The sequence below is a fragment of the Klebsiella sp. CN_Kp113 genome, assembly GCF_040064585.1.
Taxonomy (GTDB): Bacteria; Pseudomonadota; Gammaproteobacteria; order Enterobacterales; family Enterobacteriaceae; genus Klebsiella; species Klebsiella michiganensis.
On record NZ_JBEAID010000022.1, the window covers coordinates 115344 to 230686 of the forward strand.

106 protein-coding genes, 3 tRNA genes, 1 pseudogene and 1 other annotated feature (2 of these 111 cut by a window edge) are annotated in these 115343 nt (G+C 56.8%); of the genes and pseudogenes, 53 read left to right on the forward strand and 57 right to left on the reverse strand.

Features of this window, described 5'->3' with window-relative positions; all coding sequences use genetic code 11:
• The 5 genes from ABLV30_RS14300 to ABLV30_RS14320 all read left to right on the forward strand — a co-directional run.
• On the forward strand, nt 1-506 hold the 3' portion of the coding sequence (locus tag ABLV30_RS14300; RefSeq protein WP_064357901.1) for a DUF4422 domain-containing protein. It extends 1387 nt beyond the left edge of the window; 506 of the gene's 1893 nt are visible here — the last part of the coding sequence; the start codon falls outside the window, past its left edge; it ends in the stop codon at nt 504-506.
• An 18-nt stretch (nt 507-524) separates the two neighbouring features.
• Entirely contained in the window at nt 525-1679 is a 1155-nt protein-coding gene (gene glf, locus ABLV30_RS14305; RefSeq protein WP_004852435.1) for a UDP-galactopyranose mutase, read from the forward strand.
• Entirely contained in the window at nt 1676-2569 is an 894-nt protein-coding gene (locus tag ABLV30_RS14310) for a glycosyltransferase (RefSeq protein ID WP_046877516.1), read from the forward strand. The genes glf and ABLV30_RS14310 overlap by 4 nt, the downstream gene beginning before the upstream one ends.
• Nucleotides 2570-3715 (forward strand): glycosyltransferase family 4 protein, encoded by a 1146-nt coding sequence (locus tag ABLV30_RS14315; protein WP_025107744.1) that lies wholly within the window; start codon nt 2570-2572, stop codon nt 3713-3715. It begins immediately after the preceding gene.
• A 131-nt stretch (nt 3716-3846) separates the two neighbouring features.
• A complete protein-coding gene (locus ABLV30_RS14320; protein WP_187227909.1) occupies nt 3847-5166 on the forward strand; it encodes a glycosyltransferase family 2 protein in 1320 nt (439 codons plus the stop codon).
• Nucleotides 5167-5248: 82 nt separating this feature from the next.
• Here the strand turns inward: ABLV30_RS14320 and hisIE are convergent, their stop codons facing one another.
• The 9 genes from hisIE to hisL form a co-directional block, all read right to left on the reverse strand.
• Nucleotides 5249-5848: a bifunctional phosphoribosyl-AMP cyclohydrolase/phosphoribosyl-ATP diphosphatase HisIE gene (gene hisIE / locus ABLV30_RS14325; protein ID WP_004122447.1), complete on the reverse strand. Its 600-nt coding sequence runs from the start codon at nt 5846-5848 to the stop codon at nt 5249-5251.
• Nucleotides 5842-6618 (reverse strand): imidazole glycerol phosphate synthase subunit HisF, encoded by a 777-nt coding sequence (hisF, locus tag ABLV30_RS14330; protein WP_014230048.1) that lies wholly within the window; start codon nt 6616-6618, stop codon nt 5842-5844. The genes hisIE and hisF overlap by 7 nt, the downstream gene beginning before the upstream one ends.
• The gene (gene hisA, locus ABLV30_RS14335) at nt 6600-7337 is read right to left on the reverse strand and encodes a 1-(5-phosphoribosyl)-5-[(5-phosphoribosylamino)methylideneamino]imidazole-4-carboxamide isomerase (RefSeq protein WP_025107742.1); all 738 of its coding nucleotides are present in this window, start codon (nt 7335-7337) and stop codon (nt 6600-6602) included. The genes hisF and hisA overlap by 19 nt, the downstream gene beginning before the upstream one ends.
• Nucleotides 7337-7927, reverse strand: coding sequence for an imidazole glycerol phosphate synthase subunit HisH (gene hisH / locus ABLV30_RS14340; protein ID WP_046877512.1), 591 nt, complete (start codon nt 7925-7927; stop codon nt 7337-7339). Before hisH ends, hisA begins: the two co-directional genes overlap by 1 nt.
• A complete protein-coding gene (gene hisB / locus ABLV30_RS14345) occupies nt 7927-8994 on the reverse strand; it encodes a bifunctional histidinol-phosphatase/imidazoleglycerol-phosphate dehydratase HisB (protein ID WP_048260845.1) in 1068 nt (355 codons plus the stop codon). Before hisB ends, hisH begins: the two co-directional genes overlap by 1 nt.
• On the reverse strand, nt 8991-10052 hold the full coding sequence (gene hisC / locus ABLV30_RS14350) for a histidinol-phosphate transaminase (RefSeq protein WP_014230044.1): 1062 nt from the start codon (nt 10050-10052) through the stop codon (nt 8991-8993). The genes hisB and hisC overlap by 4 nt, the downstream gene beginning before the upstream one ends.
• On the reverse strand, nt 10049-11353 hold the full coding sequence (hisD, locus tag ABLV30_RS14355; RefSeq protein WP_032719822.1) for a histidinol dehydrogenase: 1305 nt from the start codon (nt 11351-11353) through the stop codon (nt 10049-10051). The genes hisC and hisD overlap by 4 nt, the downstream gene beginning before the upstream one ends.
• A gap of 39 nt (nt 11354-11392) precedes the next feature.
• Nucleotides 11393-12292, reverse strand: a complete 900-nt coding sequence (gene hisG, locus ABLV30_RS14360) for an ATP phosphoribosyltransferase (protein WP_014230042.1) — start codon at nt 12290-12292, stop codon at nt 11393-11395.
• A 48-nt stretch (nt 12293-12340) separates the two neighbouring features.
• Nucleotides 12341-12463, reverse strand: a sequence feature (His leader region).
• Nucleotides 12439-12489, reverse strand: coding sequence for a his operon leader peptide (hisL, locus tag ABLV30_RS14365; RefSeq protein ID WP_009654477.1), 51 nt, complete (start codon nt 12487-12489; stop codon nt 12439-12441). Its footprint overlaps the feature before it by 25 nt.
• Before the next feature lie 175 nt (nt 12490-12664).
• Between hisL and ABLV30_RS14370 the strand changes: the two genes are divergently transcribed.
• The 3 genes from ABLV30_RS14370 to ABLV30_RS14380 all read left to right on the forward strand — a co-directional run bounded on the left by ABLV30_RS14370 (nt 12665) and on the right by ABLV30_RS14380 (nt 16064).
• Nucleotides 12665-13489 carry an SDR family oxidoreductase gene (locus tag ABLV30_RS14370; protein WP_004852412.1) on the forward strand — a complete coding sequence of 275 codons (825 nt, stop codon included), beginning with the start codon at nt 12665-12667 and terminating at the stop codon, nt 13487-13489.
• Between the two features lie 38 nt (nt 13490-13527).
• A complete protein-coding gene (locus ABLV30_RS14375; RefSeq protein WP_116280330.1) occupies nt 13528-14418 on the forward strand; it encodes a LysR substrate-binding domain-containing protein in 891 nt (296 codons plus the stop codon).
• 287 nt (nt 14419-14705) lie between these two features.
• Nucleotides 14706-16064, forward strand: a complete 1359-nt coding sequence (locus ABLV30_RS14380) for an APC family permease (RefSeq protein ID WP_004103635.1) — start codon at nt 14706-14708, stop codon at nt 16062-16064.
• A gap of 89 nt (nt 16065-16153) precedes the next feature.
• Here the strand turns inward: ABLV30_RS14380 and ABLV30_RS14385 are convergent, their stop codons facing one another.
• The 4 genes from ABLV30_RS14385 to nifL all read right to left on the reverse strand — a co-directional run bounded on the left by ABLV30_RS14385 (nt 16154) and on the right by nifL (nt 21286).
• A complete protein-coding gene (locus tag ABLV30_RS14385; protein WP_047723346.1) occupies nt 16154-16657 on the reverse strand; it encodes a nitrogen fixation protein NifQ in 504 nt (167 codons plus the stop codon).
• Nucleotides 16657-18063 carry a nitrogenase cofactor biosynthesis protein NifB gene (nifB, locus tag ABLV30_RS14390; RefSeq protein WP_154950799.1) on the reverse strand — a complete coding sequence of 469 codons (1407 nt, stop codon included), beginning with the start codon at nt 18061-18063 and terminating at the stop codon, nt 16657-16659. Before nifB ends, ABLV30_RS14385 begins: the two co-directional genes overlap by 1 nt.
• Before the next feature lie 164 nt (nt 18064-18227).
• Complete coding sequence (gene nifA, locus ABLV30_RS14395) at nt 18228-19802, reverse strand: nif-specific transcriptional activator NifA (protein ID WP_014230037.1); 1575 nt, start codon at nt 19800-19802, stop codon at nt 18228-18230.
• Entirely contained in the window at nt 19799-21286 is a 1488-nt protein-coding gene (gene nifL / locus ABLV30_RS14400) for a nitrogen fixation negative regulator NifL (protein ID WP_014230036.1), read from the reverse strand. The genes nifA and nifL overlap by 4 nt, the downstream gene beginning before the upstream one ends.
• A gap of 320 nt (nt 21287-21606) precedes the next feature.
• Here nifL and ABLV30_RS14405 point away from each other — a divergent pair, with 320 nt between their 5' ends.
• Complete coding sequence (locus ABLV30_RS14405) at nt 21607-22137, forward strand: flavodoxin (protein ID WP_048260848.1); 531 nt, start codon at nt 21607-21609, stop codon at nt 22135-22137.
• A gap of 22 nt (nt 22138-22159) precedes the next feature.
• On the opposite strand, the gene nifM is transcribed toward ABLV30_RS14405, so the two are convergent.
• The 14 genes from nifM to nifH form a co-directional block, all read right to left on the reverse strand.
• Nucleotides 22160-22960 carry a nitrogen fixation protein NifM gene (nifM, locus tag ABLV30_RS14410; protein WP_048260851.1) on the reverse strand — a complete coding sequence of 267 codons (801 nt, stop codon included), beginning with the start codon at nt 22958-22960 and terminating at the stop codon, nt 22160-22162.
• Nucleotides 22957-23403, reverse strand: coding sequence for a nitrogen fixation protein NifZ (locus ABLV30_RS14415; protein ID WP_048260853.1), 447 nt, complete (start codon nt 23401-23403; stop codon nt 22957-22959). The genes nifM and ABLV30_RS14415 overlap by 4 nt, the downstream gene beginning before the upstream one ends.
• The gene (locus ABLV30_RS14420; protein ID WP_014230032.1) at nt 23400-23660 is read right to left on the reverse strand and encodes a nitrogenase-stabilizing/protective protein NifW; all 261 of its coding nucleotides are present in this window, start codon (nt 23658-23660) and stop codon (nt 23400-23402) included. Before ABLV30_RS14420 ends, ABLV30_RS14415 begins: the two co-directional genes overlap by 4 nt.
• Nucleotides 23660-24802, reverse strand: coding sequence for a homocitrate synthase (gene nifV / locus ABLV30_RS14425; protein ID WP_048260856.1), 1143 nt, complete (start codon nt 24800-24802; stop codon nt 23660-23662). The genes ABLV30_RS14420 and nifV overlap by 1 nt, the downstream gene beginning before the upstream one ends.
• A 14-nt stretch (nt 24803-24816) precedes the next feature.
• Nucleotides 24817-26019 carry a cysteine desulfurase NifS gene (gene nifS, locus ABLV30_RS14430; RefSeq protein WP_048260858.1) on the reverse strand — a complete coding sequence of 401 codons (1203 nt, stop codon included), beginning with the start codon at nt 26017-26019 and terminating at the stop codon, nt 24817-24819.
• Nucleotides 26020-26049: 30 nt separating this feature from the next.
• Nucleotides 26050-26874 carry a Fe-S cluster assembly protein NifU gene (gene nifU, locus ABLV30_RS14435; RefSeq protein WP_014230029.1) on the reverse strand — a complete coding sequence of 275 codons (825 nt, stop codon included), beginning with the start codon at nt 26872-26874 and terminating at the stop codon, nt 26050-26052.
• A 194-nt stretch (nt 26875-27068) separates the two neighbouring features.
• Nucleotides 27069-27539 (reverse strand): NifB/NifX family molybdenum-iron cluster-binding protein, encoded by a 471-nt coding sequence (locus ABLV30_RS14440; RefSeq protein WP_049104338.1) that lies wholly within the window; start codon nt 27537-27539, stop codon nt 27069-27071.
• Entirely contained in the window at nt 27526-28911 is a 1386-nt protein-coding gene (gene nifN / locus ABLV30_RS14445; protein ID WP_154950798.1) for a nitrogenase iron-molybdenum cofactor biosynthesis protein NifN, read from the reverse strand. The genes ABLV30_RS14440 and nifN overlap by 14 nt, the downstream gene beginning before the upstream one ends.
• Before the next feature lie 10 nt (nt 28912-28921).
• Nucleotides 28922-30295, reverse strand: a complete 1374-nt coding sequence (nifE, locus tag ABLV30_RS14450; RefSeq protein WP_154950796.1) for a nitrogenase iron-molybdenum cofactor biosynthesis protein NifE — start codon at nt 30293-30295, stop codon at nt 28922-28924.
• 321 nt (nt 30296-30616) lie between these two features.
• Nucleotides 30617-31279: a NifB/NifX family molybdenum-iron cluster-binding protein gene (locus ABLV30_RS14455; RefSeq protein ID WP_154950794.1), complete on the reverse strand. Its 663-nt coding sequence runs from the start codon at nt 31277-31279 to the stop codon at nt 30617-30619.
• Nucleotides 31280-31289: 10 nt separating this feature from the next.
• The gene (gene nifT / locus ABLV30_RS14460) at nt 31290-31508 is read right to left on the reverse strand and encodes a putative nitrogen fixation protein NifT (protein WP_014230024.1); all 219 of its coding nucleotides are present in this window, start codon (nt 31506-31508) and stop codon (nt 31290-31292) included.
• 39 nt (nt 31509-31547) lie between these two features.
• Nucleotides 31548-33110, reverse strand: a complete 1563-nt coding sequence (gene nifK / locus ABLV30_RS14465; protein ID WP_014230023.1) for a nitrogenase molybdenum-iron protein subunit beta — start codon at nt 33108-33110, stop codon at nt 31548-31550.
• Nucleotides 33111-33165: 55 nt separating this feature from the next.
• A complete protein-coding gene (gene nifD, locus ABLV30_RS14470) occupies nt 33166-34614 on the reverse strand; it encodes a nitrogenase molybdenum-iron protein alpha chain (protein WP_154950808.1) in 1449 nt (482 codons plus the stop codon).
• A gap of 16 nt (nt 34615-34630) precedes the next feature.
• Nucleotides 34631-35512 (reverse strand): nitrogenase iron protein, encoded by an 882-nt coding sequence (gene nifH, locus ABLV30_RS14475; protein ID WP_004852391.1) that lies wholly within the window; start codon nt 35510-35512, stop codon nt 34631-34633.
• 404 nt (nt 35513-35916) lie between these two features.
• Here nifH and nifJ point away from each other — a divergent pair, with 404 nt between their 5' ends.
• On the forward strand, nt 35917-39432 hold the full coding sequence (nifJ, locus tag ABLV30_RS14480) for a pyruvate:ferredoxin (flavodoxin) oxidoreductase (protein ID WP_265800225.1): 3516 nt from the start codon (nt 35917-35919) through the stop codon (nt 39430-39432).
• Nucleotides 39433-39450: 18 nt separating this feature from the next.
• On the opposite strand, the gene ABLV30_RS14485 is transcribed toward nifJ, so the two are convergent.
• Entirely contained in the window at nt 39451-39762 is a 312-nt protein-coding gene (locus ABLV30_RS14485; protein ID WP_064374863.1) for a helix-turn-helix domain-containing protein, read from the reverse strand.
• Nucleotides 39763-40000: 238 nt separating this feature from the next.
• Here ABLV30_RS14485 and fusA point away from each other — a divergent pair, with 238 nt between their 5' ends.
• A complete protein-coding gene (fusA, locus tag ABLV30_RS14490; protein ID WP_048260876.1) occupies nt 40001-42103 on the forward strand; it encodes an elongation factor G in 2103 nt (700 codons plus the stop codon).
• Between the two features lie 105 nt (nt 42104-42208).
• Here fusA and sbcB read toward each other — a convergent pair whose 3' ends face one another.
• On the reverse strand, nt 42209-43633 hold the full coding sequence (sbcB, locus tag ABLV30_RS14495) for an exodeoxyribonuclease I (RefSeq protein WP_085520795.1): 1425 nt from the start codon (nt 43631-43633) through the stop codon (nt 42209-42211).
• A 180-nt stretch (nt 43634-43813) separates the two neighbouring features.
• On the opposite strand from sbcB, the gene dacD reads away from it, so the two are divergent.
• From dacD to cobS, 7 genes are all read left to right on the forward strand, one after another.
• Complete coding sequence (dacD, locus tag ABLV30_RS14500) at nt 43814-44980, forward strand: serine-type D-Ala-D-Ala carboxypeptidase DacD (RefSeq protein ID WP_064404619.1); 1167 nt, start codon at nt 43814-43816, stop codon at nt 44978-44980.
• A gap of 153 nt (nt 44981-45133) precedes the next feature.
• Nucleotides 45134-46570, forward strand: coding sequence for a capsule assembly Wzi family protein (locus ABLV30_RS14505; RefSeq protein ID WP_047723374.1), 1437 nt, complete (start codon nt 45134-45136; stop codon nt 46568-46570).
• A 126-nt stretch (nt 46571-46696) separates the two neighbouring features.
• Nucleotides 46697-47170, forward strand: a complete 474-nt coding sequence (gene sbmC, locus ABLV30_RS14510) for a DNA gyrase inhibitor SbmC (protein ID WP_048260881.1) — start codon at nt 46697-46699, stop codon at nt 47168-47170.
• 98 nt (nt 47171-47268) lie between these two features.
• Complete coding sequence (locus tag ABLV30_RS14515) at nt 47269-48327, forward strand: FUSC family protein (protein ID WP_048260883.1); 1059 nt, start codon at nt 47269-47271, stop codon at nt 48325-48327.
• Nucleotides 48328-48495: 168 nt separating this feature from the next.
• Nucleotides 48496-48831 (forward strand): DUF496 family protein, encoded by a 336-nt coding sequence (locus tag ABLV30_RS14520; protein WP_004103624.1) that lies wholly within the window; start codon nt 48496-48498, stop codon nt 48829-48831.
• Between the two features lie 193 nt (nt 48832-49024).
• The gene (locus ABLV30_RS14525; protein ID WP_004852374.1) at nt 49025-49237 is read left to right on the forward strand and encodes a bifunctional adenosylcobinamide kinase/adenosylcobinamide-phosphate guanylyltransferase; all 213 of its coding nucleotides are present in this window, start codon (nt 49025-49027) and stop codon (nt 49235-49237) included.
• Nucleotides 49238-49307: 70 nt separating this feature from the next.
• Entirely contained in the window at nt 49308-50048 is a 741-nt protein-coding gene (cobS, locus tag ABLV30_RS14530; protein WP_014838908.1) for an adenosylcobinamide-GDP ribazoletransferase, read from the forward strand.
• Between the two features lie 369 nt (nt 50049-50417).
• Here the strand turns inward: cobS and ABLV30_RS14535 are convergent, their stop codons facing one another.
• Nucleotides 50418-51527, reverse strand: coding sequence for an adenosylhomocysteinase (locus ABLV30_RS14535; RefSeq protein ID WP_046877346.1), 1110 nt, complete (start codon nt 51525-51527; stop codon nt 50418-50420).
• 185 nt (nt 51528-51712) lie between these two features.
• On the opposite strand from ABLV30_RS14535, the gene ABLV30_RS14540 reads away from it, so the two are divergent.
• From ABLV30_RS14540 to ABLV30_RS14565, 6 genes are all read left to right on the forward strand, one after another.
• Entirely contained in the window at nt 51713-52444 is a 732-nt protein-coding gene (locus ABLV30_RS14540) for an HPP family protein (RefSeq protein ID WP_187227918.1), read from the forward strand.
• Between the two features lie 380 nt (nt 52445-52824).
• A complete protein-coding gene (locus ABLV30_RS14545) occupies nt 52825-54249 on the forward strand; it encodes a sugar porter family MFS transporter (RefSeq protein WP_014230010.1) in 1425 nt (474 codons plus the stop codon).
• 21 nt (nt 54250-54270) lie between these two features.
• The gene (locus tag ABLV30_RS14550; protein WP_014230009.1) at nt 54271-55281 is read left to right on the forward strand and encodes a Gfo/Idh/MocA family oxidoreductase; all 1011 of its coding nucleotides are present in this window, start codon (nt 54271-54273) and stop codon (nt 55279-55281) included.
• 23 nt (nt 55282-55304) lie between these two features.
• A complete protein-coding gene (locus ABLV30_RS14555) occupies nt 55305-55754 on the forward strand; it encodes a PTS sugar transporter subunit IIA (RefSeq protein WP_014230008.1) in 450 nt (149 codons plus the stop codon).
• Nucleotides 55751-56692 (forward strand): sugar phosphate isomerase/epimerase, encoded by a 942-nt coding sequence (locus tag ABLV30_RS14560; protein WP_032693837.1) that lies wholly within the window; start codon nt 55751-55753, stop codon nt 56690-56692. Before ABLV30_RS14555 ends, ABLV30_RS14560 begins: the two co-directional genes overlap by 4 nt.
• 123 nt (nt 56693-56815) lie before the next feature.
• Nucleotides 56816-57820 (forward strand): LacI family DNA-binding transcriptional regulator, encoded by a 1005-nt coding sequence (locus ABLV30_RS14565; RefSeq protein WP_049069621.1) that lies wholly within the window; start codon nt 56816-56818, stop codon nt 57818-57820.
• Here the strand turns inward: ABLV30_RS14565 and ABLV30_RS14570 are convergent.
• Complete coding sequence (locus ABLV30_RS14570) at nt 57817-58206, reverse strand: tautomerase family protein (protein ID WP_116280338.1); 390 nt, start codon at nt 58204-58206, stop codon at nt 57817-57819. The genes ABLV30_RS14565 and ABLV30_RS14570 overlap by 4 nt on opposite strands.
• Nucleotides 58207-58318: 112 nt before the next feature.
• Between ABLV30_RS14570 and ABLV30_RS14575 the strand changes: the two genes are divergently transcribed.
• Nucleotides 58319-59236 (forward strand): LysR family transcriptional regulator, encoded by a 918-nt coding sequence (locus ABLV30_RS14575; protein ID WP_109240847.1) that lies wholly within the window; start codon nt 58319-58321, stop codon nt 59234-59236.
• Here the strand turns inward: ABLV30_RS14575 and ABLV30_RS14580 are convergent.
• Nucleotides 59229-59960 carry a lipoate--protein ligase family protein gene (locus tag ABLV30_RS14580; RefSeq protein ID WP_162557625.1) on the reverse strand — a complete coding sequence of 244 codons (732 nt, stop codon included), beginning with the start codon at nt 59958-59960 and terminating at the stop codon, nt 59229-59231. The two genes, ABLV30_RS14575 and ABLV30_RS14580, sit on opposite strands and share 8 nt — an antisense overlap.
• Nucleotides 59961-59978: 18 nt before the next feature.
• Nucleotides 59979-61304: a shikimate transporter gene (shiA, locus tag ABLV30_RS14585; protein ID WP_348865612.1), complete on the reverse strand. Its 1326-nt coding sequence runs from the start codon at nt 61302-61304 to the stop codon at nt 59979-59981.
• Between the two features lie 303 nt (nt 61305-61607).
• Between shiA and ABLV30_RS14590 the strand changes: the two genes are divergently transcribed.
• The 4 genes from ABLV30_RS14590 (at nt 61608) to ABLV30_RS14605 (ending at nt 64926) form a co-directional block, all read left to right on the forward strand.
• The gene (locus ABLV30_RS14590) at nt 61608-62105 is read left to right on the forward strand and encodes a molybdopterin-dependent oxidoreductase (protein ID WP_032693833.1); all 498 of its coding nucleotides are present in this window, start codon (nt 61608-61610) and stop codon (nt 62103-62105) included.
• Between the two features lie 10 nt (nt 62106-62115).
• The gene (locus ABLV30_RS14595; protein WP_348865613.1) at nt 62116-64041 is read left to right on the forward strand and encodes an EAL domain-containing protein; all 1926 of its coding nucleotides are present in this window, start codon (nt 62116-62118) and stop codon (nt 64039-64041) included.
• 205 nt (nt 64042-64246) lie between these two features.
• On the forward strand, nt 64247-64579 hold the full coding sequence (locus ABLV30_RS14600; protein WP_004852354.1) for a DUF1971 domain-containing protein: 333 nt from the start codon (nt 64247-64249) through the stop codon (nt 64577-64579).
• An 8-nt stretch (nt 64580-64587) separates the two neighbouring features.
• The gene (locus ABLV30_RS14605) at nt 64588-64926 is read left to right on the forward strand and encodes a DUF1869 domain-containing protein (RefSeq protein WP_014229999.1); all 339 of its coding nucleotides are present in this window, start codon (nt 64588-64590) and stop codon (nt 64924-64926) included.
• A gap of 92 nt (nt 64927-65018) precedes the next feature.
• Here ABLV30_RS14605 and ABLV30_RS14610 read toward each other — a convergent pair whose 3' ends face one another.
• Complete coding sequence (locus ABLV30_RS14610; RefSeq protein ID WP_265800212.1) at nt 65019-65717, reverse strand: GntR family transcriptional regulator; 699 nt, start codon at nt 65715-65717, stop codon at nt 65019-65021.
• Nucleotides 65718-65976: 259 nt separating this feature from the next.
• Between ABLV30_RS14610 and ABLV30_RS14615 the strand changes: the two genes are divergently transcribed.
• Both ABLV30_RS14615 and ABLV30_RS14620 read left to right on the forward strand, forming a co-directional pair.
• Nucleotides 65977-67509 carry a PTS transporter subunit EIIC gene (locus tag ABLV30_RS14615; RefSeq protein WP_224237447.1) on the forward strand — a complete coding sequence of 511 codons (1533 nt, stop codon included), beginning with the start codon at nt 65977-65979 and terminating at the stop codon, nt 67507-67509.
• A gap of 11 nt (nt 67510-67520) precedes the next feature.
• Nucleotides 67521-68849 (forward strand): 6-phospho-alpha-glucosidase, encoded by a 1329-nt coding sequence (locus ABLV30_RS14620; RefSeq protein ID WP_014838902.1) that lies wholly within the window; start codon nt 67521-67523, stop codon nt 68847-68849.
• Here the strand turns inward: ABLV30_RS14620 and ABLV30_RS14625 are convergent.
• The 9 genes from ABLV30_RS14625 to ABLV30_RS14665 all read right to left on the reverse strand — a co-directional run bounded on the left by ABLV30_RS14625 (nt 68828) and on the right by ABLV30_RS14665 (nt 77480).
• Nucleotides 68828-70363, reverse strand: coding sequence for an EAL domain-containing protein (locus ABLV30_RS14625; protein ID WP_348865614.1), 1536 nt, complete (start codon nt 70361-70363; stop codon nt 68828-68830). The two genes, ABLV30_RS14620 and ABLV30_RS14625, sit on opposite strands and share 22 nt — an antisense overlap.
• Nucleotides 70350-71255, reverse strand: coding sequence for a fimbrial protein (locus tag ABLV30_RS14630; protein ID WP_014229995.1), 906 nt, complete (start codon nt 71253-71255; stop codon nt 70350-70352). Before ABLV30_RS14630 ends, ABLV30_RS14625 begins: the two co-directional genes overlap by 14 nt.
• Before the next feature lie 17 nt (nt 71256-71272).
• A complete protein-coding gene (locus ABLV30_RS14635; RefSeq protein ID WP_025106063.1) occupies nt 71273-71776 on the reverse strand; it encodes a fimbrial protein in 504 nt (167 codons plus the stop codon).
• A 12-nt stretch (nt 71777-71788) separates the two neighbouring features.
• Nucleotides 71789-72316 (reverse strand): fimbrial protein, encoded by a 528-nt coding sequence (locus ABLV30_RS14640; protein WP_014229993.1) that lies wholly within the window; start codon nt 72314-72316, stop codon nt 71789-71791.
• A 10-nt stretch (nt 72317-72326) separates the two neighbouring features.
• On the reverse strand, nt 72327-74954 hold the full coding sequence (locus tag ABLV30_RS14645; protein WP_348865615.1) for a fimbrial biogenesis usher protein: 2628 nt from the start codon (nt 74952-74954) through the stop codon (nt 72327-72329).
• 74 nt (nt 74955-75028) lie between these two features.
• The gene (locus ABLV30_RS14650) at nt 75029-75709 is read right to left on the reverse strand and encodes a fimbria/pilus periplasmic chaperone (RefSeq protein ID WP_177952343.1); all 681 of its coding nucleotides are present in this window, start codon (nt 75707-75709) and stop codon (nt 75029-75031) included.
• A 76-nt stretch (nt 75710-75785) separates the two neighbouring features.
• Nucleotides 75786-76325, reverse strand: a complete 540-nt coding sequence (locus tag ABLV30_RS14655; protein WP_014838896.1) for a fimbrial protein — start codon at nt 76323-76325, stop codon at nt 75786-75788.
• A gap of 72 nt (nt 76326-76397) precedes the next feature.
• A complete protein-coding gene (gene fimA, locus ABLV30_RS14660; protein ID WP_014229989.1) occupies nt 76398-76940 on the reverse strand; it encodes a type 1 fimbrial major subunit FimA in 543 nt (180 codons plus the stop codon).
• Between the two features lie 39 nt (nt 76941-76979).
• Nucleotides 76980-77480 (reverse strand): LuxR C-terminal-related transcriptional regulator, encoded by a 501-nt coding sequence (locus ABLV30_RS14665; RefSeq protein WP_009653324.1) that lies wholly within the window; start codon nt 77478-77480, stop codon nt 76980-76982.
• A 587-nt stretch (nt 77481-78067) separates the two neighbouring features.
• Between ABLV30_RS14665 and ABLV30_RS14670 the strand changes: the two genes are divergently transcribed.
• A complete protein-coding gene (locus ABLV30_RS14670; protein WP_182157819.1) occupies nt 78068-78409 on the forward strand; it encodes a type II toxin-antitoxin system RelE/ParE family toxin in 342 nt (113 codons plus the stop codon).
• Nucleotides 78410-78413: 4 nt separating this feature from the next.
• A pseudogene (locus ABLV30_RS14675) lies at nt 78414-78606 on the forward strand (transcriptional regulator); the annotation flags it as partial.
• Between the two features lie 79 nt (nt 78607-78685).
• Here the strand turns inward: ABLV30_RS14675 and ABLV30_RS14680 are convergent.
• Both ABLV30_RS14680 and ABLV30_RS14685 read right to left on the reverse strand, forming a co-directional pair.
• Nucleotides 78686-82291, reverse strand: coding sequence for an AAA domain-containing protein (locus ABLV30_RS14680; protein ID WP_227507198.1), 3606 nt, complete (start codon nt 82289-82291; stop codon nt 78686-78688).
• Nucleotides 82292-82578: 287 nt separating this feature from the next.
• Nucleotides 82579-82654, reverse strand: a tRNA-Asn gene (locus tag ABLV30_RS14685).
• Between the two features lie 330 nt (nt 82655-82984).
• On the opposite strand from ABLV30_RS14685, the gene nac reads away from it, so the two are divergent.
• The 3 genes from nac to ldtA all read left to right on the forward strand — a co-directional run bounded on the left by nac (nt 82985) and on the right by ldtA (nt 85979).
• A complete protein-coding gene (gene nac, locus ABLV30_RS14690; RefSeq protein WP_004852321.1) occupies nt 82985-83902 on the forward strand; it encodes a nitrogen assimilation transcriptional regulator NAC in 918 nt (305 codons plus the stop codon).
• 106 nt (nt 83903-84008) lie between these two features.
• Nucleotides 84009-84959 carry an HTH-type transcriptional regulator Cbl gene (cbl, locus tag ABLV30_RS14695; protein WP_014229985.1) on the forward strand — a complete coding sequence of 317 codons (951 nt, stop codon included), beginning with the start codon at nt 84009-84011 and terminating at the stop codon, nt 84957-84959.
• Nucleotides 84960-85037: 78 nt separating this feature from the next.
• Nucleotides 85038-85979 (forward strand): L,D-transpeptidase, encoded by a 942-nt coding sequence (gene ldtA / locus ABLV30_RS14700; protein WP_265800205.1) that lies wholly within the window; start codon nt 85038-85040, stop codon nt 85977-85979.
• 121 nt (nt 85980-86100) lie between these two features.
• On the opposite strand, the gene ABLV30_RS14705 is transcribed toward ldtA, so the two are convergent.
• The gene (locus tag ABLV30_RS14705; protein ID WP_047723405.1) at nt 86101-86706 is read right to left on the reverse strand and encodes a glutathione S-transferase family protein; all 606 of its coding nucleotides are present in this window, start codon (nt 86704-86706) and stop codon (nt 86101-86103) included.
• Nucleotides 86707-86885: 179 nt separating this feature from the next.
• Between ABLV30_RS14705 and ABLV30_RS14710 the strand changes: the two genes are divergently transcribed.
• Complete coding sequence (locus ABLV30_RS14710; RefSeq protein WP_064391803.1) at nt 86886-87812, forward strand: LysR substrate-binding domain-containing protein; 927 nt, start codon at nt 86886-86888, stop codon at nt 87810-87812.
• A gap of 37 nt (nt 87813-87849) precedes the next feature.
• Here ABLV30_RS14710 and ABLV30_RS14715 read toward each other — a convergent pair whose 3' ends face one another.
• A complete protein-coding gene (locus ABLV30_RS14715; RefSeq protein WP_109240842.1) occupies nt 87850-88848 on the reverse strand; it encodes an aldo/keto reductase in 999 nt (332 codons plus the stop codon).
• Between the two features lie 100 nt (nt 88849-88948).
• On the opposite strand from ABLV30_RS14715, the gene ABLV30_RS14720 reads away from it, so the two are divergent.
• Nucleotides 88949-89863, forward strand: a complete 915-nt coding sequence (locus tag ABLV30_RS14720; RefSeq protein WP_032693825.1) for a LysR family transcriptional regulator — start codon at nt 88949-88951, stop codon at nt 89861-89863.
• Between the two features lie 118 nt (nt 89864-89981).
• Here the strand turns inward: ABLV30_RS14720 and ABLV30_RS14725 are convergent, their stop codons facing one another.
• Complete coding sequence (locus tag ABLV30_RS14725) at nt 89982-90143, reverse strand: hypothetical protein (protein ID WP_265800342.1); 162 nt, start codon at nt 90141-90143, stop codon at nt 89982-89984.
• A gap of 236 nt (nt 90144-90379) precedes the next feature.
• Here ABLV30_RS14725 and ABLV30_RS14730 point away from each other — a divergent pair, with 236 nt between their 5' ends.
• The 3 genes from ABLV30_RS14730 (at nt 90380) to ABLV30_RS14740 (ending at nt 91433) form a co-directional block, all read left to right on the forward strand.
• Nucleotides 90380-90646 carry a helix-turn-helix domain-containing protein gene (locus ABLV30_RS14730; protein WP_227507393.1) on the forward strand — a complete coding sequence of 89 codons (267 nt, stop codon included), beginning with the start codon at nt 90380-90382 and terminating at the stop codon, nt 90644-90646.
• Nucleotides 90647-90842: 196 nt separating this feature from the next.
• Nucleotides 90843-91100, forward strand: a complete 258-nt coding sequence (locus ABLV30_RS14735) for an antitoxin (RefSeq protein ID WP_004852307.1) — start codon at nt 90843-90845, stop codon at nt 91098-91100.
• Nucleotides 91101-91433, forward strand: coding sequence for a type II toxin-antitoxin system PemK/MazF family toxin (locus ABLV30_RS14740; RefSeq protein WP_088168729.1), 333 nt, complete (start codon nt 91101-91103; stop codon nt 91431-91433).
• A gap of 52 nt (nt 91434-91485) precedes the next feature.
• On the opposite strand, the gene ABLV30_RS14745 is transcribed toward ABLV30_RS14740, so the two are convergent.
• Nucleotides 91486-91561 (reverse strand) — tRNA-Asn (locus ABLV30_RS14745).
• A 194-nt stretch (nt 91562-91755) separates the two neighbouring features.
• Here ABLV30_RS14745 and ABLV30_RS14750 point away from each other — a divergent pair.
• Both ABLV30_RS14750 and ABLV30_RS14755 read left to right on the forward strand, forming a co-directional pair.
• A complete protein-coding gene (locus tag ABLV30_RS14750) occupies nt 91756-93213 on the forward strand; it encodes an EmmdR/YeeO family multidrug/toxin efflux MATE transporter (protein WP_025106072.1) in 1458 nt (485 codons plus the stop codon).
• A gap of 125 nt (nt 93214-93338) precedes the next feature.
• Nucleotides 93339-93414, forward strand: a tRNA-Asn gene (locus ABLV30_RS14755).
• A gap of 761 nt (nt 93415-94175) precedes the next feature.
• Here ABLV30_RS14755 and ABLV30_RS14760 read toward each other — a convergent pair.
• Both ABLV30_RS14760 and ABLV30_RS14765 read right to left on the reverse strand, forming a co-directional pair.
• Nucleotides 94176-95630: an AMP nucleosidase gene (locus ABLV30_RS14760; protein WP_014229909.1), complete on the reverse strand. Its 1455-nt coding sequence runs from the start codon at nt 95628-95630 to the stop codon at nt 94176-94178.
• A gap of 132 nt (nt 95631-95762) precedes the next feature.
• The gene (locus tag ABLV30_RS14765) at nt 95763-96020 is read right to left on the reverse strand and encodes a histidine kinase (RefSeq protein ID WP_014229908.1); all 258 of its coding nucleotides are present in this window, start codon (nt 96018-96020) and stop codon (nt 95763-95765) included.
• 175 nt (nt 96021-96195) lie between these two features.
• Here ABLV30_RS14765 and ABLV30_RS14770 point away from each other — a divergent pair, with 175 nt between their 5' ends.
• Nucleotides 96196-97731 carry an alpha/beta hydrolase gene (locus ABLV30_RS14770; RefSeq protein ID WP_183129337.1) on the forward strand — a complete coding sequence of 512 codons (1536 nt, stop codon included), beginning with the start codon at nt 96196-96198 and terminating at the stop codon, nt 97729-97731.
• Here the strand turns inward: ABLV30_RS14770 and ABLV30_RS14775 are convergent.
• Nucleotides 97723-98655: a nucleoside recognition domain-containing protein gene (locus ABLV30_RS14775; RefSeq protein ID WP_014229906.1), complete on the reverse strand. Its 933-nt coding sequence runs from the start codon at nt 98653-98655 to the stop codon at nt 97723-97725. The two genes, ABLV30_RS14770 and ABLV30_RS14775, sit on opposite strands and share 9 nt — an antisense overlap.
• 226 nt (nt 98656-98881) lie before the next feature.
• Between ABLV30_RS14775 and pagP the strand changes: the two genes are divergently transcribed.
• Nucleotides 98882-99457 carry a lipid IV(A) palmitoyltransferase PagP gene (pagP, locus tag ABLV30_RS14780; protein ID WP_265800200.1) on the forward strand — a complete coding sequence of 192 codons (576 nt, stop codon included), beginning with the start codon at nt 98882-98884 and terminating at the stop codon, nt 99455-99457.
• 34 nt (nt 99458-99491) lie between these two features.
• Here the strand turns inward: pagP and ABLV30_RS14785 are convergent, their stop codons facing one another.
• The 3 genes from ABLV30_RS14785 to ABLV30_RS14795 are packed head-to-tail and all read right to left on the reverse strand — an operon-like array spanning nt 99492 to nt 104601.
• Nucleotides 99492-100415 carry an acyltransferase family protein gene (locus ABLV30_RS14785; RefSeq protein WP_265800330.1) on the reverse strand — a complete coding sequence of 308 codons (924 nt, stop codon included), beginning with the start codon at nt 100413-100415 and terminating at the stop codon, nt 99492-99494.
• Between the two features lie 38 nt (nt 100416-100453).
• Nucleotides 100454-103516 (reverse strand): efflux RND transporter permease subunit, encoded by a 3063-nt coding sequence (locus ABLV30_RS14790; protein WP_049083413.1) that lies wholly within the window; start codon nt 103514-103516, stop codon nt 100454-100456.
• Complete coding sequence (locus ABLV30_RS14795) at nt 103516-104601, reverse strand: efflux RND transporter periplasmic adaptor subunit (RefSeq protein WP_064375759.1); 1086 nt, start codon at nt 104599-104601, stop codon at nt 103516-103518. Before ABLV30_RS14795 ends, ABLV30_RS14790 begins: the two co-directional genes overlap by 1 nt.
• 533 nt (nt 104602-105134) lie before the next feature.
• Here ABLV30_RS14795 and ABLV30_RS14800 point away from each other — a divergent pair.
• From ABLV30_RS14800 to ABLV30_RS14810, 3 genes are all read left to right on the forward strand, one after another.
• Nucleotides 105135-105566 carry a universal stress protein gene (locus tag ABLV30_RS14800; protein ID WP_047723422.1) on the forward strand — a complete coding sequence of 144 codons (432 nt, stop codon included), beginning with the start codon at nt 105135-105137 and terminating at the stop codon, nt 105564-105566.
• A 50-nt stretch (nt 105567-105616) separates the two neighbouring features.
• Nucleotides 105617-108304 carry a cation-transporting P-type ATPase gene (locus ABLV30_RS14805; protein WP_046878079.1) on the forward strand — a complete coding sequence of 896 codons (2688 nt, stop codon included), beginning with the start codon at nt 105617-105619 and terminating at the stop codon, nt 108302-108304.
• A 188-nt stretch (nt 108305-108492) separates the two neighbouring features.
• Nucleotides 108493-109422 (forward strand): alpha/beta hydrolase-fold protein, encoded by a 930-nt coding sequence (locus tag ABLV30_RS14810; protein ID WP_148849278.1) that lies wholly within the window; start codon nt 108493-108495, stop codon nt 109420-109422.
• Nucleotides 109423-109495: 73 nt separating this feature from the next.
• On the opposite strand, the gene ABLV30_RS14815 is transcribed toward ABLV30_RS14810, so the two are convergent.
• On the reverse strand, nt 109496-109903 hold the full coding sequence (locus ABLV30_RS14815) for a cupin domain-containing protein (RefSeq protein ID WP_025106080.1): 408 nt from the start codon (nt 109901-109903) through the stop codon (nt 109496-109498).
• A gap of 127 nt (nt 109904-110030) precedes the next feature.
• On the opposite strand from ABLV30_RS14815, the gene ABLV30_RS14820 reads away from it, so the two are divergent.
• A complete protein-coding gene (locus ABLV30_RS14820; protein ID WP_029946881.1) occupies nt 110031-110933 on the forward strand; it encodes a LysR family transcriptional regulator in 903 nt (300 codons plus the stop codon).
• Between the two features lie 59 nt (nt 110934-110992).
• On the opposite strand, the gene ABLV30_RS14825 is transcribed toward ABLV30_RS14820, so the two are convergent.
• Nucleotides 110993-111913 (reverse strand): LysR family transcriptional regulator, encoded by a 921-nt coding sequence (locus ABLV30_RS14825; protein ID WP_064405681.1) that lies wholly within the window; start codon nt 111911-111913, stop codon nt 110993-110995.
• Between the two features lie 140 nt (nt 111914-112053).
• Here ABLV30_RS14825 and ABLV30_RS14830 point away from each other — a divergent pair, with 140 nt between their 5' ends.
• The 4 genes from ABLV30_RS14830 to ABLV30_RS14845 form a co-directional block, all read left to right on the forward strand.
• Complete coding sequence (locus ABLV30_RS14830; protein WP_064405678.1) at nt 112054-112449, forward strand: RidA family protein; 396 nt, start codon at nt 112054-112056, stop codon at nt 112447-112449.
• A 42-nt stretch (nt 112450-112491) separates the two neighbouring features.
• Entirely contained in the window at nt 112492-113451 is a 960-nt protein-coding gene (locus tag ABLV30_RS14835) for a zinc-binding alcohol dehydrogenase family protein (protein ID WP_265800194.1), read from the forward strand.
• A gap of 404 nt (nt 113452-113855) precedes the next feature.
• Nucleotides 113856-114752, forward strand: coding sequence for an ABC transporter substrate-binding protein (locus ABLV30_RS14840; protein WP_025106085.1), 897 nt, complete (start codon nt 113856-113858; stop codon nt 114750-114752).
• Nucleotides 114749-115343: the 5' portion of an amino acid ABC transporter permease gene (locus ABLV30_RS14845; RefSeq protein ID WP_064375754.1), read on the forward strand. It continues 344 nt past the right edge of the window; the window shows 595 of its 939 coding nt (coding positions 1-595); the start codon lies at nt 114749-114751; its stop codon lies off the right edge, out of view. The genes ABLV30_RS14840 and ABLV30_RS14845 overlap by 4 nt, the downstream gene beginning before the upstream one ends.

Genomic DNA, 115343 nt, shown 5'->3' on the forward strand with positions numbered 1-115343 from the left:
ATACCTTCTCAGCGCTGATTAAGACGCTCAAAGAGAAGAAGTACTGGTTCCTCGACCAGGACATCATGAACAAAGTCTTCTATGGCCGGGTTGAGTTTTTACCGCTGGAGTGGAATGTCTATCACGGTAATGGCAATACGGATGACTTTTTCCCCAATCTCCAGTTCGCAACATATATGCGCTTTTTAAAAGCCAGAAAGAACCCGAATATGATTCACTATGCCGGGGAGAATAAACCGTGGAATACGGACAAGGTTGACTTTTATGACGATTTCCTGGAAAACGTCATCAATACGCCATGGGAAAAAGAGACCTATTTCCGTCAGTTATCTCCGGTAAATTCATCAAGTCCTGCGCAAACTGCAGGGCAAACGCCAGTTCTGCTTCAGACTAAGATCAAAAAAGCGTTGATGCCTTTCCTTAATAAATATGCTCCTGTCGGTTCACCGAGGCGAAACACGATAACAAAATACTACTATAAAGTTAGACGCTCAATTCTTGGTTAAGGCTGCTGGAGTTATATTATGAACAGTAAAAATATTCTCATCGTCGGAGCGGGTTTTTCCGGTGTGGTTATCGCACGCCAGCTCGCTGAACAAGGTCATCACATCAGAATTATTGACCAGCGTGACCACATAGGCGGTAACTCCTATGATGCGCGCGATCCGCAAACTGACGTTATGGTTCACGTTTATGGCCCGCATATCTTTCACACCGATAATGAAACAGTGTGGAACTATGTGACTCAGCACGCTGAAATGATGCCGTATGTGAACCGTGTCAAAGCAACGGTTAATGGCCAGGTGTTCTCTCTGCCGATCAACCTGCATACCATCAACCAGTTTTTTGCGAAGACCTGTTCGCCAGATGAGGCCCGGGCGCTGATTGCCGAAAAAGGGGACAGTTCGATCCTGGAACCGAAGACCTTTGAAGAACAGGCTCTGCGTTTTATCGGCAAAGAGCTCTATGAGGCGTTCTTCAAGGGCTATACCATCAAGCAGTGGGGGATGGAGCCCTCGCAGCTTCCGGCGTCGATTCTTAAGCGTCTGCCGGTTCGTTTTAACTACGATGATAATTACTTTAACCACAGATTTCAGGGCATGCCGAAACTGGGTTATACGAAAATGATTGAGTCAATCGCCAATCATGAAAATATTACCATCGAACTTCAGCAATCGTTTAACGCTGAAGAGAGAGAACAGTACGATCACGTGTTCTATAGCGGGCCGCTGGATGCTTTTTATTCCTATCAATATGGTCGCCTGGGCTATCGTACTCTGGATTTTGAAAAATTCACCTGGCAGGGCGATTATCAGGGCTGCGCGGTAATGAATTACTGCTCGCTGGATGTTCCTTATACCCGTATCACTGAACATAAGTACTTTTCGCCCTGGGAATCCCATGAGGGATCGGTCTGTTACAAGGAATACAGCCGCGAATGTGGCGAAAAGGATATCCCTTATTATCCGATTCGTCAGATGGGGGAGATGGCTTTACTCGATAAATATTTGTCCCTCGCGGAAAATGAAAAGAATATGACGTTTGTTGGCCGCCTTGGAACCTATCGATATCTGGATATGGATGTCACTATCGCTGAAGCATTAAATACAGCCGATAAGTACTTGTCCTCCCTTAGCAGTAATGAGTCTATGCCAGTATTTACGGTTTCTGTGCGATGAATTGCTCCGCATTAATAGTCACGTATAATCGTTTAGAGAAGTTAAAGCTGACTATTGCCAACACGGTGAAATTAAATTTTACAGCGATCGTTGTTGTCAATAACGGGTCCACGGATGGAACCCAGGCCTGGTTAGCCACCCTTAGCGACCCGCGAGTGATTGTTCTTAATCTGCCATCCAACAGCGGTGGCGCGGGTGGCTTTAAGGCCGGGAGTCAATATTTATGCGACAACGTCGATAGCGACTGGGTTTTCTTTTACGATGATGACGCCTGGCCCGAGAGCGATGCGCTGGAAAAATTTGCCCAGCTAGAAAAGGCTAACTGTCGGGTGTTCACCGCTTTGGTCAAGGATCTTCAGGGGCAACCCTGTCCGATGAACATGCCTTTTGCCAAAGTTCCGTCGTCGTTTATGGACACATTACGCTACATCAGAAATCCTGCGGAGTTTCTTCCGTCGGTTTCCCGGGCGTGTGCGGTACAGACGGTTTCCTTTGTCGGTATGATTATTCAGCGAGATGTGCTACAAAAGCGTCTCCACAGTATTCACGACGAATTATTTTTATATTTTGACGATCTCTATTTTGGCTATCAGCTGACATTAGATGGCGAAGCTATTCGCTATTCTCCCGAGGTCATCTTTACCCACGATGTGAGTATCCAGGGGAAATGTATTGTTCCCGAATGGAAGGTTTATTATCTTTGTCGAAATCTTATTTTGGCGAAGAGAATTTTTCCGCGAGTTGCCATTTTTAGCCGTCTCTCAATCCTTTTACGGTTGATTAAATATGTATCAATATTGCCATGGCAACGCAATAAATTGTTATATTTTAAATACTTGCGTCGTGGAATTATCCATGGTGTAAAAGGAATCAGCGGTAAGAATCATTAAGTGGATATAGCAATGAAAAAACTGTGTTATTTCATAAACTCGGATTGGTATTTTGATTTGCACTGGATTGATCGTGCGATCGCCGCCCGAGATGCTGGTTATGAGATTCACATCATCAGTCATTTTGTCGACGGTAAAGTGCTGAATAAATTTAAAACATTCGGTTTTAAGTGTCATAATGTCCCACTTGATGCTCAATCATTTAATGCATTAACTTTCTTTCGGGCCTTTTTTGCCTCCCGAAAGCTCATTAAAGAAATTAATCCCGACCTTTTACACTGTATCACTATTAAACCCTGTCTGATCGGTGGGCTCCTGTCCAGGACAAACAACCGTCCCGTCATCGTGAGTTTTGTTGGTCTGGGTCGTGTATTTTCAGGTGATACGGGTTTGCTTAAGCTATTGCGCAATATCACCATCATGGCCTACAAATATATTGCCAGTAATAAGCGCAGTATATTTATGTTTGAGCACGATAAAGATCGTAAAAAACTGGCGGGTTTTGTCGGGATTGACTATCAGCAGACTATTGTCATCGATGGCGCGGGTATCAATCCGGAGATCTATAAATATTCTCTGGAGCAGGAGCGTGACGTTCCGGTTGTGCTGTTTGCCAGCAGAATGCTCTGGAGTAAAGGGCTCGGGGATTTAATTGAAGCCAAGAAAATCCTCGAAGCAAGAAATATTCATTTTACGCTAAACGTCGCCGGGATACTCGTTGAAAACGATAAGGATGCTATATCCCTTGCGGTGATCCAGCAATGGCATAAAGAAGGCCTGATTAACTGGTTGGGTCACAGCTCTAACGTCTGCGACTTGATCGAGGAGTCGAACATTGTGGCATTACCTTCGATCTATTCCGAAGGCGTGCCGCGTATTCTGCTTGAGGCTTCCTCGGTTGGCCGGGCCTGCATTGCCTACGATGTTGGCGGCTGCGATAGCCTGATCATTAATAACGATAACGGCATTATCGTGAAAAGTAACTCTCCGCAGGAGCTGGCCGATAAGCTTGAATTCTTGTTAGCCAATCCCAAAGCACGAGTAGAGATGGGTATTAAAGGACGGCAACGCGTTCAGGATAAGTTTTCTAGCGGTATGATCATTAGCAAGACCTTAAAGACTTATCATGATGTGGTTCAGGGATGATGTAACGCAAGAGATTACAGCTTCATGTAAATCAAACACCTCCGAAGCGGTTGCATTTTAAGCTATGTAACTGCTCAGCAAACGCATGATGAGTTTAATGATTGCGTGCCACTTATTTTGAAGGTGATTGAATGTCTGATGAATCAAGTAACGTTATTGTATCCGTTATTATCCCTGTCCATAACGCCGCGGAGTATATTGCTGAGACGCTTACTACGGTGTTAGCCCAGTCTTTAAAAGAGATTGAGATTATCCTTGTTAACGATAGCTCAACGGATAATACTCTGGATATTGTCACTAAAATAGCCAGTGAAGATTCGCGAGTCCGGGTTATCACCAACCCGAGCAACGTTGGTGGCGGCGAATCGCGAAATATCGGCCTACGTGTAGCGACCGGCGAATACATCATTTTCCTCGACGATGACGATTACGCCGATAAAGAGATGTTAAAGAGAATGTCCGACCGGGCTACGGCCCTGCAAACGGATGTTGTTATCTGCCGGTGCCAGTCAGTCGATTTGCAAACCAATACCCGTTCTCCCATGCCTTTGTCGGCGCGGGAGGATTTACTGCCTGAAAAAGAGGTCTTCTCTTCACGGGAAATTGCTGACGATTTTTTCAGAGCCTTTATATGGTGGCCATGGGATAAGCTTTTCAGACGCGAGGCTATCCTGGCTATGGGCCTGGAGTTTCAACCGCTGAGAACCACAAACGACCTGTACTTTGTGAGTTGTTTCATGCTGTTAGCAAATCACATCTCTCTGGTTGATGAGATCTTAATCTCTCATACTATCCACCGCGCTGAGTCGCTTTCCTCCACCAGAGAAGATTCGTGGCACTGCGCGCTGGAGGCATTAACTTCGCTACGTTTGTTTATGCAAGATCGTGATTTACTGGCGTCCAGAAGTCGTGATTTTAATAATTACGCCGTTGTTTTTCTTGAGTGGCATCTCAATACGATTTCTGGCGGTACGTTTAACCCGTTGTTTAACGAAGTAAAGTCGTTCATCTTATCTTTAGAAATCGATCGTGATGACTTTTATGATGACTTTATCAAAGCTGCGTATGGCCGGATCGTTAATCAGACAGCGGAAGAGTATATTTTTTCTCTGAAAGACAGAGCGTTACGCGAGCTTGAACATGCACAAATGATGAACTCAACGCTGCAGGAAGAAATGACTTCTCTTAAACAGTCGACGGTATCTCAGCGAAGTGAAATTGATGTTCTGAAGGCGCAGGTTAACGATAAAACCACCATTATCCACGAGCTTGAACAGCGGAATACGCGTTTAGAAGAAGAATATCAAACTCAGCAACAGAAATTGCTCAGCATTGAAAATGCGTACCATGAGCTGACTCAGCGCTATACAGATTTGGTTTCATCTTTATCATGGAAAATGACGAAACCATTGAGGCTAGTTAAAGAAATAACCGCCCGAAAAAAGTCGTGACGTCGATAAACCGGTGATATCAACAGCGCGCTGGCGATGTTGATATTGCAAGGGAGGCGTCATGCCGCCTCCCTTTGATGACTTACTTATGCCTGCTCCGCAGGTTTTCCACCACATCCGTCAAATTCAGCCCCTGATCCTGCAGCAGCACCAGCAGGTGATACATCAAATCCGACGCTTCATTCTTCAGTTCGAACTGGTCATGCACCGTCGCGGCCAGCGCGGTCTCAACGCCTTCTTCCCCCACCTTCTGCGCAATACGTTTGGTGCCGCTGGCGTACAGCTTCGCGGTATAGGAGCTCTCCGGATCGGCGTGTTTGCGTTCCGCCAGCAGCTGCTCCAGCTGATATAAGAACAGCCACTGATGGCCGGTTTCGCCAAAGCAGCTTGAGGTGCCTTTATGGCAGGTTGGGCCAATCGGATTAACCAGCGCCAGCAGGGTATCGTTATCGCAATCCGGGGTGATGCTCACCACGTTGAGGAAATTGCCCGACGTTTCCCCCTTGGTCCACAGACGCTGTTTGGTCCGCGAATAAAAGGTCACCTTGCCGGTCTCTTCGGTTTTCGCCAGCGCATCCTGATTCATATAGCCCAGCATCAGCACTTCACCAGAAACGGCGTGCTGCACGATGACCGGCATCAGACCGTCGGTTTTTTGCCAATCCAGCTGTTCACTTAACATACCCTAATCTCCACGCCCTGTGCTGCCAGGTACGTTTTCAGTTCACCAATATTAATAATTTGCTTGTGGAACACCGAGGCGGCCAGCGCGCCGTCGACGTTAGCGTCGCGGAAGGCTTCCAGGAAGTGCTCCATGGTGCCCGCGCCGCCGGATGCAATCAGCGGCACGTGGCACACGGCGCGGACCTTGCTTAACTGCGCCAGATCGTAGCCGTTACGCACGCCGTCCTGGTTCATCATATTGAGGACGATTTCGCCGGCCCCGCGCTTTTGCACTTCCTGCACCCAGTCCAGGGTTTCCCACTGCGTCACCCGCGTCCGGCTCTCATCGCCGGTATACTGATTGACGTGATACTTACCGCTCGCGGCGTCAAACCAGGTATCGATGCCCACCACAATACACTGCACGCCGAAACGGTCGGCCAGGCGGGTAATCAGCGTCGGATCCGCCAGGGCAGGGGAGTTGATGGAGATTTTATCCGCGCCGAAGGAGAGGATTTGCGCCGCATCGTCCAGCGACTTAATGCCGCCGGCGACGCAGAACGGAATGTCGATCACTTCCGCGACCCGCGACACCCAGCTTTTGTCCACCACGCGGCCGTCGCTGGAGGCGGTGATATCGTAGAACACCAGCTCATCCGCGCCTTCGTCGGCATAGCGTTTTGCCAGCGGGACGATATCACCGATGATTTCGTGATTACGGAATTGCACGCCTTTCACTACCTGGCCGTCGCGAACGTCGAGACAGGGGATTATCCGTTTTGCCAGCATTGAATGGCCTCCGTTACGTTAAATTTACCTTCCAGCAGCGCTCGGCCGACAATCACTCCGCGCACTCCGGTTCCGCGCAGCGCGGCGATATCATGCAGATCGCCAATGCCGCCGGAAGACTGAAACGCGACCTGTGGATAGCGGGCGCAGACTTCTTCATACAGCGAGACGTTAGACCCGGCCAGCGTCCCGTCGCGGGAAATATCGGTACACAGCACGTGCTGTAGGCCGACGGACTGATAGCTCTCCACCAGCTCCTCCAGGGTTACGCCGGAGTTCTCCTGCCAGCCGCTGACCGCCACCTGCTTGCTGCCTTCCGCGTCAATCCGCACGTCAAGCGCCAGCACCAGATGCTGCGGGCCAAAACGCGTAAACCAGCCTTTCACCACTTCCGGCGACTTCACCGCCGTCGAACCCACCACCACGCGCGCCACGCCTGCATCAAGCAGGGCGGCCACGTCTTCTTCCGTCCGCACGCCGCCGCCAACCTGCACCGGCACGTTCACGCCGGCAACCAGCGTTTTCAGCAGCGGGATCTGGCGCTTTGCCGGATCTTTCGCCCCGGTCAGGTCGACCAGGTGCAGCACTTCGGCCCCCTGGGCGGCATAGGATTGCAGGCGCGGCAGCGGGTCGTTACCGTAGTCGCGCTGCTGAGCGTAATCGCCCTGATGGAGACGGACGACCGTGCCGTCAATTAAATCTAAAGCAGGAATAATCATCACATCTCCAGGAAGTTTTTCAGCAGCTGCGCCCCGGCGCTGCCGGAGCGTTCAGGGTGGAACTGGACGCCAAAGAAGTTATCTTTCTGCACCGCGGCGGTGAAGGCCTCGCCGTAGCTGCACTGGGCGATGGTATTGACGTTGACCGGCATCGCGTAGCTGTGGACGAAGTAAAAATACGCCCCGTCTTCAATGCCGCGAAACAGACGATCGCCCGCTTTGGCGTATACCCGGTTCCAGCCCATATGCGGCAGCGGCAGGCCGTGGTCGGTCATTTTCGGCACCTCCTGGTCGATAATGCCCAACAGGTCAACGCCGTTATTCTCCTCGCTGCGTTTTCCCAGCAGCTGCATGCCGAGGCAAATGCCCAGCACCGGCTGGGTACAGGCTTTAATCAGCTCGATCAAATCGCGCTCGCGCAGCTGGTCCATCGCCGCCTGAGCCGTGCCCACCCCCGGCAGAAACAGTTTATCGGCGCGCAGCACCACATCCGGGTCGCGGCTGACCTGCGGCTCGTAGCCGTGGCGGCTCACCGCGGATTTCACCGAATTGAGGTTGGCGCAGCCGGTATCGAGGATCACCACGTTCATCAGAGTACCCCTTTCGAAGACGGCAGCGTGTCGCCCTGGACGCGAATCGCCTGGCGTAGCGTGCGGCCGAAGGCCTTAAACAGGCTCTCTACGCGGTGGTGGTCGTTTTTGCCCTTGGTTTTCAGGTGCAGAGTGACCGCCATGGTATAGGAGAGCGAGCGGAAGAAGTGTTCCACCATCTCGGTGCTCAGATCGCCAACGCGCTGATAGGTAAAGTCTGCTTTGTATTCGAGGTGCGGACGGCCGGAGATATCCAACGCGCAGCGGGCCAGGCATTCGTCCATCGGCAGCACAAAGCCGAAACGGCCGATACCGCGCTTGTCGCCGAGGGCCAGCTTCAGCGCTTCGCCCAGCGCGAGCCCGGTATCTTCCACGGTGTGGTGATCGTCGATATAAAGATCGCCGCCGACGTTAATCTCCAGGCGGAAGCCGCCGTGGGTGGCGATTTGGTCAAGCATATGATCGAAAAAGCCGACGCCGGTGGAGATTTTGCTGCCGCCTTCGCGGTCCAGCCACACTTTCACATCCACCTGGGTCTCTTTGGTGATGCGCTCAACGTGGGCGTAGCGGTCGTGGCGGGTTAGCTGTTCGCAAATGGTCGGCCAGTCCAGCTTTTCGCGGTCATAGCGCAGGCCGGTAATGCCCATGTTATCCGCCAGCTGGATATCGGTCGCGCGGTCGCCAATCACGTAGCTGTTGGCGGTGTCCATCACCCCTTGCTCCAGCCACGGCAGCACCAGTTTGGTTTTCGGCTTGCGGCAGTCGCAGTTATCCGCCGGGAGATGCGGGCAAATCAGCACCTCGTCAAAGTTGACGCCCTGTGAGGAGAATATCTGCATCATCAGGTTGTGCGGGCCGTCGAACTCGTCCTGCGGCAGGCTGGCGGTTCCCAGCCCGTCCTGATTGGTGATCATCACCAGCCTGTACCCTTCCTGCTGCAGCTTTAGCAGGGCCGGGATCACCTGCGGCTCAAACGCCAGCTTATCGAAGCGGTCTACCTGAAAATCAACCGGTGGCTCGGAAATCAGCGTACCGTCACGGTCAATAAAGAGAAACTTCTGGGTCATACATTCTCCGCAGTCAAAGCGTCAATGACGCGCTGGCTCTCTGCACGGGTACCGATAGTGATACGCAAACAGCCGCTTAATGAAGGTTGTTTATTCTGGTCACGTAAGATAATGCCCTGATCCCACAAAGATTTAAATACCGCGCTGGAGGCGGTGATCCGCGCCAGAACGTAGTTGCTCTCGGAATCGAACACCTCTTCAACGCAGGCAATGCTGCGCAGCTGGCTGACCAGATAATCGCGTTCGCCGAGGATCTGCGCCACGCGCGCCCGCATGGCGGCAATGCCTTCCGCGCTGAGCGCCTGGGCGGCGATGTCGGCGACCGGCGTCGAGAGCGGATAAGGTGCGATAACCTTCATCAGCACGTTAATCACCTCGGCGTTGGCGAGGGTAAAGCCGCAGCGCAGTCCGGCCAGGGCGAAGGCCTTGGAGAGGGTACGCAGAATCACCAGGTGCGGATACTCGTTGAGCCAGGTTGCCAGCGTGGCCTGCGGGCAGAACTCAATATAGGCTTCATCCGCGACCACGATAGCTTTACCGCGCGCCATCTCCAGCAGGGTGCGAAAATCTTTCGGGTTGATAATCTGCCCGGTCGGGTTATTCGGGCTGCAGACGAACACCACTTTCACGCCGTCAAGATTGGCCGCGATGCCCGGCAGATCCAGCTGCCAGTCGGCGAGGGTGGGCACCGTACGGCAGGTCACGCCGATGGTTTCGGCGCTGACGCTGTACATGCCGTAGGTCGGCGGGCAGTAGAGCACCGCATCCTGGCCCGGCTCGCAGAAGGCGCGGATCAGCAGTTCAATGCCTTCATCGGCGCCGCGGCTGACCAACACCTGCTCCGGCTTGACGCCCGCATACTGCGCGTAGCGTTCAATGACCGCTTTCGGCTGCGGTTCCGGATAGCGGTTCATCGTCTGCTCGGTCAGCTGAAACGCGACCGCGGTCGGGAATTCGTTGGCGTTCAGCCAGACGTCGCCTTTACCGCCCAGACGGCGAGCAGATTGATACGGCGTCAGCGCGCGGACGTTGGCGCGGGCTAAATCTTCGATGCTCATGCTTGCTCCTTAAGGGCTGCGACGCGCAGCGTAACGGCGTTTTTGTGGGCGTCCAGACGCTCGGCGGCGGCCAGAATCTCAATCGTTGAGGCGAGGGCGGCAAACCCGTCGCGCGACAGCTCCTGCACGGTCATGCGTTTCTGAAAATCCGCCAGGCCGAGGCTGGAGCAGGTGGCGGTGTAGCCGTAGGTCGGCAGCACGTGGTTGGTGCCGGAGGCGTAATCGCCGGCGGACTCCGGCGACCAGTCGCCGAGAAATACCGAACCGGCGCTGGTAATGCCGTCGACCAGTTCGCGGGCGTTGCGGGTCTGAATAATCAGGTGCTCCGGACCGTACTGGTTGGAAATCTCCACGCACTGGGCGATATCGCGAGCCACGATGATGCGGCTGGCGGAGAGCGCCCCGCGGGCCGTTTCCGCACGGGACAGCGCGGCCAGCTGGCGCTCAACGGCTTGCGCGACGCGGGTGGCCATCTCGCTATCCGGCGTCAGCAGAATCACCTGCGAATCCGGGCCGTGCTCCGCCTGGGAAAGCAGGTCAGAGGCGACGAAATCCGGAGTGGCGCCGCTGTCGGCGATCACCAGCACTTCCGACGGCCCGGCGGGCATATCGATAGCCGCACCGTCAAGACGCTGGCTGACCTGGCGCTTGGCTTCGGTCACGAAGGCGTTGCCCGGGCCAAAGATTTTATCGACCTTCGCCACCGATTCGGTGCCGAACGCCAGGGCGGCAATCGCCTGCGCGCCGCCGACGTTAAAGATATTGCGCACGCCGCACAGCTGGGCGGCATAGAGGATTTCATCGGCAATCGGCGGCGGCGAGCATAGCACCACCTGCTGGCAGCCCGCGATGCGCGCCGGCGTGGCGAGCATCAGCACCGTGGAGAACAGCGGCGCCGAGCCGCCGGGAATATATAAGCCGACGGAGGCGATAGGGCGGGTCACCTGCTGGCAGCGTACGCCCGGCAGGGTTTCCACATCGACGGCCTGCAGCCGCTGCGCGTTGTGGAAGGTTTCGATATTTTTGACCGCCACGGCCATCGCCTGCTTGAGCTCGTCGCTCAGGCGCGCGCCGGCGGCGGCAATCTCTTCGTCGCTGACCTTCAGCGCCTTGACGTCGGTTTTATCGAACTTCGCGCCGTATTCGCGCAGGGCCGCATCGCCGTTGTCTTTAACGTTATTCAGGATCTCCGACACCGTCTTGCTGATGCTCTCGGAGGCGGAAATGGCCGGGCGCGTTAAGAGCTGTTGCTGTTGTTCTGCGCTACAGCCGTTCCAGTCGATAATTGTGTTGAAGCTCATGGTTGTTTCCCCTGTTTATCCCGTGACCGACCCGCCGGTTTACTCCATCATCTTCTCAATCGGCAGGACCAGAATGGAGCTGGCGCCCAGCGCTTTCAGTTTTTCCATGGTTTCCCAGAACAGGGTTTCGCTGCTCACCATGTGCATCGCCACGCGCTGCTTGTCGCCGGCCAGCGGCAGAATGGTCGGGCGCTCGGCGCCGGGCAGCAGGGCGACCACTTCTTCCAGGCGCTCGGTCGGCGCGTGCATCATGATGTATTTTGATTCGCGGGCCTGAATCACCCCCTGAATACGGGTCAGCAGGCGGTCGATCAACTGCTGTTTGCTATCGGCCATCTCGCCGTCGCGCTGGATCAGGCAGGCTTTGGAGCGGAACATCACTTCCACTTCGCGCAGGCCGTTTGCTTCGAGAGTCGCGCCGGTTGATACCAGGTCGCAAATCGCGTCGGCCAGACCGGCGCGCGGGGCCACTTCAACCGAGCCGTTCAGCAGGCAGGATTTGAACGAGATCCCTTTCTGGTCAAGGTAGCGCTTCAGCAGGTGCGGGTAGGAGGTGGCGATGCGTTTGCCGTCCAGCGCTGCCGGGCCGTCCCAGGGTTCATCCGCCGGGGTCGCCAGCGACAGGCGGCAGCCGCCGAAGTCGAGACGGCGCAGGGTGAAGTAGCGCGGGTCTTCGCCCTGAGCGCGGCGGCTCAGCAGCTCTTCCTCCAGCACGTTTTCGCCGATAATCCCCAAATCGACCACGCCGTCCATGATAAGGCCCGGAATATCGTCATCACGCACGCGCAGAATATCGATGGGCATATTTTCCGCCAGCGCGATCAGGCGCTGGGTGTGCAGATTCACTTTGATGCCGCAGCGGCTGAGTAATTCGCGTGAATCTTCGCTTAAACGCCCTGATTTCTGAATAGCTATGCGTAAACGGCTGTTGTCTAACATTCTTATTTTCCTCTGTAACCCTGTCTGAATCTGTCCGAATTCGGTCCAAAAAAAAAGCCCCCGGAAGTGAATCTTCCGGGGGCTCTCTTTGCGTTCATGCACCACTGGAAGATCCAAACGTCTTCCAGCACACATCGCCTGAAAGACTAGTCAGGATGATGGTGATGATGGTGGTTTTTAAATTGAACGCTGTTCATAAAATTCTCTGTGAATGACTATGCATTTGATGCCTTTTAACCTAAACCACTTCACTCGCATAAAGCAAGGGCTTTTTTCTATCATTAATTGATTTCATATTGACCTAAGAAATTGTCAGCTGCCGCCGGCTGGCGTAGCCTTAAGTCAGCACAGCGAAAATTCAGGAGCAAGGGGATGAAAAAGGTCGCAATTGTAGGTTTAGGATGGCTGGGTATGCCGCTTGCGCTGTCGTTGATGTCGCGGGGATGGCAGGTGACCGGCAGTAAGACCACGCAGGATGGCGTCGAGGCGGCGCGGATGTGCGGCATCGACGGCTATCCGCTGCGTCTGGAGCCGCAGCTGGTCTGCGACACCGAAGATCTGGATGCCTTAATGAACGTTGACGCGCTGGTCATTACCTTACCGGCGCGGCGAACCGGACCGGGAGAGGACTTTTATCTTCAGGCGGTACAGGAGATCGTCGATACCGCGCTGGCGCATCACGTGCCGCGCATCATATTCACCAGCTCAACGTCGGTTTACGGCAACGCCAGCGGCACGCTGAAAGAGAACTCGCCCCGCAACCCGCAAACCGCCAGCGGGCGGGTGCTGAAAGAGCTGGAGGACTGGCTGCATAACCTTCCCGGCACCTCGGTGGACATTCTGCGCCTCGCCGGGCTGGTGGGGCCGTCCCGTCACCCGGGACGCTTTTTTGCCGGAAAATCCGCGCCGGACGGCCAGCACGGCGTCAATCTGGTGCATCTTCAGGATGTGATTGCCGCGATCGAACTGTTACTGCAGGCTCCGAAAGGCGGGCGCATCTATAATATATGTGCGCCTAAGCATCCCGCGCGCGGCGTCTTTTATCCGCAGATGGCCCGCGAGCTTGGGCTTCCCGTCCCCGTATTCTCTGATAACCCGGAGAACGGTAGCGGTAAGATCGTAGATGGCAGCCGTATTTGCAACGAACTGGGGTTTGAGTACCAGTACCCCGACCCGCTGGTCATGCCGATGGAGTAATGCGCCAGCGGTGAATCGCGTACCGTAAGGGGGTAGCGATGAAACCACTGCTGGATGTGCTCGTCATTCTTGATGCCCTCGACAAAGAGGGCAGTTTTGCCGCCGCCTCGGCGAAGCTCTATAAAACGCCGTCGGCGCTGAGCTACACCATTCATAAGCTGGAAAGCGATCTCAATATTCAACTGCTTGACCGCAGCGGCCACCGGGCGCGCTTTACCCGTACCGGGCAGATGCTGCTGGAAAAGGGGCGCGACGTGCTGCACACCGCCCGAGAACTGGAAAAGCAGGCCGTCAGGCTGCAGCAGGGCTGGGAAAATGCGCTGATACTCAACGTCGACGCCACCTTTCCGTTCCCGCTGCTGGCTCCCGCGATCGCGGCGTTTTATCACCAGCATCACGCCACCCGCCTTGAATTCCGCCGCGATACCCCGGGCGCAAACTGGCAGATGCTGATGGAAGGGCGGGCGGATCTTCTGCTCGGCGTGCTGGGCGACCCGCCGGCGCTCAGCGGCTGCGGCTCTGTTCTGCTGGGAGAAGTGGCGCAGGCGTTTGTTGTTGCGCCCCGGCATCCGCTTGCGCAGATTGCCGGCCCGCTGGGCTGGCGGACGTTGCGCCGTCATCGGGCGATTGTGGCCGACAGCGCGTGGCCGCAGATTGACGCTCAGGATAGCCTGGCGGTATTCGATCTTTCCGCCCGGCTGACGCTGCTGTGCGCCGGACTGGGATGGGGCTATTTGCCGCTATTTCAGGTACAGCCTTTCATCGCTCGCGGCGAGCTACAAATATTAAAAACGACGGTGCCTGAACCGGTCAATCGCGCGTGGATAGGCTGGAATGAAGATATTTGCGGCCAGGCGGGCGAGTGGTGGCGAAAGGAGATATTAGCAAATAGTGCTATCCATCAGGTCTATAATACTAAAATCGTATGAATATTAATCTGTTAGAGAATCGCCGTAACTATTAAGCCTTGTAACATCTTGTCATCGTGCCAGTAGTTGTTGCAAAATACGCGTCCTGAAAATCAGAAACTGGCCGACGCTTTTTTAAAGTGTCGGTTATTTTTTTGGTTGAAAGACACATCATTCAATACCAAGAGGCCGGGCTTCGTACCGGATAGATATTTACTAAAAACCGACAGTGGTTGTCGCTGAGGAATACAAAGAAATGGGGCAATTTTTTGCTTACGCGCTGGCGTTCACCGTAAAAGGGGATAACTATGTCGCATAACGCTACTCCAAAAACCTCTCGCGTGGAATTACGTAAAACGCTTACGTTGATTCCGGTTGTCATGATGGGCCTGGCCTATATGCAGCCGATGACGCTGTTCGATACGTTTGGTATCGTCTCTGGATTGACTGATGGTCACGTTGCGACGGCTTACGCCTTCGCGCTGATCGCCATTCTTTTCACGGCGCTGAGCTACGGTAAACTGGTTCGCCGTTTCCCGTCGGCGGGTTCCGCTTATACCTACGCGCAGAAATCCATTAGCCCGGCCGTTGGCTTTATGGTTGGCTGGTCATCGCTGCTGGACTACCTGTTCATGCCGATGATCAACATTCTGCTGGCGAAAATTTACTTTGAAGCGCTGGTGCCTTCTATTCCATCGTGGATCTTCGTTGTCGCGCTGGTGGCCTTTATGACCATTTCCAATCTGCGCAGCATCAAGACCGTGGCGAACTTCAACACCCTGATCGTTATCCTGCAGATGGGCATCGTGGCGGTGATTGTTGGCCTGATTATCTACGGCGTTATGCACGGCGAAGGCGCGGGCACGCTGACCAGCACCCGGCCGTTCTGGTCTGAAGGCGCGCACGTGGTGCCGATGATTACCGGCGCGACCATCCTGTGCTTCTCGTTCCTCGGCTTCGACGGTATCTCTTCGCTGTCTGAAGAGACCAAAGACGCAGAGCGCGTGATCCCGAAGGCTATCTTCCTGACCGCGCTGATTGGCGGCCTGATCTTTATCGGTGCTTCCTACTTCCTGCAGCTGTACTTCCCGGATATCTCGCGCTTTAAGGATCCGGACGCATCGCAGCCTGAAATCATGCTGTACGTGGCGGGCAAAACCTTCCAGTGGGGCGTGCTGATTTTCTCCAGCGTCACCGTACTGGCGTCCGGCATGGCCGCGCACGCGGGCGTTTCCCGTCTGATGTACGTGATGGGCCGCGACGGCGTGTTCCCGACGCGCTTCTTCGGCTACGTGCATCCGAAATGGCGGACTCCGGCGTGGAACGTACTGTTGGTTGGCGCGATCGCGCTGCTGGCGATTAAATTCGACCTCGTCACGGCGACGGCGCTGATTAACTTCGGCGCGCTGGTGGCGTTCACCTTCGTTAACCTGTCGGTGATCTCCCAGTTCTGGATCCGTGAAAAGCGCAACAAAACGCTGAAAGACCACTTCAACTATCTGGTTCTGCCGGTGTGCGGCGCGCTGACCGTTGGCGCACTGTGGATCAATCTGGAAGAGAGCTCCATGGTTCTCGGCCTGATCTGGGGCGGTATTGGTCTGGTCTACCTGGCCTGCGTGACCAAAAGCTTCCGCAACCCGGTACCGCAGTACGAAGACGTTGCCTGATCGCGTTTGGTGATGTGAAAAGCCGGAGGGAGACCTCCGGCTTTTTTGTTTCTGGCGTTCCGCAGGCCGGGCAGGAGCTCGGGTAACCGCTACTCAAAGCAGGCGCTGCGCTCCCGGCACTCGTCGCAGCTTGGCGACCGGCAGATAACTTCCCCCTGCTGGAGCAAACAGCGCTGACGGTAAAAGAACTTTTTCCAGCGCATATTGTGTTCGTTCATCGCCACCAGCTGCGGAAAGCAGTCGATCATCAGCAGGCGCAGTTCGGCGCGCGACGCCAGACCAAGATCCTGCCAGAGATGGTTAAACGCCAGCGAAACCTCGGCGATAATCTGCGCCATCGGCCCGGCCTCCTGCTGCATCCAGCCCGCCAGCCACGCGCCCAGCTGCTGGCGCTCCTCCTCGCGGGTAGCGTTGAGTTCGCTCATCAGGCGGCGGCGGGTTAGCGCCTCGCCGTCCAGCGGCGTCTCCGCCTCGCCCAGGCGTCGCCGCAGCGCCTGCCAGTCGCGCGCGCTAAGCCCCATGCGCAGCGGAAAGCTGCCTTTCCCCGCGTGGTACAGCAGCCATAAGCGCCGCAGCCAGTCGAGCGGCGGCATCAGGCGACCCCCTTATGCGGTAGCGCGGCAGGCCAGCTCCCCCGGCGCTGCTGCCACCACGCGGGCAGCACTTCGGAGACCGGCCGCCACGCGCCGTCAACGCACGGTTCAATGCCTTCCTGTTCCAGCATTTGCCACGGCGTATGGCCGATACGCACGCAGAATACGGCTTTAACGTCCGCCAGCAGTTCGAGGATCGCCGCGAACCGGGCTGCGTTATCCTGCGGCTCGCACTCTTCGCGCCCCTGACAATATTTGGGCGTAAACCGTTCGTTGACCAGCACCATGCCGGCGGCCGAGAGGCTGTAGATAGAGAACCGGTCGGTGTGGCCAAAGTGGCAATCAATCACGTCCCCGCGGCTTGACGCCACGGCGACCAGGCAGGCGTCATCGGCTTCAGATTCGCCGCGGGTGGCAATGCTGGCGTGCAGCTGCGCGCGCTGGTGGAGGATTGGCAGCCAGGCCGGGAGGCTCTCCGGGGCCGGAAGCTGGGTAAACTGCTGGCTGCGGTCTTCGCCAAGCATCCCGATGGCGTCGGCGCGGCACTGGTGGCAGTGGGTCATCTGCGGCATCACTTCTCCGCACCGGCTGCGGGTGGCGGCGAGCGTCTCTGCGTCCGGCTCCGGCTGGCCGTTGAGGCCAAACACCGTGCCGTGCTCCGGCCTGGCGATCAGCGGCATAATATTATGGATAAACGCGCCGCTGGCCCGCAGCGCGCGGCTCACGTCGGCCATGCCGCTATCGTTGATCCCGGGGATCAGCACCGAATTTATTTTCACCAGCACGCCCTGGGCGGTCAGCCTGCGCACGCCCTCCAGCTGACGAGCAATCAGAATCTCTCCCGCTTCGCGTCCGCTGTAGCGCTCGCCGTCCAGCCATAGCCAGGCGTAGATTTGCGCGGCAATCTCCGCGTCGAGGGTATTAATGGTGACCGTGACGTGGTCAACCCCGACGTCCAGCAGGCGGTCCACCGCGTCGGGCAACATCAGCCCGTTGGTCGACAGGCATAACTTCAGGTCCGGCAGCTGTTCACGGATCAGCTCCAGGGTACGGAAGGTGCGGGCAATATTGGCGAGCGGATCGCCGGGGCCGGCGATGCCGACCACCGAAAGCTGCGGGATCGCCTGTGCGATCTGACGCACTTTGACGACCGCCTGTTCAGGCGTGAGCAGCGTTGACGATACGCCGGGGCGGGACTCATTGCTGCAATCGAATTTGCGATTACAGTAATTGCACTGCAAATTGCAGGCGGGCGCGACGGGCAGATGCATCCGCGCAAAACGGTGATGCCCATTACGAGAGTAGCAGGGGTGCGCGGCAGCTTTATCGGCCACAAGCGGCGTCAGGGCGCTGTCATCCGCCGGGCGGCAGGCTGGGCCGCCAGAAAAAGAGGAGCAGGAAGTCATGGTCATACCTTCGTGGTTGGGCGATACCTTCCTGCTGCAAATGCTATACCAGAGGGATTTTTTACAACGCTATGAAAAATAAACGCTTTAACTGACGGCCGGCCAGGTAAAATTGTCGTAATTCCGCCGCGCTGGCGACAATGTCCTGAATCTCACATAACGCTTCACAGTCGCGGCATGGTGATATCCATGATCTGAATGCGATACGCCACCTGACGCGGCGTCATCCCGAGCAGCCGCGCCGCTTTGGCCTGCACCCAGCCCGCTTTCTCCAGGGCGGCAATCAGCCGCTGGCGCTCGTCGAGGCTGTTGTCGAGCCAGCCGTCTTCCGTCTGGCCGCCGTTGGGCAGCGCTTTCGGCGGGTTATCGCGATGGTTGAACAGAATCACGTCCCGGTCGATCAGGCCGCTTTCCGACATCACCGCCGAACGTTCGAGACAGTTTTCCAGTTCGCGGACGTTTCCCGGCCAGCTGTACTCCATCAGCAGGCGAATTGCCCCATCGCTGATGCGCAGCGTTCGCCCCTGGCTGTGGGCGATTTTACGTACCAGAAAATGCGCCAGTTCGGCGATATCCTCCTGGCGCTCGCGCAGCGGCGGCAGCGCGATAGGCATTACGTTCAGGCGGTAGTAAAGGTCTTCACGGAAATGCCCCAGCCGCACCTCCTCTTCCAGATGGCGGTTGGTCGCCGCGATGATGCGTACGTTGACGCGCAGAGTTTCATCGCCGCCGACGCGCTCCATCTCTCCTTCTTGCAGAATTCGCAGCAGCTTGGCCTGAAACGAGGCGCTGCTTTCACCGATTTCATCCAGGAATAGGGTGCCGCCGTCCGCCAGCTCAAAGCGGCCTTTCCGCTGGCGCACCGCGCCGGTAAACGCGCCTTTCTCATGGCCGAACAGCTCGCTCTCCAGCAGATTGTCCGGCAGCGCCGCGCAGTTAAATTTGACGAATGCGGCGGCGGCGCGCGGGGAATTATGATGAATGGCGTTGGCGATCAGCTCTTTCCCGGTGCCGCTCTCGCCGCGCACCAGCACCGTGGTATCCCAGCGGGAGACCTGACGGATAATGTCCATAATCTGCCGCATCGCCGGGCTTTTGCCGACCATATTCTCCAGGCCGAAACCGCGCGAAGGGGTACAGGCGCGCGGGCGCTCAACTCGGGGGCTCTGCTGCGGCGGCTGCGGGGCGGAGGTCGGCAGAATCATCAGGCGAATCGTCTGGGCCACCAGATTGGCGACGGTTTCGAGAAAGCGCGTGCAGGCGGGTAGCCGCTCTTCCTGACGAGCCATCGGCTGCGCCGCCAGTACGCCGATGGGCCGGGAATGAGGGCCCATCAGCGGAACGGCGATAAACGGCAGGTCGTAGTCGTACAGGCTCAGACGATCGAGAAAGCGCTGGTCATCGGCGACGCGCGGCAGCACCAGCGACTGGCCCTGCGCCAGCACGGTACCGACCAATCCTTCCCCCGGCCGGTAGCGAATTTGCGTACTGCCGGGCAGCGTCTGGTTTTCCGTTTGCTGCAGCGCCTCGATGCTCAGGATCTCCTGCTGGCTGTCGTACAGGCAAATCATCCCGTGCTGCATAAACGCATCGTTATGTAAAACGCTCAGCACCTCCTGCAGGGTTTTGCTCGCTTCGGTGGCGCGGCTCAGCACCACGCTTATCCGCTGCATGGCGGTAAACTGCTGGGAGAGATCGAAGCGCCTGACGGTGGTGTCCGAATCGGATTTATGGATCATTGCTCACCTCCGGTCAGGGTATCAAAGAGCGGGAATCGCAGAACGAGGCTGGTGCCTCCCTGGGGTCGAGAAGCCAGTTCAATCGCGCCGCGGTGGTAGGCGACCAGCGTTTGGATCAGCCGCAGCTCCATCCCTTTGCCGGGAGAGTTTAAGGCATCGGGTGAGTGGGCGTAGCGCACCTGCAGCAGCGGTACATTGTCGTTGAGATACAGCGAGAGCCAGCCCTCGTCCTCTTCGGCATAAAGCTCGATCTCCAGCGGTACCGAGGGCAGCTCAGCGGCGAGGGCCAGCGTCCGATCGAGCCATAAACTTAAGCAGGCCAGCATCTGGGTACGCTGGCCGAAGCCGACGAGATGCGGCGATGCCATGTCAACCCGCAGCCGCGCGCGGTCGTCAAAGCGGGTGCGGTAGAGGGCGTACAGGTCGTCAAAGAAGGGCTGAAGCGGCCAGACGGCGCTGCTTTCCAGCTCGAGAGAAGGGCGGCAGCGCTGCAGTCGCGCCATGGCCTCTTCGCCTTCACGCCACGCCGCGTCCAGCGCCACGTTGCCGCTGCCTTCGCCGTTCAGCCGACGGGCCGCCGCTAGCATATTGATCGGGCAATTAAGCTGAATCAGCGCCGCGTCCAGCGACTCGCGAATGGCGGCCAGCAGCTTTCCGGCGGTCATCTGCTGCTTCAGACGGTCGAGACGGCCCTGCTCCTGCTGCTGGCGCTGCTGGGTGCAGTCGGCGATCACCACCAGCGTGCGCGCCGGGGCGCTGTCGACAAAATAGCGGCTGGCTTCTTCGCTTACGCCGGGCAGCGCCCAGCAGGTCACCGACAGCCAGCGCACCGCGCCGCGAACCACCACCGGCAGGATTTGCTCCGCGCCGGGCCCCATTTTGCGCGGTGAAATCTGGAGCTCGACCAGCAGCTCTTTTCCGCCGCAGTCCGCGCAGTACGTTTTGTAGGCGAGATTATCCATCACCACCCGATCCTGCTCATCCACCACGACCACGGCGGCGGGGATGTTGTTGAGCACCGCCTCCATCAGCGTCATATGATTGCGCAGCCGCTGTTCCAGGGTATAGCTGACGCTGATATCCCGCTGCATCGCCAGATAATGCTCCAGCTCGCCCTGGGGATTCAGCACCGGCGTGATGTCGATATCCACCAGATACAGGCCGCCGTCGCGGCGCTGATTAATCAGCTGGCCGCGCCACGGCTGGCGCTGAAGCAGGGTTTGCCACATCTGCTGGTAGATTTCTCGCGGCGTCTGGCTGCTGGCCAGCAGGCGCGGGTTTTGATTGAGCAATTGCGCCAGCGAATATCCGCTCTGGCGGCAAAACGCCGGGTTGGCGTAGATAATATTCGCCCGGGCGTCGGTGAGGGAAATGGCTACCGATGCCTGTTCGACCATCGTAAAAAATAGCCCCGGATGTTGTTGAGTCAGCGCACCGGCAATCGCCTCGGGTACGGCGTTATCGAGCATCATATTCAGGGTCATCGCAAACTCCTGTGTCGCAGTTATGACAATTTGTCCGACACCGTGACGAGAACGCCGCGGCGTTTGTCGAATTTCGATAACCATGCAAAGCGTGCGCCCTTATCGGCGTGATAAGCAGAAACATTGATCCGGTAGGGGAAAACCCAGCGCTTTTTTCATTTTAAGCGGCCCGCCGGCCCAGCTGCGGGCGGCGGGAGGGCGCGGAAGCGATCGTTTTGGGGCAGGGGTGAGCCGCGATAGTGCAAAGAAACCTGGCACAGCCTTCGCAATACCTCTGCGAGAACGCGTGTTTTCAACCCCCTTTCCGACAGGAGCGCAATATGGCGAACATTGGTATTTTCTTTGGCACCGATACCGGTAAAACCCGCAAAATCGCGAAAATGATCCACAAACAGCTGGGCGAGCTGGCGGATGCCCCGGTCAACATTAACCGCACGACGCTGGACGACTTTATGGCCTATCCGGTGCTGCTGCTGGGCACGCCGACGCTCGGCGACGGCCAGCTGCCGGGGCTTGAGGCCGGATGCGAAGGCGAATCATGGAGCGAATTCATCAGCGGCCTCGACGACGCCAGCCTGAGCGGGAAAACCGTGGCGCTGTTCGGCCTCGGCGACCAGAAAGGCTACCCGGACAACTTCGTTAGCGGGATGCGTCCGCTGTACGACGCTCTGCGCGCGCGCGGCGCGCAGATAATCGGCAGCTGGCCAAATGAGGGCTATGAATTCAGCGCCTCTGCGGCGCTGGAGGGCGAACGCTTTATTGGGCTGGTGCTGGATCAGGATAACCAGTTCGACCAGACCGAAGCGCGTCTGGCGAGCTGGCTTGAGGAGATTAAACGCGTGGTGCTGTAGGCGTTAACGGGTAGCCGCGAGGCTACCCGCACAGGCCCGGCTGACGGGAAATCGTTTGTTCCAGCCACTGGCGCTGATGGCGCTGCTGGCTCTGCTGCCAAAGATAATCGCGCGCGCTCTCCAGCGCCTGCTGCGGCTCCATGGGCGCGGCGGGACGAATTGCTTCACACCATAAAAGATGCCACCCCAGCTCGCTGGCGACGGGGAGGCTCAGGGCGTTTTCCGCCAGTGAAAACAGCGCCGTCTCAAGCTGGGGATAGAGTAGCCCGCGGCTAATCCAGCCCAGACGGCCCTCTTCCAGGGCGCTTGGGCAGTGGGAATGGCGGCGAGCCAGCGGAGCAAACGCGTCCCGGGAGACGTTGATTTGCCGATACAGGCCGAGGATCCGCTGGTGTACGGCTTCGCGGTCGCCATCGACCGTCAGCAGCAGGTGGCGGGTCAGACGCTGCTCCGGGCGCATAAACTGCGTCTGGTGGCGCAGGTACCACGCCTGCACCGTGGAGAGATCCGGCTGCGGCGCCTGGCGGGCGATATCGGTAAAGCCGACCTCCAGTCGGGCGTGATGCAGCACGATGGCTGCGCGCTCCGGCGGCGTAAATTCCCCCTCGTCGAGCCAGACGGCAAGGGAGGCGGCGATATTCTCCAGCAGCGCCGCCGGAATATCGCTTTCCGGGACCCGCGCGACGATCGCCTGCTCCATATGGCACTGACGTTGCCAGGCCTGTTCAAAAGCCTGCGTATCGGCCGGCTCCAGGGCCGTCGGGTCGCTATTCCAGCGGCTGCGCGCCAGCCGCTGCCGGGCAAAACGTTGCCATGCGTTCATTCTTCTCTCTCCTCTATAAGGGTGATGGCCTGCGCCGGAACCCTGAACCAGCGGCCGCTAAAGTCCACGGTGTAGCTGTCGCCGGTCTCTCCGCGATCGGTCGCCTCGATGCGTCCCCGCTGGCCAACGGCCACGACGACTTCGCCGTTGACCGCGAGCGCCATCCGGCAGGCGACGTTATCACCATATTGCAAGTTTCCGGCCAGCCACGGCTGGGTGATGGGGATCAGCTCCTGTTCGCGGCAGCCGATGATCCGATCGGTTTCCGGAAAGTGGATCTGGTAGATAATCTGATCCTGCAAAAAAACGCCCCAGTCGCGCACAAAGCCGGTGCTGCCGCGCCTGACCAGCAGCGCGCCGGGGGCGAAGCCCGCCACGGTGCCGTCGTTACGAATCGCGCGTACGACGCGGACCTCTTCGCTAAAGGTGAATTTCGGTCTCATGTTCCGCTCTCCTGAAACTGTTGCTGATAGCTCTCCGCAAGCAGTCGTCGCGCCAGCAGCCAGTGAGCGCGGGCGTTTTCCTCCAGCCGGTTTTGCAGCGGCACCTCGGCGCGCAGTTTGCGGTGAAAGGTTGCCAGCACCGGCAGGCAGCAGCGGCCAAGCAGCTCGGGCTGATAGGGGACGGCGAAAAACTGGAAAAAGGATTCGGCGGAGCGAAGTTCGTCCACGCCGGGAATTTGATAAAACCACTCCATCATTACCCCCTCGCCCGCAGGGCGGATTCACCGCACAGCTCGTCGTAGATAGCCACCAGCTCATAATCTTTCGGGCTGCGCTTCCAGTTCTCGGCGAAGCGGCGGATGGCGGGCAGCAGCTGGTTAATTTGCGCGGCGTTAAGGTGATAGCCCATCTGGTCAAATACGCCGTTGACCGCCTGACGCCCGGAGTGTTTACCCAGCACCAGCCGGTAGCTGCGGCCCATCAGGGAAGGGGCGATCGACTGATAGCTCTCGCTGTCGCGCAGCAGCGCCGCCACGTGGACCCCTGATTCATGGGTAAACACCAGCTCGCCGACCAGCGGCTGCTGCGGGTCGATGGCGCGCTGGGCGGCTTCGGCGACCCTCTGACAGAGCGCGGGCAGCGCTGGAAAATGCACGCCGGTCTTAACGCCGAGGCAGCGCTCCAGGCCCAGCGCGACGGTTTCCAGCGCCGCGTTGCCCGCCCGCTCGCCGAGGCCGAGGATCGTCGTATTCACGCTGGTGGCCCCGGCGCTTACCGCCGCCAGCGTATTGGCGGTGGCCATACCCAGGTCGTTGTGGGCGTGCATTTCGATTTCCCCGGCCCAGACTTCGCGCAGGGCCGAGATTTGCGCCGCGGTGGAGAGGGGGTCGAGCAGGCCGACCGTATCGGCATAGCGCAGGCGGGCGGCGCCGCACTGCTGCGCGACCTCGGCGATAGCGCGCAGGGCCTGGCCCCCGGCGCGCGAGGCGTCCTCGCAGCCGATGCATACCTGCAGACCGAGCGTATGCGCAAGGCGGATAAACATCGCCAGCCGCTCCAGCAGCACCGTTAGCGGCTCGCGCAGTTTGTACTGCCGCAGCTTATCTGAAGCCGGAATCGAAATATCCACCCAGTCAACGCCCAGATCGGCGCTCTGGCGGATTTCCAGCGCGTTCATCCGGCACCAGGTCATCAGCGTCGCGTCGGGCAGCTGACGACGCACCAGCTGGATCCGCGCGATCTCCTCGTCCCCCATCGCCGGGGTGCCGACCTCCATCGCCGTAATCCCTGCGGCATAAAGCGCCTCGGCAATGGCGACCTTTTCGCTGGTGCGAAAGGCGACGCCGGGGCTCTGTTCGCCGTCGCGCAGGGTGGTATCGTTAATCAGCACGCGTCCCATCAGCCACCTCCGCCTTAGCCGTAAACCGGCGTGAAGACGGCGTCCGCCGGGCGCGGCTTGCCGTTGTGCCAGTAGGGCGACAGCGCGCGCAGCCGGTCGATAATCGGCGGCAGCGCGGTGACGACGTAATCGATCTCTTTCTCCCGGGTGTAGCGCGAGAGGGAAAAGCGGATGGTGCCGTGGGCGGCGGTATAGGGGATATTCATCGCCCGCATCACGTGGGAGGGTTCCAGCGAGCCTGACGTGCAGGCGCTGCCGCTGGAGGCGGCGATCCCGGCCTGGTTGAGCAGCAGCAGAATGGCCTCACCCTCAATAAACTCAAAGGCCAGATTCGCCGTGCCGGGCACCCGCGGCTGGCTACCGCCCATCACCATGACCGACGGCACGCTGGCCAGCAGGCGATGCTCCAGCCTGTCGCGCAGCTGGCCGATATGCGCCATTCCCGGCAGATGAATATTCGCCAGCTCGCAGGCCGCGCCCATGCCGACGATTCCGCAGATATTTTCCGTCCCGGCGCGCCGACCGTACTCCTGATGACCGCCGCGCAGCAGCGGGCGAAAGCGCGTTCCCCGGCGCAGATAGAGACAGCCTACGCCTTTTGGTCCGTGAAACTTATGCGCCGAGCAGGAGAGCATGTCGATGCGGGTCTCGCCCACGGCAATCGGCATTTTGCCCACCACCTGTACCGCATCGCAGTGAAACAGCGCCCCTTGTTCATGGGCCAGCTCCGCCATTTCGGCGATCGGGAAAAGCACCCCGGTTTCGTTATTCGCCCACATGGCGCTGACCAGCGCGACGCGCGGGCTGAGCGCGGCGCGGAACTGCGCCATGTCCAGCGCTCCCTCGCTATCCACCGCGATGCGATGGATCTGGTAGCCCTGGCGCTCCAGGTGCTCGCAGGCCGCCAGCGTCGCCGGATGTTCGACCGCGCTGGTGATAATTTCGCGCCGCTCCGGCAGCAGGGCGATGGCCGAGGCGATGGCGGTGGCGGTAGCTTCGGTGGCGCAGGAGGTAAAGATGATCTCGCTGGGATACTCCGCGCCCAGCAGCGCCGCAGCCTGTTGATGCGCGCGCTCCAGAGCCGCCTGGGCCGGTATGCCAAAATCGTGTATCGACGAGGGGTTGCCGTAAAAGTCGGTCAAAAAGGGCATCATCGCTTCCAGAACCATTGGGTCCAGACGGGTGGTGGCGTTGTTATCGAGATAAACCTGTTTCATCTTGTCCCCCTAGGGTCAGTTAACCGCGGCTCAGGCCGCCACCACTTCCATATAACAGCCGGTACGTTCCATCAGTTTTTGCTGCAGCCAGGCCAGGGTCATATCGGTCATCATGCAGCCGCTACAGCTGCCGGAGAGGCTGACGGTCACCTGGTGGTTGGCGACGCTGAGCAGCGACATATCGCCGCCGTCGGCCTGAATATGCGGGCGCAGTTCAGCGATGGTCTCGACGACGCTCTGCCAGTGCGGATCTTTGCCGCTGGCCGCGGCGGGCGGCGTCTGCGGCGGCTGCGCGAGGATCTCCGCCAGCGCCAGCTCGATTTTTTCGTGGCAGGCGGTGCAGCCGCCGCCCGCTTTGGTGTAGTTGATCACCTCTTCAAGGGTGGTCAGGCCGTTGTTCTGCACCGCGCGGCGAATGTGTCCTTCATCGACGCCGAAGCATTTGCAGATCAGCTTGCCCTCCTCATGCTCTTCCTCCAGGCTTTCGCCGCGAAAGTTGGCGATGGCCGCGCGCAGGGCCTCCTGGCCCATCACCGAGCAGTGCATTTTCTCCGGCGGTAGCCCGTCGAGATAATCGGCAATCTGCTGATTGGTTATCTGCCCGGCTTCGGCCAGGGTATGGCCGATAATCAGCTCCGTCAGCGCGGAGGAGGAGGCGATGGCGCTGCCGCAGCCGAAGGTCTGGAAGCCCGCTTCCTGGATAATTTCGCTTTGCGGGTCAACGCGCAGCATCAGGCGCAGCGCGTCGCCGCAGCTTAATGACCCCACATCGCCTACCGCGTTGGCGTTGTCCACCACGCGCGCGTTGCGGGGATTAAAAAAATGGTCTTTCACTTTCTCGGAGTAATTCCACATGCTGTCAGCTCCAGGGATGATGACGGAAAACGCCGGGGCGCGGTTCACCGCAGGAGTGCGGTGGCGTTAACGAACTAGCAAATGCGATACCAGAGAATAAAATGCAATATTTTCAATTTGTTATATTTTGCCCTGACAAGATGCGCCCGACAGTGTCGGGGTGTTTTGTGGGCTTTGTCACACAAACGACACGGCTAGCGGCGCGGGTCCGGTTCCTCATGCCACTCCTGTTCCTGCAGCAGACGGGTAAAGCGCTCCGGGTCGCGCTGGCGCGCATTTTTGCGCTGCCCTTTGTCGTACCAGTAAAGCTGGATCTCCTGCAGTAAGCCGACGATGGTAGTGTCGGCGGGAACGCGTTCGGCGCGGACGCCGACCTGCAGCAGCTGACGAAAAACCGCGTCGCCAATCGCCACGCAGAACAGCGTGACGCAATCCTCAAGGGCGTGGACCCGCCTGGCGATCTTCTCCGTCTGGTGGCCGTTCTCAACGGAGAAATCAACCACCCGGATCAGGGTGACCCGATCCGCCTTGACGCCGTATACCACCAGCCGCGGCGTGGCGCCAAAATGCTGATCGACATGACGATAGTCGGAACTGGCGAAGGCGACCTTCATAGACCACTCATCGGAGTGGACCATATCAAACTGACGGTTAATCGGCGGCATAGGCGCCTCCTGTGGAGAGTGAAGATTCGGTGTTCTGGCGAAGCGGCGATCGGTAGCGGGCGAGGTGGTGATGGCGCTCGCGCATCAGGTTTGCCAGCTCGAACAGCGTATCGCGCATTCCGCTGTATCCCTGACGCACCCGGCGGAATTCACCGAGCTTGTCAAAGATCGGAAAACCCGCGCGCACCAGCGGCAGCGCAAACTGCTCCGCCAGGTCGCAGGCGTGGGAGTTGGCCACCAGCAGGTCGGCGGGTTGGGCGCACAGCAGCGTTTGCAGATCCTCCAGATCTCCCGGCACCACGCGTTCCACCGGCAGCTGGCGCAGGCTGGGATGGCCGGTAGGAGCCACCAGCGGGCCGGGCTGCATCCCCTGGCTGTTGGCGAAATCACACCACGCCGCCAGCAGATCGCCTTCCGCCGCTATCGCCATGCGCTGGCCCTGAAGCCACATATGACAGTCGATCATCGCATCCTGCAGCTGACCGCGCTGGCGCTCCAGCCACGCGGGAACGGCGCGTCCGGAAATTTTCGCCAGTTGATGAATAAAGGCGTCGCAGCGATCGAGGGTCATCAGGTGCGGCAGGGCGATAACCTCGCCCCGGCAGCGCGGGGCCAGCAGCGATGACGCGCGGTGGAGGGAGACGCCAATGGCGAAGCTGCACAGGCTTTGTCCCATCTGTTCTATCTGGCGCAGCGGCGTCCCGCCCTGGGTCAGCGGCGAGAAATCGCCTTGCGCCAGGTGCCCATCCATCGATTGCGCAAGGTCCGGCAGGATTATCGGCTGCAGACCAAAGGCTTCGACGCATCGGCGCAGCCACTCGATATCGCCCGGCGAGCAGAGGTGGCTGACCAGCAGGTTGACCCGGCGATTGCGCTGAGCGGGGCGCGGCGTCGGCGCAACCCACTGCTCAATGACGCTCTCGAGCACCGCGCTGAAGCCGTTTTCCATGGAACCATAAAAATCCGGCGTGTTAACGGTTAATATCGCCACGCTCTTGTGCCGGGGATACTCTTCGCGAAACTGGCGAACCACGCGGGAAATGTCGCTGCCCTGAGCCTCAGACAGCCCGGTGCTGAGCAGCACGATAGCCTGCGGCGCGTTGCGCTGGCAGAGGGTATCCAGGGCGGTGAAAATATTGCCGTCCGCGCCCATAATCGTCGAGGTGGGGTCCATCGCCGTCGACTGCAGGGGAACCGGGTCGTGGAAGTGTTGAATAAAAAAGACTTTGGCGAAGGCGCTGCATCCCTGCGCGCCGTGGACCAGAGGGATACTGTGTTCAATCCCGAGGCTGGCGAGGATTGCGCCGAGCGGCTGGCCGGTCTTGATCGGGCTGACCGCCAGCGGTTTATCGGTGCGGAAAATGTCTGCCATGGTGTACTCCTTAGTGCCACGGGGCGCGGGCATGGGTTTGCGGCCAGATGGGACTGTCGATGGTCTGACACAGCTGGCGGGCGAGGGTGACAATCCCCTTGTAGCCGGCGAAGGCGTGTTCGCGCTCCTGATTGATATCGAGAAACGGCAGCCTGGCTTTATAGGCGGTGTACATATTGCGTCCGCCGGCAATCATCAGGTCGGCCTGATAGCGATAGACCACATCCAGCAGCGTGCGGGCGTTGCCTTCTTCCAGCATTACCGCCTCTTCGCCCATCAGCTCGCGGATCCGCTGTTTATCCTCTTCGGTGGATTTACGCGTGCCGGTTGCCACCACGGTCATGCCCAAATCCTGAAGCGCCGAGACCACCGACCAGGATTTCACCCCGCCGGTATAGAGCAGCGCTTTGCGGCCGCGCAGCCGTTCGCGCCACGGTTGTAGCGCCAGTTCCGCCGTCTGTTCCTCCCGCGCAATCAGCGCTTCGGTGCGCTGGCTAAGGTCGTCATCGCCCAGCAGCGCCGCCAGCTGGCGCAGGGCGTCGGAGGTGGCGCGGATCCCGTAGAAGCTGCCTTCGAACCACGGCGTGCCGTAGCGCTGCTCCAGGGCTCTGGCGACGTTAATTAGCGCCCGCGAGCAGACCAGCATATTGGCCTGCGCCCGATGCATGGTCTGGATCTCGGCGAAACGGCCATCGCCGGAGAGGCTGCCGAGCACGCGGATCCCCAGCTCGTCGAGCAGCGGCTGAATATGCCAGAACTCGCCGGCAATATTGAATTCGCCAATCAGGCCAATATCGTGACGCTGCTCCGGGGCAAAGGGCGTGCTCTCCGGCCAGGGCGCGGGCTCGCGCTGACCGATTACCCGTTTCACCATGACTTCGCCGGCCAGCCGGTTACCGAGATTTTTACTGCCGTAAAAACCGGCGGCGTCAATGGCGATAACCGGTACGCCGGTGGCGGTCTGCGCGGCCTGGCATACCGCTTCCAGGTCATCGCCCTCCATGGCCGGTACGCAGGTGTTGTAGATAAAGACCGCCGCCGGGTGATAACGGGTGACGATATGGCGCACGGCGTGAAACAGGCGACGTTCGCCGCGGCCCATAATCACGTCCTGTTCGTTGAGATCGGTGGTGAACCCGAGCCGATTCAGGGTGGGGCCGGAGCTGGCGCTGCCGCGGTTATCCCAGGAGCTTCCGGCGCAGCCGATGGGGCCATGGACCAGATGCGCCACGTCGGCAATGGGCAGCAGGGTTATCTGCGCGCCGTCGAACGCGCAGCCGCCGGCGGTGGCGCCGGGTTTGGGCGCGCTGCAGCCGGATTTTTGTTTATGGTTGTGTTCACAGGCCGGTTCATCCAGCAGCGCCAGAATTTCATTTCCCTTCATAGTGACCTCGTTGACGGTGGGGGATGAGGGGGAAGATGCAATTCGCGCTCCATAAGCGGCGCCTTGATATTTAAAGAAAAAGGGTTGTTGGCTTTGCGACAAAGCCAACAATCGGACAAGGGATGGCGGTAAGTAATGCTTTATGTCCTATCGCACTGGCATGGCTATTTGTTGCTGGAAGGCTGGCAGCGAGGGGGTTAGGCGCATCAAGAAGCCCGGAACAACCGTGAACGGAATATTCCCCTGACCGTAACGTGGGGAACGCGTCCATACGCAAAAAAAAGCCCGCGGGGTCAGCGGGCAACAAGCACAAAACAGGGATTAAAAAACGCGTTCTTCCAGAGGGTTATCCCGGTTAAGCCGCTTCGCCAGCCACGGCGGCAAACGGCCGGCCAGCAGCGTATTGATCGCCTCGCACTGCGCATGAATCGTCGTCCCGGGCTGCGCTTTCATCGGGTGGATCCGGTGGCGGATCAGCCGGGCGGCGGCGGGCCCGCCGATCTCCTGACAAAACAGCAGCTGGCAGTCTTCAATCAGCCGGGCGCGCACTTCGCTGGCTTCCTGCTGGGTGGGCGCGGAGGGATAGCGGCGCAGATCGTGCAGCCAGCCGCCTTGCTCATCGAACGCGTAGATAAAAAACAGCCGCCCCTGACCGAAATGGCCGTTAATCATCAGGCCATCCTGGGAGCAAAACGCCGCCAGCAGCTGCGGCGTTCGCTGGGCAGGGTGAACGATGCGTAAATGGGCGGGCAGCGCGCCCTGCAGGCTCGCCATCACCCGCGACCAGCGAGCGGGGGACATCACCGCCGTCGCGGAGGGAAAGCTGGCGGCCAGCTGCGGCTGGGTCAGGGTCGCCAGCCGCGCCGGGGTCAGCGTCTCGCCGCACTCCTGCGCCAGCCAGTCGACAATTTGCGCCGGCTGCAGGTCCGGCAGGGACTGAAACAGCGCCAGCATGCGCCAGAAAAGGGTATCGTTGTCGGACATCTCCAGCTCCTTATATCAACGCGCCGCGCGTCGCGCGCAGGCTTATCGGAAAGGCGGGGCGCCCCGGCTGCGGATTGACGTAGTAGCGGCGTCCCCCTTCCAGCGAAATCGCGCCGCCCCAGCGTTCAGCGTCGTTATGCTCAATCTGGAGCACTCGCGCCTCCAGATCCTGTTTCGCGATATAGGCGTACAGGTCCGCGCCGCGCTCACGGAAAATCACGATGGGCATACTCCCTCCTGGCCCCGCATGACGCGGGGCGCCTGATGGTTAACGGACGAGATCGAAACTGTAATCGGTTTTGCCCAGCTGGCTGGTATCGCTATCCAGTTTCTCCAGCACGGCGTTTACCAGCGTCGTCACAATGTTCATCGCCCCTTCATAACCCCAGGTTGTCTGGCGGTGTAGATGGTGGCGGTCGAACAGCGGAAAGCCGAGGCGGATAAGCGGTACTTCAAAGGCTTTGCCCTTCGCCAGGGTATCGCGCTGGATAAACTTGCCGTAGGAGTTGCCGATCATAAAGTCCGGCTGACGGGTGAACATCAGCGAACGGAAGTGCCACAAATCGCAGTTGATAAACACTTCGCTGTCGCGCCCGTACGGCGAGGCATCAAGCATTTTCTTCATCGCTTTTTGCCAGCGTTTGTTGGCGTTATGGCTCAGGATCACCGTCGGCTCGCAGCCCAGCTCCAGCAGGAAGCGGGTGAGGCCCATCACGAAGTCCGGGTCGCCGTACAGGCCAAATTTCTTGCCGTGCAGCCAGGTGTGGGAATCGAGCATCATGTCAACCAGCCGGCCGCGCTCAAGGGTGAGGGCGTCGGCGATCGGCTTGCCGCTAAGCTGGCTGACGGTCATCAGCAGTTCATCGGTAGCGGCCAGCCCCAGCGGAATCGCGACCTCGGTGGCGGGCTGGTTCCACATCTCCTGCACCACTTTTTTGCTCTTCAGCAGCTGCCACGGCTGCAGAAGCAGCGTATCGATGGCGTCAGGAGCCTCTTTCATCTCCTGCTGCGTGGTGCCGCCGGAATACATCCGATAATGGCCGTCGGCGGGCGTGTCGAGAACTTCTGACGGATCGGAGAGCAGGCTGCACGGCACCGCCATCTGTTCCATCATCCGTTTTAATACGCGGAAGTTGCCGAGATAGGTTTCAAAGCCGGTCACCAGATTGAGCTTCTGCAGTTTGCCCGGCTGCCCCTGGTAGTCCGCGGTGAAGGTTTTGGCGAAGCCTTCAAACATGTTGTCCCAGCCGGTGACGTGGCTGCCGATAAAGCTTGGCGTATGGGCATGGGGCACGGCGATGCTGCTATCGACGAAGCCATCTTTTTTGGCGTTGGCGATAAACGCCTGCAGGTCATCGCCGATGACTTCCGCCATGCAGGTGGTGGAAACCGCGATGATCTCCGGCTTGTACAGCGCGCTGGCGTTCTGCAGACCCAGATTCATGTTGTTGTTGCCGCCGAAGACCGCCGCGTCTTCGGTCATCGAGTCGGAGACGCAGGCGATCGGCTCTTTGAAATGGCGGTTAAAATAGGTGCGAAAGTAGGCCACGCACCCTTGGGAGCCGTGGACGTACGGCAGGGTATTGGCAAATCCCAGCGAGCAAAGCACCGCGCCAAGCGGCTGGCAGGCTTTCGCCGGGTCAACGGTCAGCGCCTCGCGCTGGAAATTCAGCGCTTCATACTCGGCGGTGGTGGTCCAGGTAAAGACCTCCTGCACGCGCTGGGCATCGTGCGCTTCCTCCAGCTGCCGCTTATTGCGGAATAGCTCCTGGTATTCATCCTGTTCGAATAGCGGATAGCAGCTATTAATTTTATCAATCGTTTGGCTCATGGTGTTCTCCTCCCGCGCCACAAATCGGTGAACAGACGGGACAGTGAGTGGGCAATCACGCAGACTTCAGCCACGGCGCGGTGAGTTCGTTCCACGCCGGGTTGTTCAGGGTCATATCCATATCGCGGGCGAAAATGGCGAAACCATCGTAGCCGTGGTACGGGCCGGAATAGTCCCACGAGTGCATCTGGCGGAACGGCACGCCCATTTTCTGGAAGATATATTTTTCCTTGATGCCGGAGCCGATAAGGTCGGGCTTCAGCGCCTTAACGAACGCTTCCAGCTCATAGCTGCTGGCGTCATCGAACAGCAGCGTGCCCTCTTTGAGATCCGGCAGGGTGCGGTCGTAGTCATCGTTATGGGCAAACTCGTACCCGGCGGCGATGATCTCCATGCCGAGATCCTCGTAGGCGCCGATGACGTGGCGTGGCCGCAGGCCACCCATATAGAGCAGCACCTTACGCCCCTCCAGGCGCGGGCGATATTTGGCGATAATCGCCGCCATCTGCCCCTCATACCGGGCGATCACCGCTTCGGCGTTCGCGCGAATAGTATCGTCAAACTGATCGGCGATTTTGCGCAGCGATTCGGCGATTTTGGTCGGCCCGAAGAAGTTGTACTCCATCCACGGAATCTGATGTTTTTCCTCCATATGGCGGGCGATATAGTTCATCGAACGATAGCAGTGAACCAGGTTCAGCTTGACGAATGGGGTGTTCTCCATCTCCACCAGCGTGCCGTCGCCGGACCACTGCGCGACCACCCGTAGCCCCATCTCTTCCAGCAGGATGCGCGAGGCCCAGGCGTCGCCGCCGATGTTGTAGTCGCCGATGATCGCCACATCGTAAGGGGTGGTTTCAAACGGCTGTCCTTCGCGATTGTTGAGGATCCAGTCGCGCACCACGTCGTTGGCGATATGGTGCCCCAGCGACTGCGACACGCCGCGAAAGCCTTCGCAGCGTACCGGGATCACCGGTTTATCCAGCGCTTTGCTGCTGGCGTTGGCCACCGCGCTGATATCATCGCCGATCAGCCCCACCGGGCATTCCGACTGTATGGTGATCCCTTTGGTGAGCGGGAACAGCAGCTCCATCTCTTCAATCAGCTTGCTGAGCTTTTTATCGCCGCCGAAGACGATGTCGCGCTCCTGAAAATCAGAGGTGAAGTTCAGCGTGCCGAAGCTATCGACGCCGCTGACCCCGGTGTAGTAGTTGCGTCGTCCGGCGCGGGAATACTGGCCGCAGCCGACCGGCCCGTGCGAGATGTGGGCCATATCCTTGATTGGCCCGAATACCACCCCTTTCGAGCCGGCGTAGGCGCAGCCGCGCACGGTCATCACGCCGGGTTGTGATTTGCGGTTAGAGATAATGCACTTGCCGACGCTCTCCATTTGCGGATCGCTGACCATCATGTGCTTTCTGCGCTCTTTTCGCGCGGTTTCCGGGAACACCTCCAGGACTTCCTGGATCAGCGACAGATTACGTTCGCCCGTTGCGTTGGTCATCATTATTGTCCTGTGCTCAGGCCGCGCTTTCTTCGGCGGCGGTTTTACCAATGATGCTGGTGTCTTCTTCTTCCATGATGCCGAACTCCATCAGCAGCGACTCCAGCTCATCCATGGTGCAGGGTGTCGGCACCACTTTCATGGTGTTGTTGACGATCTTCTGCGCCAGGGTGCGGTATTCGTTGGCCTGCTGGCAGGCGGGGTCGTACTCGATAACCGTCATTCGGCGGATCTCCGCGCGCTGCACGATATTGTCGCGGGGGACAAAGTGGATCATCTGGGTCCCGAGCTTTTCCGCCAGGGCCATGATCAGTTCGTCTTCACGGTCGGTCTGGCGTGAGTTACAGATCAGGCCGCCGAGGCGCACCTTGCCGGATTTAGCGTATTTAACGATCCCTTTGGAGATATTGTTGGCGGCGTACATCGCCATCATTTCGCCGGAGCAGACGATGTAGATCTCCTGGGCTTTGTTTTCGCGGATAGGCATGGCGAAGCCGCCGCAGACCACGTCGCCGAGCACGTCATAGAAGACAAAATCGAGATCGTCCTCGTAGGCGCCTTCTTCTTCAAGAAAGTTGATCGCCGTGATCACGCCGCGCCCCGCGCAGCCGACGCCTGGCTCCGGGCCGCCGGATTCCGCGCAGCGCACGTCGCCGTAGCCAATTTGCAGCACGTCTTCGAGCTCGAGATCCTCGACCGAGCCGACTTCCGCGGCCATCTCCATAATGGTGTTCTGTGCTTTAGCGTGCAGGATCAGGCGGGTGGAGTCCGCCTTCGGATCGCAGCCGACGATCATTACTTTCTTACCCATCTCCGCCAGCGCGGCGACGAGGTTCTGCGTGGTGGTGGATTTGCCGATACCGCCTTTACCGTAAATAGCGCATTGACGCATGGTCATGGTGACTTCTCCTGTTGTTGAGTGTTTGCCAGCAGAGAAGTGCAGGGAACATACCAGCCGTGCCTGTTTGTTTATTTGTTTGATTTTTATGCATTTATTAATTCATTGCCGCGCAGGGCGTAAAACAAAACGGCACAATAAGGCGACCAAATGTGGGAAACAGAACAATTCCGCCTGCCGGGGCCATTGTGGCGGTTTGTCGTCTGTTCAACAGCTTGTCGTCCCCTGTGTCTTGTTCCACGCAATCTCTCGGCGCGCTGCGTTGCCTTTATCTTCATAACGCGTTGAATTCGCGCTAACTCTTCGGTCATCCGCGAGCTGGCACAGGCTGTGCTTGAGGCAACAACTGGGTTTGCCGCTTATTTGAGGCGGCGAAGATGCCTCTCACCTTCGAGGATTGAACAATGTCCGGAAAAATGAAAACAATGGATGGCAACGCCGCGGCGGCCTGGATCTCTTATGCCTTTACCGAGGTCGCGGCGATTTACCCCATTACCCCTTCCACGCCGATGGCGGAAAACGTCGACGAGTGGGCGGCGCAGGGGAAAAAGAACCTTTTTGGCCAGCCGGTGCGCTTAATGGAGATGCAGTCGGAAGCCGGCGCGGCAGGCGCGGTACACGGCGCGCTGCAGGCCGGGGCGCTCACCACCACCTATACGGCCTCCCAGGGGCTGCTGCTGATGATCCCCAACATGTACAAAATCGCCGGTGAACTGCTGCCGGGCGTCTTTCACGTCAGCGCCCGGGCGCTGGCGACCAATTCGCTGAATATTTTTGGCGATCACCAGGACGTGATGGCGGTTCGCCAGACCGGCTGCGCGATGCTGGCGGAGAACAACGTGCAGCAGGTGATGGATTTGTCGGCGGTGGCGCATCTGGCGGCGATTAAGGGACGTATCCCGTTTGTTAACTTCTTCGATGGTTTCCGCACCTCGCACGAAATTCAAAAAATCGAGGTGCTGGAATATGACCAGCTGGCGACGCTGCTGGACCGGCCCGCGCTCGACAGCTTCCGCCGTAACGCGCTGCATCCGGATCATCCGGTCATCCGCGGAACGGCGCAAAACCCGGATATCTACTTCCAGGAAAGAGAGGCGGGTAACCGTTTTTATCAGGCGCTGCCCGACATTGTCGAAAGCTATATGGCGCAAATCAGCGCGCTCACCGGCCGGGAGTACCATCTGTTTAACTACACCGGCGCGGCGGATGCCGAACGGGTGATTATCGCCATGGGGTCGGTCTGCGACACCGTTCAGGAAGTGGTGGATACGCTGAACGCGGCGGGAGAGAAGGTCGGGCTGCTCAGCGTGCATCTGTTTCGCCCTTTTTCGCTGGCCCACTTCTTCGCCCACCTGCCGAAAACCGTGCAGCGGATTGCCGTGCTTGACCGCACCAAAGAGCCCGGCGCTCAGGCTGAACCGCTGTGCCTGGATGTGAAAAACGCCTTCTACCACCACGACGATGCGCCGCTGATTGTCGGCGGCCGCTACGCGCTTGGCGGTAAGGACGTTCTGCCCAACGATATCGCGGCGGTCTTTGACAACCTCAATAAACCGCTGCCGATGGACGGCTTTACCCTCGGTATTGTCGATGATGTCACCTTTACCTCGTTGCCCCCGCGCCAGCAGACGCTGGCGGTCTCGCATGATGGCATCACCGCCTGTAAATTTTGGGGCATGGGTTCGGACGGCACCGTCGGGGCCAATAAAAGCGCGATCAAAATCATCGGCGACAAAACGCCGCTCTACGCGCAGGCCTACTTTTCCTATGACTCGAAAAAATCCGGCGGCATTACCGTTTCGCATTTGCGCTTCGGCGACCGGCCGATCAATTCGCCCTACCTGATCCATCGGGCCGATTTTATCTCCTGTTCGCAGCAGTCCTACGTGGAGCGCTATGACCTGCTGGATGGGTTAAAGCCGGGCGGGACCTTTTTACTCAACTGCAGCTGGTCCGATGCGGAGCTGGAGCAGCATCTGCCGGTCGGCTTTAAACGCTATCTGGCGCGGGAAAATATCCATTTTTATACCCTGAACGCCGTGGATATCGCCCGCGAGCTCGGGCTGGGCGGGCGCTTTAATATGCTGATGCAGGCGGCATTCTTTAAGCTGGCGGCAATTATCGACCCGCAGACCGCGGCGGATTACCTCAAGCAGGCGGTTGAAAAAAGCTACGGCAGCAAAGGGGCGGCGGTGATCGAGATGAACCAGCGGGCGATCGAGCTGGGCATGGCTTCGCTGCATCAGGTGACCATTCCGGCGCACTGGGCGACGCTGGATGAGCCCGTGGCGCAGGCTTCAGCCATGATGCCGGATTTCATCCGCGATATTCTGCAGCCGATGAACCGCCAGTGCGGCGACCAGCTGCCGGTAAGCGCGTTTGTCGGCATGGAAGACGGCACCTTTCCCTCGGGCACTGCCGCCTGGGAGAAACGCGGGATCGCGCTGGAAGTGCCGGTCTGGCAGCCGGAGGGCTGCACGCAGTGTAACCAGTGCGCCTTTATCTGCCCCCACGCGGCGATCCGCCCGGCGCTGCTCAACGGCGAAGAGCAGGACGCTGCGCCGGCCGGGCTGTTGAGCAAACCCGCTCAGGGAGCGAAGGCGTACCACTACCATCTGGCTATTTCGCCGCTGGATTGCTCCGGCTGCGGCAACTGTGTGGATATCTGTCCTTCGCGCGGCAAGGCGTTAAAAATGCAGTCTCTTGATAGCCAGCGCCAGATGGCGCCGGTCTGGGACTATGCGCTGGCGCTGACGCCGAAGAGCAATCCGTTCCGGAAGACGACGGTCAAAGGCAGCCAGTTTGAAACCCCGCTGCTGCAGTTTTCCGGCGCCTGCGCGGGATGCGGCGAAACGCCTTATGCCCGCCTGATAACCCAGCTGTTTGGCGACCGGATGCTGATCGCTAACGCCACCGGCTGCTCTTCAATCTGGGGAGCCAGCGCGCCGTCGATTCCCTATACCACCAACCACCGCGGCCACGGCCCGGCATGGGCGAACTCGCTGTTTGAGGATAACGCGGAGTTTGGCCTCGGCATGATGCTCGGCGGCCAGGCGGTGCGTCAACAAATCGCCGATGATATGACCGCCGCGCTGGCGCTGCCGGTCAGCGACGAACTCCTCGACGCGATGCGCCAGTGGCTGGCGAAGCAGGATGAAGGCGAGGGTACCCGCGAGCGCGCGGACCGGCTCAGCGAACGGCTGGCGGCGGAAAAAGAGGGCGTGCCGCTGCTGGAGCAGCTATGGCAGAACCGCGACTATTTTGTGCGCCGGTCGCAGTGGATTTTCGGCGGCGACGGCTGGGCCTACGATATCGGCTTCGGCGGTCTCGATCACGTGCTGGCGAGCGGGGAAGACGTGAATATTCTGGTGTTTGATACCGAGGTTTACTCCAATACCGGCGGGCAGTCGTCTAAATCGACCCCGGTGGCGGCCATCGCGAAGTTTGCCGCGCAGGGCAAACGCACGCGGAAAAAAGATCTTGGCATGATGGCGATGAGCTACGGCAATGTGTACGTGGCCCAGGTCGCCATGGGCGCCGATAAAGATCAGACGCTGCGCGCGATCGCCGAGGCTGAAGCCTGGCCGGGACCGTCGCTGGTGATTGCCTACGCCGCCTGCATTAACCACGGGCTGAAAGCCGGTATGCGCTGCAGCCAGCGCGAGGCGAAACGGGCGGTTGAAGCGGGATACTGGCACCTGTGGCGCTATCATCCGCAGCGGGAAGCGGAGGGCAAGACGCCGTTTATGCTCGATTCCGAAGAGCCGGAGGAGAGCTTCCGCGACTTTTTGCTTGGCGAAGTGCGCTACGCCTCGCTGCACAAAACGACGCCGCATCTCGCGGATGCGCTTTTTAGCAGAACCGAGGAGGATGCGCGCGCCCGCTTTGCCCAGTATCGGCGGCTGGCCGGTGAGGAGTAGGGGCCGGCGCGCAGGCCTTTAGTTATCGTGCTGCATGACCTTAAGCAGCGTATCCAGCAGGCCGGGAAAGCGCGCGTCTAAATCTTCCCGGCGCAGCGAAATCAAATTCTCCCGCCCCTGAGGCCGCTGCCAGATCACACCGCTGTCGCGCAGGACGCGCCAGTGGTGGGTCATGGTCGACTTCGCCACATCTTCATGACGCAGGGCGTTACAGCTCTGCTCGCTGCCGTCGGCAAGGATACGGATAATCTCAAGCCGCAGCGGGTTGCCGAGAGCGAAAAGGACATTTTCGAGGCGAATTTGTTCACGTTCGGGGTGATTGGCGATCATAATATTCCTGTGTCGGCGGCGGCGCAGCTCCGTGAGCAGCGGCCCGTATCGGCGGCTGGCCGGTAATATACCGAAACTGCTTTTCTAAAGCCACGCGGGTCGTCGCAGCTTCACCAATAGTAACGATAGCAAAAATAGTTCGAATATACTCGTACAGTTGTACTATGATAGATGCCGTTATATGAACGGCGGCCAATTCCGGCCGCCTGTTAACAGTCACAATGACTAAGGACGCATCATGCCCCGACCCATCCCCCTCGAACGTTATCGCAACATCGGTATCTCCGCGCATATCGATGCCGGCAAAACCACCACCACCGAGCGCATCCTGTTTTATACCGGGATGAGCCACAAGCTGGGGGAAGTACACGATGGCGCGGCAACCACCGACTGGATGGCGCAGGAGCAGGAGCGCGGGATCACCATTACCTCCGCGGCGGTGAGCTGCTTCTGGCCCGGCATGGACCGCAGCTTCGAGCCGCACCGGATTAATATCATCGATACCCCCGGGCACGTGGATTTCACCATCGAAGTGGAACGCTCCATGCGCGTCCTGGACGGCGCGGTGATGGTTTACGACTCCGTCGGCGGCGTGCAGCCGCAGTCGGAAACCGTCTGGCGGCAGGCGAATAAATACCACGTTCCGCGGCTGGCCTTCGTCAACAAGATGGACCGCCCCGGCGCGGATTTTTTCCGCGTGGTGCAGATGATGATCGATCGCCTGAAGGCCAATCCGGTGCCGATTGCGATCCCGGTTGGCGCCGAAGAGCACTTCACCGGGGTGGTGGATCTCATCAAAATGCGCGCCATTTTGTGGGATGACGCCACCCAGGGGATGACCTTCAGCTATGCGCCGGTGCCTGCCGACCTCGTGGAAACCGCCCGTCTGTGGCGGGAGAAAATGGTCTCGGCGGCGGCGGAAGCCAGCGACGAACTGATGGACAAATATCTCGAAACCGGTGAGCTGGACGAGGCGGAGATCGTCGCCGGTCTGCGCCAGCGCACGGTGAAGGGGGAAATCCAGGCGGTGCTGTGCGGCAGCGCGTTTAAAAACAAAGGCGTGCAGCGGATGCTTGATGCGGTGGTTGAGCTGATGCCGTCGCCGCTGGATATTCCGGCGATTCAGGGCGTGGATGAGAAAGGGCGGCCCGCTGAACGTCATCCGGGCGACGACGAACCGTTCTCGGCGCTGGCCTTCAAGCTGATGACCGACCCCTACGTCGGACAGCTGACCTTTATCCGCGTCTATTCCGGGACGTTGAAAAAAGGCGATGCGGTGTGGAATCCGGTGAAAGGTAAGAAAGAGCGCATCGGACGCATCGTGCTGATGCAGGCCAACGATCGCCATGAGGTGGACGAACTGCACGCCGGGGACATTGCCGCCTGCGTCGGCCTGAAGGATGTCACCACCGGCGACACGCTGTGCGACCCGGATGCGGTGATTACCCTCGAACGGATGGAGTTTCCGGAGCCGGTGATTTCGCTGGCGATTGAACCGAAAACCAAAGCCGATCAGGAGAAAATGGGTATCGCCCTGCAGCGGCTGGCGGCGGAAGATCCGTCGTTTCGTCTGCATACTGACGAGGAGTCAGGCCAGACGATCGTTTCCGGGATGGGCGAACTGCATCTGGAGATTATCGTCGACCGCATGAAGCGTGAGTTTGGCGTCGAGGCGAATATCGGGCGTCCGCAGGTGACCTATCGCGAGACGATCCGCAAAACGGTCAAAGAGGTGGAAGGTAAATTTGTCCGCCAGTCCGGCGGTAAAGGGCAGTACGGTCACGTGGTGCTGACCCTTGAACCGCTGGAGCCGGGAAGCGGTTTTGTGTTTGAGGACGCGACCAAAGGCGGCGTGGTGCCGCGCGAGTACATCCCTTCAGTGGAAAAAGGGCTGCGCGAAGCGATGGGCACCGGCGTGCTGGCGGGCTATCCGGTGGTGGATATCAAGGCGACCCTGACGTTTGGTTCGTATCACGACGTCGACTCGTCGGAGATGGCTTTCCGGATGGCGGCGATATTTGGCTTCAAGGAAGGGGCGCGCAGGGCCGACCCGGTTATTCTTGAACCGGTGATGCACGTGGAAGTGGAGACCCCGGAAGAGTACGCCGGGAATATCATGGGCGATCTCTCTTCCCGTCGCGGAATGGTGCAGGGGATGGAGGAGCGGTTCGGCAGCCAGATTATCCGCGCCGACGTGCCGCTGGCCGAGATGTTTGGCTATTCCACCACGCTGCGTTCAATGTCCCAGGGCCGGGCGACCTACAGCATGGAGTTCCACCACTACGCGGAAGCCCCGCGCAACGTGGCTGAGGCGATTATCGCCAGCCGCGCCAAAGGCTAAGCAACGTTCCCGGGTGCGACGCGAGGCGTCTTACCCGGGCTACGAGTCCTGCCATCGTTTGTAGCCCGGGTAAGGCGTTAGCCGCAACCCGGGAATTTCTGCCAATCAAACAATATCCTGCGCGTACTGCCACAGCGCCTTCAGCTGCGCCAGCTTCTCTTTATCGTCCGCATACTGCTGGTACAGCATCTGCAGCTCATCGGCGTAGGTCTGCAAAAACTCAGGCGTAAAGACCTGGCGACGGTGCTCTAACCAGCGCTGCTGCTCGGCTTCATCCAGCGTGCCGGGATAGTTGCGCGCGCGATAGTTGAACAGCAGGCGCTCGATACGCTGATCGGCGAAGGTAATATCCAGCGCCGGCAGGTTGCGCGGCTCGGTTTCGAGTACGATTTTCATCGCCGCGCGGTCGGCATCGCTGAAAAAGCCGTTATACAGCTGCGTATCGACATTATCGGACGGCACAAACGGCTCCGCTTCGGCAAAAATCGCCACCGCTTTCTCACGTACCTGCGGATTGGCCCGCAGCAGCTGGGCGTTCTCCAGACAGCGCTGGATATTGATGCCCAGCCGGTCGGCATCCTGCGGACGCAGGGTGTTTTGCTGCGCCAGCACCGGGCATTTATTCAGGTGGACCAGCTTGATCGGCACCGCAGCCAGATCGCCCAGCTCGCTTTTCGGCGTATACAGCCGCTCGCGCAGGGTGTCGGCATCGAGCTCCAGCAGGGGGGCGATGTCTCCGGCCAGGTCGACCATAATCACCGCGTTACGGTTGTCCGGGTGCCACGCCAGCGGGGCGACCAGGCTGGTATTGCCGCGCGCCGCGCCGAACATGCCGGAAACATGCACCAGCGGTTTGATTTGCGGCACGTCAATCAGCGTCGCCAGCTTACGCTTGTTGCGGTGGGCGTAAAGATAATCGAACAGGCGCGGCTGCTGGGTTTTCACCAGTTTCGCCATGGCGATGGTGGCGTAAACGTCGGCCATCGCGTCGTGGGCGTTGCTGTGTTCGATGCCGTTAGCGACGGTCAGATGCTCCAGCCGGAAGCTCGGTAAGCCCTCTTCATTTTCCGGCCAGTTGATCCCTTCGGGGCGCAGCGCATAGCAGGCGCGCATCACGTCCAGCAGATCCCAGCGGGAGTTGTCGTGCTGCCAGCTCCAGGCGTAGGGATCGTAAAAATTACGATAGAGAATGTTGCGCGTCACTTCGTCATCGAAGCGCACGTTGTTATAGCCGACGATGCAGGTTTTCGGCACCGTGAACAGATCGTGAACGCGGCGGGCGAAAGCGGCTTCGTTGTCGCCCTTGGCGTTCGCCTCCTGCGGCGTTATCCCGGTGACCATGACCGCCTGCGGCTGCGGCAGATAGTCATCGGCGAGCCTGCAGTAGAAGACTTCGGGTTCGCCGACGATATTCAGGTCTTCATCGGTGCGAATGGCGGCAAACTGCGACGGTCGGTCGAGCGAGGGACTGGTGCCGAAGGTCTCGTAATCGTGAAATAAAAATCCGGGCTGGCTGGCGCTATCTTGCATAATCTGTTCATTATTCCTGGTGGCGAGCAGCCTTCATGGTAAACGATTTGCCGGGCCATCAGAAGGGTATCCCCTTTGTCCCGCGTCGGTGATGTCATATTTTCTTGCAATTAAACCCTGATTTGAAACGAGAAGTTCCGTAAAAAGGACGGCGAATCTGTCAATTTAGAGGATATGCCGTTGAAAGGCCGTTTTTTTATTGCTGTATCTTTGCTCGCTGCGAGCGTTTCCTGCGCATTTGCCGCCAATGATTTTCCCGTCAACGTGACGCCTCCTTCTATTCAGGCCGGTTCCTGGGTGCTGATGGATTACACCACCGGCCAGATCCTGACCGCCGGTAACGAGCATCAGCAGCGCAATCCCGCCAGCCTGACCAAACTCATGACCGGCTACGTGGTCGATCGCGCTATCGACAGCCAGCGCATCACCTTTGACGACATCGTCACCGTCGGGAAAGACGCCTGGGCGCAGGGTAACCCGGTCTTTAATGGTTCTTCGCTGATGTTCCTTAAGCCCGGCGATCGGGTCAGCGTACGCGATTTAAGCCGCGGGCTGATCGTTGACTCCGGCAACGATGCCTGCGTGGCGCTGGCGGACTACGTCGCCGGCGGCCAGCCGCAGTTCGTCGCGCTGATGAACAGCTACGTGGAAAAACTGCATTTGCAGGATACCCATTTTGAAACCGTCCACGGTCTGGACGCGCCGGGTCAGCACAGTTCGGCCTACGATCTGGCGGTGCTCTCGCGGGCGATTATTCACGGCGAGCCGGACGTCTACCATATGTACAGCCAGAAGAGCCTGACCTGGAACGGCATTACCCAGCAGAACCGCAACGGTCTGCTGTGGGATAAGACCATGAACGTCGATGGTCTGAAGACCGGCCACACCTCGGGCGCCGGCTTCAACCTGATTGCCTCCGCGGTGGACGGCCAGCGCCGGCTGATTGCGGTGGTGATGGGAGCCGACAGCCCGAAAGGGCGTGAACAGCAGGCGGCGAAGCTGCTGCACTGGGGCCAGCAAAACTTCGATACCGTCCAGGTCCTGCAGGACGGCAAGCAGGTCGGCGTTGAGCGTATCTGGTATGGCGATAAAGAGCAGATTAAGCTGGGGACCGATCAGGACTTCTGGCTAGCGCTGCCGAAGTCGGAAGTCTCGCGCATTAAGGCCAAATACGTGCTGGATAACAAAGTGCTGGAAGCGCCGATCGCCGCCCACCAGCGGGTTGGCGAAATCTCCCTTTACGATGGTGATAAAGTGGTGGCCCACTGGCCGCTGGTGACGCTGGAAAGCGTTGGCAAGGGCGGCGTGCTGTCGCGCTTTAGCGATTATCTGCATCAAAAACTGTAACTTCTCCGCCGCTCCGCCCGGAGCGGCATCTCGTAGCTGTTTGATTATTATGCCGCTTCGGTTGGCGCTTCGTTTACTTTCACTCCATTACCTTACCCGGTCACCCTTCAGGAAAAAGCCTGGCGCTTGTGCGCCATAAATGGAGCTGGGAAGATGAAATACTTTGCGCGTAGTGCGCTTTCTCTGGGACTTTTCACCGTTTTTAGCACTTCTGGTTTTGCCTCCGGCCTCGTTCTGGCCGATAACGAATTCCGCAATGATTTAGCCTGGTTATCCGACCGTGGAACCCTCTCGTTGAGCCTGTCGACCTGGCCTCTGAGCGAAGAGGAGATTAAGCGCGCGCTGGCCAATGCCCATCCGACAACGTCCGCAGAGCGGGTGGTACTGGGTCGGGTAAATCAGCGATTAAGCGCGCTGAAAGCTGACGTGCGCGTTACCGGCTACAGCTCCACTGATAAGCCGGGCACGCCGCAGGGGTTCGCCCAGTCTTACCCCGCCGACCAGTCGCTTTCTCTCGCCCTGAACAACAGCGGCGAATGGTGGGATCTGCACCTGCAGGGCAATGTTGAAGGCGACAAGCGCATCAGTAACGGTTCGAGCGTGAACGCCAACGGCGCATACGGCGCGGTTAAGCTGTGGAACCAGTGGCTGGCGTTCGGGCAAATCCCCCAGTGGTGGGGGCCGGGCTATGAAGGTAGCCTGATCCGCTCCGATGCCGCGCGTCCCATGACCGGTTTTCTGCTGCAGCGCGCCGAACAGCGGGCGCCGGAAACCTCATGGCTAAGCTGGATTGGCCCCTGGCAGTACCAGCTTTCCGCCAGCCAGATGAACCAGTACGCAGCCGTACCGCATACCAAAATCTTCGGTGGTCGCCTGACTTTTTCACCGCTCACCTCGCTGGAGCTGGGAGCCTCGCGCGTTATGCAGTGGGGCGGCGAAGGGCGGCCTTCCTCATTCAGCAGCTTCTGGGACGGCCTCACCGGCAATGATAACACCGGCGACTCGGCCGACGATCCCGGCAACCAGCTGGCCGGTTTTGATTTCAAGCTGAAGCTGGCGCCCACCCTCGGCTGGCCGGTGAGCATTTACGGCCAGATGATCGGCGAGGACGAAGCCGGATATTTACCCTCGGCGCACCTCTATCTTGGCGGCGTGGAAGGGCATCACCAGTGGAACAGCAATGCGGTTAACTGGTATCTGGAAGCCCACGATACCCGCTCGAACATGGGCCGTACTAACTACATCTATAACCACTTTATCTATAAAGACGGCTACTACCAGCAGGGCTATCCGCTGGGCGATGCGATGGGCGGCGACGGGCGTTTATATGCCGGTAAGGTGGAGCTGGTAACCGAAGAGAATCAGCGCTGGAGCGCGCGGCTGGTCTACGCTGAGGTCAATCCAAAAAACCAGCGAATCAATAAAGCCTTCCCGCGCGCCGATACGCTGAAGGGCGTACAGCTGGGCTGGAGCGGCGATGTTATGCCAACGGTACGCCTGAATACCTCCCTGTGGTACACCGACGCTAACCACAGCGCCAGCGACGATGTTGGGGCCAGCATCGGCGTTGAGCTACCGTTCAGTTTATAACCGTATGGCGGCGATTTTTTCATCTTCTTGCCGCGCGGATTTGTGAATTGCCGCACATACTGTGGGTGATAGTACTGCTAATTTATGTGTATATACATACAGTATTTTATCAACAGTGGAGGCAGCATGGACTATAACGTTAAATCCGTAGGCAAGAAGAAAATTGCTGGTTTTCATCTGGTCGGTCCCTGGGAGCAGACGGTAAAACAGGGGTTTGAACAGCTGATGATGTGGGTCGATAACAGCCAGGTGCCGGCGCAGGAGTGGGTGGCCGTTTACTACGACAACCCGGACGAAGTCCCGGCGGAAAAGCTGCGCTGCGACACCGCCGTCACGGTGGCGGACGACTACCAGATTCCTGAGGGTAGCGAAGGCGTGATGATGACCGAAATCGCCGGCGGCGATTATGCGGTTGCCCGGGCCAGAGTCGAGAATTTTGACTTTGCGACGCCGTGGTACCAGTTCTTCGAGAGCTTGATGCAAAGCACAACCCATCAGATGGCGATGAAGCCCTGTTTTGAAGTCTATCTTAACGATGGTAACCAGGATGGCTACTGGGATATTGATATGTATATCGCGGTCGAGCCGGCGGTGAAGTAGAACATTGTCCCTTCGTTTGACAAGGTTTATTACATTCGCGTGATGCTTGCGGCGAAAAAGCAGTTACAATTGGCCTTTTCGTTGTGTCGGAGTAGGTTGTGCGCGCGGATAAATCACTTAAGCCATTTGAAATTCGGCTGTATCGCCATTACCGCATCGTCCATGGCGTGCGAATAGCATTGGCCTTTGTGCTCACCTTTGTGCTAGTGCGCCTGCTTAACGTTCCTGAAGGCACCTGGCCCCTCATCACCCTGGTGGTGGTGATGGGGCCTATCTCCTTCTGGGGAAACGTCGTACCGCGCGCGTTTGAACGTATCGGCGGCACGATCCTCGGCTCGGCGCTCGGGCTGGTGGCGCTCAAGCTGGAGCTTATCTCTCTGCCCATTATGCTGCTGTGGTGCGCGGTGGCGATGTTCCTCTGCGGCTGGCTGGCGCTGGGCAAAAAGCCCTACCAGGCGCTGCTGATCGGCATCACCCTGGCGGTAGTGGTCGGCGCACCGCCGGGCGACCTGACCACCGCGCTGTGGCGAAGCGGCGACGTTATCTTCGGCTCCCTGCTGGCGATGCTGTTTACCGGTATCTGGCCGCAGCGGGCCTTTCTGCACTGGCGTATCCAGATGGCCAGCTACGTCACCGCCTTCAACCGTCTGTATCAGGCGGGCTTCTCGCCGAACCTCGTTGAGCGTCCGCGTCTGGAAAAGCATATGCAGAAGGTGCTTAACGACGTGGTGAAAATGCGCGGATTAATTACCCCTGCCAGCAAAGAGACGCATATCCAGAAGGCCATCTTTGAGGCGATCCAGACCGTTAGCCGTAACCTGGTGTGCATGCTGGAGCTGCAAATCAACGCCTACTGGGCGTCGCGTCCCGGCCACTTCGTGATGCTTAACGCCCATACGCTGCGCGAAACCCAGCAAATGACCCAGCAAACATTGCTGACTATCGCCCACGCATTGTATGAGGGCAATCCGCAGCCGATTCTTGCCAACAATGAAAAGCTCAACGAAATCGTGGCCGAACTGCGCCAGCTCATCAAAGAGCAGCAGGACGACAATTTCTCCGAAACGCCCATCCACGGTTATGTCTGGTTAACTATCGAGCTGGCGCGCCAGCTCGAACTGCTGTCGCATTTAATCTGCCGTGCGTTGCGTAAATAAAGACCAGACTCACGTGGTTTTTCCATCGCTTGCTTCGATTCAGCAGCGTTTAGGGTTATGATAACGGCAAAGGAAAAAACATTGTCATCAGCGGCTGCTAACAGTTATGTTAGCCCTATGTAGCAGTCGCTTTAGCGAATCCGAATCTCAAATATTAGGGGTATAAAAATGGAAACAACTAAGCCTTCTTTCCAGGACGTACTGGAGTTTGTTCGCCTGTACCGTCGTAAGAACAAACTGCAGCGTGAAATTCAGGACGTTGAGAAAAAGATCCGTGATAACCAGAAGCGCGTACTGCTGCTGGACAACCTGAGCGACTACATCAAGCCGGGCATGAGCGTTGAAGCTATTCAGGGCATCATCGCCAGCATGAAGAGCGATTACGAAGATCGCGTTGACGATTACATCATCAAAAACGCCGAGATCTCCAAAGAACGTCGCGATATCTCTAAAAAGCTGAAAGCGATGGGCGAAGCGAAAGTCGAAGATAAATCTGCCGAGTAAGCCCCGTTAATGCGCTCCGGCGGCGCTCGCTGCCGGAGTTTCTCTTCTTCCTCTTGCGTGACCTCACAGTTCCTTAGCAAAACCGCCCGCGCGACGCTGAACCTTTACCCAGGAATTTGGTATACTTCCGCCGTAAACATATTGATATCGGAAGGGTTTATCTCATGCTGTCCCTGCAACAGGTGCCGCCGCGATGATACTGATGACCGGCGACGCGCTTAGCGGCCAACGCCGTGACGCCGAATCTTTACTCAACTCTTTCGTTTCGGCGATCTTCATCGCTACCTCCCGGCTCTCCGACAACCAAATGGCCGCGCGCATTCAACACCACCGTGATACCCGGCTTGCCCACTGGCGGCTGGAAGAACGCGGGCAGGCTTTCTCCGCGCGGCAGCCGCGCGGATAAGTCAGGTCACGGTCGGTGGCGGGCGTGAATAACCGCTGCCGCGGGGTTTATCGACAGGAGTCATCACTCAATGATTAAGTCTTTTTTTGCCGCATTATCATTTATCAGCCGCCTGCCGGTCCCGGCGCGTTTATCCCAGGGGCTGGAAATTGAACAATATCAACGCAGTATCATTACATTTCCCCTGGTGGGGCTGCTGCTGGGGGCGATTGCTGGCGCCGTTGTGATGCTGCTGCAGCCGTGGTGCGGCGGCCCGCTCGCCGCGCTGCTCGGCGTGCTGGCGCTGGCGCTGTTGACCGGCGGGTTCCATCTTGATGGGCTGGCGGATACCTGCGATGGCATCTTTTCCGCCCGCCGCCGCGAGCGGATGCTGGAAATCATGCGCGACAGTCGGCTGGGCACTCACGGCGGGCTGGCGCTGATTTTTGTGCTGGTTGCCAAAGTGCTGGTGGTCAGCGAAGTGGCGCTGCGCGGCACGTCGGCGCTTGCCGCGCTGGCTGCCGCCTGCGCCGTCGGCCGCGGTATGGCGGTGCTGCTGATGTATCGTCAGCGCTACGCCCGGGAAGAGGGGCTGGGCAACTTATTTATCGGCAAAATCACGCTGCGGCAGATGCTGATTACCATGGGGATCGCGCTGGCGCTGGCGACGCTGCTGCTCGGGGTCAACGGTCTGCGGGCGGCGCTTATCACTCTGGTGCTGGTTTGGGCGCTGGGTCAGGCGCTGAAGCGTACCCTGGGCGGGCAAACCGGTGACACATTAGGCGCGGCGATTGAGCTGGGCGAAGTCATATTTCTGCTGGCCCTGCTGTAGGAGTTGCTTTATTCCCGGTGGCGCTGCGCTGACCGGGCTACAAGTCCACCGCTGTCTGCGGTCCGGTGCCCGGGCAAGGCGCAGGGCGCCGCCTGCGGGGAATGTGCCGGAGTGACGGATTGGCGTGGTTTCTCCCCGGCTCGCGCTGCGCTTAGCCGGGCTACGGGGTTACAGCCGTCTGCGGACCGGTAGCCCGGGTAAGGCGCGCAGCGCCGCAACCCGGGGAATGTGCCGGGATTAATGTATCGGTGCGGCTTCTTCCCGGTGGCGCTGCTGTATGACCGGGCTACGGGTTAACAGCAGTCTGCAGGTCGGTAGCCCGGACAGGCGCAGCGCGCCGCCTCCGGGAAAATTATTCAGCGCAGGTGCTTACAGCGCTTTTTGCCATACGCTCTGCGGCAGGAGATAAACGTCCGCCGGCGCCGTCATGCCGTCGGTCACGATATGCTGAATGCCGCTGGCCATTACCGCCAGGGTCACATCAAAGGCGTTCAGGCTATCGCCAAAGCCCGCGGTCAGGTTGAGCATTGAACCGTTCGCCATCAGATAAACGGTTTTATCGCCCATCCGGTAAGCGTTGATATAGGGCATGACCTCTTCATGACGGAACTGGCGCAGGTACTCACAGTCAATCTCTTCCGCCACGTGACCCACGTTGAGAATAAACACCCCGTCTTTGGACTTATCCAGCGCCTGGCGGTTAACGACTTTTTTACCGCCGGTCGCCGTGGCCACCACATCCGCGGAGGCAATCGCCTCCTGTAATTCAACGACGTGCCAGCCATCGTAGGCCGCCTGTAATCTTCGTGCCGGGTCGATTTCCGCTACCATTACCTGGCCGCCGAAGGCCTTCGCCGCCGCCGCTACGCCCTGGCCAACCAGACCATAGCCGATGACCAGCACTTTTTTCTCATGCAGGGTCAGGTGGGTCGTCTGGAAAAAGGTGTGCCAGGCGGTCAGGCCGACCATATGACGGTTGTGCAGACCTTCCTTAACCGGCAAATCATCCCAGTTAAAAATCGGGTAGCCGGGGCGAATATCGCCCAGGCGGCTAACGCCAGAGCCGGTCGCCTCAAGGCCCGCGACGATGTTGCCAAACTCCCCGCGCTGATGCAGTAGGGTGGTAATATCCGCGCCCATTTCGCACAGATGCGTCGGCTGCCAGGCAATCGCTTTTTCCCAGGATTGCTGCCAGTCGGCGTCGCTCATATCCCGCCAGGCGCAGGCTTCCGCGCCGCGCTCTACCAGCCAGGCGACCACGTCATCCTGCACCGTCGTTGGGTTACAGGTGGTAAGAAAAACCTTCGCCCCTTTCTCCAGAATTCCCTGCACCAGGGGGATCATTTTCATATCGAGGTGCATACAGCAGGCGAGACGCACCTGGCTGAGATCCGGCAGGGCGGCGACCTGACGCAGGGTGCGCGGCATATTCTGACTGGCCCATGCGATCTCTTTCTCTAATTTTATCTTGTTATTCAACGTGTTTGACCTTCAATCCATAGAATGCTGATACCCAGAGGTGAGGGGATTTTAACGTAGCGCGCGCCGTTTTTACATTCACAAAATGAATGACGAAAAGCCACGACAAAGACATGGTTGTTAAAATAAGGTTAAAAAAAGAAAATGAAACATAAGTTCTTATTATGACGTAAGCGAGCTACACGATGTTAAGCGTTTTACCCGGATCGCTCTTTTCGCGGATCCGCATTTTCCTCGGTCGCCTCAAGCCGCACGCCCTGCCGGTTGCCAGAAAACATATTGTTCTGGCCTCTCTCGGCGCCGGGACGGGACTGGCGGTGACCAGCATGTTCAGCCACTGGCTGTTAGGCGAGGTCAATATCTGGTTTATCGCGCCAATGGGCGCATCGGCAGTGCTGCTGTTTGGCGTCCCGAGCAGTCCGCTGGCCCAGCCGTGGTCGATTGTCGGCGGCAACGTGCTCTCGGCGCTGATTGGCGTGACAGTGGGAATGGTGATCCCGAACCTGGCGCTGGCCTGCGGCGTGGCGGCGGGGCTGGCGATCGCCGGTATGTATTTCCTGCGCTGCCTGCATCCGCCGGGTGGGGCGGTGGCGTTAACGGCGATCCTCGGCGGGGCGGGGGTGCAGAGTGAAGGCTACCACTTTGTTCTGACGCCGGTATTGCTCAATTCCCTGATGCTGGCGCTGCTGGCCATCGTCTTCAACAACCTGGTGGGACGACGCTACCCGCACCCGCTGGCCGCAGAAGAGGTAAAGGCCAAAGCCGTACCGCTGGGCCTGTCGGTGACCCGCGATGATATTCACGCGGCCCTGCTGGACGGCCAGTTTCTCGATATCGATGAAGACGACGTGCAGGAGCTGCTGGAAAATATTGAACAAAAAGCCAGACAGCGTATCGCCGGCGCCCGGCGATCCTGATGAGCTTTTCGGCTCTCTGGGGAACGCGGATTAACCCACGGGTTCCCCTTTTTATTGCCTTCCTCCCCGGCCATTAGCCTGAACCAGGCATTTTTCTCCCCCCGAAAGCAACAAGCTCTGCGGATCGTGACTGCGATCGACAAAATTGGCCATTCAATGAGCAAAAAGTTGACGCCCTTAACGAAATGAATATTTCAAAATAACTTTTTATGGATTTTTTAATCCGGCGGAGTATAACAAGTTGTTAAATAATGCACCCGGGTGCAAAAAGGTGCAAATGTATTCCTGATGCCAGAACCTGCCGTATCTGGTTCGGCAATGTGATCTTTTTATTCATAAAAACAAAACGATAGAACGCTCATCCCTGACAGGACAACAAAATGACCGATCATGTGATAACTGAAAGTCGTAAAACAGATAATGATAAGAAAATCAGATTAATAACCCTCGTCTCAACCATCGGTGGACTGTGCTTTGGCTACGACACCGGGGTTATTTCCGGCGCGCTGATTTTCATGAAAAACGATCTTGGCCTCACTCCTCTGCAGGAAGGGCTGGTGACATCGTTTTTATTATTCGGCGCGGCAATCGGCTCTGTCGGCGGCGGCTGGCTGTCCGACCGACAGGGACGGCGGAAAAATATTCTGTGGGTGGCGGTGATTTTTATCTTTGGCGCCCTCGGTACCGCCGTCGCCTGGGATATGTCGTCGATGATAATCGCCCGCTTTATTCTTGGCCTGGCGGTTGGGTGTGCGTCAGTGACGGTGCCGATTTATATTTCAGAACTGGCGCGACCCGCGCAGCGTGAACGGCTGGTGACGGTCAACGAACTGATGATCGTCACCGGGCAGTTTCTCGCTTACTCCGTCAACGCTTCCATTGTCAATTTCTATCCCGACATGTCGCACAACTGGCGGCTGATGCTGGCCATTCCGGCACTGCCCGGCGCGCTGCTGTGGATTGGTATGCTGGTAATGCCGGAGTCTCCGCGCTTCTTCGTGCGTAAGGGGCAAATAGACAAAGCGGTTGCGGTGCTGAAAACGATTCGTCGGCCCGAAGAGGTGGAGCAGGAGATCCGCGATATCCAGCAGGTGAGCCAGATTGGCATCAATCATGGCCGATTTGTTGACGAGCTGAAGAGAAAATGGGTACTGCAGCTGATTTTGATCGGCCTGATGATTGTGCTGGCAACGCGCGTAACCGGCGTGAATACCATTATGTACTACGCGCCGACGGTGCTGAAAGCCACCGGACTTGGCGATGCGGCGGCGGTGACCGGCGCCGTGGCTAATGGCGTCGTCTCTATTCTGGCCACGCTACTGGGGATGCTGTTAATTGGCAGGCATTCCCGACGGAAAATGTTCTTTACCGGACAGATCGGCGTCACCCTTAGCCTGGTGTTGATTGGCCTCTCGTTCAAGCTCTTCTTCCATATGGAAACCGTCGATGGCGTCAGCGGCTTGCACGCCAACTTTACCGGTGCCAGCTACATCATTCTCGCCCTGATGCTGGTGTTCCTGACCTTTATGCAGGGTTGGATCGCACCGGTATTCTGGCTGATGCTCGCGGAAATCTACCCGCTGCGGATGCGCGGTCTGGGAATGGGTTTTGCGGTATTCGGTTTATGGATATTTGACTTCATCATTCAGTCTATTTTCCCGATTTTACTCAACAGCTACGGCGGTGGAATGACCTTCGGCTTCTTCGCGGCTACCAACGTCATAATGCTGATTCTGCTGGTGAAGTTCCTGCCGGAAACCCGCGGGTTAACCCTCGAACAAATTGAACAAAAATTCAGATTCTGATTTAGCAACGTGGAGGAATATATGACAGTTAATATCGGTTTAATTGGTTTGGGTATGATTGGGCGCGACCATCTCCAGCGTTTCCAGACGGTTATCCAGAACGCCAGGGTCAGCGCCGTCTGCGATATCAATCGTAATGTGACCGACGCTATTGCCCGCGAATATGGCGCTCAGCCCTATTACGATGCAGTCGAGATGATTCAATCAGACGACGTGGATGCGATCTTTATTTGCTCTATTGGCCCGGTACATAAAGAACAAATTCTGGCGGCCATTAAAGCAGGTAAACCGGTGTTTTGCGAAAAGCCGCTAACCCCGACCGCGAATGAAGCCAAAGCGATTATTGATGCTGAAGTAGCCTACGGCAAACGTATGCTGCAGCTGGGCTTTATGCGCCGTTTCGACCCGGGGTACAACCAGCTAAAAGCCACTCTGGATAGCGGTGAACTGGGGGAAATATTGCTCATCCACTGCGCCCATCGCAACGCCTCCGTGCCGGAGAGCTACACCCTGGAGATGGCGATTAACGATTCGGCGACCCATGAAATCGATATTATCCGCTATCTGCTTAACGAAAATATCGTTTCGGTGCGCGTCGATAAACCGCAGAAGAAAACGCGCAGAGCCTGCGCGCATCTGCAGGATCCGTTGATTGTGATTTTTGAAACTGAATCCGGCGTACGTATTGATGATGAGCTGTTTGTTAACTGCGATTACGGCTACGACATTCGTTGTGAAGTGATTGGCGAAAATGCCATCAGCGCGTTGACCGAACAGGCACTTACCACCGTCCGTTCGGCGCAGGGTTATAGCCGCGCTATCCCCAAAACCTGTATGGAACGTTTCGCCACCGCCTACGATCGCGAGGTGCAGAATTTCGTTGACCGGGTAAACCTGGGGGCGGAGATGAGCGGGCCATCATCGTGGGACGGATTTGTCGTGGCGATGGTATGCGATGCCGGCCTGGCGTCGCTGAAGGATGGCGAAAAGCACGCCGTCTCTCTGCCGGAGTGTCCGGCGCTCTACCGCTGACCCATTAACGAAGGGAGAGGCGCATGTTAACTCTGAAACCAGAAGATATTTTTATTGGCTGTCGGGCGAATTCAAAGAAAAAGGCGCTGCGTATTGCCGCGGATTCCCTGCAGGCCAGCGGCTACGTCAGCGAGGGTTTTTTTGAATCAATGGTGGAGCGCGAAAAGGCGCTCTCTACCTGGCTCGGGGCGGGGGTCGCCATGCCCCACTGCAGCAAGGAGGGTATTGATCTGGTGCGGCAAACCGGTTTCCAGCTGCTTCAGTTTCCGGATGGCGTGGGCTGGGGGGAGGGTAAAGTGGCCTTCCTTGTGGTCGCCGTGGCGGCAAAAAACAATGAACACATTGATGTTATAGCGGATCTGGCAGACCTGCTTGATGACGAAGTGAAAACCACGCTGCTGGCCAGCGCCGACAGCAAAGACGCGTTTATGCAGATCCTCGAAGGACACTCATTTAAGAAGGATAGAATATGAAACTGGCACTCTGTACCGATGTTCTCGCCGGCCTGGCGTTCCCGGAAATGCTCGATCGCGTCAAGCAGTACGGCATTGAGGGCGTGGAGATGACCGCAGGCGGCTGGTCGCCTTGTCCGCATGTTAAAACTGAAGAACTGCTGGCTTCTCCGGCAGCGCTGGCGGCGTTTCGCGGCGAGCTGGAAAAGCGCGGAATGGAGATCGTCGCGCTGAACTGTTCGGGTAACCCGCTGGCCCCCGGCGCCCTTGGCGAGAAGCACACCGCCAGCAGCTACCGTACCGTCGAGCTGGCGGCGAAGCTGGGAGTGAAAAAGATAGTCATGATGAGCGGCCTGCCGGGCGGCGGGCCGGACGATAAAATCCCTAACTGGATCACCTCGACGGTTTCCTGGCCGGACTATATGCCAGGCGTGATCGATTACCAGTGGAACGAGGTTGCTATTCCCTGGTGGCAGGCTTTTACCCGCCATGCGGCTGAACACGGCATCGAACAGATTGCCCTCGAGGAATTCCCCAGCCAGCTGGTTTACAACCCGAGCACGCTGCTGCGCCTGCGTGAGGCGGTTGGCGACATCATCGGCATGAATCTCGATCCGTCGCATCTGATCGCCATGGGGGCAGACCCGATTGCCGCAGCCCGTAAGCTTGAAGGGGTGATTTATCACGTCCACGGCAAAGACGCGCGTATTGAACGCGGGCTGGCGGATGTCGACGGCTTACTGGAATACCAGCCGGTTACGCAGACCAAAACCCGCACCTGGAACTACGTGGCGGTTGGCTGTGGACAGGATTTGAAGTGGTGGAAAGAGTTCTTCTCGGTGCTGCGCATGACCGGATATAACGGTTATGTGTCGCTGGAGATGGAGGACCTGACGATGAGCGTTGAAGCAGGGCTACGGACGTCTATTGATGCCCTCAACGCCACATTAAGTCAGTGACAACGGGCCGCGTTTTCCCTCCGGGGGGCGGGAGAACGCGGCGCGTTTTTTGTTGAGCGGATTTTATCTTGCTGTATTTTACGTTCTATTGGATGTTTTTTATCAGGAACGTTAAAACCGAGTATGAGCGCCCCTAAACGACAAAAAGCGACCGCCAGCGACGTTGCGTTACTGGCTGGCGTCTCCAAATGGACGGTTTCCCGGGCATTTACCCCCGGGGCTTCTATCCAGCCCAAAACCCGGGAAGAGGTGATGAAAGCCGCTAATATTCTGGGATATCGACCAAATTTACTGGCGCGTAGCCTGACGCAAAAGAAAACGCATATTATCGGCGTGGCGGTAGACGAGCTGCGCAATCCCAATATGGTGCTACTGCTTAACGAAGTGACCCGCCAGCTGCAGAATCGCGGCTACATGGCGCTGGTGATTAACGTTACCGACGAAGAAAACACCCGCACGGCGATGGCGCTGGCTTACCAGCTCCAGGTTGATGGTATCTTGTTTATGGCCACGGTCCTGACGCCGGAACTCATCGCGATTGCCACTGAAATTCATCGCGTTCCGCTGGTGCAGATTGGCCGTAATACCGATCATCCGGAAATCCAGGTGGTCAATATTGACGGCTGGATTGCCGGAAAACAGCTTGCCGAACTGCTGCTGGCGCAGGGGCATCGCACTTTTGGCTATATGAAAGGGCCGGATACCGCCTCGCACCATTTAATGAGGATGGAAGGATACGAAGCGGCGCTGGAGCAGGCAGGTTGCCGGCTTGATACTCTGCTGGTTGCCGGACAGTATTTACGTACCCGGGGATATGCGGCGATGAGCGACTATCTGGACGCGACGTCCGCAGGCGAAAGAGTGGATGCCCTGTTCTGTGAAAACGATATTCTGGCGATAGGCGCGCTTCAGGCGCTGCGCGAGCGCGATTTAACGATGGGTATTGTCGGTTTCGATAATATCGATGAGGCGGCGGCGCCGGAATGGCAGCTTACTACCTACGATCAGCGGCGCGAGCGGCTGGTGGAAGAGGCGTTGAATCGGCTCATCGATGTAACTGAAGGGCCGTCGGCGACCTGGCGCACCGGGGAACCCATCGTGCGCCAGTCCCATCGCCGCCAGGGCTAAAGTTCGCCGGTGATGTACTGCGCCACGCCGCAGCCAAAACTCCAGTCCCCTTTATGGTTGCTGATTACCGAGACCATCAGATCATCTCCGCTCAGCCCGCAGTGCTCCCGGAGCTCAGCCTGCAGGGTGGCATAAAAAAGCTGCTTCTGTTCTTCGCTGCGCGGGCTGGTATATACCCTCACCGCCACCACCTCCCGGCTTCGCGTCAGCCCCAGCCCGGTATCTTCAATAATCATATGATGAGCTTTGTTTTCGTGAACAATCTGGTAGCGATCGCGCTCTGGCACCTTGAACGCCTGCACCACGGCGCGATGTGCCGCATCCAGCAGGGTTTTGATCTCGCTTTCGCTGCGTCCTTCAATGATATCAAACGTCAGTAATGGCATAGCAGATGGTCCTTATTGTCGGATTACCTCAGTGATAGAGATGCTAACCCGTGCTGAAGCCGGCAAAAACCGCTATATTTGAACTCATTGTTTTTATCTGTGAACAATTACTATGCGCGAGATCCGCCCGGAAATTTACTGGACCCACCTGTACTGGCTTACGGTGCTGGAGGAGCAAAAAAGCTATACCCGCGCCGCGGAAAAGCTGGCGGTCAGCAAATCCGCCATCAGCCAGAAAATCAGCGAGCTGGAGCGGGTTACCGGTAAGACGCTGGTGCACCGAACCACCCGCAGCGTGACCTTAAGCGAAGATGGTCTGCGGCTGGTGGCGGAGCTGAACGAGCCGTTTGGGCAGATTCGCGAGATCTTTACCGGCACCTGCGACGAGGAAGGCGGCCCCCTGCGCGGTACGCTGCGCCTGACCGCGCCGGTCGCATTTTCACGTCAGCAGCTGGTCCCGGCCATCACCCCTTTTCTGCACCAGCATCCGCAGCTTCATCTCCAGCTGGAGGTGACCGACCGACTGGTGTCGCTCGCCAGCGAGGGGTTCGACCTTGCTATTCGCCACTGTCGCCGCGAGCTGCTGCCGGAGACCCATGTGGCCTGGCCGCTGTGCCGTACGGCTACCCTGGTGGTCGCCTCGGCGGACTATATTCGCCGCTTTGGCCGCCCCGATTCGCCTGACGCGTTGCGTCAGCATCAATGCCTCACCTACCCGCGCGGGCCGCAAAGCCCGCACTGGACCTTTGAGCGCGACGACGAGCGGGTGAGCGTGAAGGTGCAGGGGTCGTTTGCCACCAATAACAGCGAATCCCTGCGCGACGCGGTGCTGGCGGGGCTGGGCGTTGCCTTACTGCCGGATTTTAGCGCCAGGGAAGCGATTGGCCGCGGGCTGGTTCAGGAGCTGCTGCCGGGATGGCGGCCGGTGGATGCGTTTGCGGAAAGTCTGTACGTCATTCGCCCCTACACGCCGCGCGTATCGCGGGCGGTAGAGACGTTTAGCCGCTATCTGAAGGCGACCTTCAGCTGATATTTTCCAGCTGCTGCGCCAGCGCCTCGCGAAAGCGGGGCAGCAAATCGGCGCCTTCTGAAACCAGCTCCGCCAGGGTCACGGTTTTATCGGCGCGGTATTCCCGCCCGCTGCCAAGCCGGGCTTCGAAATCATTGGCCGCCCGGTGAGCCGCCGCCAGGTCGGCATCCAGCAATACCACCGCGTGCGCGAGAACCACATGGCCTCGACCTTCCGCCATCGGTCGCCAGTACTGGGCCGTGCCGGCTATTTTTCGCACCTCCTCGCCCTCGCCGCAGGCCAGATTATAGCGACCATCGCAAAATGAACCGCTAACCGCCCGGCAGTGGCTGGCCACGCCAAAGGTCGCCAGCGTGCGCTGCAACAGGCCGCAGAGGAAAAGATAAATCGGCTCTGCGGCTTCGCCCAGCGAGTGATAGACCGGCCAGGCCAGGCTGAGATTGACAATTCCCGGCCCCTGCGGCACCAGCCCGCCGCCGGAGCGGCGCTGCCAGACCGGCCATCCCTGGCCGGCGAACTGCTCGCTCACCGCCGGGAGTTCGGCAAATTTCCGGTAGCTTCCCGGCACCACAAACCCCTGCGGGGCCTGCCAGAGCTGAGCCACCGCCTCACCGTCGAGCGCCCGGGCAAACAGCGGCTGCTCGGCAAGGGTGGGATCGGCAAAGTAACCAACCGGTAGCTGCTGATGGCTAAAGCGCAGCGGCCAGCAGGGTTCCTGAATCATGATTTCTCCTTATCGGCGCTATTCGCCATGGCGGCTGGGTTTCATCAGCATCGCCGTAAGGGCGGAGAGCAGGCAGCCTGCGGTCAAGTAGATAGCGACGCTATGCCAGGCGCCGCCGGATAAGGTGACCAGGGCGGCGGCGATAAACGGCGTAAAACCGCCGCCGACAACGCTGGCAACCTGATACCCCACGCCGGCCCCGCTGTAGCGATAGCTGGCGCCAAACATTTCGGTAAACATCGGCTGCTGAACGCAAACCACCATATCGTGCGCAATATTTGCCAGCATAAGCGCGAAAAACAGGATCCAGAAGTATGACTGGCTTTCGAGCGCCATAAAGAACGGGAAGCCGCTGAGGGTGCCGATCAGCGCCCCGGTGATATAGACGCGGCGACGGCCAAAGCGGTCCGCCAGCCAGGCGAAGCAGGGGATCGTCAGGCAGCTGATGGCGCCGACAAGCAGGCCAATATTCAGAAACAGCTCGCGCGGCAGGCCGAGATTCTGCGTGGAATAGTTAAGCGCGAAGGCGGTAACGATATACATCGTCAGCAGCTCGCACAGGCGCAGGCCGATAATCATTAAGAACGCGCCCGGATGGCGGAACAGCGCTTCCACGACCGGCAGACGCTTTTTCTTCGGCTGCAGCTGCTGTTCGCGCTGCTGCTGTTCAAATTCGGCGGATTCCGCCATGCCGTTGCGGATCCAGAGCGCCGCCAGCACCACCACGACGCTAAACAGGAACGGCAGACGCCAGCCCCAGCTGAGGAACTGTTCATCGGTGGTGCAGGAGCTTATCAGCGACACCAGCCCTGTAGAGAGCAGCAATCCGACTCCGTAGCCCACCTGCACGCCGCTGCTGTAGAACGCCTTCTTATTTTTCGGCGCGCTCTCTACCGCCAGCAGCGCCGCGCCGCCCCATTCGCCGCCTACCGCAAAGCCCTGGACGGCGCGCAGCAGGACCAGCAGAACCGGCGCCCACCAGCCAATCTGGTTGAAGGAGGGCAGCAGACCGATACAGGCGGTGGCGATCCCCATCATCCATACCGTCAGCATCAGCATGCGTTTGCGCCCGAGGCGATCGCCGAAATGGCCGAAGATAATGCCGCCCAGCGGGCGGAAGAGGAAGCCGACGCCGAAGGTGGCAAAGGCGGCGAGGGTACCCATCGCCGGGCTGATTTGCGGGAAAAATTCCCGGTTAAATACCAGCGCGGCGGTGATGCCATAGAGAAGAAAGTCGTACCAGTCGACCACGGCCCCGGCGAAGCTGCCCCAGGCCGCTCTGCGGGCGCGGTTGAGTGAACATGCCTCCTTGCCGGGGCGCTGAGAAATTAACGTTGAGTCCATACCTGTCCTGTCTGTTGCTGAGTTTTTAATTATTGGAATGAGACGCTTTCCGAATTCGCGCCTGTCCTGAGACTACCGCGCAGAAGGGCATGTGAAAAGATTTTTACCTGCTCTGGGCGTTTAAAGGCATAAAGCGTTTGCTTCGCCGGGGGATGAACGCCCTTGTAGCCCGTTCAGAATGCGAGCTTAGGACTTCGCTTATTGTTTTTAATTTTAATTTTTGAACCCAACGGGGACACCTTTTAAGAAATGACTTAAATGGTTTACAATTAACAAGTCTCCAATTTCGGAAGGGTGAGTTAAATGCGTTTAATTTTTGCAGCTTTATTTTGTGTCATGGTTTCGCCTTCCGCTTTTGCAGAAAAACTGCCAGCGCCTGTCGGCAAACCCGTTTTAACTATTTCCGGCCTGATTGCTAATACGAATGAGGGCGATACCGCCGTTTTTGATGTCGCCGCATTAGAAAAGCTGGGGATGGAAACGCTGGTGACGACCACGCCATGGTATTCGGGCAAGGTCCGCTTTGACGGCATTTCCCTCAGTAAACTCATGGATTTAGTCGGCGCCAAAGGCAAGTCAGCCCGGGTGCTGGCGCTCAACGATTACACCACCATTGTCCCCCTGGACGACTTTCATAAATTTCCGGTAATTTTGGCTTTAAAAATGAACGGCGAATATATGCGCATTCGTGATAAAGGGCCCTTATTTATTGTTTATCCTTACGACAGTAGCCCGGAATTGCAGAATCAGATTTATTATTCCCGTTCGGCATGGCAGGTTTCGAAGATTATAATTGAGTAAGGGTTTGATCTTGAATCGAATACTCACTGCCATTATTTTGTCGCTCTTCATTGTGACCGGTTACATAACTTATCTGGTGCATGAGCGGCAAAGTGAGCTGCAAAAATTAACCCGTTATACTGATTCGTGGTCCGTTTCCCAGATAGTCTCCGAGTACATGCGCCTCGAGGCGCGACTCAGCGCGATGGGGCTGGGGGTGAAGGGAAGCGACCACGATGAGGTGCGCCTGCGTCTGGAAATTATGATGAGCCAGATTGCGCTGCTGCAGCAGGGTGATTTGGGAAAGTTTATCGGCAAAGATCCTCACCGTAAGGCGATAGTTAACAGCCTGATTGATCTTCTGGACCGGCTGGATAAGCAGCTGGACACCATGACGACAGCGCAGCTGAAGCTGATGCTGCAGGAGATGAGTACCCTGGACGGGCCGTTGACCTCACTCGCGTCCACCTCGCTCGCCCAGGATTTTAATCTGGTTAATCTGACCCACGATAAAATACAAAATCTCTATTACATCTATTCGGCGATTTCCATTCTGCTGATTGTTCTCTGTATCACGCTCGGGCTGTTGATGCTGAAGCAGAATAACACCCTGCGTCGCGCCCACGTGCGGATGAAATTACTGGCGACCGACCTGCAGGCCTCAAAAGAAAAGCTTCAGGTGCAGAACCGCCGTCTGCAGTACGATGCCTATCATGATTCGCTGACCGGGATGCCCAACCGTCTCTCTTTCTGGCAACGTCTGCAGGAGGTCGTCAATCAGGTGCGGCCCTATAACGGCTCGGCGGTCGTGATGCTGTTTGACCTGGATAATTTCAAGGACGTCAACGATACCCAGGGTCACGATGCCGGGGATAAGCTGCTGCAGGATTTGGCCAGCCGTCTCTCCTTTTTTCGCAAAACGTCAGAAACGCTCTACCGGCTGGGAGGGGACGAGTTTGCCCTGGTTTCCCATGATTTAACCGAAGAGATGGCGCTGGAGCGGGCGAAGGTGATCCGGGAAAAGATCAGCCAGCCGTATCAGATTTACGACTCGCTGATCCAGATTGGCGCCTGTATCGGGATTGTGATCTCTGACGGGGAAAGCCGTACCGACTATTTATACAAATGCGCCGACCTGGCGCTGTATGAAGCGAAAAAAGAGGGTTCCGGCAACGTTCAGGTATTCCGTCCCGGACTGCTTCAGCGCCAGCAGGAGAATAAATCCTTTGAAGATGACCTGATGCAGGCGCTGAACAAAGGTGAGTTCAGGGTTTATTACCAGCCGATAGCCGACACCATGAACGGTGAAATCTACGGCTACGAAGCGCTGGTGCGTTGGTTTCATCCGCTGCGCGGCAGCGTCCCGCCGACCGAATTTATTCCGGTAGCGGAAAAGATTGGCCTGATTAATCAGCTGGGCGAGTGGGTGCTGCGAACCGCCTGCGAAGCGGCCGCCAGCTGGTCGTCGCCGCTCAAAGTGTCGGTTAACGTGTCGCCGGTTCAGTTAATGAACAGTTCACTGACCGATACCGTGGTAACCACCTTAAGAACAACCGGGCTGGATCCGTATCGGCTGGATTTGGAAATTACCGAGTCTGACGTCTTTAACGAAAATACCCGTTCTCTCGAGATCCTGAGCCAGCTGCGCGAGCTCGGGGTGCAGATCTCCATTGATGATTTTGGCACCGGCTATTCTTCGCTATCGCGGCTAAGCTATTTCCCGTTCGATAAGATAAAAATCGACCGCTCTTTTGTGATTAACATTCCCGATCAGAAAGATGACCTCGATATCGTGCGGCTGATTATCAGCATGGGTAAAAGTCTGCATATGCGCATCGTGGCCGAAGGTGTCGAAACAGAAGAGCAGCTGGAGTCCTTACGCAAATTAGGCTGTGACCTGGTACAGGGGTATTTAATCGGTAAACCGGGACCGCTCAGTTCACCTGAAAATAAGTAATTTGCCTTTTAATATGGGCGGTTTTAGTTTATCTAAAATCGCCCATATTTATTTTTGAATAGATCTAATCCCTAATGAGTACAATAAGGGGTAGGAAAACGTATCGGTAAAAAATAATACCCGCAATGATTAAAAGGGGTATATCATATGCAACATATTTTCCCATTTTCGACCGTATATGTGGTGCGTTAAGAGAGGCGAAATCATGCAGCGAATCATTATTCCTACCCACTATGTGCATACCCGGAGCACGCCGCTGTGGACGAAGCGGACGGCGCCGGCCTCAATCTGGAAGCGGCATCTGGATGCCGGTACCCGGCAGGGCGTCTATCCGCGCCTGTCGGTGATGCGAGGGGCGATACGCTATCTCGGATATGCCGATGAAACCAGCGCGGAACCGGTGGAAACCCTGACCATTGCCGAAGGTGAATTTGGCGTTTTTCCGCCCGAAAAGTGGCACCGCATCGAGGCGTTAACCGAGGATACCGTTTTTAACGTCGATTTTTACGTTGACCCTGACATTCTGATTGAGGGATAGGTAATATGATGAACAGTGAAAATAAAGGCTATTCGTTAGCGGCGATCAACGGGAATAATAAAGATAAAAAAGAAAAAGTGTATCTTAAGCCGATGGCCCTGTATGTCCCTGATATCGCCACCCAGGCCGTGGCTGAGCTTATTTCCACGCTGTCGGTGGAAAACGCCGGAGGAAAGGGATTTATATTGACGGTGACCAACAATAATAACGGCGTCTCGGTCGATAGCGAGTTTGCTTCTCTGGCTGAGCTGCAGGATCCGCAGACGGCGGCCGATGCGGTAAAAGATCTGATTAATATTGTCCGCGGCTACGAGTCCGACGAAGAGACTAACGTCTGCGGCTGGTAGTCGTTTGCCGACGCAGAATCGTCAGCTGTCGTCTATCGTCAGCTGACGCTGGACGGCTCTCGGTGGCCTGCGTCAGCCGTATCCCGCGGTATTTAGCGGCGCGTAATATGTTTAACATTGTATTTGTTGGTATTCTGGTAAATATCGGATAAATCAACAATGGTATTGTTATGGGCATAGCTGATCGACTGCACCCGTAGCAGCAGGCTGTTTTGTGGAACCTGTAAGAGCTCTGCTTGCTCCCGGGTGGCCAGAACCGGGGTATAGCTGCGGTGGCTCTCCAGGATGGTGATATTGCACTCTTTCTTGAAATAGTTAAATTTCGATCTTTCCAGATTTCCAACGCTTAGCCAGGGAAAAATCGCCACCGGTATATAGCTGTTCTCAATCAGAATAGGTACGTCGTCAATCATCCGAATGCGTCTGACGTAATAGACCTTCTCTCCCGGCTCAATTTTCAACTGTTGTGCGATAGCCAAAGGCGCATCAAGCATCGTGAACTCAATGACCTTATTGCGATAGTTGGTGACGCCGCCGATGTGCATCTGGTAGTTGAAGCCGTCAAGTTCCCCGCCGCGATAATTGCTCTTACGCGCCACGTATGAACCGCTGCCGTGGCGTTTGACGATCAGCTTCTCACTTTCCAGCAGCGTGAGCGCCTTGCGCAGGGTCATGACGGAGACCTGCAGCTCCCCGGCCAGCGCTTTTTCATTCGGTAGCGCATCTCCCACCTCGAATTCATCGCTATTGATGCGATTTTTTAGCCTGTCTGCGATTGTTTTATATATCACTTATAGATTTCTCGTGGTGTGTTCTGTCAGCGGATTATCATTTTATCTTGTTAATAATTAACATATTTTTGTCATTGCGGGGCGTTGTTTTGTCTCTGTCATCTATTTATCTGCTTTTACTTATATATCTGTTGCCGCAAGAGAGATATGACTTTCATCACAGATGACGATTTCACCGCTCTGAATTATGTCTGCCGGCGCATAGGCTGAAACGCATGTATCGGGCGCTGACGGCCGATGTGCGGGACAGGGGGTGAGGATGATCGGGGTAAAAAAATTACAGGATTTTTCGAAGGCCATGATTGGGCCGGTTTTGTATCTGCCGGTTATTGGTCTGCTGATTGCGTTGTTTAGTATGACAACCAATAAAATCTGGGTCGCGGAAGAGAGCTCGCTTTATCTGCTGGGGAAATACGTTTCCAGCATGCTCTGGGCCATCATGAACAATCTTGGCTTCTTCTTTTGCCTCGGGCTGGCCGGCGGGCTGGCAAAAACCCGAAAAGCGGAAGCGGCTTTTGTTGCCGCAATGACCTGGTTTATGTACCTGGCGGCGAATAATAGTTGGCTAACCCTGACGCAGCGCCTGGCCGCCGGCAGCAGCAACGCGCAGCTCTACGGCAGCGGGCAAACCTTTATTTTTGGCTTCCAGGTCATTGATATGGGCGTGTTTCTTGGCATTATCCTTGGCTGCGCGGTCGCCTTTATTCACAACCGGTTTGTCGACATTGAGTTTCGCGGCGCCTTCTCTATCTACGGCAACAGCAAGCTGGTGCTGATGATGATGATCCCGCTGGTCGGCGTGTTTGCCATCGCCACGGTGTACGTCTGGCCGATTGTTGAACACGGCATATCGGCGCTGACCGGGGTGATGAAAACCTTCGGCGCCGCCGGCGTTTTTCTGTACGGTTTTCTCAATCGTTTTCTTATCCCAACCGGGCTACACCACCTGATTTGGTCGCCCTTTGTCTTTACCTCCATTGGCGGACAGCTGTTGATTGATGGCCAGACGGTGGTGGGGGCAAAACCGATTTTCCTCGCTGAAATTGCCCATAGCGCCGGGCCGTTAAGCGACTCGGCGCGATTTCTCACCTACGGCATGGTGAAAATTTTCGGTACCGCCGGAATGGCCCTGGCCTTTTATACAACCGCCAGGCCGGAAAATAAGCAAAAGTTGAAAATCACGCTGATTCCTTTGATTGTGACTTCATTCCTGGTGGGGATCACCGAACCTTTTGAGTTCTTATTTATCTTTACCGCACCGTTGCTATGGCTGGTTTATTCATTACTGGACGGTTTTTTCCAGATGCTGGCGTGGCTGCTGGATGTGCGGGTCTGCGCCACCAACGGCATTATCGATTTTATTGTTTACAACATTCCGGCGGGAGTGCACCTCACGCGCTGGCCTGTGTTTGTCGCGCTGGGTTTAATGGAAACCGCGACGATGTTTTATATCGGTAAGTTTCTGATTCTGCGTTTCAAAATGCGTACACCGGGCCAGGAGCAGCAGGGGGAGGGGGCTAACCAACCGGCAAGCGTAAGCGCGCCTGACAGGGCTTCCGGCGAGCAGGTCATTCTGGGCCTTGGCGGCAAAGAAAATGTCTGTTCGGTCGAGAACTGTTTTACGCGGCTTCGGGTTGACGTGCGGGACCCCGCATTAATTCAGGAACAGATTCTGAAGACCAGCGGCGGTACCAGCGTCATTATCAAAGGCAATCACGTTCAGGTTATTTATGGTTTAGGGGTTAATAAAATCCGTAATGCCGTGAATCGCTATTTAGATGTACATGAATAATGAGGTGGAAGATGAAAAATAAATTCGTTGTGACCATAGCCGGCGGCGGCAGTACGTATACCCCAGGGATTGTTATGATGCTGCTGGAAAATATGGACAGGTTTCCGTTAAGCGAAATTCGTCTCTATGATAATCATCACGATCGCCAGCGAGTGATTGGCGAAGCCTGTGCGATTCTGGTGGCTGAACATTATCCGCACGTTGCTTTTAGCTTCACCACCGACCCGCAGGAAGCCTTTACGGGCGTCGATTTCGTGATGGCGCATATTCGCGTCGGCCTCTATGAGATGCGCGAGAAAGACGAGAAAATTCCGCTTAAATATGGCGTGATTGGCCAGGAAACCTGCGGCCCGGGCGGTATCGCTTATGGTATGCGCTCTATCGCCGGCGTCCTTGAGCTGGTTGACTACATGGAAACGTATTCGCCGGGCGCGTGGATGCTCAACTATTCCAATCCGGCGGCGATCGTTGCCGAGGCCACGCGTCGGCTACGCCCGACGGCCAAAATTATTAATATCTGCGATATGCCGGTGGCTATTGAAGGGTTATTCGCCGATATTCTCGGGCTGAAATCGCGTAAAGAGATGAACGTCCGTTATTTTGGCCTCAACCATTTCGGCTGGTGGACCAGCATTACCGATAAGGCCGGCAACGATTTAATGCCGGCGTTAAAAAACCACGTTGCCGAGCTGGGCTATTGCAGTCCGAAAGAGGATTTTCAGCATAAAGCGCCGAGCTGGATTGAGACCTTCAAAAAGGTGAAGGACGTTTTTGCGCTGGATACCGATACGTTACCCAATACTTATCTGAAGTACTATTTTTATGCCGACTATGAGGTTGCCCATTCAGACCCTGACTTTACTCGCGCCAATGAAGTGATGGCGGGGAGAGAGAAGGAGGTGTTTGATATGGCCAGAGAGATCGTCGCCCGGCAAAGTGCCAAAGAGGCGCATTTCCATGCCGGGGCGCATGCGACCTTTATCGTCGACCTCGCCTGCGCCATCGCCTTTAACACCCAGGAGAGAATGCTGCTGATTGTGGAAAACAACGGCGCTATCGCGAATTTTGACGATACCGCGATGGTTGAAGTGCCTTGCCTGGTGGGCGTTAATGGCCCCGAGCCGCTGGCGATGGGTAAGATCCCGCTGTTTCAAAAGGGGATGATGGAGCAGCAGGTGGCGGTTGAAAAACTGGTGGTCGATGCCTGGGTTGAAGGAAGCTATCAGAAGCTCTGGCAGGCGATGACCCTGTCCAAAACGGTACCCAGCGCTTCGGTCGCAAAAGCTATCCTTGATGAACTGATCGTCGCCAACCGTGGCTACTGGCCGGAGCTGCGCTGAAGTGTCGCCAATGCCCGATGTTTTCCATCGGGCGTTACCGGTACCGCGATGGCGGAGCGATGCTCCGCCTCGCCCGAAAGCGGCTGAAGAAGCTCCGCCACGTTCTCCCTGCCAACCGGCGCCGAGAGGTAGTTGCCCTGAAAGCGGTCGACTCCCAGCGCCTGCAGTTTGTTGAATTTCTCCAGGCTATCTACGCCTTCGGCAATACAGCGGCTGCCGGTCAGCTGGCAGTAGAAGATAAGGCTTCTGATCAGCGCCAGCGCGTGCGGATCGTGCTGCATATCGTTGACGATGCTCATATCCAGCTTGTAAGCGCTGAATCTCATCGTGCGCACCGGAAACATTACGCTGCTTTGCGAGAAGCAGTCATCAAGCATGATAGGGAAGCCGCGCTTTTGCAGCCGGGCGATATTTTCGGCGATTTTGCCGTGACCGTTGAGGTCGGTATTTTCAGCAAACTCCAGCACCAGCCTCTGCGACTTGTGCGGCTGACGCAGCTGCTGGCGCGCGGTTTCCATCATGCGAAGCAGGTTCTCGTTACCGGCGACGGCGGCGGGAATATTCACGGCGAAATAACACTCGCCGGAATGCTGATTAATATTCTGCACCGCTTCCTGAAGGACAAACGCGGTGAGCACCAGCCAGGCATATTCCGAGCGTATTTGCGGTAAAAAATCGCCGGCAGCCAGCACGCTGCCGTTTCGGTTCCAGCGGGAGAGGATCTCCATTCCCTTTACCTGATGGTGTTCATCGGTAATGGGCTGAAATACCGGAAAAATCTGGCGGCTGTGGATCGCATGCACAAGTTCACGCTCGAAAGCGGAAAGGGCGGCGATGCTCTCGCTTTTCTGGTCTCTTATCTGACTGCCGGGAAAGCGGGCGGCCATTTCAGGGTGGTGTTCCACCATTTTTTTTAATCCTGCGGTTCTTTGATTGTAGAGCGTCTTGTGGCTGATGCCGCGGCGTTGAGCCTGAGCGCTGGCGCGGTAGCCGCAGAGTAAACCGAGGATAGCGTCCAGCTCCGGCCGGGTGATCCCGGCGGGGCGCTTGCCGAGCGCTCGCGTTTCATCCTCTGCCAGCTGCTCAAGAGAGGGGTATTCTTCGAGCACGGCGTCGCGCAGCAGCGCCGCCAGGCAGGGGACCGGCAAATCGGAAGCGGCGGCCCGTACGGCGGCAAGCAAACGCCGGTCTGCGACCTGATGCACCAGGGTGGGCCACAGCCAGCTTGCCGGGCTGCGGCTCAGGAACAGCATGGGCAGCGGCGTGGGGGACCGCGCCAGCAGCGCGGCGGCCCGCTTCAGGGTTGCCAGTAGCCCGGCGGGGCCTTCCGGGAGAAACACCACCACGCGGCGAACGCCGGCAGGCAGGGGCGGCGTCTCCGGGGGCAGCACAACGGGTCGGGCTCCTCCCTTCGCTATTATCCCGCTCAGCCCCTCGGCAGCCAGCGAACAGGGCGACAGGATAGCGACGAGCGGCTGCCCGCCGCCGGGGGGCGGGAGATTATTCGTAAACAAAAGTCACTCCGATAATCGACTGCACGTTACCCGCGGTCACCTGCCCGCTGGTGCGCGCGTAGTTGGCGGTTAATCCGAGGCTGACCGCCGAGGTGCCCACGTTGCCTAACGACACCGTACTGTTGGCGGGTACGACGCTACCGTTGCGCGTCAGCTGAACGCCCACCCCCTGGGCAGGGGACGCTGAGGCGGTATTGGTAAATATCGAGTTGCCCGCGTTCTCCGTGGTGCCGGAGAGGTAATAGCCGAGATTCTGGTTTTGCGCGCAGTAAACCGTCAGCGGAATGGCGGCGGATGCGGGATATTCCGGCAGCGTCACCGTCACATCGCGAGCAGAAACGTCGCAGCCGCCGGTTGGCACCACGACGTTATTGTTGGCGTAAATGTTCCACACGAACTGGAAGTCGTCGTTATCCTTATTGTTGGTCTGACGCAGGATCAGGACCGCGATCAACGACCCGGCGGAAATGGCGACGCCGCCTGCGCTACTGACGGGCGTCAGATAGAGGACGGTAGGCCAGGGGCTATCAACAATGGAGCTATAGGTCATACGCGCCGTTTCGCTGGTGGTTGGAAACGGGTAGCTGATGCCGTTATACCTGACGGTGCCGGAAAAGCTCGACAGCACCCCGCCGTAGGCCGAGCCGCGCTGCAGCGTTACGTAGTCGATCATGGAATCCGGAAAGTCGTTATGACAGAAAATCTGCGTCGAGAGATCCACCACCAGGTTCTGCCCGACGCTGACCGCCGGCGCGAGGTTCACGTAAACATTCGCCGATCCGCCGCCGATGGGGATTGTCACCCCGGCGGCGGTTTTACAGGCGAACGACCAGGCGTTAAGCGACCAGCCCGCCAGCAGCAGCGTTAACAGCAGGGTGATTATCTTTTTCATTACTCTGTTCTCCTGGCTCAGGCGTAGGTATAGGTGACGTTAATCACCGCCTGAATAGTTCCTTGCGTCGCACCGCCGTTGACCGTCAGCGCTCTGACCTGTAGCGGGAAGCTGGCGGACTGGGTGGCGTCGTCGACCTGTACCTCTTTTCTCGCGCCGGTGTTCAGCGTGGTGCCGCCCTCATCCTGCAGCTCAAGCTGGATGTTGCCGGCGGTACCCTGGTTCTTGTAATAGCCGGTGGCGTCCGCCGTACCGCTGAAGCTGGCGGTGACACGCGACGTGCCGACCGGGCAGTTGCTCAGGGTGAGCGCCACGCTGTGCCAGGGCGAAGCGGCGCCGGCGGAGACCAGGCTAAAGGTATAGAGATCGCCGAGATCGACGGTGGCGTTAACGGTGGAAACGGTACAGGGTTTGGCCACCACTTTGCCGTTAACGGTAATGGTGACGTCGGCGGCCTGTAGCGTCGGGGAGGACGCCGCCAGCATCGCGGCCAGCAGCCATCCGGAATAGGTCGGGTTCATCAGCGCCTCCGGTTACTGAAATTCAAGCGTGAATGTTGCGGTTGCATTAACGTGTCCGGCGGTCACCGGTACCCGGGTGGCCATCAGCCGGGCGTAAAAGTTCAGCGTGTTGGTCTGGCCGGGGGTCAGCGTGGTCCAGGGGATCGCTGACGATGCGGCATTGAGCGGCAGCGCCGTCTGCTGCGCGTCAAGGATCTGCACGCCCATCCCTGCCGCCGCTGAGGCGCCGCCGTCGAGCTGTAGCAGGTCGGTATTGATGCTGTCGGCAACGCCAACAAAGCCGACCTTCACCGCGGTAACCGAGCTGCCGCAGGGCGACAGCACGATACGAAACGGCACCAGCGGCGTGGTCGCCCCAACCGCATGGAACTGCTTCGCGGCGTTATCCATCAGGTCGACGGTAAAATCTTTCGACTCGCCCGCCACGGCGCAGGCGTTATCCCGAACGTAGCCGCTGATGGTGATGGTGCTGTCCGCCGCGCTGGCATTGTTGACCGCCAGCGATACGAGGGCGCTCAGCAGATACAGGGTTTTTCTCATCATGGTCTCCTTAGCGGCACTCGGCGGACAGCGGGATCAGCATCTGGTTCTGTTTTTCCGGCGGCAGGCTGTAGTCAGCCTCGCAGCTGGCGTTCGGACCTTCGCCCCATTTCGCCCGCACTTTGCCCGCCAGGGGCATCCCGCTCAGGTAGACCTGGCCGTTATCGGCGACGATGCTGCTGGCCTGGCTGCCGTCAGAAGTCACCAGCGCGCCGAAGGGAACCGGCTTACCGTTGTAGATGAGAGACATCAGCAGCTTGAGCCCGACGTGGGCCTTAAACTCCGCGCGGACAATCGCGCCGTGGGTCGGCACCACGCTGGCCACCGCATCGTCCAGGTCGACGTTATCGGCCAGGCTGTTGGTGTCCAGCGCCACCCGGTTTTCCCGGTATTCGGTGGCGTAGGGCAGCACGGCGTAGCCGCGCCAGTCGGTCTGAACCCCGGTCTGGTTTTCCACTTTGACGTTGTCTGCGCCGGGGGCTTTGATCAGCACCACCGTGTCGTTCATCGGCTGGCTCAGCGTGACGCCGTCGGCGTGGGCCAGCACGCCGCCGCTCAGGCCGTAGTACAGCTGTTTGATGCCGTCGCTGCGGCTGTAGCCGACGTTGGCGTTGCCGTAGCCGCCGCGGTAGTTCAGCGCCGCGTAGCCGGTGCCTCCGCTGTTGCCCTCACCGCCGCCGGCGTAGCCGGTCTGCATGCTGTAGCTCAGGTTGTTGCCCTCCAGCAGCGTGCCGTACAGCCCGGCGAGGCTGGTGGTTCTGCCGTTCAGATCGTTGGACATGCTGTAGCTGGCGCTGGCGTGGCGCCAGGCCGATTTGCTGTCGGAACGCAGCCAGTGGCTGAACGGAATATTGACGTTGACCGCCAGCATCTGGTCGCGCCCCTGCTGCCAGGCGTTTTTGGTCAGGCTGTAGCTGAGCGTCCAGTTGATATCGTCGATGGCGGCGTTGAGTCCTGCCTGAAGCTGCTGATCGGCCTTGCCGGTGCCCCAGTAGGTCTGGTGGCTGCCGCTCAGGTAGAGCGTGGCGGTGCGCCCCAGCTGCTGGGTGACGCTAAGCTGCACTTTGCCGCGCTTGTTGTAAGCGAGGTTGTAGTAGTCGGTGAATTTAGGCTTCACTTCAATCACCCCGTCCTGGGTCTCGACGTTGTAGCCGCTCATCCGGCTGTAGGTGGTATCGGCGAAGCTGAAGTAGCCGCGCGTCGAGTAGCGGTAGCCCACCAGCTGAATATTGGTGCCGGTATCCGTCAGCGACTTGTTATAGAGGAAACGCACCGACTGCCCCTGATGCTCGCTGTCATCGGGCAGGGTGGCGTTAGCCTGGGTGATATCCAGCGACAGTGCCCCCAGATCCCCCATGTTTTTCCCCACGCCGAGGTTAAAGGCGCGGTAGCGGTCCGCCAGCTGGGTGCCGCCGTACAGCGTCCAGCCCGCCGGAAGGCCGTGCAGCAGGGTGCCCTGGAAGAACTTCGGTTTCTCCTGCTGATTGCTGCCGCTGCGGTACTCACCGGCGGTGACCGTATAGCGGGAGTAGCCTTCGCGCTGGAGCACCGGAACGGACGAGTAGGGGACGGTGAACACCTGGCTGCTGCCGTCGGCCTCTTTGATGGTCACCTGCAGGTCGCCGCCGTTGCCCGCGGCGTAGAGATCGTTGATGGTAAACGGGCCGGGCGGCACCGTGCTCTGGTAGATCTCATAGCCGTTCTGTTTGACCGATACCTGAGCCGTGCCGCGGGCAATCCCGTGAATGACCGGGGCGAACCCCTTCTGGCTGTCCGGCAGCATATTGTCGTCGGAAGCTAGCTGCGCGCCGCGGAAGTTAATGCCGTCAAAGACGTCGCCGTTGGTGTAGCTGTCGCCCAGCGTGAGGCGCGAACGCAGTAGCGTAATATCACGCTCAAGCCACGAGTTGATATGCTGCCATTTGTTTTCATTGGTCGTCGAACTGCCGCTGCTGCTGTAGCTCCAGGTGGTGTTGTCGCGCAGGCGCCAGGCGCCGAGGTTCAGCCCGCTCTGCAGGTTCAGGTACGCGTAGTTGCTGCTGCCGCCGACGTCGTTGTGCACGTTGTTGCCGGTGAAGTTGTAGTTCAGTAGCCCGGCGTTAATTCCGTGGTCCCAGAGCTCAGGCGGAATATAGCCGCGGGCGCGGTTGCCCATGAACGCCTGGGGCACGGTCAGATACAGCCGCTGCTGCCCGGCATCAAAGCGGGTGGTGGCGTCCTTGATCATCTCGGTTAGCGGTACGCAGGCATCCGCCGCCAGCACGTCGATTCCGGCAATGGCCGCGGTATTCACGCCCATGCTGGCCAGCTGTCCGCGGGTCAGGCAGGGGGCCAGCCCGTGGCCCTTTTCAGCGGCATTAAAGGTGATATCGCGGGTGGTCATATACCCGTCATTCAGGTAGATATCCGCGCGATAGGTACCCGGCGGCAGCTCCTGGCCCTTTTCAAAACCGGACAGATCCGCCACGGCGGCGGGATCGTCCGCCAGAAAGCGTGGGTTGAAATAGAGCTCCGCCTGCGCGTAAAAAGCCGGTGAGGAAAGTAAAAGGGCAAGGGGGATCTGCGCGAATACGCGCGCAGATCCTGGAGTCATTCGCCGGGAGCCCAAGTGGTCGAGTCCATATTTCAGATGTGACATAGTCCCTCCGGTCCAAAGTCGCCCGGCCATCGTTATTTTTTTCGTTCAGGGGGAGAGCGCTGCTCCCCGGTCAGTTACTGCATGACGCCTTTCATACGCGGGGTGAGTGCGCCGTAGTCGTTAATCGTCCGGTATGTAATCCCGCGACCTGCATCGGACGGTAAACTGACGCTGGCTTCGCCCATCGGCGGGACCAGCGCATTTTTCAGCACCCGGGTTCCGGCGTTGAGCTCGGTGACCGTCTGGTAATAAGGGGTTGGGTTAATCAGCGTGAGTGAGCTTCCGCTGCGGCGGAACTTCAGCTTTTCCGCGGCCTGATCCGGCGGTAGCGCCAGTTTGGCCGGGCGGTAATAAAGCTTGATACGGCTGATAATCGCCAGCTGTAGCGTGTTTTCGCTGAGCTTTGATTTATCCATCGATGGGATTGCTTTGACGTTCATCCAGAACAGCGTTTCCCGGTCCTGCGGCAGCTGGCCATTGGTGGCATCGAGGATGCGCAGAGTATTCTCTTTCTTCCCCTGCATGGCGAACAGCGGCGGGGTAATGACAAAGCTCCCGTCTTTCGCGCCATCGGCGTTCTCTACCCATGACTGGATCAGATAGGTGCTGTCGTCGTTATTGGTCACCGCCAGCTGAGCCTGTTTCTGTCCGGCCGGATAAATCACGCGGGTCGCGCCCAGCGCCACGCCGGCCTGCGCCTGAGCGGTAAAACCGGCGGTGGAGAGCAGCAGGAGTCCTGCCAGTAAACCGCGCATCCCGCGCGTGGTAGCCCGTCTATTTTTCATGCTTATCTCTTTCTTTCTCACGGTGAATTCCTGTTACCGGCGCTGATTACTGGTAGGTCAGGGAGAACCAGGCCTGAGCATTTGCCGCTCCTCCGGTGACCTGATTCCCGGTGGAACGATATTTGGCGACAAAATGCAGCGTCGTTGGCCCCGTGTGCAGCTGCGTCCATGCCCCTGCGGGCGCATTGAGCGGGATCTGACTGCCGGTTTTATCAAACAGGGCAACGCCAATGCCGGTCGCGATCCCCGGACCCTCGCCAACCGAGAGGACGTCCGGATTTTTACCATCGGCGACGCCGTGAAACGCCACGCCAACGCGCTGGCTCACGGCGGTACTGCACTCCTGCAGGTGAATATCGAAGGGAACGGGATTGGTGTCCTCCCCGGCCGAATGAAACCGATTGCTGCTGATTTGCCCCATCTTGACCGTCATCTGCCGGTCGCCCGCTTCAACGCGACAGGACTCGGCAATGACTATCCCCTGAAAGCGCATGTTCCCGCCGGGCAGCATGGTGTCCCACTGGTTTCCTGCCAGCGCCAGCGGTGGGAGCAATAAAATCAACAGACCAGACTTCATTCTTTGCATCGTTATCACCCTTACTCTTATTCGGATAACGGGCCGTCCTGGCCCGACGCGCTTCCCTGCCTGATGAAAAAATTACTCGTACTGCACTTTAAAGGTGGCGTCAGCGTTAGCGGTACCGGCAGTGGCTGCGGCAGTCGCGTAGTAGCGAGCCTGGAACGGGATAACGTTGGTGCCATCGTTCAGCGTGGTTTGCGCGCCGAATGCGGCGCCATCCAGCGCCAGCGGGGTACCGGTACGGTCAAGGATCTGTACGCCGACGTTAGTCGCGCCGCCCGCGGCGGAGTTCTGCAGGGCCAGTACCGTTGGGTTGGCGCTGTCAATCGCCGTGCCGGTAAACGCGACGGAGGCTTTGGTGGCGACGGTGGTATCACAATCATTCAGCTGGATATTGAAGCCGACAGCCGTGCTGGTGTTGCCTGCGGTCGCCAGCTTTGCAGAACGAACCTGGCCTAACTGAACGGTCTGGTCGATAGAACCGGCATCAACCGCGCAGGCCGCGTTAACCACTTCCCCTTTAAAATGCACCGTACCGCCGTTCACCGTAACGGTATCGGCCAGAGCCGCAGCAGAACTCAGGGACAGTGCTGAAATAACGATAAGTGCTAATTTGTTCATGATAAAACTCCTGTTTATGAATAATCCTGAAGCTATGCTTCACTTAAAAAAACATTTATTGTTGAAAAATAACTTTTGAAACGTAATCCTGTTTTTACAACCTAATTTATTCATCAGGTTGCGGCGGTGCGTATAAATAGTCTTAAGTTTCACGCCAAACTCTTCTGCGATCTCCTGGTTGCTTTCCCCTCTGCTTAACATGCTTAACATCTGCTTTTCACGCAGGCTTAGCCGGTACTTTGTATGATAGTTTCCTGAAGTTTCTTTCTTTAAAAAGAAATTCAGGATGCTTCTGGTATTACTTTTTTTGTCCAGTACGGTTATTTTTTCAAATAGCTCGGACTTATAAAAAGCTAAGTCGCTGGATGCGAAGGCAACAATGTTTTTATTTGAAAAATAAATCCACTCCGAACCCGAAAGGTCGTTAGAGTCCAAATCTATAATCAAAAAGAAATTGTCAATAAACTCTACTCCAAGCAGTTCAATCAGGCCCAGAGTGAAATATTTATCCTTAGATAAAATATTAGTTGATAGATTCATATCTGAACGCGATCTCATCCTTGGGTTGACCTTTAACTCATCGTTAATAAAACCATTCAGCGAATTGAGAGTAATCTAACATCACCCGTCTCAATGAGGCATGCAGCTGAGGCTCTAAAAGATGTAACCACTACAAAGTTATCATTTTGTGGGTGTTTTGTTTGTGATTTTCATTGTAAATGGCGTTAAAGGTTTATAATTTGTTTTTTTATAGGTTTTTGTAAATTAAAAATGATAGGGTTGAGTTATCATTAAGCTCTAAACAATAGGCACACTCTTTGTATTGGAATTTTCTTAGGGAACATTCCTTGATAAACGTCTGACATCTTTATCTTTAGCCAATCAGATTTCTTTTTATCTGCCTGTGTATATCCCTATAGAGGTGTCCGGATTCTCGCTTTTACGCTGTCTTCAGGACGCTTTCAGTTGATACATCCCGATAGCATCAAATATCTCACCGTCTGCAATTTTCAGCTTTATTTTGCGGCCCCATAAGCGTCAGGGGAAAATAAGCATCTCCCTTTCTTACCGGTGGCCTAAATCCTCCAGGGTGCTTAGGATTTAACCTATATTATTCGGGAGGTCCCGTGTGGACGATTAAAACAACGGATACGTTTGCCTCGCTCGATGATACCGATCGAGCCAGCATGCTTGCAGCGCTGTTGGTCCCGCGGGAAAAGGGGCCGGGTTTGTCCAGACCGTATGCCGATACGCTTAGAGGCTCCCGCTACGGCAGCATGAAAGAGCTGCGTATTCAAAGCCGGGGCGATCCGATTCGGGCGTTTTTCGCTTTTGACCCGGCCAGGACAGGTATTGTGCTTTGTGCCGGAAATAAGGTCGGTAGTGAAAAGCGTTTTTACGATGAGATGCTCCCGATTGCCGATCGGGAGTTCACGAGCTGGTTGAACACACTTAAAGAGAAGGCGTAACGCGATGGGCAGAACGCTGGAACGAAAAACCCGAAGTCGCGGCCGAAGCTCAGGCGATGGCGGCAGACATCCTGCTCAATATCCACCTCGCCGAACTGCGTGAAAAAGTCCAGAAAACTCAGGTGGAAATGGCGCAGGCGCTGGGCATCAGACAACCGACCGTTGCAGTAATGGAAAAACCAGGGCGTGACCTGAAGTCTGAATTGTTCTGATTTTGTTGCCATTTCCCGACCGATCATTTTAATGAATAAATAAATGGTAAAAATAATTCTGACCTTACTCCAGCCTCAGCCGCTCCCTAAGCTCCTTCACCAGCGACGCATCATCCAGTTCTGCACTGATCTCATGACGAATCGCATTAGTGAACTGTTCACTGCGCTCGCAGCTATGGTGATAACCATGAGATAGCCAGTTCCAACTCCCGAGAACAATGTAGCGGCCATCGATCATCATTACCTTTTCATGTGTCCCTTCCGTCAACCGGATAATATTCTCTTTTCCTAGTTGTTCGCGGTACTCGGCAACCAGAGTCTCATCATTATCATCCGCACGATCCATACGCTGATGATAGTAGCCGTAATAAACTTTAACCCTGACGCCACGCCGCTGCGTGGCTACCAACTGCGCCAGCTCCGGCCTCTGATAATGCTTACCTCCCCGGCGGATCCACGGAGCGATGATAACCAGCTCCTGTTCACACTGACTGGCCAGCGCGCTAAATGCGGCAATATGTTCACAGTCGCGATAATAACGCTGTAGACGGGGGGTCTGGCTTAGGCTGGCAAAATTCGGATGCTGGCTACCTTGTTCAAGAAGGAAGCTTTCAGCAACGCTATCCGCAAGGACTTTCAGGTATCCACCTGCTTGCCGCAATCGATGATGGTTACCTACGACGATAAATTGCTGTTTTGCGCGTGAAACCACGACATTAAGCATGTTTGGTGCATCGTTTTGAAAATTCGGATTATCAAGAGGATGAAAAATTACCGGACTATAAATGATGACCTCAAAGCCAACGCCCTGAAACTGGTGCACTGTACCAATGCAGTTTTTCTGCCAGTGATTCATTCGTTGCGCAAGACGTTTAATCAACAATGACTTCTGATTGCTATAGGGTGTGACGATGCCAACATCGGCAGTCAGATCGTAACCAGCTTCTTCCAGCTTATCCAGCAATAGCTCAATAGCATCAACTTCATCCAGATTAGTGTTAACCATATCGCCTTTCTGACCTTCTACGCTGTAGAACATCAAATGATGTCCGCCTGATTTCTCAAACGCGCTGGCAATACGGCTAGAAGGGGAGGCCGTTTCCACGCTGACGCCATGATAGTTCGCCAGTCGGATGAAAAGGTCGGCAATAGGTTGCTGGCACCGGCGATGCTCATCGAGAATGATGCCATTACCCGTATCGTCTACCTTGCCGGAAAGCGTACCCGCAGCACGGTGCCAGCCCGTGACGCTTGCAGGTGAGACACGCTCATACAACGTATTGTTGCTGGCGAAATGACGCTCACGCAACTGTGTTTGCAGGTTTTCTGACAGGTTTCTGATGGGTTCAATTTGCAGAGGATCGCCAACAATCATCGCTTTCTCACTGCGACTCAATAGGGGCACCAGGGATTCAAGCGAAATCATGCCCGCTTCGTCGCACAGTGCCAGGTGCCACGGTTTATGCCCCTTGAGTTCATCGAGCTTACGATAACCAGCAACCTTCCACGCGGAAACCAGCGTGGTCGCCATTACCGGATATACAAGAGACAGTGCGCAATAGAAATCATCAAGCTTATCCAGCCAGCGATAATAGCCCGCACTAAGGCGCTTACTCATCAACGCCCGCCAGTGAGTCAGTACCTCTTCCAGCTCAATTTTCCGCTTCAGTTGCTCTTGCCAGAGATAACCGATAGCGGCTTCGAACATTTCCCGGTGTTGCCTGATAAAGCGTTTACGCGAAATGTCGCACCAGTTACCTTCCGGATAAAGCTGTTGATACTGTGCCGTTAGCTGTTGCGCCCGGATGACCTGACGCCATTGTGCCTGCAATTCTGCTACTTCAGTATTAAGAGCCAACAGGCCAACTTCCTGTTGAGCTTCGGGTTCCGCATGCAGGAGCAGCGCCAGTAGCGCTAAGCTGTCTACCTGCTGTGAAAGCATTTCCCCAGCATCAGCCAGAGCAGCCAGCTGACGATGGGGAAGGGAAGAAAGACTGAATTTGCGAAAGTCCTCCGGTGCAGCCAGGCTCATCTGTTGCAACCTTGCTGGATATTTCCTCTCGAAAAAACGAGCCAGATAACGCTTTATCCCTTTGCGCGGATAGTCGCGGTAATGCAGTTCCAGGGCCGGGCGTAGCGGTGAATCCATCCAGCTAAGTATCTGCTCCAGACTATGCTGCTGCGGCCATGTCGCCTGCAACGTCTGGTAAATTCTGCTGGCCTGTAGACGCTGCGCTTTTATCTCCCTAAATTCCTGCAGGCGCTGTTCTAACTGACAGGCTAAGGTATCCAGGTCGTCGGGGTGATGAAGCGAAACATCAATACCGAGTATCTGTGCATGAGCGGCGAGTGGGGGCATTTTTTCCATGAAACGGGCCGGTAGCTCTTTTGCTAGTCGGGTGTCCAGACCACAATCCACAACAGATTGTATCGCGACTGCCTTTTCATTCAGATACGCCCGGTAACAAGCGTTCATCTCCTCGCGATGCTTGAGTAAAACCGCTAAAAAATCGTGCTGCTGCTGTTGGTCATAGCTTTCCTGTCGCCAGCGACCAATCAGTTTTTCAAGCCGGGTAAGCTCATGCTGAACCTGTTCGTTCGAGCCGCTATGAAACCATAACCAGTCCAGATCCTGAGTTGCAGGGTCACTGCGCAGATCGTCAATGATATTCTCCACCGCTTTTATTGCAGTGGACGTGACCAGCATGCCGAAGTTCTGGTCCTTTCCATCAGCAATTGCCAGTGCTCTGGCAACCAGTTGTTGTGCGATGAGTGACTTGAATAGCGTAGTTTTACCCGTACCCGGCGCACCTTGTACGGCAATCAGGCGCTCATCCTGATTAATCGCCTGTATTGCCGCCATCTGCCCATGGCCCAGAGGATATTGCGTTTCAAACAAACCGCCAGTCACCACTTCGTGAATATGCGGGGCCTTCTCGTCACTATGGATATGGCTGAGATACTGCTCCAGCAACGGGAAATCACCAACCGCGTTATCACAAAGCCAGGTGAAATCTTCCGCATCACGCTTGAGGTTGTAATCCTCATTATGCAGCGGAGCCACCAGGGCATTAAACGCAGTTTCCAGCCCCTGATATTTACTGTTTGATTGCTGAGTGACCCATTTCAGAAGAGCCTTAAACGCCTCAAGGAACGTGTCATATTTACATCCCGTGAGCGCGCTGACGATACTCATCATATGACGGTTTTCACCGAGCTCATCCAGCTGAACACCAAACATTTCACGAAAAGCGAAGGGGAATGCGCTAACAAGTTGCCCATCTTTAACGGGAACTAGCAGGGTGTTTTCGTTCTGTTCAAAAAATGATTTTGGGAGGGGGAAAGAGAACAGCGGAAGGTATTTTACATTGGCCTTACCTCGCTCATTTTCGATACAGCGCAGTACCGGAAATAGCAGGTTAACAGGCTCAATATGGGTAGTTTTACCCTTTTCGTCATATTTAACGAAACGCCGGCGCCAGTGGTTGCGCATTTCAGGCGTAACACGGAGTACTACTCCGCTCTGGTTTTCTTCACAATTATTTATACCGAGCATGAGTTGTTGGTGCTCATGCACCTTGCTGGCCGGTATTTTACTCTTTTCTGCGCCACTGAATTTCACATAATCATGCCACGCTGAAAGGATATCTTTAGACGAGTTTTGCATCATGCTAAAAGAGCCTTAACCTGAGTATCTCCCTGAAATTAATGGTTAGAGAATAACACAGAGGCAGATATTTTAACCCTACCAATGGGGACATCTTTGTATGGAGATATAATATGAGTTACAGCGGCTAATAAGTTTTCCAGTTTGACTGAGATGAGTTAGCGTTCAAACAACTGGCACGGATTCTTATGGCGCTGCAAATGAAGGGCCTGCCAGGCGGGAAGCTATCTTGAGCTAGCGGGGGAATAATGAAAAGCAAAAAGCCCGCTCGAAAGCAGGCTTCTTAAATTTGGCTCCTCTGACTGGACTCGAACCAGTGACATACGGATTAACAGTCCGCCGTTCTACCGACTGAACTACAGAGGAATCGTGTGAACGGGGCGCATATTAACGATGACCATCCCCCTTGTCAAAGCCTGAATCACCTTAACTTGTTCGTTTGCCGACAATTTCAGCAGAGTGCCTGTTTTTACGGCATTGCGCCGCCGGATGCACCGTTGTGGTGCATTTATACCCCTAATGGGGCATACCGCAATCCGCTTACCGGGCAACAAAATCGCGGTTTGCTATCAGTATCCCTTATTACGCGGCCTGCAGCGGCATTTGCGTCCCTGCAAAAAAGCTGGCAAGCAAATTGCAAAACCTTCTGCATCTAAACGGCCAGTGTTGGTACTGGTGTTCCTTACAGGAGGCAAAATGAACTTAAGACGACTGAAGTATTTTGTGAAAATCGTCGATATCGGCAGTCTGACCCAGGCCGCTGAAGTCTTGCACATCGCACAACCGGCGCTGAGCCAGCAGGTTGCGACCCTGGAAGGCGAGCTGGACCAGCAGCTGTTGATCCGCACCAAGCGCGGCGTGACGCCGACCGAAGCGGGCAAGATCCTTTACACCCACGCCCGGACTATCCTGCGTCAGTGCGAGCAGGCGCAGCTGGCGGTTAACAACGTCGGTCAGACGCTAAGCGGCCAGGTGTCAATTGGGCTGGCTCCGGGCACGGCGGCTTCGGCCATTACCATGCCGCTGCTGCAAACGGTGCGTAACGAGCTGCCGGAAGTTATGGTCTATCTGCAGGAAAGCAGCGGAACGATCCTCAACGATAAGCTTATCGACGGTCAGCTGGATATGGCCGTGCTCTATGAACGTTCCCCGGTCGCCGGGATCGTCAGTCAGCCGCTGCTGAAGGAAGATCTCTACCTGGTCGGAACCCGGGATTGCCCGGGGCAGAGCGTGGATTTGACGGCGGTTGCGGAAATGAATCTGTTCCTGCCGCGTGATTACAGCGCCGTTCGCGCAAGGGTCACCGAAGCCTTCACTCTGCGTCGACTGTCGGCAAAAATTATCGGCGAAATTGAATCCATTACCACCCTGACGGCGGCTATTGCCAGCGGCATGGGCGTCACCGTTCTGCCTGAGTCCGCCGCCCGTTCGCTGTGCAGCGCGGCGAATGGCTGGATGGCGCGCATCAGCACGCCGTCAATGAGCCTGTCGCTGTCGGTCAATATGTCGGCACGCGGCAGTCTGTCGCCGCAGGCGCAGGCGGTTAAGGAAATTTTAATGTCGCTGGTGAGCCGTCCGTCGCTGGAAAACCGTGAATTATTGTTAGTCAGTTAGGCTATATTCCTGAATGGAATAAGTTGCTGGTTTTTATTATTTGTTAGCAGGGACAACAGACTTTAACAATAGTGCATATGTTATGTCTGATAGCCCGGAGGAAAGGGTGAACTTCCAGCAACTCAAAATTATTCGTGAAGCGGCCCGTCAGGATTACAACCTGACGGAAGTCGCCAATATGCTCTATACATCGCAATCGGGCGTCAGCCGTCATATTCGTGAACTGGAAGAAGAGCTGGGGATCGAGATTTTTATCCGCCGCGGCAAACGCCTGCTGGGGATGACGGAGCCGGGCAAAGCGTTGCTGTCGATTGCCGAGCGTATTCTGAATGAAGCCAGCAACGTTCGTCGCCTGGCGGACCTGTTTACCAACGATGCGTCCGGCGTCTTAACCATCGCCACCACCCACACCCAGGCGCGCTATAGCCTGCCGCCGGTGATCAAAGCCTTCCGCGAACTCTTTTCCGACGTGCGTCTTGAATTAGTTCAGGGGACGCCGCAGGAAATTGAAGCGCTGCTGCACAACGGCGGCGCGGATATCGGCATCGCCAGCGAGCGCTTGAGCAACGACCCGACGCTGGTGGCTTTCCCCTGGTTCCGCTGGCACCACAGCCTGCTGGTCCCCAAAGATCACCCGCTGACCCAGGTGACGCCGTTAACCCTCGATGCCATCGCCCGCTGGCCGCTTATTACCTATCGCCAGGGGATTACCGGGCGTTCACGTATTGACGAAGCCTTTAACCGTAAAGGGCTGATGCCGGATATCGTATTAAGCGCTCAGGACTCCGACGTTATCAAAACCTACGTCGAGCTGGGGCTGGGCGTAGGGCTGGTGGCGGAGCAGTCAGGCGACGCGCGGGAATCTGATACCTTTACGCGTCTCGATACCCGCCATCTGTTCGATGCCAATACCGTCTGGCTGGGCCTGAAGCGCGGTCAGCTGCAGCGAAATTACGTCTGGCGCTTTATTGAACTGTGTAACGCGGGGCTGTCGCTGGAGGAAATTAAACGTCAGGCGATGGAGCCGGAAGAGGCCGCAATCGATTATCAGATTTAGCAGGATGATAAATCTGATATGAAAGAGTAAACGAAGCTATAATTCATTCACGATTATCGCCACAAAGGAAGGGAAATTGTGCGGCGTGTGAAACTGCTTTGTTCTCTTATTATGATCCTCACCAGCCAGAGCGCTCTGGCGGTGAGCTATCCGTTGCCGCCGGAAGGAAGCCGCCTGGTGGGCAGCCCGCTGACCATCACCATTCCGCAACGCAATACCCAGCCGCTGGAGGCCTTCGCCGCTCAGTACGGTCAGGGCCTGAGTAATATGCTTGAGGCCAACCCCGGCGTCGACGTGTATCTGCCGAAGTCGGGCTCCACGCTGGTGGTCCCGCAGCAGCTTATCCTGCCCGCCACGGTTCGCAACGGGATCGTGATCAACGTGGCTGAAATGCGTCTCTACTACTATCCGCCCGATGGCACAACGGTTGACGTTCTGCCGATTGGCATTGGCCAGGCAGGACGCGAAACTCCCCGTAACTGGGTCACCGCCGTGGAGCGTAAGCAGGAGGCGCCGACCTGGACGCCCACTGCCAATACCCGTCGTGAATACGCCAGCCGTGGCGAAAGCCTGCCCGCGTTTGTGCCCGCAGGGCCGGATAATCCCATGGGCCTGTACGCGATTTACATCGGCAGGCTCTACGCGATCCACGGCACCAACGCCAATTTCGGCATTGGCCTGCGCGTGAGCCAGGGCTGCATCCGCCTGCGTAACGACGACATCAAATACCTGTTTGATACCGTTCCGGTCGGGACGCGCGTGCAAATCATCGACCAGCCGGTGAAGTATACCGCCGAGCCGGATGGCAGCCGCTGGGTTGAGGTTCACGAACCGTTGTCGCGTAACCGCGCGGAGTATGAATCGGACCGGAAGGTGCCGCTCCCCATCACGCCGGCGATTCAGGCCTTTGTGAAGGGGGAGGGGGTGGATGTGAATCACGCGGAGCAGGCGCTTGAACGCCGTTCAGGGATGCCGGTGGAGATTGGTCGTGCAGCACTGCACGCCGGTAGCGGTTTTTAACCCTTTCCCTCACGCCAGGCGATTTCTTCCATCAGTATAACGCGCCCGCGGTTGCCGGGCGCTCTCGGTTGCCGTGGCGATTCACGTTCAGGGTTTAGCTTCATCGCATTGAGCTGATGCTTTAGCTAAAGGGATGTTTTTTAAAGGCGCTATGGGTTTCAAATAATTCGGCAACGGACCGGATATGATTAAAGTCTCCCGCATGAACCACGTGAGGGATCGTTGACTGAATAAAGGTCCAGATAACCGTACTTGTTACGGCCACCTGATCGGGAACCGCGGCCGCCGGACGCTCCTCCAGTAGCCTGTTCCACTCCGTGCAGGCTGCCAGCAGCTGAGTCGTGATGCGCGCTATCCACGGATTATGCTGCTTTTCCGCCGGGCGCAGATTGTGTTCATAGACATTTTGTACCGCCTTTTCACCCGCGGCGAGAATAAAGCCCAGCGTTTGCAGATCGCTTGCCAGCGCGTCCGGCGCGACCGGCAGCAGCTTGCGCCCCGGGGCGGCCTGGGCTTCAAAATAAGAGAGTATCAGCGACGAATCCATCAGGCGAATTCCGTTATCCAGCACCAGCGTCGGCGCTTTGACCGCAGGGTTTATCCTGGAAAAGGCTTCAAAGCTGCTGAATACGGACAGCGGGTGACTTGCAAACTCGACGCCGTAGAGTTCAAGGGAAATCGCCACGCGCCTTACATAAGGCGAATCCATCATGCCAATAAGCTTCATCATGATTCCTGTTTTCCTGTGCTGGTGAAATAGGCTGGGGTTAATGCTTCATTGCCGGCGGTGAAGAAACAGTACAGTAAATTCGTCATGGCGAATATCTTCAGTATCTTACGGGTTGGGTTAGTATTACTGACAGATTGTGGGTCACGTTTTACGCGTCAGGTTGTGGGAGCGGTAACATGGCGGATTTTCCCCCTATTGCGAGTTTACGTAGTTTTGAAGCCGTGGCGCGTCTTGGCAGCGTGACGCTGGCGGCGAAAGAGCTACACGTTACGCATTCAGCCATCAGCCAGCAGATTAAAGTGCTGGAGGAGATGGTCGGCCTCAAACTGTTTATCCGTCACGGCCGCGGCGTGCAGATTAATGAAGAAGGGCGGCTCTATGCCTTACAGGTCCGCGAGGCTTTGCACCATATTGCTGATGCCACCCGGCTGGTGCAGGTCAACCCCCGCCGGCAGGAGCTGACCCTGGCGATGGTGCCCTCGTTCGGCTGCCACTGGTTGTTGCCTCGCCTGGAACGGTTTCGGGAGAAATACCCCCATATCTCGCTGCGAATACAGGCGAGCCTGGCGATAACCAGCATGCAGCAGGAAGGGGCGGATTTGGCTATACGCATGGGAAAAGGCGACTGGGAAGGAACGGAGAGCCATTACCTTTTCTCCGATCAGCTTATCGTTGTGGCCGCGCCAACCTATAACGGCGGCGTGCTCCCCCATACGCCGTCAGAGATAGCGAAGAGCAACATTATCTTTTCCATGGAGTCGTGGAAAGCATGGTGTATCAACGCGGGGCTTGAAAGAGAGATTGTGCCAGGCGGTTTGTGCATCAACGACTCGAACCTGGTGCTGGAGGCCGTCCGGCTCGGTAAAGGTATCGCGCTAGAACGCCGCTCTTTAGTCCAGGATGCGCTCTCCAGAGGTGAGCTGGTGCAGCTTACGTCTTTCACTGCCCCTTATCCGTGGCCTTACTGGCTGGTTTCATCGCAGGGCGCAGAGCAGAAAAACGAAGCCATTCTATTTAAGGCCTGGCTTGATGAGGAGGTTACCGCGTGGCGCCAGCAAACTGGCGCGGTGGAGGAGAAATGTGCGCGAGGCGGTAAACCTTAGCTCCCGCCGGAAAGGCGGGAGAATTTATAGCAGGATGTTACTTATCGATTAAATGAAAATCACCCTGGGTATATCTTAATCCGTGAATATTGTCAGGGGTAAAGATACGATCGATGAGTTTAATATCAACATCGGAAATAGCCAGGCTGGCTGCGCCGGCATTATCCTGCAAATGCGCGATTTGGCGCGCGCCGGGAATGGGGACGATATCATCGCCTTTACTCATCACCCACGCGAGAGCGAGCTGGGCCAGGGTAGAGCGATATTTATCGGCCACATCCCGCAGCTGGCTGAGTAGCTGCTGGTTTTTCCGCATGGCATCGTGCTGGAAGCGAGGAAGATTGCGCCGAAAATCATCCTCGGCGAAGCCGGACCGATCGGTGATTTTGCCGGTTAAGAATCCACGACCCAGCGGGCTATAGGGCACAAATCCTACCCCTAATTCGCGGCAAGTTTTAAGAATGTTTTCTTCCGGCTCGCGGGTCCAGAGAGAATATTCAGTCTGAACGGCGGCGATCGGATGAACTACACAGGCCCGGCGTAAAGTATTGGCAGAGACCTCGGAAAGTCCGATATGGAGAATTTTCCCTTCCTTGACCAGATCTGCCATTGTTCCCACTACGTCTTCAACGGGGACGGTGGGATCAACGCGGTGCTGATAAAGGAGATCAATAGTCTCGACGTTGAGACGTTTTAGGGAGCCTTCTACCGCTTCGCGGATATGTTCAGGACGGCTGTCAACGCCGGCCATACGCTCAAGCCCCTGACCGCCAGGAAGAATGCGGAAACCAAATTTGGTCGCAATCTGTACCTTATCGCGAACGCCTTTGATTGCTTTTCCGATCAGCACTTCATTCTCAAATGGGCCATAAACTTCTGCGGTATCAAGGAAGGTGACGCCCAAATCAACCGCAGCGTGAATGGTGTTAATTGCTTGCGACTCTTCGGCTCCGCCATAGGCAAAACTCATTCCCATACAACCCAGACCTAATGCCGACACCTGAAATTTATTCTTTCCCAGATAACGTGTTTCCATTTTATTTTCCTCACTCGTACAATGTGCTGAAATATATACTTCCCTTTTCCACTCACAACAATTAATCTCTTTCTAATGCAGTATTTTACGGATGTTAACAATGAAAAATATTCCCGAATTGCAACATGTAGAAATGCTTATTCTTATTGTGAAGCATGGAAGTTTTCGTCAGGCAGCAAAAGAGTTGAATATTTCTCCACCAACGTTAACTATTGCCATAAATAATCTGGAAGAGAAACTGGGCGCGAGGCTTTTAAATCGTTCTACGCGCAGTCTTTCTCTGACCGCTATCGGCCAGGAGTTTCTGAATGACGTTACTCCTGTGCTCAATGACTACAGGCGGGTGATTGATAACCTTAATGAGCACAGAGCAAAGCCGGAAGGGGTGGTGAGACTAAATTTGCCACGCATTGTGCTGGATCTCTTCTTTCAACGTTACTTCGCACCGTTCAAAAATGAGTATCCGGATATTAAACTTGAGTTATTCACCACGGACAGAAAAGTCAATATTATAGATTCAGGATTTGATGCGGGTATACGCTATACGCAAGATGTGCCTAAAGATATGATTGCCATACCCTTTGGAGAGCCGCTATCTCTTATTCCAGTGGCGAGTGCGGATTTTATAAAAAAATGCGGCGCACCCTCTTCACCAAAAGATCTCGTTAATTTCAGATGCATTAATCGTTGCTTTCCAGGTGGGGATCTGTACCGCTGGGAGTTTATTAGCGCTACGGGCGTTATAACGGAAGTGGCTGTGAAGGGCGATCTGGTGATGGATTCCGATGCGGCGATGATACAGGCTGCGGAATCCGGATTAGGTATTGCCTTTGTATATGAGAATCTGGTTCAGGATAAAATTAAAGAAGGCGGGCTTGTCCGCTTACTGTCTGATTATCGTTATCCTGCCGATCATTTTAATATTTACTATCCGAGCCGCAAACATATCCCGGTCCCCCTGAGAACATTTATAACATGGGTGATGTCGATGAATAAAAATATCCTGGAGCAATAGCATGTGAAACTGCGGGTGAAAATAGACGGGATGAAAAACTGATTTTATCACGCTATTTTGCACGGTCGATACGCCTGACGCTTCTGCGGCTTTATCATCCGGTCGCCATCCCGCGCCGTTAGCGCTGCCCGGTTCCGGGGCTGCACGGGTGCAAAATACCGCTAAACCCGTTGTAGCCCCGATCCTCCCGGTAGCCGCCGGGGTTGGTATCGCTGACGAAAATGGCGGCGATATGCCTGGCGTTTTTGAACCTCAGTTTGGTCGGCTCCCGCTTTGTCATTCAGTATATGACGAATTGCCATAACGATGAGATCTGCGTCCCTGGCTTTGTCTTCAGGGTTGCGGGCAGAAACAAAAGGAACGCCCCAAGCTTTCGCCTCAAAATCATTAATGGTGTTTTAGTCTCCTCAATTTTCAGCCGTTTTTTGATGAGCTCACAACAAAAATGAAAGCCCCGCGCTGGCGATGTACTACCTGAAGAGTGAAGTTTATTGACGCGGTATAGCTCAAAGTATGATGCAGTCTGACCGGCATCCTGTCGACATCATAGGTGGGCTGAAAAACGGGGCACTTTACTGTCAGCGCTTTTGCGACAGGCAGGTCCTGGTGTCCTCCATTCTGGCTAGTACGCTTACCCACCGCTGGCCCAACAGCGAAAGATTGATTGCTGAAGCGTTCGACGTCGAGCCTGGAAAAATCAGGCCTCACGCTACCGCTGATGCTCCTCCGAAGCAGCTCCGATCCGGAAGCCGCCTCGCATTCCGTTTACCTGAACCGCCATAATCCTTTAAACCGCAAAAACAGTTTTCTATTATCAGCCTTCTTAGTTACGCGTTTCGTTCCCACCTGTACTGTCCTTCGATGGATAACGGCTTTCTTCACGCTTTATTACGAAAAGGAAATCACCATGAACCTGATGAATAATTGTGCATATCCTGACATGGATGTTATATTAAAATATAATATTCGGAGGTGCTCTATGTATACCACTCGCCTGAAAAAGGTCGGCGGATCCATCATGTTGGCGGTTCCTCCCGCCGTGCTCAAAACGCTGGAGCTGTCGACGGACAGCGAAGTCGGCATGACCATTAATAATGGCTGCCTGATTATTGAACCCCAGAAACGGCCTCATTATTCTCTTGAGGAGCTGCTGGCGCAGTGCGATCCGCACGCCGAAATGAGCGAAGAGGATCGGGAATGGATTGATGCTCCTGCGGTGGGCAAGGAGATCCTGTAGATGGACAGAGGGGAAATCTGGCTCGTTTCACTGGATCCGATTGCAGGCCACGAGCAAAGCGGAAAACGTCCGGTGCTTATCGTATCGAAGGCATCGTTTAACAAGCTGACCCGGTTACCCGTTGTTGTTCCCATCACCAGCGGCGGAAATTTTGCTCGCACGGCAGGTTTCACCGTTCCACTGGAAGGGGCAGGGATAAAAACAACGGGCGTTATTCGCTGCGACCAGCCCATAACCATTGATATGGCTGCCCGGAACGGCAAGCGGCTGGAACGCATACCAGACGCGGTGGTAAATGAAGTGCTTGCCAGGCTGGATGCAATTTTAAGTTAACGCAGGATGCAGAAAAGCAAAAAGCCTGCTTCAAAAGCAGGCTTTTCAAATATGGCTCCTCTGACTGGACTCGAACCAGTGACATACGGATTAACAGTCCGCCGTTCTACCGACTGAACTACAGAGGAATCGTTGTGGAGTCGTATCTTAGCGGCGAAAAAACTTTTGTCAAACATCTATTCGCCGTCCGAGGCTCAACTGGCGCATCCATCAACAAATTGTCGCCATTATCGACAATTTATCGGGAAAAATGCTTTGCAGGATTAGCTTTTCTCTATCATCATTTGAAATGTAGTTTCAACTTTTCTCACTAAGGTCTCCCTTGAACGTCACCGCCGCATTACGCCAGTCCGTCGAACGCACGTCCTGGTTTAAAAAACGCAAGAGCTATCGCGTCCTCTACTGGCGTGAAATCAGCCCGCTTGCGGTCCCCATTTTGCTGGAAAACGCCTGCGTATTGCTGATGGGCGTGTTGAGTACTTTTTTGGTCAGCTGGCTCGGTAAAGAGGCCATGGCGGGCGTAGGCCTGGCCGACAGCTTCAATATGGTGATCATGTCCTTTTTTGCCGCCATCGACCTCGGTACGACCGTGGTGGTGGCTTTTAGCCTGGGTAAGCGGGACCGGCGGCGGGCAAGGGCGGCAGCGCGCCAGTCGCTGGCGATAATGACCCTGTTCTCGATTATTCTCGCGGCGGTCATCCATGCCTTTGGCGCGGAAATCATTAATTTTGTCGCCGGGGATGCGACAGAAGAGGTAAAGGGTCTGGCGCTGACCTATCTGGAGCTGACGGTGCTGAGCTATCCGGCGGCGGCAATTGCCCTGATCGGCAGCGGCGCGCTGCGCGGCGCCGGGACCACCAAAATTCCTCTGCTGATCAACGGCGGGATGAATATCCTCAATATTATTATCAGCAGCATCCTGATTTACGGCATTTTCTCGTGGCCCGGCATGGGGTTTGTCGGGGCGGGGCTGGGATTAACGATTGCCCGCTACATTGGCGCGGTGGCTACCATTTGGGTGCTAATGATCGGCTTTAACCCGGCGCTGCGCATTTCGCTGAAGAGCTATTTTAAGCCGTTTAACTTCGCCATTATCTGGGAAGTGATGGGCATCGGGATCCCCGCCAGCATTGAATCGGTTTTGTTCAACGGCGGTAAGCTGCTGACGCAGATGTTTGTTGCCGGGATGGGGACCAACGTGATTGCCGGTAACTTTATCGCTTTCTCCGTGGCCGCGCTGATCAACCTGCCGGGGAACGCGCTCGGTTCAGCATCGACCATTATCACCGGCCGACGCCTCGGAAAAGGGCAGATCGCTCAGGCGGAGCGTCAGGCGTGGCACGTCTTCTGGCTGTCGACCATTATTTTGACGGCGATCGCCTGGGGAACCGCGCCGCTTGCCGGCCTGATCGCCTCGTTCTATACCAGCGAAGAGGACGTCAAAGTGGTGGTGAAAGAGCTGCTGTGGCTGAACGCCTTCTTTATGCCGATCTGGGCGATGGCCTGGACGCTGCCGTGCGCCTTTAAAGGGGCGCGTGACGTGCGTTACACCATGTGGGTCTCAATGCTCGGCATGTGGGGCTGTCGCGTGGTGGCGGGCTACACGCTGGGGATTGTGCTGGGCATGGGGGTGATCGGCGTCTGGCTGGGTATGGTGCTTGACTGGGCGGTGCGCGGCGTTTTGTTTTACTGCCGGATGGTCAGCGGGCGCTGGCTGTGGAAGTATCCGCGAACGAAAGCGCAGGCCGACGAGACCCGCGCGCAGGTTGAAGAAACGTAACATGCGGTGGGCGAAACGGGACTTTTCGCCCAAAGTGGAGAATTATTCGGCAAACGGTTTGAAATGTGAAAACAGCCTTTGACAAGGTGGGGCGCCATCGATAATATGCGCCTCGTTCAAACGATTCCTCTGTAGTTCAGTCGGTAGAACGGCGGACTGTTAATCCGTATGTCACTGGTTCGAGTCCAGTCAGAGGAGCCATATTTAAGAAGCCCGCTTAAGGAAACTTAAGCGGGCTTTTTGCTTTCTATTCCATAGCCACGATGGTGGCAACGCCGGGGCACAAGAACATTCCCTGCGCACCGTCAGGGTCTTAAAACCAGGATACAATAAGGGAAATTAGCCCGATCGCGGCAGTCCAGAAAAAAAGAGTTGCTAATAAAATAAACAGGCGGATATTCCCTACGGTTAATTTCATAAAGCTGTCGTCCATACTTTTACGAAAATAGTACATTGCCGGTCGCGATAGATAAGCATATCCATGGTTGCTTACTGTCGACATGCGCAATTTTATCTCTGGTAATTTAGTAACAAGGTATTTGTTGCAAATAACCTGTCGCTATTAAAGGATGATTCCAGAGTAGAGTAGCGCCCATAGGTAACTCTTTGATTATTTTGATCTCTCCCTGGCGCTGGCTATTTTGTACCGCTTTTTTGTTCCGTGTGAATTTATCTAATTAATTTAAGAGGTTACAAGACTCAATTCAAGTGTTAATCAGGCCCTGGCTGGGCGTTTTATGACCACGGGGCAAATGATGCTGATATGTTAATAAAATGTTTATTTTTTTAATTGGCATAGCAATAATAATATTGCGCGGATATACCGTATGGATGTGTTCTGAGAAATTTTTACCCCTAACGAAAATAAACGCTTTATTTTATAACGCTCAGTCCGGCTGGTGGCCGCGTAAATATTTCACGCGATCCGGACTGAGTGTATTCTGCGCGTATGATATCAGCGCTTAGCGGAACGGCGGTTCGTTGAAGGTTCTCAGCTTGCGCGAATGCATGTGGTCGCCTTCGGCGCGCAGCAGGTCAATCGCCCGAATACCAATCTGCAAATGTTCGGAAATGGCCCCTTCATAGAATCGGTTAGCCTGTCCCGGCAGCTTAATCTCGCCGTGCAGCGGTTTATCGGAGACGCACAGTAGGGTGCCGTAAGGAACGCGGAAGCGATAGCCCTGGGCGGCAATGGTTGCGCTTTCCATATCGATAGCCACCGCGCGGCTGAGGTTAAAGCGCAGCGCTGAGGCCGAGTAGCGCAGCTCCCAGTTGCGATCGTCGGTGGTGACCACCGTTCCGGTACGCAGCCGCTGCTTTACCTCTTCGCCCGGCATGCCGCTGACCTGCTTCGTGGCGTCGTAGAGCGCGCGCTGAACTTCGGCGATGCTCGGAATAGGGATATCCGGCGGCAGCACCGCATCCAGCACGTGGTCGTCGCGCAGATAGGCATGGGCCAGCACGTAGTCGCCGATATTCTGGCTTTCACGCAGGCCGCCGCAGTGGCCAATCATCAGCCAGACGTCCGGACGCAGCACCGCCAGATGGTCGCAGATATTTTTGGCATTTGCCGGGCCGACGCCAATATTAATCAGCGTGATCCCCTGTCCGTCTTTGGTTATCAGATGCCAGGCGGGCATCTGGTGCTTTTTCCACGCCAGATCGGAAATCGCTTCCTCCGGTGCCTCCGTGTCCGCCGTTATCCAGATCCCGCCCGCGCAGGAGAGGGCGATATAGGGGCTCTCGGGATCGAGAATTTGGCTACAGCCCCAGCGCACGAACTCATCGACGTAGCGGGTGTAGTTGGTAAACAGCATATACGGCTGGAAATGGTCAACCGGCGTGCCGGTATAGTGGCGCAGGCGCGCCAGCGAGAAATCGACGCGGCGGGCGTCGAAGTGGGAAAGTGGATAGTATTCCGTCGAATGAAACAGGCCATCGGCGGTTTCATCGCCAATTTGCGACAGCTCGGTGGTGGGGAAAAAACGCGTCAGGCCGGCGCTCATTGAGCGATCGAGCGTGAGTTCAGAGCCATCAATAACGTACGGATAGGGGATCTCATGCTGCGACAGCCCGACGGTAATCGCGGCATCGTAATCCTGATACAGCATGGTGAGCTGCTCCAGCAGATAGGCGCGAAACAGTTTAGGGTTGGTGATGGTGGTGGTATAGCAACCGCTATGGGTGAAGCGACCCCAGGCCCGGGTTTTTAACGCTTTATGTTCCGCTCCGTCCCACGACACCGACAGCTGCGGGTATACGAACAGTCCTTCCGCACGGGCGCTATTCTCGGGGAGGATATTATGGTGAATATAATCGCCGAGGGCTTTACGCAGCGCATTGACCGATTTTTCATAGAGCGCTTCGAGCTGCGTAAGCGCCTGTTCTGGGGTCAGCCTGGCGGCTTTCTGATTCATGACGTACTCCTTGTTTCTGCTCTGCTGACGTTTTGCTTAGTATGTCACAGACTGAAAAAGGCGCAGGACAATTTAACCCGCTTAGTTGAGAAAGTACTGAGATTAGAACCAGTTGATGCTGGGGGATGTCGATTAATGCGCGGTGATATTCGCGATGGCGCCCCAGCGTTCAGCGCTGAAATGCGTGGCGTTGAGCACTTTTAGGGTGATCGACTTATTGTCGTTAATGCAGTACAGGGCGTTAGCCAACGGCGTCAGCTTATCGCCCTCCTGTAGACGCCGGCCGCAGGAAGTGAGTTCCGCAATGATGGTTAGTTGGCCGCTTTGCAGAACCGCGTGGGTATGTGTAGACGTCGAGGCCTCGCGTAGTTTCTTAATCCACCATTCCATTTGTTTATTCCTGACCTGTTACACTCCGGCGATAATTCATGTTTGCTCCTCATCTGACAATAAGAACAGGCGGTTGGTTTAGTCTATGTTTAATAAGTGAATCGCAGGATCGGATTCCTTCTGCATAATAGCCCACCCTGGCAGCTAAAGAGATAATTCGGACAGAAATATGGCAATGATGCGTTTTACCCGGCTGCTGAATAAGTCGGGATTAAGATTAGTCTCGGTGGCGAAAAAAGCCATCATTGGGCTGCTGGTGGTCGTGATCGTCTTTTTTATTGGCCGTATTTACGAATCGCAGCGCGGTCCGGCGCTGCACCGCTGGCATACCTGGACGGCGAATGAAATGAGCGCCAGCGAGATTGACCGCGCCACTTTTGCCGAATACCAGACGCGGGAAGCGGCGATTTTCCGCGATATGAAAAGTAGTATTACCGACACGCTGAGCGACGATGAAAAAACGGCTATTAACCGCTTTTACGCGCAAAGCCTGGTCTATCCTGATAAGTTTCATCCCGACTGGAACCGTTCCTTTATTTTGCTGCCGCAGGGCAAACCGCGCGGCGCGGCGGTGCTGCTGCACGGCCTGACGGATTCGCCCTACAGCGTGCACTATCTGGCGCAACGCTATCAGCAGCAGGGATTTGTCGCCGTCGCGCCGCGGCTGCCCGGACACGGCACCGCCCCCGGCGCGCTCACCGCCGTGGACCGCGAAGAGTGGATCGCGACGACCCGGCTTGCGGTGCGCGAAGCGACGCGGCTGGCGGGGGATGACGCGCCGCTGCACGTGGTGGGCTACTCCAACGGCGGGGCGCTGGCGCTGAAGTACGCCCTCGATAGCCTTGAGGATAAATCGCTGCGCCGGCCGCAGCAGGTCATCCTGCTGTCGCCGATGATTGGCGTTACCGCGTTTGCGCGTTTTGCCGGGCTGGCCGGTCTACCTTCTGTATTTCCGGCTTTCGCCCGCGCGGCGTGGCTGAACGTCGTCCCGGAGTTTAATCCCTATAAATACAATTCGTTCCCGGTGAAGGCGGCAAGGCAGTCATGGCTGTTGTCGCAGGCGCTGCAGCAGCAAATCGTGCAGGAAGCGCAGCGTCAGCGGCTTTCTGAACTGGCGCCGGTGTTAACTTTTCAGTCGGTGATGGATTCAACGGTGAGCACCCGGGCGGTGGTGGATTCTCTCTACCGTTATCTGCCGGATAACGGTAGCGAACTGGTGATTTTCGATATTAACCAGGCGGCGAATTTGCGCGCGCTATTTCGTCCCTCGCTCTATTCGGCGGTCAATACGTTATTGCCGCCGGCGCCTCGGCCCTACGGCACCACGGTGATTACCAACGCCGCGCCCGACACCTACGAGACGGTGGCCCGCACCACGCTTGCCGGGACGCGAAGCGAAACCGTGACGCCGCTGAATATCGCCTGGCCGCAGGATATGTATTCACTATCGCACGTGGCGGTGCCGTTCCCGCTGACCGACTCGCTCTATGGCCGCGAACCGGCGGAGAAAAATCGCTACGGGATCAGCATCGGCACGATCTCGTTGCGTGGGGAAACCTCAACCCTGAGCGTCGGGCTGGATACGCTGATGCGCGTCACGTCCAACCCGTTTTTCCCATGGATGATGGCGCGCATTAACCATCATATCGCCTGTAGCGAGCAGGCGGATATCGCTGCCTGTCTCCGTTCGCAGGAGGCGGCCTCAGAATAGCGTGAGGTGCATCACGGTGCGGATGGCGATCCCGGCGATAGCGCCAATCGCGGCGAAGCGGAACAGGCGTACGAAGCGCGAGCTGACGCCCAGAAAGATGCCGATGCCGGGAAGATCGAACGTTTGCACTAGCAGGCCCGCCGAGGCGTTGATCTGGCTTACGGTCGCTTTACCCTGCTGGACGAGCTCGGAGACCACGCCGAAATAGGCCGTACCGCCGGCAACGCATTTGACCAGCGCCGGCAGCACGAAGTTAACCGGAATATTCAGCCACAGCAGCAGCGGCAGCAGCAGGCGCTGAAGCATCTCAATCAGGCCTGCCGCCTGCATAAATCCGACGATGGCCAGCGACAGGATCAGCATGGGCACCGCGCCGAGGGCCAGGCGGATGGCGTCGGCACCGGCGCTGTTGATAACGGCGATAATCCCCTGGCTATTTTGCTCCGCCTCAGGCAGCGCGTCGGCCCGCACGTTTTCAACCATCGATAGCCTGCGGCCGGCGATATGCCAGGTGACCGCGGCGGCGCACAGCCCGCCGACAATCGAAATGATGATAGAGGCCAGCCAGTGCAGGCCGAAGGGCGTTAACGGGTAGAAAACGTTGCCTTGACCCATGGCGAAAAGCATCGCCAGCGTGGCGGCCATATGCCGGTCCGAAGCGCCGCGTTTATCCATAATCGCGAGGGTCGCCAGCGGGGCGGCGAAGCTGACAAAATTCATCTGAATCAGGGCAAAAGCGCTCATCCCGGTTAAGCCGAACGGCTTAAGCAGCGGGGCGAGCCAGCGAACGATGGCGTCCAGTACTCCGCGGACCTCCAGATATTTCATCACGATGAGCATGACGACCATGATTGGCAACAGCGTATAAAGCGCCACATCGACGGAGGTTTTCCCCGCCGACATAATAATGCTGATGAAGTCCATCTATTTCTCAATCACTGCGGGCAGAAAGAATAATTAGCGCCATCATAATCCCAGCAGCAAGGAAATGAAATCACCGCGCCGGCGCTCTCTGTCCTGAAACGGGCGTTTAACTGGACTTGCAATTAGCCCGGGACGGTGCAGAAAATTTGTTGGTTGATATTTGCAAAGCCTGTTTTTTGTTCCCAAACTGAATGAACACCGGGCGACTTTCTTTAAGGATAAAACGATGCGACGTTGTCGGCGGCTAGCGTGGGGAATAGCGTTTATTTTCGCCTTGTCGGTACAGGCTGAAACGAAGGTCTATGGCGAGCAGCGCATCAGCGGCTGGTGGAGCTGGTTGAAAAACGACGTCTCGCAGACCTGGAATGAGCCACAAAACTACGATTTATATCTGCCGTTTCTCAGCTGGCACAACCGCTTTATGTACGATAAAGAGAAAACGGATAACTATAATGAAATGCCGTGGGGAGGAGGTTTCGGCGTTTCCAGATATAACGCGGAGGGCAACTGGAGTTCGCTCTACGCCATGATGTTCAAAGATTCGCACAACGAGTGGCAGCCGATTGTCGGCTACGGCTGGGAAAAGGGCTGGTATCTTGATAGCCGTCGTGATTTTCGCCTGGGTCTTGGCGTCACCGCCGGGATCACCGCCCGCGATGACTTTGCCAACTACGTACCTCTGCCGATTATTTTGCCGCTCTTCTCTGCCAGCTACCGCCGTCTGAGCGTGCAGTTCACCTATATTCCCGGCACCTATAATAACGGCAACGTACTGTTTGCCTGGCTGCGCTACGGTTTTTAAATGCGCAGGCGGCCATGACCTGAACCGGCGAGCGTCAAATCGTAATCACTTTTTTGACCACCGAATTGGACAGCGCCAGCATCGAAATCAGTACCGAAGTGATAAACGTAAGGACAATCAGCATTAATTTTGTCCCCAGCGAGTTAATCGGGATAAACGCGGTGAGCAGGTGAAAAACGGAGTAGTGGAGAATATAGACGCCGGTCATCGTTTTGCTAATGGTGGCGAGAAGGGTCTCTTTAAACTCGCTGTTTTTGCGAAACCGCACGCCGTTGGCGGCAATAACCAGCGCAACCACCAGAATATAGATTTGTGAACCGGTCAGAATGAACGCATTTCTGTCGGCCTTAAACAGGGCGAAAAAGAAATGCCGCTCGTAAAACCAGGTAAAAAGGTAAATAAACGGAATGGCGATCATCGCGCCTTTGACCACTTTTTCTCGCCTGAGCCAGTCGGCGACCAGCGGGTCGCTGAACAGCTGACCGGTCAGATAAAACAGCAGCCAGGTCCACAGGCGGTACTGCGGCGCCAGGCTCAGCGCATGAACATCCGGGTACAGCGCGGACAAAAGATCGTAACCATACGAGAGCAGCAGCAGCGTGAACACCGCGGCAAAGAACGCTGTGCGTTTTTGGCTGAGCCACTCGATAACCGGGTGAAAGGTATAAATGACGATAAACGCAAATACAAACCACGGCTGGATAAGATAGCCGCGCTGGTAGGGCTCCCAGAGATAGTACACCGTCATCCAGAACAGAAAGACGATCACCACGCTTTTGATTTTGCCCAACTGCCATTGTGAGTCGTGGCGAGACTGTGAATCCAGATATCCCGCCACCACAAAAAACAGCGGCGTGGCGATAGTGGAAATAAACGTCAAAAACCCGAGGATCCAGTGATAGTCATAATCATAGCTATCCCAGGTGTTGTAAATGGTGAAGAAGGTCACCGCCGTCATGCATCCCAGCGTTTTAATAATATTTAATCCGGTACTGTTCATGGTTGTCGCTTCATATTCTGATTGTGGAAACAGGCGTAGATTACCGGCAGAACCAGCAGCGTCAGAATAGTAGCAAAACCCAGACCAAACATGATAACGACCGCCATGCTCTGGAAGAAAACGTCGAGTAATAAAGGCGCCAGGCCGAGCACGGTGGTAAACGCCGTCAGCAGGATAGGGCGCAGACGCGAAGTGGCGGCATCAATAATCGCCTCCTGCTGCGCTTTTTCCTGTTTCTGCTGTTCAATCTCTTCTACCAGCACGATGCCGTTACGGATCAGCATTCCGCTCAGGCTCAGCAGACCGATTAACGCCATAAACCCAAAAGGGATCCCGGTGATTAAAAAGCCCGGCGTTACGCCAATCAGCGCCAGCGGCACGGTCAGCCAGATGGCGATCGCATTTTTCAGCGAACTGAACATCAGGACGGTGATGACAAACATCACCAGGTAACCCAGCGGCAGAGTAGTAAACAGCCCCTGCTGCGCCTCGCTGGAGTTCTCCGCATCGCCACCCCACTCAATGCTGTAACCGTGCGGCAGAGCGAGCGCATCAATCTGCGGCTTCACGCGGGACAGGATATCCCCCGACGTCTGGTGGCTGAGCGGGTCGGGATCGGTCTGTACCGTCAGCACCCGGCTGCGATCGCGGCGCAGAATCAGCGGATCTTCCCATTCGAGGTGAAAGCCGCTGACCACGTTACTGAGCGGAATATACTGCTGGCGGCTCTGGCTCCAGACCAGCACGTTATTCAGGTGATTCGCGTCCTGGCGCTCGGCGGCGGGCGGGCGGACGATCGTCGGCAGCAGGTCGGCTCCCTCACGGTACAATCCAACGCGGCTGCCGGAGAAGTTCATCTCCAGGGCGTTATCAATATCCTGTTTATCAACGCCTAACTCGCGCCCAAGCGCGGGGGAGTACTGCGGACGAATAACTTTGCTACGGTTTTGCCAGTCGTTGCGAACGCCGTCGGTGGCCGGGTCCGCGGAGAGGATATCGCCAACCTGGCTGGCGAGCAGGCGCAGACGGTCGGGGTCCGGACCTTTAATCCGCACCTCGATGGCGCTGTCGCCGGAGGGACCGAACATCACGCGCTTCGTGCTGGCGTTTACCTGCGGGTAGTTGCGCGCAATATAGCGATCCACATGCTGCGTCAGGGCGGCAATGCTGCGCTGGTCGTCCATGCGCACCATGATCTGCGCATAGTTGCTGTACTGCCGTTGCCCGCTGTAGGTGAGGATAAACCGCATGCTGCCCTGACCTACGGTGGCCACGGTGGTGACCACGCCCGGCTGGCCGTTAATGGTGGTCTCAATATCGCTGGTCATCTTTTCGGTGGTCGCGATATCGGTACCGTAGGGTAGCCAGAGATCGACAAAGAAAATGGGCGTGTTTGACGAGGGGAAAAAGTTTTGCCGCACCGAGCCGAATCCCCAGATAGCGGCGGCCAGCAGCGCCGCCATGACGGTCAGCGTAATGGTTTTGCGCAGCAGAAGAGCACGCAGAGCCTGCTGGTACAGACGGTAAAAGCGCCCGCCGTACGGGTTGGCGTCGGCCCGCGCTACCGGCTGTGATTGATTTTTAAACAGCCACCATTTAATCAGCACCGGGGTAATGGTCAGCGCCGAGAACCAGCTCAGCATGAGCGAAATCAGCAGCACCTGGAACAGCGATTTACAGTATTCCCCGGTTGAGTCCTGTGACAGGCCAATCGGCGCAAAGGCGAGAATGGCAATCACCGTGGCCCCCAGCAGCGGCAGCGCCGAACGGCGGATCACGTAGTTAATCGCCATGAGCAGCGTTGACCCCTGCTGGCGGGCGATCAGCACGCCTTCGACGATGACGATCGCGTTATCGACCAGCATGCTCAGGGCGATAATCAACGCCCCCAGCGAGATACGCTGCAGCTCGATACCCCACAGGTACATGATCAGCAGCGTACCGAGCACGTTGAGCGCCAGCGACAGGGCGATAATAATGCCGCTGCGTACGCCCATAAAGATCAGCAGCACGCCAACCACAATCGCCAGCGCCATCAGGAAGTTGGTGATAAAGCCGTTGACCGAATGGGCGACTTCCGCCGCCTGATCGTAGAACAGGTCAATGTTGATCCCGGCCGGTTTTTCCGCCGACATCTGCTCCAGCTTGCTTTCCAGCGCGCGGCCAACGTCAATCACGTTAACCCCGGGTATAAACGACACCCCCATAGTGACCGCCTGTCGGCCGTTGGCGTGGTAAATGCTGGAAGGCGATTCGCTCAGCCCGCGCGAGAGGGTGGCAATATCGCGCAGCCGCGTCGCCGTTGCCGAGCCGTGCGGGCTGATTAACAGGTCGCCAAGCTCGTCGAGGTTGGCAAACTCGCCCGTGGGATGCAGGCGAATCGATTCGCTGCCGGATTTAATCTCACCGGCGTTAGACACCACGTTCAACCTGCTCAGTATCGCCGCCAGCTGGTTGAGCGTGATTCCGCGGGCGGCCATTTTCGCCAGCGAGATATCGATGTTGATCTGCTGGGGGATCGCCCCGCCGATGGCGACTTTGCCGACGCCGGGGACCAGCACCAGTTCACGACGCAGCTGCTCGGCATAGCGAACCAGCTCAGGGTTGGTAAAGCTCTCGCCGGAGAGGGCAAAGAAGAAGCCAAAGACATCGCCAAAATCGTCGTTCACAAACGGAGCGGCGACGCCGGGAGGGAACTGGCGGGCGGCGTCGCCCACCCGGCGGCGCAGTTCATCCCAGATTTGCGGCAGCTCGCGGGAGTGGTAGCGCGAGGCGATATTGACGGTAATTTGCGACAGACCGTTGGAGGAAATTGAGCTGACGTTGTCGAGATACGGCAGCTGCTGCAGCGCGTTTTCCAGCGGCAGGGTGACTTCTTCTTCCACCTGCTGCGCCGACGCGCCGGGATAGTGGGTGACCACCACCGCGGTTTTGATGGTAAACGCCGGATCTTCCAGGCGGCCAATATTCAGCAGAGCGAATATCCCGCCGATGCCCAGCAGCAAAATGGTCAGCCAGACGCGGACCGGGTTGTTAATAAACTGGCGGGAAATATCCATTACAAACCTCGTTCACGCGTCCAGATACGAACCGGCTGTTGCGCATGTAATTCGCTGACGCCTGCCGCCACGACACGCTCGCCGACGCTGAGCCCTTCGGTAATCACCACGCCCTGAGAGGTCACCGGGCCCACGCCGACTTTTCTCTCTTCCAGCTTGAGCTGGTCGCCGCTTCCCTGTACCACCCAGACGTGGGGCTCATTGCGCGGGCGATTATCCGGGTTAAACACCGCTTCAACCGGCACCACCACCGCGTTTTGACCGGCGCTGGCGGGCAGGTTTGCCAGATTGACCGTCACCGTTCCGCTTACGCCGCCCACCGAGGGAAAGTCGGCCGGCCGCGGCATAGTCAGTATGATTTGCCAGGTGAGCGTGCTGCTGTCGCTGCTGCCAGTGTGCTCTTTATATTCAGCGGTAAACTGGCGGTCCGGCATGGCGTTAATTTTGACGACAGGACGATACTGCGCGTTGCGAATATCGAGCGCGGTAAAGAGATTTTCCGGAACGCTAAACACCACGTCGAGCAGATCGTTTCGCGTCAGAGTCACAATTGGCTGCCCGGCGGCAACCACCTGATGGTTACGTACCGGCACGTAAGCGGCAACGCCGCTGAACGGGGCGGTCAACGTCATTTGCGACAGCTCTTCGCGGGCGATTTTCAGCGCGGCGTTAGCGGCGTCGCGGTTGGCCCGCTGGATATCCATTTCCGCCTTTGAAATCGCCTGACGCCCGGCCAGCGTCTGGAAGCGATCGAACTGCCGCTGGGCGAGGGTGGCGGCGGTTTGCCGTTCATTCACGCGCTGCTGCGCTTCCCGGGCGTTGAGCCTGGCAAGGGGCTGCCCCTGAGTAATATTGGCTCCCTGACGGACATCAAGAGATTCAATTTGGCCGCCGCGTTTGAAAGATAAATCGGTGGAGTCCCCGGACTCAATGCGGGCGGGAAATACGCGCTGCTGCGCATCACCGATAGCCACCACCTCGGCGACTTTGACCATCCGCGGTAACGGCGTAATTTCAGGCGCTTTCCGATCGCAAGCCGTTGTTATTAAAATAACAAGCGGAATGAGAGAAAAATAACGGTTCACTGTATTCCCCTCGAAGTAAAAGGCTATGTTTTACATATTATTCACAATCGCTGTATTTATTCAGCGAGGGCCGAGACAACGAAATAGGTAATTAAACCGGTAGCCGTACAGGCGATTATTGCCAGGGCAATAAACAGGCTCAGGCGAAACAGACTGTAACCGAACATCGTTCCTCCTTTAGCGCTAACGCTTAGCTAAGTAAATTCTTATCGTAATAATTATTGTGGGGCGACAGAAAGTGAACAAGCCACTGATAATGAGGATAGTCGTAGTAAAACGGAAATGTTAAAAAGAGCAAAAATTACGGCGATGGCGACGATTTTACGGGGTTTGTAGTCGAATTGTCTGGCTGCGCCTGACTCTGTGATATTTTTCAATATATTAATTGGCGACTTAATAATGTTTATCGTGGTGTGCTACGTTTAATTATACCTACACGTCTTGCAGATTTTGTTCTTGAGATCTTTTCCTCAGCGCCATTGCCCGGGCTGTTTTCACCACCTTTTTTTATAGGTAATAAAAGGATTGTCTCTATGTATAAAAATATCCTCGTGCCGGTTGATGTGTTTGAAATCGGTCTGGCGGACAAGGCCTTGTCCCACGCCCAATTCCTTGCGCAAAGCTCTTCGGGACAGATTCATCTGGTACACGTCATTCCCTCTTTTTCTCCGGTGCTGACGCGCGGTTTTATTTCCGATGCACGAAAAATGGAGGACTATCTGATTAATACTGCTAAGGAAAAGCTGGCAGAGCTGATCAAGAAACTCGCGCTGACGGAAAAGGATATTCAGATTCACATTCGCAGCGGCAACATTCGCGATGAAGTGACCAAACTGGCCGATGAACTGAAAGCGGATGTGGTGATCATCGGTTCGCGCAACCCGAATATTCAGACGCATCTGCTGGGGTCGGAGGCGGCAGGAATCGTTCGCTATGCCCATGTTCCGGTTTTTGTGGTGCGTTAAGGGCGGCCTGAGGCTGTCCTGATTTCCGTTACAGGAGTGAGGAGATAACTATGAATACAGAAAAACCGGGCGGCCCGTTCTATCAGCTCTCCGTAGAAGAAACCCTGACCAGCACCAACAGCACCCCGGAGGGTATCAGCGGTGCCGAGGCGGCGACGCGTTTGCAGCAGTATGGCGAAAATGCGCTGCCGCAAAAAGCGGGAAAGCCGGCGTGGCTGCGCTTTCTGGCGCATTTTAACGATGTGCTGATCTATGTGCTGCTGGCGGCGGCGCTGCTGACGGCGGTCATGGGGCACTGGGTGGATACCCTGGTGATCCTCGGCGTGGCGGTGATTAACGCCCTGATCGGCCATATCCAGGAGAGCAATGCGGAAAAATCGCTTCAGAGCATTCGCAACATGCTTTCCAGCGAGGCGGTGGTTATTCGTCAGGGCAACCATGAAACGATCCCGACAACCGCTCTGGTCCCCGGCGATATCGTCGTCATCCGCGCAGGCGATCGCATTCCCGCCGACCTGCGGGTGATCGAAGCGCATAACCTGCGGGTGGAAGAGGCGATTCTGACCGGCGAATCGACGGTGGTAGAGAAAAGCACCGAGGCGCTCAGCGGCGAACTGCCGCTAGGCGATCGTACCAATCTGTTGTTTTCCGGCACCACGGTGAGTTCGGGCGGCGGAAAAGGCCTGGTGGTCGCCACTGGCGGCGATACCGAGCTGGGCCATATTAACCAGATGATGTCGGATATCGAAAAACACCGTACGCCGCTGCTGGTGCAAATGGATAAGCTCGGCAAAGCCATTTTTATCATCATTCTGGTAATGATGGCCGCGCTGTTTGTCTTCAGCCTGCTGTTCCGCGATATGCCGGTTTCTGAGCTGATGCTGTCGTTGATTAGCCTCGCGGTGGCGTCGGTGCCGGAAGGTTTACCGGCGATTATCTCGATAATCCTCTCGCTCGGCGTGCAAACCATGGCCCGTCAGAAGGCGATTATCCGCAAGCTGCCCACAGTGGAAACCCTTGGGGCGATGACGGTGATCTGCTCGGATAAAACCGGAACGCTGACCATGAACGAGATGACGGTGAAGGCCGTTATTACCGCTGATAACGTTTATCGCGTAGAGGGCGACAGCTACGAACCGGTAGGGAATATTCATCCGATCGATGAGCCCGATCCGATAACCGTTGCCCCCGGCACGCTGCTGGAACGCTATCTGCGCACCATCGATCTGTGTAACGACAGTCAGCTTATCAAAGACGAAAGCGGGCTGTGGAAAATTACCGGCGGCCCGACCGAAGGGGCGCTGAAGGTGCTGGCGGCGAAAGTCCCGCTCCCGACGGTCAACACCGAGCTGCGCAGCAAAATCCCCTTTGATTCACAGTATAAATATATGTCGACGCTGTACCGCATCGGCGATGAAGAGATGATTTTGATTACCGGCGCGCCCGATGTCCTGTTCCGTCTGTGTCAGCATCAGCAAACCGACCATGGCCTGGCGCCGCTCGATCAGCCTTACTGGGAAGCGAAAATCGAAGAGTACGCGCGGGAAGGGCTGCGGATGGTGGCGGCGGCGTGGAAACCGGCAGCCGACGGGCAAACGGAGCTTAGCCATGAGGATTTGCAGCAGGGCGTCATTCTGCTGGGGGTTGCCGGGATGATGGATCCGCCGCGACCGGAGGCGATTACGGCGATCGGCGACTGCCTGCAGGCCGGGATCCGCGTGAAGATGATCACCGGCGACCACCCGCAAACCGCGATGAGTATCGGCAAGATGCTGGGGATCGGCAATGCGGAAAACGCCATCACCGGTAGAGAACTGGAGGTGATGGACGATATTCAGCTCAGCGAAGCGGCGCAGAAATTCGATATTTTCGCGCGTACCAGCCCGGAAGATAAATTCCGCCTGGTGCAGGCGCTGCAAAGCAGGAAAGAGGTGGTCGGGATGACCGGCGACGGCGTGAACGACGCCCCGGCGCTGAAGCAGGCCGATGTCGGTATCGCGATGGGGATTAAGGGCACCGAAGTGACCAAAGAGGCCGCGGATATGGTGCTGACCGACGATAATTTCGCCACCATCGCCAGCGCCGTCAGGGAAGGGCGTCGGGTATACGACAACCTGAAGAAAACCATTCTCTTCATTATGCCGACCAACCTGGCGCAGGGGCTGTTGATCATTATTGCGCTGCTGGCGGGGAATTTAATTCCGCTGACGCCGGTGCTGATCCTGTGGATGAACATGGCGACCTCCGCCACGCTGTCGTTCGGCCTGGCGTTCGAAGCGGGCGAGAAGAACATCATGCGGCGTCCGCCGCGCGATCCCAAACTGCACGTAATGGACGGCTTTGCTATCTGGCGGGTGATTTTTGTCGGTTCGATGATTGCCGTCAGCGCCTTTGTGCTTGAAGCCTGGCTACAGCCGCGCGGCTATTCGCCTGAGTTTATCCGCACGGTGCTGCTGCAGACGCTGGTCACCGCCCAGTGGTTCTATATGCTCAACTGCCGGGTGGCGGACGGCTTCTCGCTGAGTAAAGGGCTGCTGGCGAACCGGGGGATCTGGATTGTCAGCGGGGTGCTGCTGGTGCTGCAGCTGCTGATTATCTACGCGCCGTTTATGCAGATGCTGTTTGGTACCGAAGCGCTGCCGTTCCGCTACTGGGTTATCACCTTTATTATCGGTTTTGTGATGTTCCTGATTGTGGAAGTCGAGAAGCCGTTGACCCGGAGATGGCGTACGGCCTGATATTGAGCAGAACGCGGCATTCCCGGTAGCCCGGCTAAGCGCAGCGCGAGCCGGGCTACCCGTGATGTGATGATGGGTTCCCCGGGCAGGCGCAACGTGCCGCTCCCGGGATAACCTCGTTGCTTGCAATTGATATTGATATTAGCAATCATTATCACTACCGAGGGTGTGCTGGAAACAATTAACCGATGTCGCTTCGCAAATTTTGTTTTGCTTCTCCGCCGAAAGGGCGGGTTTTTATCGCCGCGCTGGTCTCCACGCTTTATGGCATTAACGCTTACGCCAGGCCGGATATGCGCCCGCTGGGGCCGAATATCGCCGACCGCGGTTCCGCGTATTATCACTTCAACGTTGCTTATTTCGATTCCCTTGATGGCGAACGGCATTATAAGGTCTGGACGGCGATACCGAACGCGGCGCCGCCCGCGCAGGGGTATCCGATTCTGTACGCCCTGGACGGCAACGCGGTGATGGACCGGTTGTCCGACTCGCTGCTTGAGACGTTTACGCAAAAAACGCCGCCCGTTATTGTGGCCATCGGCTATCAAACGAATTTGCCCTTCGATCAGCCCGCCCGAGCCTATGACTACCGGCCGAAAGTCGAGGAGAATCCTGCCGACGCCGGATGGGACCGACGGAAGAGCGGCGGCAGCGAGGCATTTCGCCAGCTATTAGAAAATACCATCGTGGAAAAAGTTGAGCGCGGGATCGCGATCAACCCTCAGCAGCGGGCTATCTGGGGGCACTCCTATGGCGGATTATTCATCATTGACGCCTGGCTGGCGTCATCCCGCTTCCAAATCTATTTTTCTGCCAGTCCTTCTCTGGGACGGGGTAACGCCTCGCTGTTAGCAAAAATGGCCGCGGCGAAGGCGGATGCGTTTAACCGGAAGACCCTGTACCTGATGGAGGGGGCGGTTGCGACCCAGCGGGCCTCTTCCACAGGGGCAGAAGAGATCCGGAGCAACGTTCTGCAGACGGTTTCCCTGCTCAAGAAAAATGGCGTGGCGGTCAACTGGTGGCCCTATCCCGGGCTGTCTCACGGGGAGATGTTTAGCGCCTCGCTGCAAAGCGCGCTGCTGGCGATGAGCGGTTTTCCCCGGGGCTCGGGCAATTAGTCGAAGATGCATTTTCGCATACCGCCGAATGAGAGCAGGGCGCATTAACTGGCGAGCCCTGCTGTTTCGATGTTTAAGGCAGTTGACGATAGGCGTCGTCGGCGACCGGCTCCAGCCATTCGTTAGACGCACCTTCGGCAGGGACGGCAACGGCGATATGGGCAAACCAGCTATCGGCGGCCGCGCCGTGCCAGTGCTTGACGCCGGCGGGAATATTCACGACGTCCCCAGCGGTAAGCTCGCGCGGCGGTTGATTCCACTCCTGATACCAGCCGCGACCGCCGGTCACCAGTAAAATTTGCCCGCCTTTATGATGGATATGCCAGTGGTTACGGCAGCCGGGCTCGAAGACCACGTTACCGATATTGACCCCTTCCGTGGAGAGCATATTCAGGTAGCTGGTACCCTGAAAATACTGCGCATAGGCCTCGTTTTTCTCCCCCTTGGGGAAGATACCGTTACCGTCAAATTGTTGGTTCATGATGTCTCCACATTTCAGTTTCGGGCTTTTAAGCGGCCCCTTACGACTCGTTGAACAAAGTGTAGAGAAGGTTTGATTAAATGATAAGATGCGCAAATGTGAATACACTAGTGCACAAAATTCACCAATAATGAGCAAAGAAAAACTCAACGACCTGCAGGCTTTTGCCACGGTGGCTCACGAGCGCAGCTTTACCCGGGCGGCCGCGATTCTGGGTGTTTCACGGTCAGCGCTGAGCCATACGCTGCTGGCTCTGGAAGCGCGTCTCGGGGTAAGGCTGTTAATCCGTACCACGCGCAGCGTTTCGCCAACCGATGCCGGGAACCGTCTGCTGGCCGTTCTGGCGCCGCGGCTGAATGAAATCGAAGCTGAACTGGCTTCTCTGCGCGCTTCACGAGATAAACCCGCCGGAACGGTACGCATTACCGCCAACGATCATGCCATCGTCACCGTGCTGTGGCCCCGTCTGCGGCCTTTATTAACGCAATACCCGGATATTCATATTGAGTTCAGCGTCGGATACGAGCTGACCGACATTGCCGCCCAGCGTTTTGATGCCGGCGTACGGATGGGCGATCAGGTGGATAAGGACATGATTGCGGTGCGCATCACGCCCGATGTGCAGATGGCGGTGGTTGCCGCCCCCGCTTATCTTGCCGGCAGGGCGGCAGTAAGACGTCCTGAGGATCTGATGGCGCATAACTGCGTTAATTTGCGTTTGCCCACCCATGGCGGGCTTTACGCCTGGGAGTTTGAAAAGGGAAGTCAAAAGACCAGCGTTCGCGTTGACGGGCAAACCGTTTTTAACAATACCTTTCTGATGATTCAGGCCGCGCTGGACGGAGCAGGGATTGCCTATGTTCCTCACGACTTAGCGGCGAAATATATCGCCACGGGGGAACTGGTACCGCTACTTGCCGACTGGTGCCCTCATTTCCCGGGATACTATCTTTACTACCCGGGCCGACAGCATCTTCCGGCGGCGTTTACGCTGGTGGTCGACGCGCTGCGCTGGCACCGCAGGGGGTGATCCCGGCTGCGCGATGGCTGCCGGGCTTCTTAAACAGAGATTCTCTGGCCGGGATGGCGTTACTTATTGTTGGAATTGGGGACATGCTGCTGCATCAATTCAACGATCCAATCAATAAAAACACGCAGTTTGGCGTTGACATGGCGGTTTGGCGGAAACGCCAGGTACAATGGCATTGGACTGATACGCCATTTTTCAAATAATGGAATTAAAGCGCCACTGGCCCGATGTTTTGCCGCCATATAGGTTGGCAGCGCAATCACACCTAAGCCAGCGAGCCCCGCTTCGAGGTAAGCATTGCCATCATCCACGGCAAGTACATAGCGGCCTGTGATTTCAATATGTTCACTCCCACTGCGCAGGACCAGAGGATCAATCTTACCGGTGCGCGAGGACAAGAATCCCACTATGCGATGGTCGGTGTTTTCCAGCTCTCGCGGGTGCGCAGGGGCGCCAAGGCGTTCCGCATAGCCAGGGGCGGCGTAGACGCCGATTTGCAAATCGCCGACATGGCGCGCGATCAGGGACTGGTCGTTGATGTCGCCACCGCGCAGGACGCAATCCACGTTGTCGCCGATCAGGTCCACCACCCGGTCGCTGACGCCCATGTTGAACTGGATGTCAGGGTAGCGCGCGTGGAAAGCCGGTAGCGCCGGTACCAGGACGAGGCGGGCCAGCGGACTGGGTACATCCACCCGTAGCCGTCCCCTGGGCGTCATCGCCGCACTGGACAGGCTGTTTTCAGCATCCTCCATGTCCGCCAGCAGGCGGATGACGCGCTCGTAGTAGACCGCGCCATCGGCAGTCACGCCGAGCCTGCGGGTGGTGCGATGGAGCAACTTGACGCGCAGGCGCGCTTCCAGCTGCTGAATGAGCTGCGTCACCGTGGTTTTACTCATATGAAGCGTTTGGGCAGCCTTTGTGAAGCTCCCTGCCTCCACCACGCGAGCAAAGGCGCGCATCGCATCGAAACGATCCATTCCTTATCCCCCTTTTCACCGATTGTTTGGATTTTACAAACAATGATGGACAAAGTCGCTTGTTTATCCACCCGATCCCGCACCTGTAAAGTGACTTTACGTTCACCGGGCTGATTTTGCCCCATTGCAGAGGTACAAATATGACAGCACGCGAAGCCGTTTTTCCCCTCGGTCGGCAGGTGCTCTATGAGCGCAATCGCTATTCACCGGCCATTAAATCCAATGGTTTCTTGTTCGTTTCCGGGCAGGTTGGTAGCCGCGAGGATGGTTCGCCTGAGCCCGAACTAAAAGCGCAGGTCAGGCTGGCATTCAATAATCTGAATGCTGTTCTCGCGGCTGCGGGCTGCACGTTCGGTGACGTGGTTGACGTGACCCTCTTTGTCGTCGATCCCGAGTCAAATCTCGACGCTATCTGGAGTATCCTGCCAGAATATTGGGGGGAAGCGCCTTACCCTACGTTGACCGGGATCGGCGTGACGTGGCTTTACGGATTCCAGTTTGAGATTAAGGTGATTGCCAGGCTGCCCTGCGCGTGACGGGGCTTTCCGCCAGTCAAAAGATAAGACAGAGGAAAATTTATGAAAGCAGCGGTCTATGACGTGGAAGGTTCTCCCGGCGTCCTGAAATATGTCGATGTCCCGGAGCCGGTCACAGGGTCCGACGACATTCTGATTTCTGTCGAGGCTATCTCGATTGAGGGTGGCGATTTGATCAACCGCCGTTCAACGCCGCCGCCGCTTCCTTCATGGATCGTTGGCTACGCGGCCGCGGGCACAGTTGTTGCCGTCGGATCGAAAGTCCGAAGCCGTACGGTTGGGGACAGAGTCGCTGCTTTTCACATGCAGGGATCGCATGCGGAACGTTGGGCTGTGCCCGCGGAACGCACCTGGCTTATACCCGATGGGGTGGGAATGGCAGAAGCGGCGGCGTTGCCGATTTCTTTTGGAACCGCGCATCATTGCCTTTTCACACGAGGCATGCTCCGGCAGGGAGAAACCGTTCTTATTCAGGCCGCAGCGGGTGGCGTGGGGCTCGCGGCCGTTCAGCTTGCCTCACAAGCAGGCGCAACGGTCATCGCCGTGGTAAGCGGAACGCAGCGACGAGGTCGGTTGCGTGAACTTGGTGCCGATCATGTTGTGGATCGTACAAAGGATAACATCGTGGACAGTGTCCGACAGTACACCCATGGTACCGGTGTTGACCTCGTCATCGATCCGGTGGGAACGACGTTGCCTGTTTCGCTTTCTGCACTCGCTCCGGAAGGACGTCTGGTCTTCGTCGGTAATGCCGGCGGCAACAGTCTGACTGTCGACTTATGGCCGGCAATGCAGTCTAATCAGACGCTCATGGGGGTATTCATGGGACCTCTTTTTGCAAGGCATGGAGTTCGAACAAGCGTGGACGAGATGCTGCAGGCTTTAGCAGCAGGGCGCGTCACGGTTGTCATTGACCGCATCTTCCCCCTGGCTAACGCTGCCGCGGCCCACGAATTTGCTGAGACAGCGAAACCGCTTGGCCGGATCGTGATGAAGCCATGACGCGCGTTTGACCAGGATGAGTGCGTGGCGGCAGGATGCTATTAGCAGCGTTTTTCGGATGGTACTAACTTTCTGATTTTGAGGCGTTAAATCCGGTCAGGGTTCATACGATAATTGGCGCGTATCAGTCTGCCAACCCTTTGGGCCAGTGTGGGCGGCAAGCCCACGGTGTGGACATTGAATTTGAATTAAAAGAGCCCTTAAGTCTGCCCCTGACTTTCCCACTTTTTCGAAATCTTTATCTCTTTTTCTCATTTGTCAATAAAAGGTATATGCCCGCAAAATCAGGTCTAAGGCAGGGCGGGTGTTGCTCTATAAATGATAAAACCCCTCTGATGGCCTTGCCTCTTTTACCGCACCTCTTTTGTGGTTTTCACAGCTTTTAACCAGGAAAAGGCTTCTTTATGACGTTATCTAAATTACTGCTCCCTTTGCTGATTGCCGGAAATCTCTCTTCTGCATGGGCTGCGGAGCAGGTTGTTCCGTCTTCGACCACCTTTCATGTCACCGCTGATGATGCGCTGAAAAGTAAGCTTCCGGCGGACATCGCCAAACGCGGATATATTGTTGCAGGTACTAATCCGAATACTCCGCCAACCACTTTTTTCCAGGAAGACAATAAAACGCTCGCCGGGCGCGAGATTGATGTGATGAATGCCGTGGCGGCAAGGCTCGGTGTGGAAGTGCGCTGGCAGGATACCGGCGGTTTCGACAACATCATTCCGGGGCTGAAATCCGGTCGCTATGACGTCGCGCTATCCAATATCAATGCCACCAAAAAACGTCTCGAGCAGGTCGATTTCGTCAGTTATTACGATGCGTCGCGCCTGGGGGTGATCTCGCGTAAAGACGCAAACATTGCGCCATTTACCTCTTTTGACGCCGTGTGCGGGCAGGAAGTGGGCGCAGGAGCGGGTACTACGCAGATCGGGCGCCTTGAAGCGGCCAGCAAAATTTGTACTGATGCCGGTAAACCCCCGATCAAGATTGCCGTATTCCCGGATCGCCCTTCAGGCGTACAGGCCGTGGTCAGCGGTCGGGTACCGATGTTCTTCGGCCCGTATGAAGGTCTGACGTATCAGGTTAGTCAGGTCAAACCGCTGACGCTGACCGGCACCATTCATGTGGATGATGCGCCTGTATCTGTGGCGTTCCCTAAACAGTCGGGGCTGGAAGAGGCGGTGCAGGCATCCCTGAACTCGCTGATCAAAGACGGCACTTACCAGCAGATCCTCGATAAATGGTCCATCGGTTTTGGCGCAGTCAAAGAGTCAAAACGTAATGAAGAGATTTTCGGATGAGCAGTGAAACACACGATCAGCAGGCGGAGGAACTACGGATCGTCGGTAAAAAATATATCGGGCGCTGGATAAGCGCCCTGATCGTATTGCTGATATTGCTGGCTATGGGGAACTCCATGCTCAGCAATCCGCGTTTTGAATGGTCGGTAATCGCCGAAAACTTTACCGGTCCGTCAATCATTCAGGGCGTACTGATGACGTTGCGGTTGACCGCAATTTCCGTGGTTTTTGGTTTTGCAGGCGGCACGGTTCTTGCTCTGATGCGCCTGTCATCCAATCCGGTGCTGGTCGCTGTCAGCTGGGGTTATACCTGGTTTTTCCGGGGGGTGCCGATGCTGGTCCAGTTGTTTCTCTGGTACAACATTGCCGCGCTTTACCCGAATATTTCGATTTCTCTGCCGTGGGCAGGTGAAATCTGGAGCGCTTCCGCGAACTCACTGATTAGCCCGTTCAGTGCCGCCGTGATTGCATTAGTCATGCATCAGTCTGCCTATGCCGCAGAGATTATCCGCGCCGGTATTCAGAGCGTCGGCACCGGGCAAGTCGAGGCGGCACGCGCCCTGGGTTACCGCCCGTCACAGATATTCCGCC

Coding starts and splice junctions, on each gene's coding strand:
- glf (WP_004852435.1), top strand. CDS start 525: ATGAACAGTAAAAATATTCTCATCGTCGGAGCGGGTTTTTCCGGTGTG.
- ABLV30_RS14310 (WP_046877516.1), top strand. CDS start 1,676: ATGAATTGCTCCGCATTAATAGTCACGTATAATCGTTTAGAGAAGTTA.
- ABLV30_RS14320 (WP_187227909.1), top strand. CDS start 3,847: ATGTCTGATGAATCAAGTAACGTTATTGTATCCGTTATTATCCCTGTC.
- hisIE (WP_004122447.1), bottom strand. CDS start 5,848: ATGTTAAGTGAACAGCTGGATTGGCAAAAAACCGACGGTCTGATGCCG.
- hisF (WP_014230048.1), bottom strand. CDS start 6,618: ATGCTGGCAAAACGGATAATCCCCTGTCTCGACGTTCGCGACGGCCAG.
- hisA (WP_025107742.1), bottom strand. CDS start 7,337: ATGATTATTCCTGCTTTAGATTTAATTGACGGCACGGTCGTCCGTCTC.
- hisH (WP_046877512.1), bottom strand. CDS start 7,927: ATGAACGTGGTGATCCTCGATACCGGCTGCGCCAACCTCAATTCGGTG.
- hisB (WP_048260845.1), bottom strand. CDS start 8,994: ATGACCCAGAAGTTTCTCTTTATTGACCGTGACGGTACGCTGATTTCC.
- hisC (WP_014230044.1), bottom strand. CDS start 10,052: ATGAGCATCGAAGATTTAGCCCGCGCCAACGTCCGCGCGCTGACGCCG.
- hisD (WP_032719822.1), bottom strand. CDS start 11,353: ATGAGCTTCAACACAATTATCGACTGGAACGGCTGTAGCGCAGAACAA.
- hisG (WP_014230042.1), bottom strand. CDS start 12,292: ATGTTAGACAACAGCCGTTTACGCATAGCTATTCAGAAATCAGGGCGT.
- ABLV30_RS14370 (WP_004852412.1), top strand. CDS start 12,665: ATGAAAAAGGTCGCAATTGTAGGTTTAGGATGGCTGGGTATGCCGCTT.
- ABLV30_RS14375 (WP_116280330.1), top strand. CDS start 13,528: ATGAAACCACTGCTGGATGTGCTCGTCATTCTTGATGCCCTCGACAAA.
- ABLV30_RS14380 (WP_004103635.1), top strand. CDS start 14,706: ATGTCGCATAACGCTACTCCAAAAACCTCTCGCGTGGAATTACGTAAA.
- ABLV30_RS14385 (WP_047723346.1), bottom strand. CDS start 16,657: ATGCCGCCGCTCGACTGGCTGCGGCGCTTATGGCTGCTGTACCACGCG.
- nifB (WP_154950799.1), bottom strand. CDS start 18,063: ATGACTTCCTGCTCCTCTTTTTCTGGCGGCCCAGCCTGCCGCCCGGCG.
- nifA (WP_014230037.1), bottom strand. CDS start 19,802: ATGATCCATAAATCCGATTCGGACACCACCGTCAGGCGCTTCGATCTC.
- nifL (WP_014230036.1), bottom strand. CDS start 21,286: ATGACCCTGAATATGATGCTCGATAACGCCGTACCCGAGGCGATTGCC.
- ABLV30_RS14405 (WP_048260848.1), top strand. CDS start 21,607: ATGGCGAACATTGGTATTTTCTTTGGCACCGATACCGGTAAAACCCGC.
- nifM (WP_048260851.1), bottom strand. CDS start 22,960: ATGAACGCATGGCAACGTTTTGCCCGGCAGCGGCTGGCGCGCAGCCGC.
- ABLV30_RS14415 (WP_048260853.1), bottom strand. CDS start 23,403: ATGAGACCGAAATTCACCTTTAGCGAAGAGGTCCGCGTCGTACGCGCG.
- ABLV30_RS14420 (WP_014230032.1), bottom strand. CDS start 23,660: ATGATGGAGTGGTTTTATCAAATTCCCGGCGTGGACGAACTTCGCTCC.
- nifV (WP_048260856.1), bottom strand. CDS start 24,802: ATGGGACGCGTGCTGATTAACGATACCACCCTGCGCGACGGCGAACAG.
- nifS (WP_048260858.1), bottom strand. CDS start 26,019: ATGAAACAGGTTTATCTCGATAACAACGCCACCACCCGTCTGGACCCA.
- nifU (WP_014230029.1), bottom strand. CDS start 26,874: ATGTGGAATTACTCCGAGAAAGTGAAAGACCATTTTTTTAATCCCCGC.
- ABLV30_RS14440 (WP_049104338.1), bottom strand. CDS start 27,539: ATGCCGCCGATTAACCGTCAGTTTGATATGGTCCACTCCGATGAGTGG.
- nifN (WP_154950798.1), bottom strand. CDS start 28,911: ATGGCAGACATTTTCCGCACCGATAAACCGCTGGCGGTCAGCCCGATC.
- nifE (WP_154950796.1), bottom strand. CDS start 30,295: ATGAAGGGAAATGAAATTCTGGCGCTGCTGGATGAACCGGCCTGTGAA.
- ABLV30_RS14455 (WP_154950794.1), bottom strand. CDS start 31,279: ATGTCCGACAACGATACCCTTTTCTGGCGCATGCTGGCGCTGTTTCAG.
- nifT (WP_014230024.1), bottom strand. CDS start 31,508: ATGCCCATCGTGATTTTCCGTGAGCGCGGCGCGGACCTGTACGCCTAT.
- nifK (WP_014230023.1), bottom strand. CDS start 33,110: ATGAGCCAAACGATTGATAAAATTAATAGCTGCTATCCGCTATTCGAA.
- nifD (WP_154950808.1), bottom strand. CDS start 34,614: ATGACCAACGCAACGGGCGAACGTAATCTGTCGCTGATCCAGGAAGTC.
- nifH (WP_004852391.1), bottom strand. CDS start 35,512: ATGACCATGCGTCAATGCGCTATTTACGGTAAAGGCGGTATCGGCAAA.
- nifJ (WP_265800225.1), top strand. CDS start 35,917: ATGTCCGGAAAAATGAAAACAATGGATGGCAACGCCGCGGCGGCCTGG.
- ABLV30_RS14485 (WP_064374863.1), bottom strand. CDS start 39,762: ATGATCGCCAATCACCCCGAACGTGAACAAATTCGCCTCGAAAATGTC.
- fusA (WP_048260876.1), top strand. CDS start 40,001: ATGCCCCGACCCATCCCCCTCGAACGTTATCGCAACATCGGTATCTCC.
- sbcB (WP_085520795.1), bottom strand. CDS start 43,633: ATGCAAGATAGCGCCAGCCAGCCCGGATTTTTATTTCACGATTACGAG.
- ABLV30_RS14505 (WP_047723374.1), top strand. CDS start 45,134: ATGAAATACTTTGCGCGTAGTGCGCTTTCTCTGGGACTTTTCACCGTT.
- sbmC (WP_048260881.1), top strand. CDS start 46,697: ATGGACTATAACGTTAAATCCGTAGGCAAGAAGAAAATTGCTGGTTTT.
- ABLV30_RS14520 (WP_004103624.1), top strand. CDS start 48,496: ATGGAAACAACTAAGCCTTCTTTCCAGGACGTACTGGAGTTTGTTCGC.
- ABLV30_RS14525 (WP_004852374.1), top strand. CDS start 49,025: ATGATACTGATGACCGGCGACGCGCTTAGCGGCCAACGCCGTGACGCC.
- cobS (WP_014838908.1), top strand. CDS start 49,308: ATGATTAAGTCTTTTTTTGCCGCATTATCATTTATCAGCCGCCTGCCG.
- ABLV30_RS14540 (WP_187227918.1), top strand. CDS start 51,713: ATGTTAAGCGTTTTACCCGGATCGCTCTTTTCGCGGATCCGCATTTTC.
- ABLV30_RS14545 (WP_014230010.1), top strand. CDS start 52,825: ATGACCGATCATGTGATAACTGAAAGTCGTAAAACAGATAATGATAAG.
- ABLV30_RS14550 (WP_014230009.1), top strand. CDS start 54,271: ATGACAGTTAATATCGGTTTAATTGGTTTGGGTATGATTGGGCGCGAC.
- ABLV30_RS14555 (WP_014230008.1), top strand. CDS start 55,305: ATGTTAACTCTGAAACCAGAAGATATTTTTATTGGCTGTCGGGCGAAT.
- ABLV30_RS14560 (WP_032693837.1), top strand. CDS start 55,751: ATGAAACTGGCACTCTGTACCGATGTTCTCGCCGGCCTGGCGTTCCCG.
- ABLV30_RS14565 (WP_049069621.1), top strand. CDS start 56,816: ATGAGCGCCCCTAAACGACAAAAAGCGACCGCCAGCGACGTTGCGTTA.
- ABLV30_RS14570 (WP_116280338.1), bottom strand. CDS start 58,206: ATGCCATTACTGACGTTTGATATCATTGAAGGACGCAGCGAAAGCGAG.
- ABLV30_RS14575 (WP_109240847.1), top strand. CDS start 58,319: ATGCGCGAGATCCGCCCGGAAATTTACTGGACCCACCTGTACTGGCTT.
- ABLV30_RS14580 (WP_162557625.1), bottom strand. CDS start 59,960: ATGATTCAGGAACCCTGCTGGCCGCTGCGCTTTAGCCATCAGCAGCTA.
- shiA (WP_348865612.1), bottom strand. CDS start 61,304: ATGGACTCAACGTTAATTTCTCAGCGCCCCGGCAAGGAGGCATGTTCA.
- ABLV30_RS14590 (WP_032693833.1), top strand. CDS start 61,608: ATGCGTTTAATTTTTGCAGCTTTATTTTGTGTCATGGTTTCGCCTTCC.
- ABLV30_RS14600 (WP_004852354.1), top strand. CDS start 64,247: ATGCAGCGAATCATTATTCCTACCCACTATGTGCATACCCGGAGCACG.
- ABLV30_RS14605 (WP_014229999.1), top strand. CDS start 64,588: ATGAACAGTGAAAATAAAGGCTATTCGTTAGCGGCGATCAACGGGAAT.
- ABLV30_RS14615 (WP_224237447.1), top strand. CDS start 65,977: ATGATCGGGGTAAAAAAATTACAGGATTTTTCGAAGGCCATGATTGGG.
- ABLV30_RS14620 (WP_014838902.1), top strand. CDS start 67,521: ATGAAAAATAAATTCGTTGTGACCATAGCCGGCGGCGGCAGTACGTAT.
- ABLV30_RS14630 (WP_014229995.1), bottom strand. CDS start 71,255: ATGAAAAAGATAATCACCCTGCTGTTAACGCTGCTGCTGGCGGGCTGG.
- ABLV30_RS14635 (WP_025106063.1), bottom strand. CDS start 71,776: ATGAACCCGACCTATTCCGGATGGCTGCTGGCCGCGATGCTGGCGGCG.
- ABLV30_RS14640 (WP_014229993.1), bottom strand. CDS start 72,316: ATGAGAAAAACCCTGTATCTGCTGAGCGCCCTCGTATCGCTGGCGGTC.
- ABLV30_RS14645 (WP_348865615.1), bottom strand. CDS start 74,954: ATGTCACATCTGAAATATGGACTCGACCACTTGGGCTCCCGGCGAATG.
- ABLV30_RS14650 (WP_177952343.1), bottom strand. CDS start 75,709: ATGCGCGGTTTACTGGCAGGACTCCTGCTGCTCTCCACCGCCGGTTTT.
- ABLV30_RS14655 (WP_014838896.1), bottom strand. CDS start 76,325: ATGCAAAGAATGAAGTCTGGTCTGTTGATTTTATTGCTCCCACCGCTG.
- fimA (WP_014229989.1), bottom strand. CDS start 76,940: ATGAACAAATTAGCACTTATCGTTATTTCAGCACTGTCCCTGAGTTCT.
- ABLV30_RS14665 (WP_009653324.1), bottom strand. CDS start 77,480: ATGAATCTATCAACTAATATTTTATCTAAGGATAAATATTTCACTCTG.
- ABLV30_RS14680 (WP_227507198.1), bottom strand. CDS start 82,291: ATGATGCAAAACTCGTCTAAAGATATCCTTTCAGCGTGGCATGATTAT.
- nac (WP_004852321.1), top strand. CDS start 82,985: ATGAACTTAAGACGACTGAAGTATTTTGTGAAAATCGTCGATATCGGC.
- ABLV30_RS14705 (WP_047723405.1), bottom strand. CDS start 86,706: ATGAAGCTTATTGGCATGATGGATTCGCCTTATGTAAGGCGCGTGGCG.
- ABLV30_RS14710 (WP_064391803.1), top strand. CDS start 86,886: ATGGCGGATTTTCCCCCTATTGCGAGTTTACGTAGTTTTGAAGCCGTG.
- ABLV30_RS14715 (WP_109240842.1), bottom strand. CDS start 88,848: ATGGAAACACGTTATCTGGGAAAGAATAAATTTCAGGTGTCGGCATTA.
- ABLV30_RS14720 (WP_032693825.1), top strand. CDS start 88,949: ATGAAAAATATTCCCGAATTGCAACATGTAGAAATGCTTATTCTTATT.
- ABLV30_RS14725 (WP_265800342.1), bottom strand. CDS start 90,143: ATGACAAAGCGGGAGCCGACCAAACTGAGGTTCAAAAACGCCAGGCAT.
- ABLV30_RS14730 (WP_227507393.1), top strand. CDS start 90,380: ATGCAGTCTGACCGGCATCCTGTCGACATCATAGGTGGGCTGAAAAAC.
- ABLV30_RS14735 (WP_004852307.1), top strand. CDS start 90,843: ATGTATACCACTCGCCTGAAAAAGGTCGGCGGATCCATCATGTTGGCG.
- ABLV30_RS14740 (WP_088168729.1), top strand. CDS start 91,101: ATGGACAGAGGGGAAATCTGGCTCGTTTCACTGGATCCGATTGCAGGC.
- ABLV30_RS14760 (WP_014229909.1), bottom strand. CDS start 95,630: ATGAATCAGAAAGCCGCCAGGCTGACCCCAGAACAGGCGCTTACGCAG.
- ABLV30_RS14765 (WP_014229908.1), bottom strand. CDS start 96,020: ATGGAATGGTGGATTAAGAAACTACGCGAGGCCTCGACGTCTACACAT.
- ABLV30_RS14770 (WP_183129337.1), top strand. CDS start 96,196: ATGATGCGTTTTACCCGGCTGCTGAATAAGTCGGGATTAAGATTAGTC.
- ABLV30_RS14775 (WP_014229906.1), bottom strand. CDS start 98,655: ATGGACTTCATCAGCATTATTATGTCGGCGGGGAAAACCTCCGTCGAT.
- pagP (WP_265800200.1), top strand. CDS start 98,882: ATGCGACGTTGTCGGCGGCTAGCGTGGGGAATAGCGTTTATTTTCGCC.
- ABLV30_RS14785 (WP_265800330.1), bottom strand. CDS start 100,415: ATGACGGCGGTGACCTTCTTCACCATTTACAACACCTGGGATAGCTAT.
- ABLV30_RS14790 (WP_049083413.1), bottom strand. CDS start 103,516: ATGGATATTTCCCGCCAGTTTATTAACAACCCGGTCCGCGTCTGGCTG.
- ABLV30_RS14800 (WP_047723422.1), top strand. CDS start 105,135: ATGTATAAAAATATCCTCGTGCCGGTTGATGTGTTTGAAATCGGTCTG.
- ABLV30_RS14805 (WP_046878079.1), top strand. CDS start 105,617: ATGAATACAGAAAAACCGGGCGGCCCGTTCTATCAGCTCTCCGTAGAA.
- ABLV30_RS14810 (WP_148849278.1), top strand. CDS start 108,493: ATGTCGCTTCGCAAATTTTGTTTTGCTTCTCCGCCGAAAGGGCGGGTT.
- ABLV30_RS14815 (WP_025106080.1), bottom strand. CDS start 109,903: ATGAACCAACAATTTGACGGTAACGGTATCTTCCCCAAGGGGGAGAAA.
- ABLV30_RS14825 (WP_064405681.1), bottom strand. CDS start 111,913: ATGGATCGTTTCGATGCGATGCGCGCCTTTGCTCGCGTGGTGGAGGCA.
- ABLV30_RS14830 (WP_064405678.1), top strand. CDS start 112,054: ATGACAGCACGCGAAGCCGTTTTTCCCCTCGGTCGGCAGGTGCTCTAT.
- ABLV30_RS14835 (WP_265800194.1), top strand. CDS start 112,492: ATGAAAGCAGCGGTCTATGACGTGGAAGGTTCTCCCGGCGTCCTGAAA.
- ABLV30_RS14840 (WP_025106085.1), top strand. CDS start 113,856: ATGACGTTATCTAAATTACTGCTCCCTTTGCTGATTGCCGGAAATCTC.